Here is a 115,343-nt window from a genome sequence, read left to right as displayed (position 1 = left end):
GCCTCGAATGTTCGGGGCGCATCGCCGCGCTGGGGCCCGGAGTGTCCGAGTGGAGCGTCGGCGACGAGGTGTGCGCGCTGCTGAGCGGCGGCGGCTACGCCGAGAAGGTGGCCGTGCCGGCCGGGCAGCTGCTGCCGGTGCCGGAGGGTGTGGAGCTGGCCGAGGCGGCGGCCCTGCCCGAGGTCGTCTGCACCGTCTGGTCCAACGTCTTCATGGTGTCCCACCTGCGGCCCGGCGAGACGCTCCTGGTGCACGGCGGGGCGAGCGGGATCGGCACGATGGCGATCCAGCTCGGCAAGGCGGTCGGCGCCAGGGTCGCGGTCACGGCGGGCGGCCCCGACAAACTGGCGCGCTGCGCCGAACTGGGCGCGGACATCCTGATCGACTACCGCGAACAGGACTTCGTGGACGAGGTGTTGAAGGCCACGGACGGTGTCGGGGCCGATGTCATCCTCGACATCATGGGCGCCAAGTACCTGGACCGGAACGTGCGGGCGCTCGCCGTCAACGGGCGGCTCGCCGTGATCGGCCTCCAGGGCGGCGCCAAGGGCGAGCTGAACCTCGGCGCGCTGCTGACCAAGCGGGCCGCGGTCACCGCGACCTCGCTGCGGGGCCGGCCCGCCTCGGAGAAGGCGGCCATCGTGGCGGCCGTCCGCGAACACGTGTGGCCGCTCATCGCCGGGGGCCGGGTGCGGCCCGTGGTGGACCGGACGCTGCCGCTGGCGGACGCCGCCGAAGGACACCGGGTGCTGGAAGCCTCCGGACACGTGGGCAAGGTGGTGCTGACCGCCGGGTGAACGTGAGGAGGGGGCGCCGGGAAGGCGCCCCCTCCGGCCGCTCGGTACGCGGCCCCGTAGAGCCGGTACGCGGGCCGGTTACAGGTACGGGCCGGAGCGGGCGCCCGCGTGCGGGCCGTCCTCGTCCTCGTCGTCGTGCGAGACGCCGGGCGGCAGCGCGCGCCGCATCTGCTCCAGCTGGGCGCGGGCCGCCATCTGCTGGGCGAACAGGGCCGTCTGGATGCCGTGGAAGAGACCTTCGAGCCAGCCGACCAACTGGGCCTGGGCGATGCGGAGTTCGGACTCCGACGGGATGGCCTCGTCCGTGAACGGCAGGGAGAGCCGCTCCAGCTCCTCGACCAGCTCCGGCGCCAGGCCGTCTTCCAGCTCCTTCACGGACGAAGCGTGGATGTCCTTCAGGCGTACTCGGCTCGCCTCGTCGAGAGGAGCCGCGCGGACCTCCTCAAGGAGCTGCTTGATCATGCTGCCGATACGCATGACCTTTGCGGGCTGTTCGACCATCTCCGTCACCGGGACCTCGCGGGACTCGTCGTCTCCACCGCCGATCGCCATACCGTCCTGGCCTACGACCAGGATGTGGGGGCTGTCCGGCGACTTATCGTTCCTCGGCATCTCCATGCCGTCCATTCTCTCGCACACGTGCCTCACATCACGGTGTGCCCCCGGGAAGGACTGATCCACCGCGCTGCGGGCGCCGATTCCCGTCGTGGGGCGACCGTTTCACGTGAAACGGCGCGAGGCTCCCCGTCGCTCCGTCACGGCCGCCGCAGCCGCAGCCCCAGGAATCCGAGCCCCAGGCCGGTCAGGGTCAGGCCCGCGCCCAGGGAGAGGACGTGGACGCGCAGGTCGGAGCTGGTGGAGACGGCCTGGGGTTGCTGACGGTGACGGGCGGCGGGAAGGACCCCTTCGGGCGTCGGGGTGGGTGGCGGCGGGGCCGGAGGCTCCGGGGTCGGAATCTGCCGGGGCGCCTGCGGCACCGCCTCGTCCCGGGCCGTGGCCAGATCGGCGGGCGCCACGTCGTCGGGGGCGTCCGGGAGCGGGTCCGTGGTCTCCACGCGGCCCGGCCGGATCCGGCCCTCGCCCGCCCGGCTGCCCGCGAGGTGCTGGTCCTCCGAGACCGTCGGCGAGGGGTCGGCCCGGGGCGAGGCCGGCGCCGTGCCGGAGGGAACCACGCTCGGGGACGGGCCGGGTGACGGGGTGCCGACGGCGACCGCGTACGGCAGGGGCGTCAGGAGCAGCGCCCCCGTCAGCGATGCGGCCGCGGCGAGCGACCGGATCCCTGGAGGCATGGGAGGGCCCCTTCCCGTACGGACGTGCAGGATCGCCTGGGGTGACCGAATCAGCGTCACACGGGGCGAGTTGCCCGGCATCCCGGGAGCCGCGCCGGGTGCGCCGAATGGGCCGGGTCCCGGACTCCCGTCCGCCCGGCCCGCCTTCCGCACGCGCGGGCCGGGCGGGCGGAGTCCGGGGGCCTGCGCACGCCCTCGGACCCGTCGGGCCGCTCGGGCCCGCACGGCCTCCGCACGCGCCGAGGCCCGGCACCAGGGGTGCCGGGCCTCGGTGACGAGCCGTACGGGGTTACTGCGCGGGCGCGTTGCCCGACGAGATCTGGAGCGTGAACTGCGCGTTCTTCTTGTCCACGTCCACCCCGGCCGCGGGGAACTGGGTGACCACCACGTCCTGGCCCCACTGGCCGTTGTCGACCGTCTCGGTGTTGACCTTCCAGCCCGCGGCCTGGATGCAGGACTTAACCGACAGGATGTCCTTGTACGAGAAGTCCGGCGCCTGGACCTTGCCCGGGTCCAGCGTGGAGGTCTGGGGCGAGGTGCACTTCTCGGTGTCCATCGTGCGGTCCCGCTCCGGGCCCTTGTGGCCCGCGGGCGCCGCCGAGCTGCTGGCCTTGGCGTTGCCCCCGGTACCGCCCGAGTCGTCCTTGTTCATCACCACGGCCGTGATGAGACCGCCGATCGCGAGCAGCGCCACCGCGATCGCGCCCACGATCACCGGGGTGTTCCGCTTCGAACCGCCGGAGGACGACGAGGACGTCTGCGCCGGGGAGATCGTGTACGGCGGCGGCGTCTGGGACGCCATCGGGGCGGGCTGGTGCTGCGCGGCCTGCGGGTAGCCGTACGAGGGCTGCGGCTGCGGGGTCGGCGCCGGGGTGGGCGGGCCGTAGGGGCCCGCCTGGTACGGCGTCTGCACACTGCCCTGCATGCCGGGCGCGGCCTGCGAGTCGAGCGGCGGGAAGACCGTCGCGCCGACGCCGGTGCCGCTGGCGGCCGGGGCGCCGCCGGTGATGACCGGGGCCGCGCCCATCTGGCCCGCGGACGCGATCCGCAGGATCTCGTCGTGCATGGCCTGGGCGCTCGGGAAGCGCTCGTTCGGGTTCTTCTTCAGCGCGCGGGCGACCAGCGCGTCCACGGCCGGGGTGATCGACCGGTTGACCGAGGACGGCGCGACCGGCTCCTCCTGGACGTGCGCGTACGCGATCGCCAGCGGAGAGTCCGCGTCGAAGGGGATCCGCCCGGTCAGCAGCTGGAAGAGCATGATGCCGACCGAGTACAGGTCGGAGCGGGCGTCCACGCCGCGGCCGAGCGCCTGCTCGGGCGACAGGTACTGGGGGGTGCCGACGACCATGCCGGTCTGGGTCATGGAGGTGACGCCGGACTGCATGGCGCGGGCGATGCCGAAGTCCATGACCTTGACGATGCCGCGCTTGGTCATCATCACGTTGCCCGGCTTGATGTCCCGGTGGACCAGGCCCATCTCGTGGCTGACCTCAAGAGCGGCGAGCACGTCGGCGGTCACCTTGAGGGCCTTGTCGGCGGGCATCGCGCCGTACTGCTGGATGTCGCGGTGCAGCGTCGAGCCGAGCGGCTCGCCCTCCACGTACTCCATGACGATGTAGGGCATCACGCCGTCCGCACCGGCGGAGCCGTTGAACATCACCGTGTCCTCGCCGGTGTCGAAGACCGAGACGATGTTGGTGTGCTGGAGCTTGGCGACGGCCTGGGCCTCGCGGCGGAACCGCTCGCGGAACGACTGTTCCCGGCCGAGTTCCGTGTGCAGCGTCTTGATGGCGACCTGGCGGTCCAGTGCGGAGTCGTACGCGAGGTACACCGACGCCATGCCGCCCTCGCCGAGGAGGTCGCGCAGCTGGTAGCGCCCGCCCGCGATGGAACCGCCCGCATAGCGGCCGTGTGCGCCGTCCTGGCTCATGACTGTGCATCCCCCTTGGCGCGGTGGCCAGTGATGATCCTCGATTTTTCAGGCCAAGTCTGCCCGAGGGGTCACGCACGTCAAGCCGAGTGCCCGTTCCGTGACCGTACGCACGGGAAGAGTCTCGCAAGCGTTACAGGACCGGCATCGAAAACGTACGGGATTTGCATGGGTACACACGGAACCGATTGGATGGCCGGTCCATCCCGGACCGGCGCCCCGCGCGAACGCTGTAGCGTGCACTACTGCACAACCAGCGGAAGAGCACGACGGAAGACCGTAAGGAAGACCGCGGACGCGGCCAGATACGACGGCGAGGACTGATGGCACCCGAACCCGACGGAAACGGCGCCGGGATGGCCGATGCGCAGGACCACGAGTCGTGGGTCGGCGGACTCGTCGGCGACGGCCGCTACCGTCTCACCCACCGGCTCGGCCGCGGTGGCATGGCGGAGGTGTTCGCCGCCGAGGACGTGCGCCTGGGCCGCACCGTCGCCGTGAAGCTGCTCCGGGCCGATCTCGCCGAGGACCCGGTGTCCAAGGCGCGCTTCACGCGTGAAGCACAGTCGGTGGCCGGACTCAACCACCACGCGGTCGTGGCGGTGTACGACTCCGGTGAGGATTTCGTGGGCGGTCAGACCGTCCCGTACATCGTCATGGAGCTCGTCGAGGGCCGCACCATCCGCGACCTCCTGGTGGACGCCGACGCCCCGCCGCCGGAGCAGGCGCTGATCATCGTCTCCGGGGTTCTGGAGGCGCTGGCCTACTCGCACCAGCACGGCATCGTGCACCGCGACATCAAGCCCGCCAACGTGATCATCACGGACACGGGCGCGGTCAAGGTGATGGACTTCGGCATCGCGCGGGCCCTGCACGGCGCGCAGTCGACGATGACCCAGACCGGCATGGTCATGGGCACGCCGCAGTACCTCTCGCCCGAGCAGGCGCTCGGCAAGGCCGTCGACCACCGCTCCGACCTGTACGCCACGGGCTGTCTGCTGTACGAACTCCTCGCGCTGCGGCCCCCGTTCATCGGTGAGACACCGTTGTCGGTGGTCTACCAGCACGTCCAGGACATGCCGGTGCCGCCGTCCCAGGTGGCGCACGTGGCGCCGCCGGAACTCGACGGCCTGGTCATGCGTTCTCTCGCCAAGGACCCGGACGACCGTTTCCAGTCCGCCGAGGAGATGCGCGGCCTGGTCCAGTACGGGTTGCAGATGCTCCAGGCGCAGGGCGGCCACACCGGCACCTGGAACACCGGCCCGGTCGAGCTGATGCACGACGGCGCCCACACCCCGGCGATGGGCACCACCGGCGCGACGACGGCCATGGGCCACCCCATGCACGGGGAGACCTCGCAGTTCGGCGGCCCGATCCTGCCGCCGGTGAACCCGAACGACGGCGGTTACGACGGCTACGACCACGGCGGTCGCAAGCAGGGCGGCGGCCGCGGCAAGATGGTGCTGTTCGTGGTGCTCGCGATCATCGCGATCGCCGCGGGTGTCGCCTTCGCGCTGAGCGCGGCGAAGGGCTCGGGCGGCGGCGGAGGCGGGACCAAGAACTCCCCGTCGCCGAAGGTCTCGCCGTCCCTGTCCCAGTCGGACACCCCGTCGACCCCGGACACCCCGGGCACCAGCTCGGGCCAGTCCTACAGCAGCAGCTCGAACGGCAACGGCGAGTCCCCCTCCCAGCACCGCTCGCGCTCCGCCTCCCCGTCGCCGAGCAAGTCGCACTCCTCGCACTCCCCGGGCACCAGCCAGGGCACGACGTCGGGTACGGACCAGGGCACGAGCGAGGGCACGACGTCGGGTACGGACCAGGGCACCAGCGAGGGCACCTCGACGGGTACGAGCAAGGGCACCAGTCAGGGCACCTCGACCGGGACGAGCACCGGCACCAGCCAGGGCACGACCACGGGCACCAACCAGGGGACCACGACGGGCACCAACACCGGCACCTCCGCCGGTGCCGGCGGCTCCAGCGCGAGCCCCGGGCACTGACCGGAGGGCGCCTCAGCCCGCGAAGGCCTCGCACACCGCCTCGTACTCGCGGGTCCACCAGACCGCAAGGGCCGATGCCGCAGGAAACTGCGGGTCGGCCCTTCGGTCGTGCAGCTGGTAGCGCCAGCGCAGGATCCAGAAGTCGTTGAGCCGCTCCCACCACACCCGGTGCACCGCGGCCGCCAGCTCCTCGGCGTCGGCCCCGGCGGCCCGCCGGTAGGCCCGCGCGTACGCCCGCACCTTCGCCAGCTCCAGCTCGCCCGAGGGGCGTACGAAGAAGATCACGGCGGCCCGGACCGCCTCCTCGGCGCGCGGCTGGACGCCGAGCCGGTCCCAGTCGACGATCGCGGCGGGCTCGGCCGAGCGTCCCTCGCCCCGGTACAGCAGGTTCAGCGGGTGGAAGTCGCCGTGCACCCAGGCGCCGGTGGCCGGGGCGGCGGGGCGGCGGTGGGCGTGCAGGCCGAGCAGTGCGCGCCGCTCCAGGAGCCGGTGTTCGGCGAGTTCGTCGAAGGCGTCCCGGGGCTCGTGCCTGCGGGCCCGCGCCACCAGGTCGTCGATGAGCGCGAGGGTGTCGGCGGGGTCGGCGCTGTGGTGTTCGGCCTGCGGAACGTCGGGCTCCATGACCTGGGCCAGGCAGGTGTGCACGAGGCCGAGCAGCGCGCCGAGCCGGCGGGACTCCACGGCGCAGAGCTGGGCGCCGTGGCGGTGGCGGCCCTGCACCCAGGGGTGCAGGGCGTAGCAGTGGCCGCCGATCACCACGACGGTGTCGCCGTCGGCGTCCGGCACGGGCGGTGCGACGGGCACGCCGAGGGCCTGGAGGCGTTCCGTGGCCCGGTGCTGGCGGGCGATGGCCTCGCGGTCGCCGTCCAGATGGTGCTTGAGGAAGTAGTCGCCGCGGGTGGTGGCGATCCGGTAGCCGCGGTTCAGCAGGCCCTGGGCGACCCGTTCGCAGGAGAGGGGCTCACCCGGGGTGGCGTAGCGGCGGAGGAGGTCGCCCACGGGTGGAGTTGCAGATGAGCGCGGCACTCTTCAGATGTTAGATCACGCAACGTGCTTGAGTTGTCGCTCTTTGGAGTAGTCCAGCGAGTGAACGGTCACGAACTGGGGTTCGATCCGCATGTACACGGGGTCGAAGGGTTCCCCGTCCACCTCGCGCGGGGCCGTGCCGAACAGTTCCAGCTCCCGCGCGGTCGGCTCGAAGCGCTCGGCGGTCCCGGTGAACTGCACCGACCACACGTCGAGTTCGCCCGAGCTGAGGTTGTCCGCGCCGTAGGCGACCACGCTGCCCACGCAGGCGTGGTGGTACCCGAGGCCCGCGTGCAGGCGCAGCAGGACGCGCCCGTCGACCACCACGTGCCGGGCCGGGGCGACGAAGGGCAGGGCGCGCATGCTGGTCGCCACCCGGCCGTAGGGGACGCGGCGGAGCAGCTCGATGGCGCGGGCTTCCTCGAAGGACATGCCCCCACTCTCGTGGTCCGCCGCGGCCCGGGTAAGAGCCCGGCGCCCCGCACGTCCGGGCCGTAGGTCCCGAATGAAACGGGGGCGCCCCTGTCGGCCGGAGGGCTCAGCGGCGGGGGCTCAGTGGTTCTTCTCCGCCTGGATCCGGGCCACGTACGCGGCGGCCTGGGAGCGGCGCTCCATGCCGAGCTTGGACAGCAGCGAGGAGACGTAGTTCTTGATCGTCTTCTCGGCGAGGTGCAGACGCTCGCCGATCACGCGGTTGGTGAGGCCCTCGCCGATCAGGTCGAGGATCTTGCGCTCCTGCTCGGTGAGGTTGGCCAGGCGGTCGTCGCCCTTGCTCTTGCCGCCGTCGCGCAGCCGCTCGAGCACGCGGGCGGTGGCCACCGGGTCGAGCAGCGACTTGCCGGCCGCGACGTCGCGCACGGCCGTCAGGAGCTCGCTCCCGCGGATCGCCTTGAGGACGTATCCGGAGGCCCCCGCCATGATCGCGTCGAAGAGGGCCTCGTCGTCCGCGAACGAGGTGAGCATCAGGCACTTGATGTCCTCGTTCTGCGAACGGATCTCGCGGCAGACCTCGACTCCGCTGCCGTCCGGCAGCCGGACGTCGAGCACGGCGACGTCGGGGCGGGTGGCGGGAATCCTGACCAGGGCGTCGGCCGCGGTGCCGGCCTCGCCGACCACTTCGATGTCGTCCTCGACGGAGAGCATTTCGTGGACGCCGCGACGGACCACCTCGTGGTCATCGAGCAGGAATACGGTGATTTTGCCTGTTTCGCGCACGGAATCAGTCTCACACATTCATCCGAAGGACGCCGGAGAGTGCCATAAGTGACCCCTTCCCGAACCTGCGCGGCCGGGATAACGTGCCGTTGTTCCGGCGGCCTGCAAGGCTGTGACCAGCGACTGTTCCCTACTTTCTCGATTTACTTGGAAATCCAAGCAAAATCGCAGGTCAAGTGGGGTTTCGCAGTAATGCGCAGCACTGGGTAACGTGCCTTTGGCAGGGCGCTCGCCGGGGCACCTGTCACGCCTGATCCCCGGCCGAGCGCGCACACCCCCGTGCACTTGAGACGGACAGGCGAGCCTCCCCCAAGCTCTGGTCGAGCCGGGGGGACCCCCAGGCTCACCGGCGAACCCGGGAGCCGGACAGACGGAGGAGCACGCACGTGACCGTGGAGAGCACTGCCGCGCGCAAACCGCGACGCAGCAGCAAGCGCACCGCCGGCGCCGGCGCGAAGAAGGCCGCCGAACCCGAGCTCGTACAGCTGCTGACGCCCGAGGGCGAGCGGGTCGAGCACCCTGACTACGACATCGACCTGAGCTCCGACGAGCTGCGCGGCCTCTACCGCGACATGGTGCTGACCCGGCGCTTCGACGCCGAGGCCACCGCGCTGCAGCGGCAGGGCGAGCTGGGGCTGTGGGCCTCGCTGCTCGGCCAGGAGGCCGCGCAGATCGGATCCGGGCGTGCGCTGCGGGACGACGACTACGTCTTCCCGACCTACCGCGAGCACGGCGTCGCCTGGTGCCGCGGCGTCGACCCGACGAACCTGCTCGGCATGTTCCGTGGCGTCAACCACGGCGGCTGGGATCCGAACAGCAACAATTTCCATCTGTACACGATCGTCATCGGCTCCCAGACGCTGCACGCGACCGGTTACGCGATGGGCATCGCCAAGGACGGCGCCGACAGCGCCGTGGTCGCCTACTTCGGTGACGGCGCCTCCAGCCAGGGCGACGTCGCGGAGGCGTTCACCTTCTCCGCCGTCTACAACGCCCCGGTCGTGTTCTTCTGCCAGAACAACCAGTGGGCGATCTCCGAGCCCACCGAGAAGCAGATGCGGGTGCCGCTCTACCAGCGCGCCCAGGGCTTCGGCTTCCCCGGTGTCCGCGTCGACGGCAACGACGTGCTGGCCTGTCTGGCCGTGACCAAGGCCGCCCTGGCGCGGGCCCGGCGGGGCGAAGGTCCCACCCTGGTCGAGGCGTTCACCTACCGGATGGGCGCGCACACCACCTCCGACGACCCGACGAAGTACCGGGCCGACGAGGAGCGCGAGGCCTGGGAGGCCAAGGACCCGATCCTGCGCCTGCGCGCCTACCTGGAGAGCGCGGGCCACGCGGACGCCGCGTTCTTCGAGGAGCTGGAGAGCGAGTCGGAGACGCTGGGCAAGCGGGTGCGCGAGGCGGTGCGCGCCATGCCCGACCCCGAGCCGATGGCGATCTTCGAGAACATCTACGCCGACGGCCACGCGCTGGTCGACGAGGAGCGCGCCCAGTTCGCCGCCTACCAGGCGTCGTTCGCCGACGGGGAGGGCAACTAGCCATGACCGTACAGAAGTTGCCGATCGCCAAGGCGATCAACGAGTCGCTGCGCAAGGCGATGGAGACCGACCCCAAGGTCCTGATCATGGGCGAGGACGTCGGCAAGCTCGGCGGTGTCTTCCGCGTCACCGACGGCCTGTTCAAGGACTTCGGCGAGGACCGGGTGATCGACACCCCGTTGGCCGAGTCCGGCATCGTCGGCACCGCGATCGGCCTGGCCCTGCGCGGGTACCGGCCCGTCGTGGAGATCCAGTTCGACGGCTTCGTCTTCCCGGCGTACGACCAGATCGTCACGCAGCTGGCCAAGATGCACGCCCGCGCGCTCGGCAAGATCAAGCTGCCGGTCGTCGTGCGCATCCCCTACGGCGGCGGCATCGGCGCGGTCGAGCACCACAGCGAGTCGCCCGAGGCGCTGTTCGCGCACGTGGCGGGCCTCAAGGTGGTCAGCCCGTCCAACGCGTCGGACGCGTACTGGATGATGCAGCAGGCCATCGAGTCCGACGACCCGGTGATCTTCTTCGAGCCCAAGCGCCGCTACTGGGACAAGGGCGAGGTCGACACCGAGGCGATCCCCGGCCCGCTGCACAAGGCCCGTACCGTGCGCGACGGTTCCGACCTGACGCTGGTGGCGTACGGCCCCATGGTGAAGGTGTGCCTGGAGGCCGCCGCGGCCGCCCAGGAGGAGGGCAAGTCGATCGAGGTCGTGGACCTGCGGTCGATGTCCCCGATCGACTTCGACGCCGTCCAGGCCTCGGTCGAGCGGACCCGCCGCCTGGTCGTCGTCCACGAGGCGCCGGTCTTCTACGGCGCCGGAGCGGAGATCGCCGCCCGGATCACCGAGCGGTGCTTCTACCACCTGGAGGCCCCGGTGCTCCGGGTCGGCGGCTACCACGCCCCGTACCCGCCGGCGCGCCTGGAGGAGGAGTACCTGCCGGGTCTCGACCGGGTGCTCGACGCCGTCGACCGCTCGCTGGCGTACTGAGGGAAATGGTCGTGACGACAATGACTGAGAACGCAGCCCGCTACCGCGAGTTCAAGATGCCGGACGTCGGCGAGGGGCTCACCGAGGCGGAGATCCTCAAGTGGTACGTCCAGCCCGGCGACACCGTCACCGACGGCCAGGTCGTGTGTGAGGTCGAGACCGCGAAGGCGGCCGTCGAACTCCCCATCCCCTACGACGGCGTGGTGCAGAAGCTCCACTTCGAAGAGGGCGTGACGGTGGACGTCGGCACGTCCATCATCACCGTCGACGTGGCCCCGGGCAGCCCGCCCGAGCCGTCGGCCCCGGCGCAGGCGCCCGCCGAGGCGCCCGCGCCCGCCGCCGAGCCCGCCGAGCCCGCCGAGGACGGGGCGCCCAAGGGACGCCAGCCCGTCCTGGTCGGCTACGGCGTCTCCGAGGCGTCGACCAAGCGCCGCCCGCGCAAGGGGGCCCAGGTCCCCGAGCAGGCCCCGGCCGAGGCCCTCTACGCCGTGCAGACCGAGCTGAACGGCCAGGTTCCCGCCCCGGCCCGCCCGCTCGCCAAGCCCCCGGTCCGCAAGCTCGCCAAGGACCTCGGCATCGACCTCGCCACCGTGGTGCCGACCGGCCCCGACGGCATCGTCACCCGCGAGGACGTGCACGCGGCGGCGGCCCCGGCGGCCGAGGCCGCCCCTGTTTCACGTGAAACAACTCCCGCTCCGGCGGCGGTCGTTCAGGCCGAAGCCCGCGAGACGCGGATTCCCGTCAAGGGCGTCCGCAAGGCGACCGCGCAGGCCATGGTCGGCTCCGCGTTCACCGCGCCGCACGTCACGGAGTTCGTGACGGTCGACGTGACACGGACGATGAAGCTGGTCGAGCAGCTGAAGTCCGACAAGGACATGGCGGGCCTGCGGGTCAACCCGCTGCTCCTGATCGCCAAGGCGCTGCTGGTGGCGATCAAGCGCAACCCGAACGTCAACGCGTCCTGGGACGAGGCGAACCAGGAGATCGTCCTCAAGCACTACGTGAACCTGGGCATCGCGGCGGCGACCCCGCGCGGTCTGATCGTCCCGAACATCAAGGACGCGCACGCCAAGACACTGCCGCAACTGGCCGAGTCTCTGGGCGAGTTGGTGGCCACCGCCCGCGAGGGCAAGACGTCGCCCGCGGCGATGTCGGGCGGCACGGTGACCATCACCAACGTCGGCGTGTTCGGCGTGGACACCGGGACCCCGATCCTGAACCCGGGCGAGTCCGCGATCCTCGCGGTCGGTGCGATCAAGCTCCAGCCGTGGGTCCACAAGGGCAAGGTCAAGCCCCGCCAGGTCACCACGCTCGCGCTCTCCTTCGACCACCGCCTGGTCGACGGCGAGCTCGGCTCGAAGGTCCTCGCCGACGTGGCGGCGGTCCTGGAGCAGCCGAAGCGGCTCATCACCTGGGGCTGACCGCCCCGCTCGACAACCCGGCCGCCCCGCACGGCAGTCGGCCCCGGCCCCCGCCGCGTCCCAGGACGCGCCGGGGGCCGCGGCATGTCCGCCCGTCGCCCGAGTGGACAGCTCCGCGGGCCGGGCGGACAGTGGTGGCAGGGGCGGCGCGTGCTGCTCGCGCGGTGACCCGGGGCGTCCGGGGCCCTGGGGGTCTGTCACGCCCTCGTGACATGGAACGGACGCTTCTCGCACAGGCGATCCATAGATTTCTTCTTGCAGCCCCGCCCAGCCTCAACGGCCCCACCCGACAGAGGAGGCGGCATGCAACCTCTCCTTCTTTCTCGCCTTCCGGCCGCCCGGCCGCCCTGTGTCTCGGAGTCGTTCATGTCGACCTACGCCCCTTCCCGCCGCCGCACCGCCCTCCGCGCCGCCGTCGCCACCGCCGCGCTCGCCGGAGCCCTCCTCGCCCCGGCCGCCGCCTTCGCCGCCACCCCGGCACAGGCTCCGGCCGCGGTCTCCGCCACCGGCCAGTCCTCCAACCCCCGTTACGACGGCGAGAAGGTCCTCGTCTACAAGGACGCCACGCACGGCGTGCTCGCGGTGCTGCGCAACGGGCCCGAGGGCCCCGAGGCCTGGTTCCGCGCCGTGGGCCCGAACTGGAAGCCGGGCGACGTCTGGGCCGTGCGGGTCATCGCCGGCGTGAGCCGCTCGCAGCCGACCGACACCGCCAAGGAGTACGTGGTCGGCCTCAAGGCGCAGCTGCTCGACGCCTCCAGCGCCACCCCGCGGGTGAAGGTCACCTCCCCCGACGGCACGTCCAAGACCTACGACCTGCCGCAGGGCAAGCCCGCCGCCAAGCCCGGCACCCCCGGCGCGACCGGCGTCTCGGCCAAGGACTGCACCGTCACGCAGAGCGTCTCCATCGGCGCCGGCACCTCCGCGGTGCTGACCATGAGCCCGAACGGCCCGACGGCCACCTTCCAGGACGGCCCGGGCAACCCGGTGCCGAGCCTCGGCAAGCTGGACCGCAAGCACCCCAAGCTGCCCGAGTCGGCCGGCATCTACGCCGAGATCCTCAACCCGTACGGCGCCGCGCCGCAGCTCAAGTCCAAGGTCGAGGGCGGCGTCGGCTCCCGGTACGCCTTCCAGGACTTCCCCAAGCTGCCCAAGGGCTGCAAGCTGAACGGCACCACCCCCGCCAAGACGCCGTCCGCCGCGCCCTCGGCGAACACCTCCGGCCAGACCTCGGTGCTGCCCAAGGGCGGTGTCGCGGCCGGTGCCGAGCTCGCCGGGGCCAAGGAGCAGTCCGGGGCCACGACCGCGCTGGTCGCGGGTGGCGCGGGCCTGGCCCTCGTGGGCGGAGCGGGCTACCTGGTGGTGCGCCGCCGCGCGGCGGGCCGCGCCTGATCCTCCGGCCCCTGGGCCCCGACTCCGTACCCCCTGCCCCCTGCCCCCGGTCGCCGTGCGCGACCGGGGGCAGGGGCGTTTCGGCGGGCGCGCACGCGGCCGTCCCGCGATCCGGACGGTGCTTTCTGATGCACCCCTGTTGTATCTATCCTGTGCGCATGCCTTCCGCCCCGGCCCCCGCCACCAAGCAGCCGCCCGCCGCCGACCGCGTCTACCTGCACGTCAAGCAGGCGGTGCTCGACCGCCGGTACGAGGGCGGCACCCTGCTCACCGAGGGAGAGCTGGCCGAGGCGGTCGGGGTGTCGCGGACGCCTGTGCGCGAAGCGCTGCTCAAGCTCGAAGTGGAAGGGCTGATCAAGCTCTACCCGAAGAAGGGCGCCCTCGTGCTCGCCGTCTCCGCGCAGGAGACCGCCGACGTGGTCGAAACCCGGCTGCTCGTCGAGGAGTTCGCGGTGCGCCGGGCCGTTCCCGCGCCGGAGCGGCTCGTCGCACGCCTCCAGGAACTGCTCGCGGAGCAGAAGGCGCACGCCGCCGCGGGCGATCTGGCCGCCGTCGCCGTCAGCGACCGCTGCTTCCACGCCGAGATCGTGCGCAACGCCGGGAACGAGATCCTGGCCCGGCTCTACGACCAGATGCGGGACCGCCAGCTGCGGATGGGCGTCGCCGTCATGCACGCCCAGCCCGACCGCATCGCCAAGAACATCGCCGAGCACGAGGAGATGCTGGACGCGATCAGGGACGGCGACGGCGAACGGGCCGCGCACTGTGTGCGCCAGCACCTCAGCTGGGTCAAGGTCCTGGTCAGGGGGGACGACCGATGAGCTCCGCGACGCAGCCGCGGCCGCTGGGCGGGCGCCGGGCCGCGTTCGTGTGGGGCATCGGCGTCGGCGTCTACTTCGTCGCCGTCATCTTCCGCACCTCGCTCGGCGTCGCGGGCCTGGACGCCGCCGACCGCTTCCACGTCAACGCCTCGGCCCTGTCCACCTTCTCGATACTCCAGCTGCTCGTGTACGCGGGCATGCAGATACCCGTCGGCCTCATGGTCGACCGGCTCGGCACCAAGAAGGTGCTGGTGCTCGGGACCGTCCTGTTCACCGTCGGACAGCTCGGCTTCGCCCTGTCGCCCTCGTACGCCACCGCGCTCGGCTCGCGGGCGCTGCTCGGCTGCGGCGACGCGATGACCTTCATCAGCGTGCTGCGGCTCGGCTCGCGCTGGTTCCCCGCCAAGCACGGCCCCATGATCGGGCAGGTCGCCGCGCTGTTCGGGATGGCCGGCAACCTGGTGTCCACGCTCGTCATCTCCCGCGCGCTGCACGGCGTCGGCTGGACCCAGACCTTCGCGGGCAGCTCGCTCGCCGGAGTCGCCGTCCTCGTCCTGCTGCTGCTCTTCCTGCGCGACCACCCCGAGGGCCACGAGCCGCCGCCCGCGCACCACGCCGGGGCCGCGTTCGTACGCCGCCAGATCGCCGAGTCGTGGCGCGAGCCCGGCACCCGGCTCGGGATGTGGGTGCACTTCACCACGCAGTTCCCCGCGATGGTGTTCCTGCTCCTGTGGGGGATGCCGTTCCTCGTCGAGGCGCAGGGCCTGGACCGGGGCACGGCGGGCGGACTGCTGACCCTTGTGGTGCTCTCCAACATGGTCGTGGGCCTCGTGTATGGCCAGCTCATCGCCCGCCACCACGCGGCCCGGCTCCCCCTGGCGCTCGGCACCGTGGGAGCGACCGCTCTCATGTGGGCCGCCACCATCGCCTATCCGGCCGCCCACGCGCCGATGTGGCTGCTCGTCAGCCTGTGCGTGGTGCTCGGCGCGTGCGGGCCCGCCTCGATGATCGGCTTCGACTTCTCGCGCCCGGCCAACCCGCCCGAGCGCCAGGGCACCGCGTCCGGCATCACCAACATGGGCGGCTTCATCGCCTCCATGACCACGCTGCTCGCGGTGGGCGTGCTGCTCGACGCGACCGGCGACAACTACCGGATCGCCTTCTCGTCGGTGTTCTTCCTCGAGGCCCTGGGCCTGGTCCAGATCCTGCGGCTGCGCGTGCGGGCGCAGCGCCGCGAGCGGGACCGGCTGGTGGCGAGCCGGGTGGAGGCCGTGCACGTCCCCGTGTAGCGGGCCGCGGCCCCGGGCTACGGGGTGACCGCGAACTCCCGCAGGATCGCGTCGGCCAGCGCCGGGTCGCCCTCGGCCTTCACCCGGTCGGCGACCGCGTGCGGGCGGACCCGGCCGCACGCGAGCCGCACGAAGGTCTCCCAGTCCATGGCGAGCGTGACCAGCGGGCCGAGCGAGGGCGCGCCGTCGATGGTGCCGTGGCCGTCCGCGTCCACCCGCACCGTGCGCAGGAACTCCACCGGGCCGTGGATGTCGAAGACCACCGCCGAGCTGGGCGGCGCGCCCGCGTCCTTCGCCACCACGCGGGGCAGCGTGTGCAGCAGGATGTCGCGGGCCACGTACGCGCCCGGCGAGTCCAGGTTCCCCGGCTTGTTGAGGGCCCAGCGCAGGTCCTGCTCGTGCACCCAGACGTCGAACGCCCGCATCCGCAGCGCCAGTTCCAGGGTCTGCTCGGCGCCGAGGGGGGCCCGCACCTTGGTGTCGGGGTCCCGGTTCTCGTTGCGCAGCTGACGCGCCCGGCGAATGATCGTGTACTCCAGCTCGGAGGTCATCTCCGGCGCCGTGTGGTGGCGGCGCACATCGACCTGCATCTCCATGTAGCGGGCGAGGTCGGTCTGTACGTGGAAGATGTCGCGCGGCAGGGTGTGGATCGGCCTCGGGTCGCCCAGCTGCTCGCACTCCATGCCGATGATGTGCGACACGATGTCGCGCACGGACCAGTTGGGGCACGGCGTCGCACGGTTCCACTCGCCCTCGACGAGCGGCTGCACCAGCTCCGATATCGCCTCGATGGAGTGGGTCCAGGCATCGGCGTAGGTCTGAAGGCTGGGATGGACGGTCACGGGACCCCTCGGCGGTTCTTTTGTACGCGGGCTGGACTGCGGTACTGCGTGGGAGGCTTGGTCGCTAAGTTACGCTGCCGGGCAGCACCCCGGCAGTGCTTTGGTACGACGATCGTAGGCTGTTTTCCCCAGTGCTGACGGCTCGAAAGCCAGGACGGTGGTACCGTGCGCGCCTCGCTCATCCAGATCGACGTAAATCCGGAAGAATCCATCAATTCCCGCCGACGACGCGTGGGTTCGCTGATCCGGGAGCAGCGGAGCAGCGATCTGGTCGTGCTTCCCGAGCTGTGGACGGTCGGGGCGTTCGCGTACGAACTCTTCGCGGACGAGGCGGAGACGCCGCGCGGCACCACGGCCCGGGCGATGGCCGAGGCGGCCCGGGACGCCGGGGTGTGGCTGCACGCCGGGTCGATTCCGGAGCGGGGCGAGGACGGCAGGCTCTACAACACCTCCCTCGTCTTCTCGCCCGACGGCGCGCTGGCCCGCACCTACCGGAAGATCCACCGCTTCGGCTTCGACAAGGGCGAGGCCGTCCTGATGGGCGCGGGCTCGGACCTGGTCACCGCCTCGCTGCCGGACCTCACGCTTGGCCTGGCCACCTGTTACGACCTCCGCTTCCCGGAACTGTTCCGCGGCCTGGTCGACGCGGGCGCCCACGCCTTCGTCGTCCCCGCGGGCTGGCCCGCCCGCCGCAGCGCCCACTGGACGCTGCTCGCGCGGGCCCGCGCGGTCGAGAACCTGGCGTACGTGCTGGCCTGCGGTACGGCCGGGACGCACGCGGGGGTCGAGCAGAGCGGGCGCAGCATCGTGGTCGACCCGTGGGGTGAGGTGCTCGCGGAGGCGGGCTCCGGCGAGGAGATCCTGACCGTGGATCTCGATCCGGCGAAGGTCGCGGAGACGCGGGAGGTGTTTCCCGCGCTGAAGGACAGGGTGCTGGGGCTGGACGTGCCGAAGGGGTAGTGCGGGGTCGCGCCGCGGGGTGGGGGTGCGGGTTCTGCGCCTTTGCCGCGTGGGGGTGCGGGTTCTGCGCAGTTCCCCGCGCCCCTTTTCTGGTCCGCTGTACGTGCGGGTCGTGCGTGGCTTGTCGCGCAGTTCCCCGCGCCCCTGGAAACCCCCTGTCCGTGCGGGTCGTACGTGGCTTGTCGCGCAGTTCCTCGCGCCCCTGAACCCTCTGTCCGTGCGGGTTGTGCGTGGCTTGTCGCGCAGTTCCTCGCGCCCCTGAACCCTCTTGCCCGTGCGGGTCGTGCGTGGCTGGTCGCGCGGTTCCTCGCGCCCCTGAACCCTCTGTCCGTGCGGGTCGTGCGTGGCTGGTCACTCGTCGTGGGCGCGGTCCTTTTCGTCCATGCGGATCACGCAGATCACCACCGCCAGCAGCAGGGCCGCGTCCGCGTCCTCCCGTACGACGTTCACGGCGTAGGTCTCGCGGACCCGGAACCACTTGCGGGACACGTGGGCGAGGAGTTCTCCGTCGTACTCGACGGTGAACTCGCGGTCCAGGATCTTGCCCGTGACGTCGAGCTCGGTGCCCTCGACCAGGCTCACCCGGTAGTGGTTGCGCAGCAGGGAGAGGCGTTTGCGGCGGACCTTCGCGAGGATCTGGTCGTCCCGCTCGATGGTCATCGCGTCGCGCAGGCTGAACATCTTCTCCCGCAGCGTGATCAGCACCCGCCCCGACGGATCCTTCAGCTCCAGGGTGTCGCGCATCCGCAGGGCCTTGCCGTCGGCGAGGAAGGCGTGCCGCCCGTCCTCCGTGTCGATCCAGTAGTCGTCACCGATGGCGAAGATCTTGTCCCGCACGAGGTATTTCATGGCTGTACCCCTGCCCGCCGCGGCGGTCCGCCGAACGGCGACACAAGCTGTTCATACCGGGATGGCAAGCTTGAACCATGAACGATGCCGCCCCGGCGCCCACCCCCGCGCCCGCCCCCCGTCGTGCCCGCGTCCGTGCCCCCGAGCTGATCGGCAAGGGCGGCTGGCTGAACACCGGAGGCAAGGAGCTGAGCCTCGCGGAGCTGCGCGGCCGCATCGTGATCCTCGACTTCTGGACGTTCTGCTGCATCAACTGCCTGCACGTGCTCGACGAGCTGCGGGAGCTCGAGGAGAAGCACCGGGACACCGTCGTGATCGTCGGGGTGCACTCGCCGAAGTTCGTGCACGAGGCCGAGCACCAGGCGGTCGTGGACGCCGTCGAGCGGTACGGCGTGGAGCACCCGGTCCTCGACGACCCGGAGCTCGCCACCTGGAAGCAGTACGCGGTGCGGGCCTGGCCCACGCTCGTGGTGATCGACCCCGAGGGCTACGTCGTCGCCCAGCACGCGGGCGAGGGCCATGCCCATGCCATCGAGCGGCTCGTGGCGGAGCTGGAGGCCGAGCACGGGGCGAAGGGGACGCTGCGGCGCGGCGACGGGCCGTACGTCCCGCCGGAGCCGGTCGCCACCGACCTGCGCTTCCCGGGCAAGGCGATCGTGCTGCCCAGCGGGAACTTCCTGGTCTCCGACACCACCCGCCACCAGCTCGTCGAGCTCGCCCCGGACGGGGAGCGCGTCGTGCGCCGGATCGGCGGGGACGGGCAGTTCAAGGAGCCGCAGGGACTCGCGCTGCTCCCGGACGGCAAGGTGGTCGTCGCCGACACCGTGCACCACGCGCTGCGCACCTTCGACCCGGCCACCGGGGACATCGAGCTGCTCGCCGGGACCGGCAGGCAGTGGTGGCAGGGGCAGCCGACGTCCGGTCCCGCCCTCGCGGTGGACCTCTCCTCGCCGTGGGACGTGGCCTGGTGGCGGGGCAGGGTGTGGATCGCCATGGCGGGCGTGCACCAGCTGTGGACGTACGACCCGGAGACCAGGGCCGTCGAGGTCGCGGCCGGGACGACCAACGAGGGGCTCGTCGACGGGCCGGGCGCCGAGGCGTGGTTCGCCCAGCCGTCCGGGCTCGCGGCCACCGAGGACCGGCTCTGGGTCGCCGACTCGGAGACCTCCGCGCTGCGCTACGTCGACCCCGAGGGCGCCGTGCACACCGCCGTCGGCACTGGCCTCTTCGACTTCGGGCACCGCGACGGGGACGCCGCGCAGGCGCTGCTCCAGCACCCGCTGGGCGTCACCGCGCTGCCCGACGGCTCGGTCGCCGTGTCGGACACGTACAACCACGCACTGCGCCGCTACGACCCGGCCACCGGCGAAGTGACCACGCTGGCGACGGACGTGAGGGAGCCCAGCGACGCCGTGCTCGTCGGGGACGACATCGTCGTCGTCGAGTCGGCGCGGCACCGGCTGACCCGGCTGCGGCTGCCCGAGGAGGCCGTGCGGGTGGAGTCCGTGGCGCACCGCACCCAGCGCGCGGCGACCGAAGTCGCCCCGGGCAGGCTCTGGTTGGAGGTCGTGTTCCAGGCGCCCGCCGGGCAGAAGCTGGACACCCGGTACGGGCCCTCGACCCGGCTGCTCGTCTCCTCGACCCCGCCCGAGCTGCTGCTCGCGGGCGAGGGCACCGGCACCGAGCTCGCGCGCGAGCTCGGCCTGAACCCGGAGGTCACCGAGGGCGTGCTGCACGTGTCGGCGATGGCGGCCTCCTGCGACGACGACCCGGAGAACGAGTACCCGGCCTGCCACATGCACCAGCAGGACTGGGGCGTGCCCGTGCGGCTCACCGAGGGCGGCGTGAGCAGGCTGCCGCTGGTGCTCGCCGGGATGGACGCCGCGTCCTAGCGGGGGGGGGGCTAGCCGAAGCCCGGCCTGAACGGGCCGGTGCGCGGGGCCGGGCCGCACAGGGGAAGCGTGGCGGGGCGGCCCTTCGCGTCCAGGACGGGCAGGGTGTTCGGGCTGTCGGAGCCGGGCAGCGTCACGCGCACCGAGGTGCCCCGGGCCGGGCAGTCGCGGCTCGGCGTGTAGTGGACCCGGGCCACTCCGTTCGCCCCGGGGTGCAGGGCGAAGGGCTTGGCGAACGGTTGGGCCGGGGCCGCGGCGAGCGGGGCGGTGCGGCCGTCGCCGTCCAGGAGGACGAGCGCCGGGGTGCCGTGCAGGACGCAGGTGTGCCCGGAGGTGTTGCGGACCACCAGGACGGCGTCGCCCGCGGCCTTCGCGTCGGCGCCGGGCCGGGAGCCGCCCCTGCCGCGGGCGTCGTCCGCGACGCGGAAGCTCAGGGACAGCGAGGTGGGCGAGCAGAACCCGCGCGCGTCCTCGCCCCCGTCGCCCATCGGGCCGGTACGGGTGTCGGGGCCCGGGGTGCCCGGCGGGGGCGTGGCGGCGGGCGAGCCGGACGGGCCGGGCGCTTCGGCGCCGGGCGAAGGGCTCTGTCCGGCGTCGCCGCGGTCGGGCGCGGGGAGCGGCGGGGTGGGCCGTTCCCGCGGGGCGCCGGAGTGCGGCGCGGCGGAGCCAGGTGCCGCCGTCTTCGTCTCGGTGCCGTCGGCGCCGGAGGGCGCCCCGTCCGTACAGGCCGTCAGGGACGCGAGCAGCACGGCGAGGCCGACGACGGCCACTGTGCCCCTGCCCCTGCTCATCGTGCCCCGCTCCCCGACGAATCCTCGGATCCCTGTGCCGCCCAGCCTCGCGGCGCTTGCTGTCGTCCGGCCAACGCGCCCATGAAATAAGCGCGTCGGACCCACACCCCCACGTCGTCACGCGCCCCCGGAGGCGTCATGTGCACCGCACCCTCACGTCGTCACGCGGCCCTGCGACGTCACGTGGACCGTACCCCCACGACGTCACGCGCCCCTGTGAGATCACATGGACCAGCGGTCTCACGTGCCTCACGTGGGCCCGCGCACCACGACGAGGTGGGGACCGCGCAAGGTTACGCCGGTGGGAGCGCGGCCAGGGCCGCGCGGGCGGCGGCCGCGCCCTCCTCGAAGCCGTGGCCGTCGGCCTCGCGGGCCGCGTCGGCGAGTTGGCGGCGGGCCTCGTCGGTGCGGCCGAGACCCGCCAGCGCCTCGCCGTAGCTGGTGCGCAGCAGCACCCGGCGCGGGATCGCCTCGGGCGAGGGGCCGAGTTCGAGGCCGCGCTGGGCGTGGTCGAGGGCCGACCGGTGCCTGCCCGCGTCGAGGTGGTGGCGGGCCAGGTGCTGGTGGGCGAGCATCTGGGTGGAGCGGTCGCGGGCGCGGCCGGCCAGCGCGAGGGCCTGGCCGAGCAGTTCACCGGCCCGGTCGACCTCGTCGTACTGGGTGAGGATGAGGGCCAGGTTCATGCGGGCGATGGCCTCGCTGGTGACGTCTCCGGCCTGGCGGGCGAGGTCGGGGGCCTTCTCCAGCTGGGCGAGGGCCTCGTCGTAGCGGCCCTCCTCGTGCAGGACCCAGCCCAGCAGGGCGCGGGTGCGGGACTGGGCGTCCAGTTCCTGCTCCAACTCGGCCGATTCCAGGGCCTGTTGGAGGAGCGGCACCCAGCCGTCGCGGACCCGCCACAGGATCAGGGGCCACTGGAGCAGCACCAGGCGCCAGGCGCGGTCGTGCATCCCGGCGTGGACGGCGGCGGCGACGGCGCCGCGCAGGGTGGCCCGTTCGGCCTCGTACCAGGCGAGCGCGGCCTGGCGGTCCTCGAACTCGCGCACCGCCGCGGGCCGCCGGGCCCCGGGGGGCGGCACGAAGCAGGGCTGGCTGCCGGGCTCGGCGGTGGCGGTCGCGACCAGACCGGTGTGCAGGTAGTGGTCCAGGAGGCGGGCGAGGCCGTCGGGGTCGGCCTCCGGGGCGAGCGCGCGGGCGTAGAGCCGGACCAGGTCGTGCAGGGTGTACGAGTCCGGGCGGGTGCGGGAGTGGGCGGGGCCCGGCGGGCCGGACTCGACCACGAGGTGGGCGGCGGCGAGCCGGTCGAGGGCGGTGGCGGCCTGGTCGGGGGTGCAGCCGGCCAGTGCGGCGGCCGTGTAGCGATCGAGTTCGGAGCCGGTGTGCAGGCCGAGCGCGCGGAACATCCGGCGGGCCTGTTCGGGCAGTTGCTGCACGGTCAGGCGCAGGGCGGCCGCCACGCCGGTGTCCTCGACCCGCAGCAGCCCCAACCGGCGTTGTTCGTCGGCGAGTTCACCGGCGAGCGCGGCGAGGGTCCACTGGGGGCGGGCGGCGAGGCGGGCGGCGGTGACCCGCAGGGCGAGGGGGAGGCCGTCGCACAGTTCGGCGAGGCGGGCGGCCGCCCCGGGTTCGGCGGCCACCCGCTCCTCGCCGAGCACGGCGGCGAGCAGGGCGGTGCAGTCGGCGGTGGGCAGCTCGTCGAGGCGGACCGGGCGCGCCGCGTCGGAGGCGACGAGGCCGCCGAGCCGGTCGCGGCTGGTGACCAGGGTGACGCAGTGGTCGCCGCCCGGCAGCAGCGGGCGGACCTGCTCGGAGTCGCGGGCGTTGTCGAGGACGACCAGCATCCGGCGGTCGGCGGTCAGCGAGCGGTACAGCGCGCCCATGCCCGCCTCGGTCTCGGGTATGCGCCGGCCGGGCACGCCGAGCGCGAGCAGGAACTCCCGCAGGACGACGGTGACTTGGCGGGCCGGGGTGTCGCTGTAGCCGCACAGGTCGGCGAAGAGGCGGCCGTCGGGGAAGTCGCCCTGGCGCTCGTGGGCCCAGTGCACGGCGAGCGCGGTCTTGCCGACGCCCGCGCCGCCGGTGACCAGCGCGATGGCGCCGTACTGCCCGGCGGTGGCGCGGCCGAGCGCGGTCAGCTCGGCGTGGCGGCCGGTGAAGCCGCGGGGCCTGCGCGGCAGCAACTCCGGTACGGCGGCGCAGAGTTCGGGCTCGGGTTCGGCCGGTTGGGCGGGCGTCGCGGCGGGGGTGCCGGTCCGCAGGATCGTGGCGTGCGCCTCGCGGAGGGCGGGGCCGGGGTCCACGCCGAGTTCGTCGGAGAGCAGGCGGCGGGTGCGGTGGAACCATTCGAGGGCGTCGGACTGGCGGCCCGAGCGGCTCAGGGCGAGCATCAGCGCGGCCGAGAGGGGTTCGCGCAGGGGGTGGGCTACGGCTTCGGTGCGCAGCACGGCAGCGGCCCGGCCGTGCTCGCCGAGCTCCCCGTACGCCTCGGCGAGCGCCTCCACCGAGGCGAGCCGGAGCTCTTCGAGGGTGTGGGCGGCGGCTTGCAGGGGCGGGCTGGCCACGGTGCCGGTGAGGGCGGGGCCCTGCCACAGGGCGAGCGCCTCGCGCAGCATGAGCACCGCGTCGCCGGGGTCGCGCTGGCCGCGGGCGAGGGTGACGAGCTCCTCGAAGCGGTGCGCGTCGATGAGGGTCTCGGGCAGCCGCAGGACGTACGCCGGTCCGCGGGTGGCCAGTTCGATGCCGTACGCCTCGGCGCCCTGCTCGGCGAACAGGGCCCTCAGCCGGGAGACATGGCCTTGCAGCACGGTGCGGGAGTGGAGCGGCGGCTCCTCGTCCCACAGGGCCTCGGTGAGCCGTTCCACCGGCACGGCGGTGTTGGGCTGGAGCAGCAGCATGGCCAGCAGGCTGCGGCGTTTGGCGGGACCCAGCGCGAGGAACGCGCCGTCCTCCGTCGCCACGGCCACCGTTCCCAGGACGCGGAACTCCACGGTGGCGGCACCCCCTTGCTCCCCGTTCCCGGTTTTCCCCCCGGGCCTGGTCAGGGCCCGGACAGTCGAGGATACGCGGGGTCGAGGGGGTGGGCCTCCGTGCCGGGGCTCAGGTGGCCGGGGTCACGCGAGGCGGGGCGCGGCCCGCGCGGCCCGCCTCGGGGCGCCGTGGCTCACACCAGGGGGTCGCGCCGCTCCTCCTCGACGACGGTGGCGCCCGGCACTATGCGCCGCCTGCGCAGGACGCTGGTGAAGACGGCCACGCCGATGATGCCGACGGCCATCAGGATCAGGCCCACGACGTCGAGGTTCACACCCTTGGCGTGCCAGTCCGTCGCGAAGGTGAGGATCGCCCCCACCGCGATGAGGATGATGCAGCCGCCCAAGCCCATGGAACTCGCCTCCGTGAAAGGTGGTGGACCGTCCGGGTACCCGGGCCCCGGACGGCCAATCCCCTTGTACGGGGCGCTGGTTCAGCCCGCCAGGAACGCGGTCAGGGCGTTGGCCAGCAGATGCGGGTCGTCGGCGCCGCACAGCTCGCGCGCGCTGTGCATCGACAGGATGGCCACGCCGATGTCGACGGTCTGGATGCCGTGGCGGGCGGCGGTGATGGGGCCGATGGTGGTGCCGCAGGGCATCGCGTTGTTGGAGACGAAGGTCTGCCACGGCACCCCGGCGCGCTCGCAGGCCGCCGCGAAGACCGCGCGGCCGGCGCCGTCGGTGGCGTACCGGGCGTTCACGTTGACCTTGAGGATGGGGCCGCCGTTGGCGCGCGGGTGGTGCGTGGGGTCGTGGCGCTCGGCGTAGTTGGGGTGCACCGCGTGGCCGGTGTCGGAGGAGAGGCAGATCGTTCCTGCGAAGGCGCGGGCGCGGTCCTCGTACGTGCCGCCGCGCGCGAACACCGAGCGCTCCATGACGTTGCCGAGCAGCGGGCCGTCCGCGCCGGTGTCGGCCTGCGAACCGTCCTCCTCGTGGTCGAAGGCGGCGAACACCGGGATGAAGGGGAGGTCGTCGCTGCCGGACACGGCGGCCAGGGCGGCGGCCCCGGCGTGCACGGAGAGCAGGTTGTCCATGCGCGGACCGGCCACCAACTCCCGGTCGCGGCCCAGGTAGGCGGGCGGCTCGACGGAGTGCAGCATCAGGTCCCAGCCGGCCACCTCGCCCTCGTCGAGCTCGGCCTCCTGCTCCAGGAAGCGGATCAGGTCGCCTTCCTGTACGTCGTCGCCGAGGCCCCAGATCGGCTGGAGGTGGCGCTGGCGGTCGAGCTTGAGGCCGTCGGTGTTCACCGCGCGGTCCAGGTGCACGGCGAGCTGCGGTACGCGCATCAACGGGCGGTCCACGTTGACCAGGCGGTGGCTGCCGTCGCGCAGGGTGAGCCGGCCCGCGATGCCGAGGTCGCGGTCGAGCCAGGTGTTGAGCAGCGTCCCGCCGTAGATCTCGACGGCGACCTGCCGCCAGCCGTACGCACCCGAGTCGGGCTGCGGCTTCACGCGCAGGTTCGGGGAGTCGGTGTGGGCGCCGACGATCCGGTACGGGGTGTGGGGCTCGGCGTCCTCGGGCACGTACCAGGCCACGATGGCGCCGCCGCGCAGCACGTACTTGCCGCCGTGCGTGCCGTCCCAGGCGTCCGTCTCCTGGACCTGCCGGAACCCGGCCTTCTCCAGGCGTGCGGCCGCGTTGGCCACGGCGTGGTACTGCGACGGGCTCGCCGCGAGGAAGGTCATCAGGTCGTCGGTGTGGCCGCGGTCGAAGCGGGGCGGTGTGCTCATGCGGCCACCCTAACGGCGGCGAGGACCCCACTCCCGGCCCTGCGCCCGCCTGGAGCTCCGCCCCAGCTCCCCGGGGGCTGGGGCGGACGGCCCGGGCCCTGGGGCTCCGCCCCAGACCCCGGGGATTTGCCCACCCGCCCGCCCGTTGCGCGGGGTTGGATGGTTCCGCCCCTGGGGCTGCGCCCCAGACCCCCTTGAGGGGCTCCGCCCCTCGAACCCCTGTGGGGGCTCCCCCCCCACACCCCCGTTCGCGCCTGAACGGCGCTCGTCCTCAAACGCCGGACAGGCTGAAGATGCCAGCACTGGCCCGCCCCAGTACTGATAGGGGCGCGGGGAACTGCGCGAGAAGCGACCACGGTCCGCAGATCGAAGGGGGTTGAGGGGCGCGGGGAACGGCGCGAGTCACCATGCACGACGCGAGGCGAACATCGGGCCAAGGGGCGCGGGGAACGGCGCGAGAAGCGGGCACGGTCCGCGGATCGAAGGGGGTTCAAGGGGCGCGGGGAACTGCGCGAATGACCACGCGCGGCGTGAGGCCGACATCCGGGTCTAGGGGTGCGAGGAACTGCGCGAGGGAGGGGGTGTGGTCCGTGGGGGGTCCAGTTGCCCCCGGTGGGTTTCGGGGAGGGGCGGGGTGGGGGATTTGGCTGGCCGCGGGTGCGAAGGGGCTCGGGGTCCGACCACCCCGAGCCCCTGGTACCGCGTGGGCTAGAACGCCGCCTCGTCCAGGTCCATCAGCGAGCCGTCCACCGTCTCGGCCAGGGCGCGGGCCGTGCCAACGCCCGGCAGAACGTTCGCGGCGAAGAACTTCGCGGCGGCGATCTTGCCCTGGTAGAAGGGGACGTCCTTCGCGGAGGCCGAGGACAGCTTCTCGGCGGCGACCGCGGCACCCTTCAGGAGCAGGTAGCCGACGACCACGTCGCCCGACGCCATCAGCAGACGGGTCGTGTTGAGACCCACCTTGTAGATGTTCTTGACGTCCTCACCGGTCGCCGTCAGGTCGGTGATCATCGTGCCGACGATCGCCTCCAGGTCGACGGCCGCCTTGGCGAGGGAGTCGAGCGCGCCGCCCAGCTCCTCGTGGCCGTTCTGCTCGGCGAGGAACTTCTTGATCTCCTCGGAGAGGGCGTTCAGGGACGCGCCCTGGTCGCGGACGATCTTCCGGAAGAAGAAGTCCTGGCCCTGGATCGCCGTGGTGCCCTCGTACAGCGTGTCGATCTTGGCGTCACGGATGTACTGCTCGATCGGGTACTCCTGGAGGTACCCGGAGCCGCCGAAGGTCTGGAGCGACTCGGACGACAGCTTCTCGTACGACTTCTCCGAGCCGTAGCCCTTCACGATGGGCAGCAGGAGGTCGTTCAGGCCGATGAGGGACTTCGCGTCCTCGCCCGCCGCCTCCTTCACCTGGATCGCGTCCTGGACGGCGGCGGTGTAGAGGACGAGCGAGCGCATGCCCTCCGCGTACGCCTTCTGCGTCATCAGCGAGCGCCGCACGTCCGGGTGGTGGGTGATGGTCACTTTCGGCGCGGTCTTGTCCATGAACTGCGAGAGGTCGCTGCCCTGGACGCGCTCCTTGGCGTACTCGAGGGCGTTCAGGTAACCCGTCGACAGCGTGGCGATCGCCTTCGTGCCGACCATCATGCGGGCGAACTCGATGATCATGAACATCTGGCGGATGCCGTCGTGCTTGTCGCCGATCAGCCAGCCCTTGGCGGGGTGCTGGTCGCCGAACGTCATCTCGCACGTGTTGGACGCCTTCAGGCCCATCTTGTGCTCGACGTTCGTCGCGTACACGCCGTTGCGCTCGCCCAGCTCGCCGGTCTCCCAGTCGAAGTGGAACTTCGGGACCAGGAAGAGGGAGAGACCCTTGGTGCCGGGGCCGTGGCCCTCGGGGCGGGCGAGGACGTAGTGGAGGATGTTCTCCTCCATGTCGTGCTCACCGGAGGTGATGAAGCGCTTCACGCCTTCGATGTGCCAGGAGCCGTCGTCCTGCTGGACGGCCTTGGTGCGGCCGGCGCCGACGTCCGAGCCCGCGTCCGGCTCGGTCAGGACCATGGTCGAGCCCCAGCGCTTCTCGACCGCGATCTCGGCGATCTTCTTCTGCTGCTCGTTGCCCTCGGCGAAGAGGATGCCCGCGAAGGCCGGACCCGAGGAGTACATCCAGATCGCCGGGTTCGAGCCGAGGAGCAGCTCGGCGTAGGCCCAGATCAGGGAGCGCGGCGAGACGGTGCCGCCGATCTCCTCGGGCAGGCCCAGACGCCAGTACTCGGAGTCCATGAACGCCTTGTAGGAGCTCGTGAAGGACTCCGGGACCGGAGCGGTGTTGGTGGCGGGGTCGAAGACCGGCGGGTTGCGGTCGGCGTCCGCGAAGGAGTCGGCCAGCTCGTTCTCGGCGAGGCGGGCGATCTCCTCCAGGATCGACTTGGCGGTGTCGACGTCCATCTCCCCGAACGGGCCGGTGCCGTACAGCTTGTCGCGTCCGAGCACCTCGAAGAGGTTGAACTCGATGTCGCGGAGATTCGACTTGTAGTGCCCCATGGCGACGGCTCCGTAAACAGGGTCGGTTACATCTTTACCAGCAAGTAGCTACGATGATGCTACCCGTGGGTAATAAGACGCAACCCCTAGTGGGACAACTGTGACGCGGCTCTAATCGCGGCCCACTACGCTGAGCCCCATGTACGGCTACGACCAGCACGCAGGCGGCCCTGGCGCACAGCAGCAGTACGCCCCGCCTCAGCAGCAGATGCAGGGCGGGTACGGGGAGCAGCCGCTGTACCCCGAGCCGTCGCCCCCCTCCCTCGCCGACGCGGTGCGGGCGTTCACGACCGGGACGCTCTCGGCCGAGGACTTCCAGCAGATCTTCGCCGGGTCGAAGGTGTACTGCCCGCGCGGCGACAACCCCGGGTTCCTCGCGCTCCACAACACCCAGCAGCCGGTCATCCCGATGTTCACCTCGCTCAAGGAACTGCGTCGGTACGCGGGCAAGGAGTCCAAGTACTTCGTCATCACCGGCGCCGAGGTCATCGACCTCCTGCCCACCGGGTACGGCTTCGTGCTCGACATGGAGGGCGACCACCGGATGGTCTTCGACGCGAAGGCCGTGGAGCAGATGGTCGACTTCGCCATGCGGCGGATGTACGGATAGGCGTAGATCTGGCTGTTCGTCGGGCCCGTACCCCCGGGGGGTACGGGCCCGACGTGCATTCCGGGGCGGGTCGGAGGGGGGCGGGAATGGGCATGCCTTGCAGGATGTTCACCATTCAACTACTTTGAACGTAGAGCATCCCCGCAAGGAGGGCCGTCCCATGCCTGCTGTGACCGTCGAAAACCCGCTGACCCTGCCGCGCGTAGCCGCGCCGGAGGGGGTCGCGGCCCGTCCCGTCCTTGCCGTGACCACTGCTCCGCAGGGGTTCGAGGGGGAGGGATTCCCGGTGCGCCGCGCGTTCGCCGGGATCAACTACAAGTACCTCGACCCGTTCATCATGATGGACCAGATGGGCGAGGTGGAGTACGCGCCGGGCGAGCCCAAGGGCACCCCGTGGCACCCGCACCGCGGCTTCGAGACCGTCACCTACATCATCGACGGGATCTTCGACCACCAGGACTCCAACGGCGGTGGCGGCACGATCACCAACGGGGACACCCAGTGGATGACGGCCGGGTCCGGTCTGCTCCACATCGAGGCGCCGCCGGAGCAGCTGGTCATGTCGGGCGGGCTCTTCCACGGGCTCCAGCTCTGGGTGAACCTGCCGGCCCGGGACAAGATGATGGCCCCGCGCTACCAGGACATCCGCAGCGGTTCCGTCCAGCTGCTCACCTCGCCCGACGGGGGTGCGCTGATGCGGGTCATCGCGGGTTCGCTCGACGGCCACGACGGCCCCGGGATCACGCACACCCCGATCACGATGGTGCACGCCACGCTGCGGCCGGGTGCTTCCGTCACGCTGCCGTGGCGCGAGGACTTCAATGGGCTCGCGTACGTGCTGGCCGGGCGCGGCTCGGTCGGCGCGGAGCGGCGGCCCGCCCACATGGGGCAGACCGCGGTGTTCGGCGAGGGCGGTTCGCTGACCGTCCGCGCGGACGAGAAGCAGGACTCCAACGCGCCGGACCTGGAGGTCGTGCTGCTCGGTGGGCAGCCGATCCGGGAGCCGATGGCGCACTACGGGCCGTTCGTGATGAATACGCGGGCGGAGCTTGAGCAGGCCTTCGAGGACTTCCAGAAGGGGCGGCTCGGGTCGGTCCCGGCGGTGCACGGCATGTGACCTGGCCGGGGTGTCCGCCTCCCTGGGGCTCCGCCCCAGACCCCGGGGGGTTTGCCCCTCGGGCCCTTGAGGGGCTCCGCCCCTCGAACCCCGGCGGGGGCTCCGCCCCCGCACCCCCGTTCGCGCCTGAACGGCGCTCGTCCTCAATCGCCGGACGGGCTGAAGATGCCAGCACTGGCCCGCCCCAGTACCGCCAGGGGCGCGGGGAACTGCGCGAGAAGCGGGCACGGTCCGCACACGACCGAGGGGTTAGGGGCGCGAGGAACTGCGCGAACAAGCGAGCGCGGTCCGCAGGTGGAAGGGGCCTCAAGGGGTGCGGGCAACCGGGTGGGGACTGACGGGGTGTCACCCGGGTGGGGGGTTCGGTGGGGCGGGGGGCGGCGGGCCGTGGTCCGCTGGCGGGGTGGACGCTCCCGGCACCCTGCTCCCCGACACCGCCCGGCGGATCGGCGCGTGGTGTGCCCTCGTGCTGCTCGTCGCCGGGGTCGTCGGCGTCGGAGTCTGGCTCTGCGTCGTGTTCAAGACGGCCGTCACCCCCGTGCTGCTCGCCCTCCTCGGGACCGCGCTCCTCGGCCCCGTACACCGGTGGCTGATCCGCGTCGGGGTCCGGCGCTCGCTCGCCGCCGCGCTGACCTGTGTCGCCCTCGTCGGGGTCGTCGGCGGGGCGGGCTACGTCGTGGTCAGCGCGCTCATCGACACCGGGGACCAGATCGTCGCCTCGCTCAAGCAGGCCGGGCAGTGGGTGGCCGACCACTTCGGGGTGGCCGGCGGGGACGGGGTCACCAACCTCGCCGACAACGCCAAGCGGCTGCTGTCCAAGTTCGGGGCGGGCGCGGCCAGCGGCGTGCTCGAAGGGCTCAGCCTGCTCGGCTCGCTGCTCGCCACCAGCGTCCTCGCGCTCCTGCTCACCTTCTTCTTCCTCAAGGACTCCGACCGGGCCGTGGGCCTCGCCCACGCGCTGGCCCCGCGCGGCACCGGCGACACGGTCGAGGCCATGGCCCGCCGCGCCTTCGAGGCGGTCGAGGGGTTCATGCGGGGCACTACGTTCATCGCCTTCATCGATGCCGTCTGCATCACCGTCGGGCTGCTCGTCCTGCGCGTGCCCGGCGCCCTCGGGCTCGGCGCGCTGGTGTTCATCGGGGCCTACATCCCCTACCTGGGCGCCTTCGTCTCCGGCGCCGTCGCCGTGCTCGTGGCGCTGGCCGACCGCGGGTTCGGCACCGCCCTGTGGACCCTCGGGGTCGTACTCGCCGTACAGCAACTGGAGGGGCACATCCTCCAGCCCGTCATCCAGAGCCGCACCGTCCAGATGCACCCCGCGATGATCATGATCGCGCTGACCGCGGGCGCGAGCGTCGCGGGGCTGATCGGGATGCTGCTCGCGGTGCCGGTCGCGGCGGCGGGCTTCGCGGTGATCGGCGAGCTGCGCGAGCGCTACTCCGAGGACGGCTCGGCGCCCGGCGAACCCGCCCCGCCCGTCTCGTAGAGCTCGAACCAGATCGACTTGCCGTCGCCCCTCGGGTCCACCCCCCAGGCGTCCGCGAGCATCTCCATCAGGATCAGGCCGCGGCCGCTGGAGGCCATCTCGCCGGGGCGGCGGCGGTGGGGCAGCTCGTCGCTCGCGTCGGCGACCTCGACGCGCAGCCTGCGGGTGCCGAGCGGGCCCCTCGCCTCCGCCACGAGCAGCGCGTCGCCGTCGGTGTGCACCAGGACGTTGGTGATCATCTCGGAGATCATCAGGACCGCCGAGTCGACCTGCTCCTCGTCCGCCCAGTCGTGCAGCAGCTCGCGCAGCTGCCTGCGGGCGCCCGCGATCCGCTCGGGTTCGGCCTGGGCGACGGTCAGCGCGGTGCGGCGGACCACGGCGGGCGGCGCGGCCCCGGCCCGGCCCCCGGCGTCGTTGCGGCGCAGCAGCAGGAGCGCGATGTCGTCCTCGCGGCGGTCGACCAGCGGGCCCGTGGTGTGGTGCGAGGAGGGGCCGTGCACCGCTTGGACCAGTTCGTCGGCGAGCTGTTCAAGACTGGCCCCGGTGTGCTTCTCCAGGACCGGGCGGAGCCGGGTCCAGCCGCTGGCCATGTCGTGGCCGCCGGTCTCGATCAGCCCGTCCGTGCAGATCATGATCGTCTCGTCGGGGTCGAGGACGAGCCGGGTGGTCGGGTAGTCCGAGTCCGCCTCGATGCCGAGCGGCAGGCCGCCCGCGGTGGGGCGGATCAGGGCGGTGCCGTCGGCGGTGCGGATGACCGGGTCGGGGTGGCCGGCCCGCGCGATGTCGAGGGTGCCGGTGGCCGGGTCGACCTCGATGTAGAGGCAGGTCGCGAAGCGCGGGGCGTAGTCCTCGTACCCGTCGCCGTAGGGGTCGGGCACCCCGTACGACTCGGTGATCCCGTACAGGAAGCGGGAGGCGCGGGAGAGGACCGCGTCGGGGCTGTGGCCCTCGCTCGCGTAGGCCCGCAGCGCGATGCGGAGCTGGCCCATGAGGCCCGCCGCCCGCACGTCGTGGCCCTGTACGTCGCCGATGACCAGCGCGAACCTGCCCGCGCCGGACCCCGTGAGGGAGCTGCCGCCGGGCAGCGGGATCATGTCGTACCAGTCGCCGCCGACCTGGAGGCCGCCGCCGGTCGGCACGTAGCGGGCGGCGACCGTCATGCCGGGGATCTCGGGGCCGAGCGTGGGCATCATCGAGCGCTGGAGGCCGAGCGAGAGCTCGCGCTCGTTCTCCGCCTCGCCCGCCCTGGCCAGGGCCTGCGCCAGCATGCGGGCGACCGTGGTGAGGACCGAGCGCTCGTCGGGGGTGAAGGCGACGGGGTGCTTGAACGCCGCCATCCAGGCGCCGATGGTCCGCCCGGCGACGATGAGCGGGACGAACGCCCAGGACTGGCGGTCGAAGCGCTGGGCCAGCGGCCAGGTGGCGGGGAAGCGGCGCCGGTACTCCTGCGGCGTCGGCAGATAGATCGCCCGCCCGTTGCGCACGACGTCGGCCGCCGGATAGTCGGTGTCGAGCGCCATGTCCGTGAACGGGCCGTCGTCGCCGGGGTTGTGCCCGTGGTGCCCGATGATCGTCAGCCGCTCCCCGGCCACCCCGAACACCGCGAGGCCGTCCGGCGAGAAGCCCGGCATGGAGAGTGATGCGGCGACCCGGAGCACCTCGGAGGTGGAGCGGGCCTCGGCCAGCGCGCGGCCCGCGTCGAGCAGGAACGCCTCGCGCGAGCGCCGCCAGTCGCCGGTGATCGAGGGGTGGGCGGCGGTGGTGCCGGGCTGCGGCTCGGCGACCTCCTGGATGGTGCCGATCAGCACGTAGTCCCCGCCGCTGACCATGGGCTTGGAGCGGCTGCGTACGGTGCGCAGGACCCGGCCGTTCTCGTCCATGATCCGCAGCCGGACCTCGGCGAGGGTGCCCTCGGCGAGGGCCAGGTGCACGATGCCGTCGACCTCGTTCCAGTCGACGGGGTGGAAGCGCGACCTGACGGCCGACTCGGTCAGGGTGGCCGGCTGCGCGGGCAGGCCGAGGAGCCGGGCGGCCTCCGCGTCGAGGGTGACCGTGCCGGACCCGTTGTCCCAGCGCCACAAGCCGGTCGCGATCGCGGCCAGGACGTCCTCGGTGCGCATTGACCCCATTTAAGAAGATCCCAGGACCGGCCGCCACCGAGAAGGGCCCCCTGGACCGGGCGGTAACCTGGACTGGTTGATTCCCGCCTGTCTCGCGAAGAATCTCGCGAAGTAGTCGCGGCCACGGTTCGCGAAGAATTGGATGAACGATGCACCGGTACCGGTCCCACACCTGCGGCGAGCTCCGCGCCTCCGACGTCGGCAGCGACGTCCGGCTGAGCGGCTGGCTGCACAATCGCCGAGACCTGGGCGGCATTCTCTTCATCGACCTGCGGGACCACTACGGCATCACCCAGCTGGTCGCCCGGCCCGGCACGGCCGGCGCCGAGGCTCTGGACAAGCTGTCCAAGGAGACCGTCGTACGCGTCGACGGCAAGGTCGTCTCGCGCGGCGCCGAGAACGTGAACGGCGAGCTGGCGACCGGCGAGATCGAGATCGAGGTCGGCGAGGTCGAGGTGCTCGGCGCCGCGAACCCGCTGCCGTTCACGATCAACGCCGAGGACGGCGTCAACGAGGAGCGGCGCCTGGAGTACCGCTTCCTCGACCTGCGCCGCGAGCGCATGCACCGCAACATCATGCTGCGCAGCGCCGTGATCGCCTCCATCCGCTCGAAGATGGTCGCGCTCGGCTTCAACGAGATGGCCACCCCGATCCTGACGGCGACCTCCCCCGAGGGCGCGCGTGACTTCGTGGTCCCCTCCCGCCTGAACCCGGGCAAGTTCTACGCGCTGCCGCAGGCGCCGCAGCAGTTCAAGCAGCTCCTGATGATCTCCGGCTTCGACCGGTACTTCCAGATCGCGCCCTGCTTCCGCGACGAGGACGCCCGCGCCGACCGCTCGCCGGGCGAGTTCTACCAGCTCGACGTCGAGATGAGCTTCGTCGAGCAGGAGGACGTCTTCCAGCCCATCGAGAAGCTCATGACGGAGCTGTTCACGGAGTTCGGCGGCGGCCGCGAGGTCACCAGCCCCTTCCCGCGCATCCCGTTCCGCGAGTCGATGCTGAAGTACGGCAACGACAAGCCCGACCTGCGCGCCAAGCTCGAACTCGCCGACATCACCGACGTGTTCGAGGGCTCGGAGTTCAAGGCGTTCGCGGGCAAGCACGTGCGCGCGCTCCCGGTGCCGGACGTGGCCTCGCAGTCCCGGAAGTTCTTCGACGGGCTCGGCGAGTACGCCGTCTCGCTCGGCGCGCAGGGCCTGGCCTGGGTGCGGGTCGGCGAGGACGGTTCGCTGTCCGGCCCGATCGCGAAGTTCCTCACCGACGAGAACGTCAAGGTGCTCACCGAGCGCCTCGGGCTCGTCCCCGGGCACGCGGTGTTCTTCGGCGCGGGCGAGTTCGACGAGGTCTCCAAGATCATGTCGGGTGTGCGGGTCGAGGCCGCGAAGCGGGCCGGGCACTTCGAGGAGGGCGTGTTCCGGTTCTGCTGGATCGTCGACTTCCCGATGTACGAGAAGGACGAGGAGACCGGGAAGATCGACTTCTCGCACAACCCGTTCTCCATGCCCCAGGGTGGCCTCGCCGACCTGGAGGAGAAGGACCCGCTCGACATCCTGGCCTGGCAGTACGACATCGTCTGCAACGGCATCGAGCTGTCCTCGGGCGCGATCCGCAACCACGAGCCCGAGCTGATGCTGAAGGCGTTCGAGATCGCGGGGTACGACCGCGAGACCGTCGAGGCCGAGTTCGCGGGCATGCTGCGCGCGTTCCGCCTCGGGGCGCCGCCGCACGGTGGCATCGCGCCGGGTGTCGACCGCATCGTGATGCTGCTCGCGGACGAGCCGAACATCCGGGAGACCATCGCGTTCCCGCTGAACGGCAACGCGCAGGACCTGATGATGGGGGCGCCCACGGAGCTGGACGAGTCCCGTCTGCGCGAGCTGAACATCGCCCTGCGCAAGCCGGTCGCCGACAAGTAAGGGGCCGCGCCCCTTTCCAACCCCCTGGGCCCTTGGTGGGCCCGGGGGGTTTCGCCTTCCCCACCCCGCCCCTTCCCGAGTCCCTCCGGGGGTTGGGGGTGAAGGGGAGGTATTTCCCGGGGCGCAGCCCCCGCCCCCCGAGCGGGGGCTGCGCCCCCTGCACCCCTGCGGGGGTTGGGGGCGCCCTAGGCCCCTGCGGGTGGGTGGGTCGGCGTCTCGTGGCTGCGCCTCCTGCGCCCCTGCGGGGGTCGGGTGGCGGAGGGCGTCAGTTCTTTGAGCGGGCGAAGAATTCCAGTTCCGCTATGGCCACCTGCTTGTCCTTGGCCGCTCCGAAGGCCGAGCGCAGGATGAGGCGGACCGAGGCCGCGTTGCGTACGCGGACGTCGATGCGCTGGACGCCGCCGTCGTTGATCGAGCGGTGCGAGGTGTGCTGCTTGCCGCTGGAGTCGGTCACCACCAGGTCGAACTCCTGGGGGCGGGCCTGCTCCGACTGCTGGCCCTGGCGCGTGGAGGTGCCCGGGGTGATCAGCATCGCCAGCAGGTCGGTGGGCTGGCCGAACGTCGCCTCCAGGTAGGTGCCCTGCGCGTCGCCCGCGAAGCCCGTGCCCCACCAGGTGTTGGAGTAGCTGTCGAAGGCCAGCTCCGGGCCGTGCTGCCGGTCCGAGTGGGAGGCCGTCCACGCCGTCGGGTGCACCGCCACCCGCTTGGCGAAGTGGTCCTGCACGGCCCGGGCCGCCGGGGGGCCGCCGATGACGCCGCCCACGACCACGGCCACCACCGCCGCTGCCACCAGCGCCCTTGCTATCCAGCGCTTCCTGTCCCGGTGCAGCGGGGGGCGCTGGCCCGCGTACGGGCCCGTCGCGTTGTCCTCGCGGCGCGGGGTCAGCGGGGTGGCGCAGCTCCGGCAGAAGTTGCGGTGCCCGTGGTTGGCGGTGCCGCAGGCGGGGCAGGGGGCGCCGCTCTCCGGCTCGGGGGCGGCCGTCGTGCGGACCTTGGGGCGGGCCGCCTCGGGGCGGCCGGGCAGGACGGTGCCGGGGGCCTCCGGGGCCTGGGCGGCCGAGGCCTCCGCCACGGGGACGAGCAGGGCCCGGGCCGCGTCCGCGGCCGAGGTCGTGCGCGCCTCGGGCAGGGGGGTGGTCTCCCGGGCGTCGTCCGCCACCGCGGGGGTCGGGACGGTCACCGCTTCCGGGCGGGCGGGCGGCGCGGCCGGGGCCGCCGGTTCCGCGGGGCCGGACGCGTCCGGCACGAAGACGGGGGTGCCCGCGGGCGGCGTGGGGGCGTCCGGGGCGATGCTCCGCGCGGCGGGCTCCTCGGCGGGCCGGGCCGGTTCCGGGGCGGGCGCCGCCTTCTCCGAGGAAGCCGAGGAAGTCGAGGAAGCCGCCGGGGCCGCCGGGCGCGACGCGTCCCCCGAGGGCGAGGACGCCGGCGGGTTCGTGGGGGCCGTCCAGCGGAGGAAGGCCCCGCAGGAGTCGCAGAACGACTGGCCCGTGGCGCGCGCCGGGGTGCCGCAGTCGGGGCAGGGGACCATGGCCGGGGTGGACATGAAAGGTCAGTTCCCTTCGTGGGTAAGGGTTTTCGCGGATACCTCGGCCGTGAAAGGGAGGTGGGCGGGGCGGGCCGCCGCCACCACCGCCTGGAGGCGGTGGGGGTCGACGACGGACGGGTCGGAGACCCTCAGGGTCACCCGGAGGGAGGCCTTGGGGGCGCCCGGGAAGGGGCCGAGGGGACGGGCCGACCAGGTCGCGCCGCCGCTCTCGGTGATCTCGGGGCGTACCCCGAAGGCCAGTTGGACCGCCCGCTCCAGACCCAGGGCGGTGCCGCGCACCCGGTGCAGGGAGACCGCGGTGGCCACCGCGTGACGGCGGATCTCCAGCGGCTCGGTGCCGTCGAGCTCGGTGCCGACCCAGCCCGTCAGCCAGTCCACGAAGTCCTCGGGGGCGAGCGCCGGGTCGAAGTACGCCTCCAGGCAGTCCAGGACGTTGAACAGCGGGGCCAGGATCACGTCCAGGCCCTCGACGAAACGCTGGGCGAAGTCGTCGTCCGCGTACACCGCGGGCAGCTGGCCGCCCAGCGGGTGCGACGAGCCGAGCCCCTCGACGGTTCCGCGCGCGCTCATCGGGCCTCGATGACGCGGACGCGGTGGTCGAAGGGGAACAGGAGCGCGGAGGGGGAGAGCTCGATCCGGTCCGTCGCGTCGCCCCGGCGGCCGGTCAGCGGGTCCGCCGGGTGGAGCAGGACCTCGTCCACCAGCTCCACGCCCGGCACGCGTTGCAGGGCCGCGAAGATCTCGCCCGCCCGCAGCGGGCGCCCGAAGGGCCAGCCGGTGCCGTGGGCGCCGCCGGTCAGCGGGTCCAGGTAGGAGTACAGCGCGTTGAGCGCCTCGTCGCGTACGTGGTCGGCCTTCGCCGCGCGGAACGCGTGCAGCGTCGCCACCACCGTGACGCCCTGGTAGAACGGCGGGCCCACCGCCAGGCGGGTGCCCAGCGGGCGGCGCTCGTCGAGGAACGTCGTGACGCGGCCCAACAGCTCGTCGCCGGGCACGAGTTGCTCGAAGCGGAGCCGTCCGCCCCGGTCGGGGACGGCCTGCGGGACGACCAGGACGCGGACCGCGTTGTCGCCGGACTCGGCCGCGTCCGCCGCAAGGCAGGCGATGCGCGCGGTCTCGGGCGCGGCCCGGCGGGCCAGCTCCTCGTAGTCGCGGGCGGTCACGGCGCGCTCCTGGGCGCGCAGCGCGATGGGGGCGCGGACCTTGGCCTCCTCGACGGTCTCGCCGTCGACGCCGCCGCGCGCCGCCTCCCGGTTCTCCACGCGCGCGATGTACGGGATCGAGCTGCGCAGGACCTGGATCGAGCCCCGGGCCACGTTGCCGGAGCGGCCGCCACCGGTGCCGTAACGGGAGGCGCGGATGGCGGCGCCCTTGATGGGCACGGCCCCGAACTGCCGTACCGTGCCGTCCGGTTGGCGCACCGACGGGCCGAAGGCGAGCTCGCCGGTCGCCGCGTCCAGGGTGAAGTGGCGGTCGAAGGGGCCCGAGGAGGCGAAGTCGTCGACCGCCTCCCACTCCTCCCAGCCCTCGCCCGCCGAGATCTCCAGGCGTACGCCGCCGACGACCGGCGCGTGCGCCAGCATCAGGCGCTGGCCGGGGACGCCCTCGGAGTCGCCGAGGGACTCGTCGCGCACCGTCTCGGCGTGCGAGACCCGGGTGGTGCCGCCGATGGTGAACGCGGAGGCGCCGCGCACGGTCGGCGAGACGCTGTAGAACGGCTGGCCGGGCGCGGCCTCCACGACCCGGCAGCGCACCCAGCCCGCGTCCAGGCCGCCCATCCGGGACACGGTGTGCGCGGCCGGCATGTGCAGGACGACCTCGCCGGGGCGGTTGAGGCCGCCGGTGGTGTCCTCGGCGACCTCGCACTCGGCCCAGCCGTCGGCCGTCCACGCCTCCCACACCAGCGGGGGCTGACGGGGGTCGACGCCGACGCCGTCGACGCGGCTGTCCAGGCGCAGCGCGGCCGTGCAGTGGGGCAGGGCCGCCGACAGGCCGAACAGCAGCATGTCGCCGGGGAGCGGGCCGGAGCTGAACACGGAGACGTCGTTGCCGCCGAGCACGTCCTGCGAGCAGTTCTCGGGGGCGGACCCGGCGGGCTGGCGCAGCACCTGGTCGAGCTGGCAGGGCACGATCGTCAGATCGTCGTCGGACGCGAAGACCACCGCCTCCTCGGTCTCGGTGCGGCCGGTGGCGACCTCGGTGCCGCGGGGCAGCAGCACCGGCTCGGTCTGCGGCGCCGACAGCCAGAACGTCACCGACGCCCTGGCCGCCGACGGCGGGAACAGCGTCACGCCGAGCAGGTCGAGGAAGGCCAGCTGGTTCTTCTCCGGGACCCGGTTGAGCCGGTACACGAGCTGGTCGGCCATGTGCGCGACGGCTTCGATGAGGGTGACGCCCGGGTCGGAGACGTTGTGGTCGCTCCACTCGGGGCAGCGCTGCTGGATGTAGCGCTTGGCGTCGTCGACGAACTGCTGGAAGCGGCGGTCGTCGAGATGGGGTGCGGGCAGGGCCATCAGTGTCGTTCGCTTTCGCCGGCCGTCGGGCCTGGCTGGTCGCCGCCCTCGGAGGGAATCACATAGAAGGGGAAGACGAGGCTGCGCGGGTTGTTGGTGCCGCGCACCGAGTAGCGCACGTCGATGTGCAGCACGGTGGGCTCGTCGGGAGCCGGGGTCACGGTGACCTCCTCGACCTCGATCCTGGGCTCCCAGCGGTCGAGCGAGGTGCGCACCTCGTAGCGGATGCGCCCGGCGGTGGCGTCGTTGACGGGCGCGAACACCAGGTCGTGCACGGCGCAGCCGAACTCGGGTCGCATGGGACGTTCGCCCGGCGCCGTGGCCAGCACCAGGCGCATGGACTCCTCGATCTCGCGGTCGCGCCGGGCCAGGGCGATGCCGCCGCCCGGGTCGGTGCGCATCGGGAACGCCCAGCCGGCCCCGACGAAGTGTTCGCTCATCTCAACTCTCCTAGATGATGGGGGCGCCGTTGACCAGCGGGGCCGCGGACGTCAGCTCGATGGCGGCCGCTCCGCTGAGGGCGACGGTCGCCGCGGTGATGCTGGCGTTGGCGATCGCCGTGATGGCCGCCTCGCCCGCCGCGTTCACCGACACCGCGCCGCCCGCGGCGATGGACGCCTCGCCGCCGGCCTTCACGTCGAAGGCGAGGCCCGCCTTGACGTTGATGGCCATGCCCGCGTCGATCTCGATGCCGGCGCCCGCCTTCAGGCTCAGCATGCCGCCGGCCTTCAGGGACAGGTTGCCGCCCGCCTCGATGTCGACGCTGCGGGTGCCCTTGATGTCGACGCTGCCGTCGCTGTTGATGGTGAGGGAGGTGCGGGCCTCGTTCAGCTGGATGTGCAGCCTGCCCTTGCCGGTGCGCAGCCGGATGCCGCTGGACAGGCGGGCGGCGCCGCCCTCTTCGAGCAGTTCTACGGTGTGTCCGCTGCGGGCGGTCACCGAGCGCCAGTTGATCTGCCCGCTGGTCGGGTCGACGGCCGGGATGTTGTCCGGTTCGCGGGTGTGCTTGTCGACGCCGTTGTAGAGCCCGGCGATGACGTACGGGTGCTCCAGGGAGCCCCGGTCGAAGGCGCACAGCACCTCGTCGTTGACGTCGGGGAGCAGCAGCCCGCCGCCGCCCTTGCCGCCGAACTGGGCCACCCGGCACCAGTCGCTCTCGTACGTCTCGGACAGCCACGGGAAGCGCAGCCGGACCCGGCCGAGCCGCAGCGGGTCCTTGGTGTTGGTGACCAGGGCGACGGCCACGCCCGGCATCGGGGGCGCCTGCTCGGTGCCGCCCGCGGCGAGCCCGTACAGCGAACGGAACTGGCGGCCCGAGACGGTCAGCCAGGTCGTGTACTGCTCGCCGGAGGCGAAGACGTGGCGTACGCCGGTGGCCGTGTACTTGCCCTCGAAGGGGAAGCCCGCGCCCTTCACGGCGATGGGGGTGCCGGGCTTGAGGTCGGGGTTGCCGGTGACGGCGACCTCCAGCTCGGCGAACGCGCCGGTGACGTCGTCGGCGAGGGCCTGCGCGGCGTGCGTGACCTCGGACAGGGTGGTGTACGGGATCTGCGTCGCGGTGAGCTCGGCCGCGCCGAAGGGGGCGGTCACCGTGGCCGGGGTGATGTCGGCGACGATGTCCTTGCTGGTGACGGCCGGGGCGGGGGCGGCGAGTTGGCGCTTGGTGCGCATGTCCCAGCCGCGCACGCTGACCTTCTTGACCTGCCCGGCCGAGGTCATCGCGATCCGGCTGTGCAGGGTGTTCGTCCCGAAGTCGAGGACGTACGGGCTCTGGGCGGCGGGGGTCGTGTCGGAGGGGGCGCCCGAAGCGGGCTTCAGCTCGGCGAAGTCGAGCTTGCCCAGGTTGTCGAAGGACAGCCGGACGTCGTTCTCGGCGGCCAGGCGCGACAGGAAGTCCCAGTCGGTGATGTTGGGCTGGGTCGCCAGGTCGTACACCGTGGACGTCGAGTCGATCTTGCCGAGCGTGAGGCCGTTGAGTCCGGCGATGCGGCGCACGATGTCGGAGGCGGTCATGCTCGGGTAGCCCTCGACGCGGCGGTTGCGCAGCAGCCGGTGGCCGGGGTCGTAGCCGCGCACGACGAGCTGGCGGCCGGTGCCGGGCTCGGCGTCCACTTCGAGCGCGGTGATCTCGCCGGTCAGCATCGGGTCGCCGCGGCGGCCGTCGGTGAACGGGCTGAGGACCACCTTCGCCCCGATCTTCAGCATCGGGTACTTGGTGGTGACGACGCCGTCCTTGTCGCTGAAGGTCAGCTGGAAGGCGGAGGGGACGTTGACGGAGGCGTCCACCCAGCCCTCGATCAGGCGCACGGCCAGCGGGTCGGGCAGCACCGCCCCGTTGATCTGGACGTGCAGGACGGTGGTGAAGGTCTTCTCGCTCACGCGGCCCCCTCCGAGGAAGCGGGCAGGAGCAGCTCGGTGCCGGGGCGCAGCCGCATCGGGTCGTCGATCTCGTTGGCCTCGGCGATCACCCGCCAGCGGGTGGCGTCGCCGTACTCGCGCCAGGCGAGCGAGGCCAGCGTGTCCCCGGCGACCGTGCGGTGCACCCGGCGCGCGGAGAGCGCGCCCGAGGTCGGGTTCTGGCCCTTGGTGCTGGTCGCGACCTCGGTCAGGGAGAGGTTGCACGTGGCGCGCAGGGGCGTGCCGTTGGGGCTGAACAGGGTGTAGTTGGCGTTCACGTTCGTCACGTACGCCGTGAACTCGACGGTCGAGAACGAGCCCCAGCTGAACTTCACGAACGGCGGCGAGGGCGCCTTGGAGGCCACGCTCTGCGGGGTGACCTCGCAGCACGAGAGCAGCAGGTCCACCTGCTTCTGCACGGTGTTGGAGCTGGGCGTGCCCGACGCGTCGAGGAACACCTCCAGCTGGAGGGCCGCGGGCTGCGCCCCGGTGAACTTGGCGGGCGCGCCGCGGGTGTAGGCGATGGCCGGCATGACGACCCAGCTGGACGAGCGGCCGAGCTGCACCTGCGACGGGTTGAACTGGAACTTGACCTCGCCCATGAGCCCGCCCACCGCGCCACCGAGGTCGGTGGGCGGCTGGTGGATGGCGAGGGTGGCGCGGGACAGACCCGCCGCCTTGCCTCCGGTCGGAGCGGCCATGGTCAGGCACCTCCCGCGTCGGTGAAGCCGTGGTGGGCGATCTCCAGGGTCTCGGTGGCCACGCTCGGGCTCGCCGGGTCGAGGCTCGGCCCCGTCCAGCGCACCGGAAGCACCTCGATGAGGCCCCACTGCGCGACGATCGAGCCGTCGGCGCGCAGCGCCGCGATCTGCGCGGTGGGCCGGGTGATGCCGGAGGCGAGCGAGGAGATCCAGGACGCGACCTTGGAGGTGTCCGCGGTCAGCGGACGGGTCAGCCGGATCGTGGAGAACGTGACCCGGGTGGGTAGTTGCCAGACGAACCCGTTGTTGCCGCCCTCCTGGCGTTGCTCCACCTCGACCTCGGAGGCGAGACCGTCGCAGCCGTTGAACAGGCCGAGGTTCTGGCCGTCGATGGTCAGCTTGAAGAAGACGGTGGATCCGGGGTCAAGGGTGGAGGGCATGGGGTGGTCTTCCGTCGGTGGGAGTGGTTACGGCAGGTCGTGGGGGTCAGCGGTCGCGCAGGCGCCCGATCCGTTCGCGGTCACCGCGCAGCTCGGCCCGGAGCAGCCGGGACAGCGGCGCGACGAGCCGCCGGGCCAGCGCGTCGATGTCGGGCGCCTGCTCGGTCTCGGGAGCGGCGGGCTGGGCGGAGGCGGCCGCGGGTGCCGGTGGTTGCGTGGAGCGCTGGGCGGCGGGCGGTTCGGCCTGCCGCTGTACGGCCTGTCGCGGTACGGGGGCGGAGTACTGCGGGACGGGCGCGGGTGCGGGAGGCGCGGGCGGTGGGCTGCTCCGGCGTACGGGGACGACGGGCGCCGGGCCCTGCTCGGCGGCCCGCTGTACGGACGGCCGCGTGGTGCCGGGCCGGTCGGCGGGCCGGCGCAGCGGCACGACCGGGCGGCTGTCGTTCCCGGCCGGTACCCGCTGGAGCGGTACGGGCGCGGCGGCGGGCACGCTCACCGGGCGGCCCGGGGTTTCGGCGCCCTGGTGCCGGGTGGTCAGCGGCCGTGCGGAGGCGAGCGCGGGGCCGTCAACAGCCGCTCGCTGCAAGGGAGTCGGCCCGGGCAGGCGGACCTTGCGGAGCGGGGTGACCGGCTCGGCCGGGGCGGGGGCGACGGCGCGCTGGACGACGGGCGGTTCCGGAACCGGCGCGGGGGTGGGCGCCTGGACCGGTGCCGGGGGCGGCGTGGTGCCCGGGGTGAGGGGCGCGCCGATGAGCGGCCGCCGCTTGGCCGCGTCCGGAGCCGCGCTCTGCACGCGGCTGACCCGCCGCACGATGGGCTTGCGCTGTACGGGCGGCGCGGGGGTCCCCGCATCGGTGGGGGAAACCGACGCGGGGACGTCCGAGGGGCCGCCGGGGGCGACGGCGGAAGGGGCGGCCGCGGGCGCCTGAACAGGGGGCCGCACCACGCCGACGGGGTCGAGGTGGTGGGAGGGCCGCACGGCACGGGGCGCGGCCGTGAGCGACCGTCGCCCGACCGCGGTAGCGGCCCGCTGCACGGGCAGGGCGGGGGCGTCGGGCGCGGCACCGGGACCGGAGCGGCTCGGCGTGGCCGTGACGACCCGCCGCACCGCGGGAGTCGCCCGGTCCGCGACCAGCGGCGCCTCCGCCGAGCGGGGACCCGTCGGGCCGGACGAGGGCAGACCCCCACGAGACCCGTCCCCGGCCCCACCGGCACCGGGGTTGCCCGACGAGCCCGGGGAACCCTCAACCGTGCGCTGCACAGCGGGACTTGGGGCTGCACCCGAAGCCGCGCGGGAGGGATTGTCCCCCGCGCGCGGAGGGATGGCGGCGGCCCGCTGGATCGGCGGCCCGATGGGGGTGGCCGGTACGGGCTTGGCCGGCTGGGGGCGTACGGGCGGGACTGCGGCCGCGCCGGGGCTGCTCAGGGCCCCCTGGGCGGGCGCGGATGCCGGACGCGCGGGGTTGGTGGAGCCCGACGGCGAGGGTGCGACCGCGCGCTGCACAGGGCCGGTTGAACCGGTCCCGGACGCCTCCGTCGAGCGGGTCGCGCCGGGCCGGACGGCGCCATGCGCAGCCGGGCCCGCCGGAGCCGGGCCCTTCGCGGGCTCGGCCGCGCGCCGCACGGCGGGGGTCGCGCCGGGCGGGTGGTTCACGGGCCCGGCGGTGGGCCGGGCACTCCGCTGCACGGGGCTGGGCGTCGTGCCGGTCGAGGTTGCGTCTTGCGCGGGGGCAACGGGCTGCGCGCCCGCAGGGGTGGGCGCCGTACGGGAGTCGTCGGCGCCGGCCCTGCGCTGGACGGAGGGCGCGGCGGGGGACGTGGGCCGCGGGGGCGTACCGGGAGCGTTCCTGGAGCCCGAGTTGGGCTCAACCGCGCGCTGAACAGGCCCGGTTGAGGCAGCGGGCGCGGGCTCCGCCGAACGACTGGCGCCGTGCTGCCCGAGGGGCTCGGCCTCGCTGGACAGGGGGCGGTCGGCCTGCGGCGCGTCTGTCCGGGAAGAGGGCGCCGGGGTGACGGCGGGCGTGGAGGCGGCCGGTCCCGCACCGGATGCCGACGTGGCCGCACGCTGGACCGCCGGGGCCGCGCTCGCGGGGGCCGGGGTGGAGCCGGAGGCGGACTTCGCGGCGCGCTGGACGGCGGGTCCGGGGTTCGTCGGTCCCGGGGTGGCCGGAGGACGGGTCGGGCTGGCCGCGGGTCCCGGGGTGGCCGGGGAAGAGGTGGGGCCGGGCGCGGGGTCGGCCGTGCGCTGTACGGCCGGGCCGGGGCTCGTCGGTCCCGGGGTGGAGTTGGCCGTGCGTTGTGCGGTGGGGCCGGGGGTGGTCGTCCTCGGGGTCTCCGGGGCAGGGGTCGAGCTGGGCGCAGGCGTGACCGCTCGCTGTACGGCGGGACCCGCACTGGCCGGGCCCGCAGTGGCCGAGGGTGAGTTGGTGCTCGGGGTGGAGGCGGTCGCGGGCTTGGCCGCGCGCTGGACGGCGGGGCCGGTGTTCGTCGTCCCCGGGGTCGCCGGTGCCGGGGTGGAGCCGGAGCTCGGGGTGGAGGCGGAGCTCGGGGTGGAGGCGGTCGAGGGCCTGACCGCTCGCTGGACGGAGGGTCCGGCGCTCGACGGAGCCGCACTTGCCGGACCGGCGTTCGCCGAGGGTGAGTTGGGGCCGGCCGCGCGCTGGACGGCGGGGCCGGTGTTCGTCGTCCCCGGGGTCGTCGGAGCGGGGGCGGAGCTGGACGCGGGCGTCGCAGCACGCTGGACGGCCGGGCCCGTAGCAGAGCCGGCCGCAGGTGCGGGGGCGCGCTGGACGGCGGGACCCGCGTTCGTCGCGGGTGTGGCTGAACGCTGGACAGCGGGCCCAGCGCTCGCCGGACCCGGACCAGCGCCCGGGGCCGAGCCCGTCGTCGGCGTGGCCGGTCGCCGGACAGCGGGCCCGGGGTTCGTCGAACCGGCGTCGTTCCGAGCCGGGTTGGTGGCCGGGGCGGAACCCGTACTCGGCGTCACCGCTCCCTGGGGGGCGGGTCCGGCATTAGCCGAACCAGTCTTGCCCCGCGCGGAGTTGGCGGGCTGAGCCGGTGTCGCGGCTCGCTGGGCAGCCGGGCCGGAGTGGGCCGAACCAGGCTCGCCCCGCGCGGAGTTGGCGGGCTGAGCCGTTGTCGCCGCGCGCTGGTCAGCCGGGCCGGAGCGGGCCGAACCAGTCTCACCCCGCCCGGAGTTGGCGGGCTGAGCCGTTGTCGCCGCTCGCTGGACAGCCGGTCCGGCGTGAGCCGAACCAGTCTCGCCCCGCGCGGGGTTGGCGGGCTGAGCCGGTGTCGCCGCTCGCTGGGCGGTGGGGCCGGCGGGCGTCGTTCCCGGGGTGGAGCCCGTCGTGGACGGGGCGGCCGACCGCTGCACCGGAGCCGTCGGGGCGGAGGGGGTCTCCGCCGGGGGCTCCGGCGGCCTTCCCGCCACCGGGAGGCGCAGCAGCGGGAGGGGCAGGGCGGAAGGGGTGCCCGCGACCGGGGTGAGGGCGTTGTGGAGGACGCCGTGCGGAGCCGTCGGAGAGACGGCGTGGGTGAGCGGGCGTACGACCGACAGGTCCTGGTGGGCGGCCAGGGTCGCGCCGAAGCCGGCCTCCGCGGTGAGGCGGGGCGCGGCCAGGGCGCGCTGCATCGGGGGCGCGGCGGCCCAGCCGCCGTCCCCCTGGGCGGGGGACGGCGACGGGGCCGGGGGCGCGTCCTCGAAGGCCGCGGTCACCGCGGTCTCCACGGCCTCCGACGACCGGCTACGCCGGCGCTTGAACAGGCCCATCCCCCGTCACCGCTCCCCTTCGCCTTGTTCCACCAGTGCCGCCACCCGCCGTACGTACGCCCGCCGGTCCGCATGCTCCAGGTCGAGGATGGAGTCCATGTCCCAGTGGAAGTGGTAGGCGAGGTACGCGGTCTCCTCCTCGATCCGGTCGGCCGCGTACGTCACGATTCCCCCAGGCGGCTCCCGGCCAGCTCGACCTCGAAGGACTGCTCGCAGTGCGGGCAGGCCACGGCGGCCCGGGTGTGGCCCTCGGCGTTGATCTGCCGGTAGAAGTCCTGGAGGAAGGCGAGGTCGGAGGCGAACATGTTCTCCACCGTGCCGTCGTGGACGTCACCGAGCGTGCCGAGCCGGGTGATGACCCGCCCGAGCAGCACCACCGACAGGTACGCCGGGTTCTCGCGGACCCGTACGTCCCGCAGCGGCACCAGCTCGTCGCGGGCCGTCGCGAGCCGCATCGCGCCGCGCCGGTGCACGGTGCCCGCCTCGTCGACGTACCCGCGCGGCAGCTCGAACTCGAACTCGGTGCGCAGGGTCTCCCGGGCGCCCGATGCGGACGGAGCGTCGGAACCGGGGACCGCTCCCCCCGGAACTCCAGGACCTTCGCGGCGCATTACTCGATGACCAGCTCTTCGAAGGTGATGGTGACCTGCTCGGTCATGGCGGAGGCGTCGCCGGCCTTGACCGCGCTGACCTCGACCTTGGTGCACCAGGCGTTGCGCAGGTGGTAGCGCTTCACCGGGCTGTCCATGTAGTCCATCATGATGATCGAGGCGTTCTTGCGGGCCGAGCCCATGTTCCCGTCGATGGACTGCTTGATCCACTCGGAGAACGTCGAGGACTGCGTGGCGCCGCGGGTCACCGTGCACTCACCGGCCTTCTTGACGCCGGGCAGCTTCTTGATGATCGGCTTGCCGTCGGCCGAGACCTGCTGGTACTCGATGACGTCCTGCTCCATCGAGAGGCTGCTGACCTCCTGAAGGTACTCGACCATGACGCCGTCGATCTGCAGGCCGAAGTTGTGTGTGGTGAGAGCGTCACCGGGCTGAAGCGACATGCTGGGTTACTCCTGTTCGTGCGAAAACGGCTGGGGGACAAGCGGGTTGGAGGGTGCTGCCTACTCCTCCAGCTCGCCGCCGCCGCCCGAGAACTGGGCGAGCCGGAACACGACGAACTCGGCGGGCTTGACGGGCGCGATGCCGATCTCGCAGACCACGCGGCCGAGGTCGACCGACTCCGGCGGGTTGGTCTCCTCGTCGCACTTCACGTAGAAGGCGTCCTCGGGGCGCTGGCCGAACAGGGCGCCGCTGCGCCACTCGTTGACCAGGAACGCGGAGATGTTGCGGCGGATGCGGGCCCACAGGGCGTGGTCGTTCGGCTCGAACACGACCCACTGGGTGCCGATCAGGATCGACTCTTCCAGGTAGTTGAAGTACCGGCGCACGTTCAGGTAGCGCCAGGCCGGGTCGGAGGCCAGCGTGCGGGCGCCCCAGACGCGGATGCCGCGGCCCGGGAAGGCGCGGATGCAGTTGACGCCCACCGGGTTCAGGAGGTCCTGCTCGCCGCGGGTGATCTGGAGCTCCAGGTCGACGGCGCCGCGCACGATCTCGTTGGCCGGAGCCTTGTGCACGCCGCGCTCGGCGTCGTTGCGGGCCCAGATGCCGGCCATGTGGCCGGACGGCGGGACGATCTGGGTCTGGCCGCTGGACGGGTCGAAGACCTTGATCCAGGGGTAGTACAGGGCGGCGTAGCGGGAGTCGTAACCGGCCACCTCCATGCGCCACTTGCGGATGTCGCGGGCGTTGAGCCCGGGCGGCGGGTCGAGGACGGCCATGCGGTCGCCCATCAGCTCGCAGTGCGCGACCATGCCGAGCTGGACGGCCTTGACCTGCTCCAGGTCGATCAGACCCTGCTGGTAGGCGGCCATCAGGTCGGGCGCCGCCACCATGTTGATCTCGTCGAGGGCCTCAAGGCCGCCGAAGCCGGTGCGGTCGGCGGAGTCGCCGATGAACTGGCCGGACTCGATGCGGGCGACCGAGGTGCCGGTGGGGGCGGGCGCGGGGGCGGCGGTGGGCGGGGCCAGGGTGACGGACTGCGCGTCCGGCTTGGCCAGCTGGCCACCGGCCACGGCCTCCTCGACGGTGATCGTCTTGGAGCGCTGCTTGACCTGCGTCACGACGAAGTTGCGGGCCGACTTCTTCGCGCTGACGTCGAAGTTCTCGACGACCGTCTCGCCGTCCTTGACGACCAGCTTGAAGCGGTCGCCGTTGGACTCGCCCTCGGCGTCCTGCACCTCGACGGTGAGCGCGCCGCCGTTGGCGGAACCGGCGGCGATCGCCGACACCTTGAACGTGCCGAGCGCCACGGCCTCGCCGGCGGTGATCGCCTGCGGCCCGGCGGCGGCCGCGGCCTGCGGGGCGGCCTGGCCGGCGCCGCCGTCGGAACCGCCGACGCGCACGACGTAGGCGGCCGTACCACCGTTGTTGAAGAAGCCGTAGACGGAGTGCGCCAGGTAGTACCCGTCCGTGAACTCGCCGAACTCGGCGACGTACTGGGACCAGTTGGTCACCAGCGTCGGCTCGTTGAGCGGCCCCACGGGTGCGAGCCCGACGAAGGCGGCCACCGAGGTGCCGACCCCTTCGATGGGCCGGGATCCGCTGGCGACTTCCTCGACGTAGACGCCGGGGGACAGGTAGTTGGGCACGGGAGGCTGCTCCTTGTTGCTGGGTGTACGGAGGTGTGGGCTAGCGCCCGACGACCGTGGGGCCTAGCTGAGCGCGGGGTGGACGGCTCGCTCCGAATCCGAGCTGCATGCGGCTGTCCCGCCCCCCGAAACGCTGCTACCGGCCAATTACCCCTCCAGCCTCGCGCGGCCCGGCGCGCGGGGGGAGGGGAGAAGGTGCGTGGACGAGGGCAGCACAAGGTGCCCTTCCGGTCATCGGCGCGGGTTCGTCCGGCCGGATCGGGTACGGCGGGTGCCGTGACCGGGCCGGTTCCGGTCCGCGCAGGGACGTCCGGAAGGGAACGGGTCAGGCCTCGTCCTCGTCCTCGGCGAGGGTGAGGGGGCCCGTCGGCGAGCAGGGCCGGCCGGTGCTCAGCCGGTTCGCCTCGCGGACCTTCTCCAACAACTCCTCCCTCCGCCGCCTGTCCTCGGCCGCCTGTTGTTCCGCACTGCTGTCACCCATGGCGCGCACCCCCTAGGCACGTATGCCGACTCCCGTCCACGCCGCCCCAGTCCGTGATCGTGCAGTAGCTGTCCGTACATCCAGCAGCGTGCTCCCCCGATGCCCGGCCTGACCAGGGGGCGCGGCCCGCGACTCGTGGCGGGTGCGCGTCACCGGCGGTCGGGGGCGGCCGGAACCCCGCTACTGGTCGGCCGTGTCGGGCGAGGAGGGCGGGCGGGCGACCCGCAGCGTCATCGGATTGTTGAAGTAGCCCGAGGCCGCCTGCTGCTCGTGGAAGCTCTCGCCGGGGCCGCCGCCGTAGACGCGGAAGAACCAGGAGCGGCAGGTGTGGTCCTCGAAGTCCTGCTGCAACTGGAGCCGGGGCATGCCCCGTTTCCTCTTGACCTCGGGGTCGGTGACGAGGGCGGCGAGCACCTCGTCGAACTTCTTCTTGAAGGCCTGCTGGTCGTCGCTCTCCAGGAGCGGCTTGAGCTGGCTGAACCACCCGCCGCCGCTCTTGGCCCGCTGGTACAGCACCTCGTACAGCTCGGAACGGGCCTTCGCGTCGAACTCGTTGCGGGCGTAGTTCTCCAGCGTCACCTGGCAGCTGCCGTCCAGGGAGCGGGCGACGACCGCCGCGAAGTGGTAGCCCCAGACGTTCTCGCCGCGCTCCGCGGCGGGCGCCACCGAGTGGTCGAGGCCGTCCTTCGCCAGCATGCTGAAGATCGCGAAGCCCTCGCCCGGTGCGGGGGAGGCGTACTTGTTGATGCCGAGCCGCTGCTCGGTGGCGTCCCGGCCGCCGTCGCGGGTGGCCTCGCCGTAGCGTCGGCCGAGGTCGTCGCCGGGGGCGTGGCCGCCGTCGGCGGCGGTGACCGCGCCGTCGACGCCGAGCGTGGACGTGGTGTCCTGGGCGACGGCGTCCGCCAGGCGGTTGGCGCGGGCGTCGCTGTCGGAGTTCGGGGTGAGCAGGAAGCCGCCGTCGCCGCCGCCGAGCACCGCCTGCGCGCGCTTGGCGTGCTCGGAGCCGATCAGGCTGCACGCCACCGAGATGCAGGTCGAGCGCAACAGCGAGACGAACGGCCCCAGTTGGCTGGTGGGTGTCGTGTCCCGTACGACGCTGGGCTGGACCCGCAGCAGCCGCAGGCCGCCGACGCCGATGCTGCGGCCGCCGGTGACCAGCTGGACGGTGCTGTTGGCCGCGCGCAGCGCCGTGTTGGCGGTGTCGACGACGGCCTGGACGGCGTAGAACTCCTTGGGCTCGTCCACCCCGTGCACCGCGAGCGTCCCGTCGTCGGCCACCCGCAGCGGGGCGTCGGCGGGGCCGACCTCGGCGAGTTCGTACCGCAGCCGCTCCCGGATGTCGCGGGGCTCGCCGCCGCCGCCCATGGCGACCCGCGGCTCGGGGCCCTGCGCCACGAAGTGCGGCCCCCGCTCGCCGGGTTGGGGCTCCGCGTCGTAGGAGCCGCCGGGGTGCGTGGTGATCCGCTGGACGGGTACGGCCCGACCGGTGCGGGAGGCGGAGGGCGCCAGCAGCCGCGCGACCGCGGCGTTGCCCGCCGTGCGCTGGAGCTCGGCGAGCCGAGAGCCGGACCTGCCGGGGCGGGCCGCCGTGCCGCCCGGACGCCGCTCGGCCTGCTGTTCCTGCTGGACCCGCACGCTGGTCCACTCCCCTCGGTCGTCGCCTCGCGATTCTTCGGGCCTTCGGCACGGAACGCAGGAGGCGCCCGGACCGTCTTGGGGGCAGGGAGGGTGCCCTTTCGACCGGTTACCCACGGGATACAGGGGAGAGTTCAAGCCAACTCCTTGTGCGATACATGTGGTGATGCGGGCCCCTGGGAGGTCCTGGCGTAGCGTTTCGGTGGACCGGACGAACAAGATCCGGAGGGCCGAAAGGGCAAGCGTCGGGGGACGAACCGGCCGGTCGAGTGAGAGGAAGAGGCGGCGGCGCGTGACGGAATCCGGCGGAACGGGCGAGGGCACAACCGACGGACTGCGGTTCCGGATGCTCGGGCCCGTCGAAGGAGAGCTCGACGGCCGCCCCCTGCGGCTCGGTCCGCCCCAACAGCGCGCCCTGCTCGCCGTGTTGTTGCTGCGCGTGGGCCGGCCGGTCTCGATGCCGGAACTCCTCGACGCGATCTGGGGGGAACGGCTGCCTCCGCGCGGCGTGGGCACGCTGCGCACCTACGTGTCGCGGCTGCGCACCCTGCTCGAACCGGGCCGCCCCGCGCGCACCCCGGCCCGGCTCCTGGTGTCGGCCGACGACGGCTACGCGCTGCGGGTGCCCTCCACGGCGCTCGACACCACGCTGTTCGAGACCCGGCTCGCCGAGGCCGCCCGGCTGCGCGGCGCCGGGGACACCGCCGCCGCCCACCGCGAGCTGACCGGCGCGCTCGCCCTGTGGGGCGGCAGCCCGCTCGCGGGCCTGCCCGGACCGCACGCGGAGCGCCAGCGCGACCGGCTCACCGAACTGTGGCTCTCCGCCCGTGAGGACCACTTCCACGGCGCCCTCGCCCTGGACCGCCACGCGGCGACGATCGCCTCGCTGCGCGCCTTCGCCGCCGAACACCCCCTGCGCGAGCGCACCCAGGCCCTCCTGATGCTGGCCCTGCACCGAGCGGGCCGCCAGGCGGACGCGTTCGCGGTGTACGAGACCACCCGCCGCACCCTGGACACCGAACTGGGCGTCCCCCCGGGCCCCGAACTGACGGCCCTGCACACCCGCCTGCTGAGCCGCCCCGCGGAGGACCCCCGCAGCGCCGAGGCCGCGCCCGCGCACGCGCCGGTCCCGACGGCGGCCCCCCAGGCCCCCCACTCCGCCGTCGCCGCGGGCGGTCGTGTTGCGGGGCGGCCGGGGCCCGCCCCGGCCGGGCGGAGCCGAGACCCCGGGGAAGGGCGGCCGCAGCGGGCCCTGGCCGTCGCGACCCCCGTAACCGGACCCGCCCCCGCACAGCGGGCGCAGCCACCCGCCCCGGAACCCCGGAGGGCGCGGATACCCCGCCCGGCCCAACTGCCGCCGCCGGTCCAGGACTTCGCGGGCAGGGAGGGCCTCCTCAAGGAGCTGCGCACCTTCCTCCAGGACGCCCAGGAGACCCGCACCCCGCCCCTCGCCGTGCTCACCGGCCTGGGCGGCGCGGGCAAGAGCGCCCTGGCCGTCCGCGCGGGCCACGCGGTGCGCCGGGCCTTCCCCGACGGCCAGCTGTACGCGGACCTGCGCGGCGCCGACCCGGACCCCGCCGACAGCGCGGACGTCCTGACCCAGCTGCTCCGCTCCCTGGGCGTGGCCGAAGGCGCCGTGCCGGACGACGCGGGCCAGCGGGCCGCGCTGTACCGCTCGCTGCTCGCGGGCCGACGCGTCCTGGTCCTGCTCGACAACGCGCACGACACTGCGCAGCTGCGCCCGCTGCTCCCCGGCACCCCCGGCAGCGCGGTCCTCGTCACCAGCCGCACCCGGATCGCCGGACTGCCCGGGGCCCGGCTCCTCGACGTGGAGGCGATGACCGAACAGGACGCGCTGGCCATGCTCGAAGCCGTCGTGGGCGAGGAGCGGGTGAGGGACGAGCCGGAGGCCGCCCGCCAACTGGTCGCCGCCTGCGGCCGGTTGCCGCTCGCGGTGCGCATCGCGGCCGCCCGCCTGACCGCCCGCCCGGACTGGGCGCTGGCCGACCTGACCGCCCGGCTGCGCGACGAACGGCACCGCCTGGACGAGCTGGAGGCCGACGGGCTCGGCGTCGACGCCGCCTTCCGGCTCAGCTACGAGGGCCTGGACCCGCACGTCGCCCGCGCCTTCCGCCTGGCCTCCGCGGCCGCCGTGCCGGCCTTCGACCGGGCCACCGCGGCCGCCCTGCTCGACGTCGAGGAGTGCGCGGCCGAGGAAGCCCTGGAGGCGCTCGTCGACGCCGGTCTCCTGGAGGCCCGCGGCGTGGGCCGCTACCGCTTCCACGACCTCGTACGGATCTTCGCCCGGCGGGTCCTCGACGACTCGCCGGACGCGGCCGAGCGGCCCGCCGCCCAGCGCAGGCTCCTCGACCACGTGCTGGCCACCGTCCGCAACACGATCCGCCGGCTGCGCCCGCTCAGCGGCGTACCCGATCTGCTGTACGCGCCGCGGGTGCCCGGCTACCGGCCGGCCGGGGCCGAGGCCGCGCGGGCCTGGCTCCAGGAATCGCACCGGCTCATCCGCGCCACCGCCGAGCAGGCCCTCGGCAAGGGACCCTGGGAGGACCTGGGCGACGAGGCGCTGCGGCCCGCCGTCGACCTGCTCACCGGCTGGGCGCACCTCGTCCTCGGCACCGCCCGGCGCCGCGAGCTCCAGGGCCCGGCCCGGCTCGCCCTGTCGGCCGCCCACTGCGTCGGCGACTCCCGCTCGGTCGGCCGGGCGCTGCGCCTGATCGCCGCCGCGCCGCAGCAGCACGCCGACACCTACCGGCGCACCGAGCGCACCCTGCGCCAGGCGCTCCGGTTCGCCGCGCTGGCCTGCGACCCGCTGACCGAGTCGGAGGCCGCGCACGAACTCGCCATGATCCTGGGCGCGATGGGCCGCACCGCCGAGGCGCTGCCCCTGTTCGAGCAGGCCTACGCCCGGTTCGTGGAGCTGGGCAGCCGGGGCGACGCGGTGCGGGTCCTGGCCCATGTCGTACGCGCCCGGATGCTGCTCGGCGACAAGGAGCGCGCCGAGGCGGCGGCCGACGAAGTGCTGGGCGCGGCAAGGGAGTTGGGCGACCGGGGTACGCTCGGGCACGTGCTGTACCAGATCGGCTGCGCCCTGCTCGCGGGCGGCCGTCCGGTGCGGGCCGCAGCCCACCTGCGGGAGTCGCGCCAGCACCACCAGTGGGTCGGCGACCTGCGCTGGGAGGCGCTGGCGTGGGCCCGGCTCGCGCACTGCGCGCTGGCCAGGGAGCGGCCCGGCGAGGCGGCGGCCTGTGCCACGCAGGCCCTGTCCATCGAGGGCGACCTCGGGGACCCGTTCTGCCGGGGCCTCGCGCTCGCCGCCCGGGGCCGGGCCCTGCTGGCGCTCGGCGAGACACCGGCGCTGTCCGCGCTGGCCTCGCTGCGCACCGCGCACCGATTGCTCAGCGCGCGGGGCGCGGCGGAGGCCGACGAACTGGCCGCGCCGCAGGGCCCCGCGACCACGGTGCCGAGACAGTCGACGGGTCCGCCGGGCAGCTCGGTCGCCGGGGCCACGAGTGCAGCGAGGGCTGCCCTCTGACAGAGCCTTTCGGGCAGGGGCCGGCCCGGCGCGCCCCCTAGCCTTCGGTCATGACCATGTGGACGTCTCTGGACCCGGCCGCCGTCGCCGTTGATCCCGGTGGGCGGGCCACCGCACGGCTGCGGGTACGCAATACCGGGGAGACGGTCGAGGAGTTCCGCCTGTCGGTCGTCGGCGCTCCCGCGGGCTGGGCCCGGGTGGAACCCGACACCCTGCGTCTGTACCCGGGCAGCGAGGGCACCGCGGAGATCTCCTTCGCGCCGCCGCGCTCCCCCGACGCCCTGGTGGGCCCGGCCCCGTACGGCATCCGCGTGGAGCCCCGCGAGCACCCCGACCTGCGGGACGTGCTCGAAGGGCAGGTCACGGTCGCGCCCTTCAGCGAGGTGCGCGCCGAACTGCTGCCGCCGAGCCTGGTGGGCCGGTTCCGGGCCCGGGCCTCGGTGGCCGTCGACAACCTCGGCAACACCCCGCTCACGGCGTCGCTGACCCTGCGCGACGAGGGCAACCGGCTCACCTACGACATGGCGCCGAACTCGGTGCAGGTGGCGCCGGGGCGCGCCGCGTTCGCGAAGCTCGACGTCCGGCCGCAGCGGGTCCGCTGGACCGGCCCGGCCGAACAGCACCGCCTGACCGTGGTGGTGCGCCGCTCCGGCGACGACACCGCTCTCGACCTCGGCGGCACCTTCGACCAGCGCCCGGTGCTGCCGCGCTGGCTGCTCGTCACCGGCAGCGCGCTGGTCGCGGCGGCCGTCGCGTTCGCGGTGCTGTGGCTGGGCTTCCAGCCCAAGGTCTCCACCGCGAGCGGCGAACTCCAGGCCGGACCGAGCGCCCAGCCGGTGCCGCAGGGCGCCGAGTCCCCGCTGCCCCCGGCCCCCTCCTCCGCCCCGCCCGCGGCGCCGCCGGGCGCGCAGAACCCGCCCGGTGACGGCTCCGGTGGCGGTGCGGGCGGTGGCGGCGGTGGAGGCGGCGACAACGCGGCGCCCGACGGCGGCCCGCCCGTGGTGCCCCCGCCGCCCAACGCGCCGCCCCCGACGAAGGCGAACGCCAAGTCGGGCCCGCCCTGGCAGATGGGCTACAAGCCGGACGACATCGTCGAGTTCGCGCAGTACCGCCTGGCCACCCTCGGCAAGACCAACCCCTGCCAGCTGAAGCCGGGGTGGACCGCGGGCGTCATCGACAAGCTCACCGACACCTCGCTGCGCTGCTATCAGGAGCACGTCATGCGGGACCAGAACAGCAGCCGGGAGCTGACCAGGACGGACCCGTACGGCACCCTGGGCCGGGCCACCCTCGCCTCGCTGTGGGCGCAGGGCATCCGGCCGGGCGACGTGAAGAGCGGGGCGAAGAACTACCAGGTGACGCAGTTGAACGCGGCGTTCTGGTGGGCGTCCCAGGCCGTCATCTCCAACGACGACCTGAACCGCGACCGCGGCTTCGCCCAGACCGGGATCGCCTACTTCAAGAGCGGCCAGAAGAGCAGCCAGCCGATGGTGTCGGACGGCTCGCTCAAGGACAAGATCGCCCAGTACCAGGGCCAGGTCGGCCTTCCGAAGACCGGCGTGGCCGACGGGGCGACGATCGGGAAACTGGTCGGCGGCTCGGTGAACGGGCCGGGCAGGTCGGGCCGTTAGCGCGGGCGTTAGCGCGCGTTAGGCGCTGCTGATCGGGCCTTGAGAGGCTGCTCGCATCCCCCAGACTCCCGGGCGGTTGTTCCCCCGCAACCGCCCGGGTCCTCCTTGACGGCGGCCCGGCCCGGGCCGCCTGACTAGCGGCTATGGCCGCTAGGGCAGCGGGTCCTGCCCCCGGAACTGCCCCTCGTGTCCCTGTACTTCGACGGCCGTCGCAATTAACTCGGGGGGTGAGTATGTGGACAGCCCTGGAGCCCCCCGCCACCACCGTGGCCCCCGGTGAGAGCACCGCCGTACGGCTGCGCGTGCGCAATACGGGGGACACCGTCGAGGAGTACCGGCTCTCGCCGGTCGGGGACGCCGCCGGGTGGGCGAGCGTGGAGCCGGCCGTGCTGCGGCTCTACCCCGGGGCGGAGGGGACCGCCGAGGTCACCTTCGCGCCGCCGCGCACTCCGGACGCCCTGGCGGGCCCGACCCCCTTCGGCATCCGCGTCGAGCCCCGCGAACATCCCGGCGAGGCCGACGTGGTCGAGGGCCGGCTCACCATCAGCCCGTTCGCCGAGCTCCGCGCCGAGCTGGTCCCGCGCACCATCAAGGGCCGTCGTCGCGCGCGCGGCCGGGTGGCCGTCGACAACCTGGGCAACCAGCCGCTCACCGCCTCCTTCTCCACCCGCGACAACGGCGACGCCGTCACCGTCGAGGCCAACCCGACCGCGATCCAGGTCGACCCGGGCCGGGCCGGGTTCGCCGAGGTGCAGCTCACCGCGGTCAATGTGAGCTGGGTCGGCGGCATCCGCCAACACCCCTTCACCGTCTCGGTGTTGAGGTCCGGCGAGCCCGCTCCGCAGGAGCTGCGCGGCACCTATGTGCAGCCGTCCGTGTTCCCGCGCTGGGTCCTCGCGGTCGGCTCGGTCCTGGTGGCGGCGCTCGTGGCGTTCGCGGTCGTCTGGTTCCAGCACGACATGGGCGTCAAGAGCCAGGCCTCCGAGAAGGCACCGGCCAAGGAGGAGCCGCTCCCGCAGGGCTCCAACTCCCCGCTGCCCTCCGCCCCGCCGCCGCCCTCGAAGCAGCCCCCGCCCCCCTCCGCGCCCGCCCAGCCCGCGCCCGACCCCGCCGGTCAGCCGAAGCCGAAGGACCCCGGGGGCGGCGGCAGCGGGGGCGGCGGTGGGAACAGCGCTCCCAAGCCGCCCCAGTACGACCCCAACAAGCTGGTGCGGATCCAGTCCGGGCTCGGGTACCTCCTGGTCACGGCGACCGACCAGAAGGCGGAGGGCCGGTACGTCTACGCGGCGCCGACGAGCTTCAACTCGCCGCCGTGGGACCAGTTCTGGCACGTACGGCCGCTGCCGAACAACGAGTTCGCCTTCTCCTCGTCGTCCGAGGACTGGGCTGTCGCGGACAACACCCGGGAGGGGAACCAGATCCAGATGTGGGGGGCGTCGGGCGGCAAGGCGAGCCTGACCAACGGGTCCATGACCGCCAACCAGAAGTGGTCGATCCAGCCGATCAATGGGGCGGACGGGTTCGTGCGGTTGGTGAGCCGGGACGACAACTGGTGCCTGTCGGATCTGACGCCCAACGACCGGAAGAACCTTCAGGTGGCCGAGGTGCGGCCGTGCGGTGCGCTCCCGGACGACCAGCAGCGCTGGAAGATCCTCCAGTAACCCCGGCCCCCTGCGGCTCCGCCCCAGACCCCGGAGGGCCCCACCCCGCCCCTTCCCGCTGCGACACTCTGCGGCTGCGCCGCGTGGCCTCCGGGGGTTGAAGGCCCCTGGGGCTCCGCCCCAGACCCCGGAGGGCCCCACCCCGCCCCTTCCCTAAACCCTCCGGGGGTTGAAGGCGCTGCTGGGGGCTCCGCCCCAGACCCCGTTCGCGCCTGAACGGCGCTCGTCCTCAATCGCCGGACGGGCTGAGGATGTCCATGCTGACCGGCACCAGTACTGATAGGGGCGCGGGGAACTGCGCGACCAGCCACGCACGGTCCGCGGTCGAAAGCGGGTTTTTGGGGACGCGGGGAACTGCGCGAGAAGCGGGCACGGTCCGCAGATCGAAGGGGGCCGGGGCCGCAGCGCCCCGCACGGGCACACCGCCGAGGGCAGGCCCGCCAGGGCGCCGGGTACACCGGCAGGGCAGCCCGCAGGGCGCCGGGCGCCCTGGCAAGGGGGCTAGGGGGACCAGGCGAGGCCCGCGCCGGGGACGAGGCGGCCGGACTTGACGTACTCCCGCCGCGCCCCGACCCGGACGTCCTCCGCCGACACCCCCGCCCCCCGCCCCGCCGCGAGATACCCCGCGGTGACCGCCGCGGAGCGAATCGCCCCGCCCGCCAGCTCGAACTCCTTCGCGCACGCGTCGAGCGCGGCGTCCAGGCCGTCCTCCTGCGGCACCCCCGCCAGGCAGCTGCGCCACAGCAGGGCGCGCAGTTCCACGTCCGGGAACGGGAAGTCCACCACCAGGTCGAGCCGCCGCGTGAAGGCCTCGTCGATGTTGGCCCGCAGGTTGGTCGTCAGGACCGCGATGCCGTCGAAGGCCTCCAGGCGCTGGAGGAGGTAGGCGCTCTCCAGGTTGGCGTACCGGTCGTGCGAGCTCTTCACCTCAGACCGTTTGCCGAACACCGCGTCCGCCTCGTCGAAGAGGAGCACCGAGTCGGTCCGGTCCGCCTCGACGAAGATCTTCTCCAGGTTCTTCTCGGTCTCACCGACGTACTTGTCGACCACCGACGACAGGTCCACCACGTACAGGTCCAGGCCGAGCTCGCCCGCGACGACCTCCGCGGCCAGCGTCTTGCCGGTGCCGGAGTCGCCCGCGAACAGGGCGACCACACCCCGGCCGCGCCCGCCCCCCGTACGCAGCCGCCATTCACCGAGCACCCGGTCCCGGTGCCGGGCGCGGCCCGCGAGTTCCCGCAGCATGCCGAGCGGCTCCTCGGGCAGGACGAGGTCGGCGAACCCGACGGCGGGCCGCACCCGGCGGGCGTGCCGGTCGAGCAGCGGCGCCGAGAGCTGGCGGGCGCTCGTCTGTACGTGGCCCAGGCCCACCGGCGTCCCCTCGAACCCGGCGAGGGCGAGCGCCCCCCGGGCGGCCCGCCGCACCTGCCCGGCTCCCAGCCGGTAGGGCCCGACGGCCTCCGCGAGGTCACCCTCGTACCCGGGCAGCTCCTCGTGCCAGGCGGTCAGCGGGTCGGTCTCGGCGGTGGTGTCCTCCAGCGCCAGCAGCGCCGCGCCGGGCGCCCACGTGGGGTCGTACGGTTCGGTACCGGTGAACACCACGGTCACCCCGGACGGCGCCGTCAACTCCCGTATCAGCGGCCCGGGTTCGCCGGGCAACTCGACCACCACGGCGGTCCCGGCGCCGCGCAGGCGTGCCTCGCGCAGCAGGGCGCGGGCGGCCGCGCGGTCGGTCTGCTCGGGGCGGTGGCGCAGCACGGTCCGTCCGGCGCCGCGCAGGGCCGCGCTCACCGCGTCCGCGCCGCTCCCGGCCCTGCGCTCGCGCAGGTGGACGGCGAGGGGCGGTGGCGCGAGGGCGATCCGCGCCGCGAGGCCCTCGGCCGGTGCGGTTCCGGCGGGTGCCAGCAACTCGATGTGGGAGTCGGCGAGTCGGCCGTCCAGGGTGTCGTCGCCCAGCAGGTGGGCCACCACCCGTTCCGGGACGCGCAGGGCGCGCCCCGGCAGCGGGCGGTCCTCGTCCTCCAGGGCCAGCAGGCCGCCCGTGACCAGCGGCGCCGCCGGATGGAACCGGCCGCGCGCCTCCGGGTCGTGCGGGCCGGTCCCGGCGAGTTCGAGGGCGAGCGCGACGGAGGCCCTGCGGCGGCCCACGTCGTCGTTGAGGTAGCCGTAGAGCGGCTCGAAGCGCCGGTCCACGTCGGGGGCGAGCGCCGCGACGAGGAGCAGTTCGTCGAGCGGGCCGAGCCCGAAGCCCTCGGCGAGCGCGGTGAGGCGGTCGCCGGGCGCGGGCGTGAACGGACCGGTGTCAGAGGGGAGTTCGGGCGCGGGACCGTTCGCCAGGCGGGCCGCGGTCTCCGCCGAGACGTACAGGCCGCGCAGCGGGTCCTGGGCCGTCGGATCGTCGGCCGAGCGGGCCTCGACCAGGGCCGCGACCGAGGCACGCAGGTGGTCGAGGCGGAGCAGCAGGGCGCGGGCGGCCTCGTTCACCGGGCGCCCCCGTCGCGCCCGCCACCGTCCCGCGCGGCGTCGCCGCGCGGCGCGCCGTCGCGCGAGGTCCGCATCATGCGCGGCTTCGCGTCGTCCGGCACGCCGTCGCGGCCCCGTACGGTGATCACGCCCTCGGTGACCGGCGGTGCGACCGGGTAGACCGGGGTGACCGGGAACGGCGTCGTGATGACCACGTCGAGCGAGGGCTTCAGCTCGCCGCCGAGCGCCGACCAGATGTCGGCGAGGGAGCGGGACTCGGCCGGCGGCACCGCGACCGTCAGCGGCAGCGAGACCTTGTACGCCTCCAGGGCCCGCGGCACGTGCTCGTCGGGCAGCATCTCGTGCGGCAGCAGGCAGGCCAACGCGCCGGAAAGGAGCCGGTGTTCGTCCTCGGGGCGGCTGGTCCACGCCGTCAGGAGGTAGGAGAGCCGGTACCAGCGGGGCGGCTGGCGCCTGCGCAGCACCACCCCGTTGGCGTCCCGCTCCGCGTACGAGCCGCGCTCGCGGCGGGCCACGTCCTCGCGGATGTCGTACAGGTAGGCGTTCAGGGTGGGGGTGTTGCGCCGGGCCGCCCAGTCGCGGGTGGGCGCCTCGAAGACGACGTCCCCCGTTCCCTCGGGCAGCGCCCCGCCGCGCAGGATGCGCCGCAGCGCCTCGTCGATTTCGTGGATCATTGAGCCAATTTCCCGAGTTGCCGGACACGGCCGGACCCGGGTGGGTCCGGCGGCGATGGAGCGGTCTGCGGCGGCCGGGCAGGTGTGCCGGGCGCCGTACCGGCTAGATGTAGCCCTCGCGCAGCGCGTAGGCCACGGCGTGCGCGCGGTTGGTGAGCTGAAGCCTGGTCATGAGGGCGTGCAGGATGTTCTTGACGGTGCGTTCCGAGTAGGCGAGCTTCTCGGAGATCTGCCGGGTGTCGAGGCCCTCGGCGACGAGCCGCAGCACGTCGACCTCGCGCGGCGCCATCCCGAACAGCGGCGCGGCCGACGCGGACCCGGCCGATGCCGAGGTGGTCTCCGAGCGGCGCAGCCGTCCGACCTGCACGAGCAGTCGGCTGATGAGGTCCGGCGGCAGTTCCCCCTCGCCGCGCGCCGCGCTGTGCACGGCCTTCAACAGACGCTGTTCGGTGGCCTGGTGGCGCCACAGGATGGCCCGCACCCCGTACTCGACCACGGTCAGCAGGTCGGGCTCGCGCAGTTCGCGGGCTATGAGCACCACGCGCTGCTCCCCGCCGCGCACCACGCGGCGCAGCTCCGCGGAGGCCGAGTCGTCGACCTGGTCGACGAGCATGACGGCGACCGTGGGGTCGGCCGGGCGGCCGTCCGTCTCGCGAGCCTCTCTGGTGTCCCGCAGGACCTCCACCGTCGGCTGGTGCTGCAGATGACTGATGACCCCGGCCCGGCTCAGCGGATCGGAGGCGTGAACGGTCACGGTGACACGATTCGCGAGCAATGGCATTCCCTGTCCTTTCCCTCTCCCCGTGCGTACCGACCGGAACACTCTGGTCGCACCCGATCAACAGCGAATCAACAACCGTTGAATGGGCCACAGATCCTGCCAGGAAGGAAAGAACTCGTCCGGAAAGGAGGGCGGCGGACGGCGGCCGCGATCCCGGCCGTGCCCGCCCCCGCACGCCGGGACCCCTCGGGCCCCGGCGGCCCCAACCTCCGTACAGGTGAAGCGCCTTACGCGGGCTTCTCCTCCAGGCGCGGGAAGAGCACCGCGCCCTTGGTGACCTTCGCGCCGGCGGGCAGCGCGCCCCAGGTGCCCGCGTCCTGGACCCGCTGCTCGGCGAGCGCGCCCAGCGCGGCCTCGGCGCCGAGCGAGTCCCACAGCTTGTGCGAGGTGTCCGGCATCACCGGGTTGAGCAGCACCGCGACGCCGCGCAGCGCCTCGGCCGCGGTGTACAGGATCGTCGCGAGCCGGGCCCGGCCCTCGGCGGAGTCGTCCTTGGCGACCTTCCAGGGCTCCTGCTCGGTGAGGTAGCCGTTGACCCGCTTGACGAAGTCGAAGACGGCCAGGATGCCGCCCTGGAAGTCGAGTTCGTCGCCGATGCGCCGGTCGGCCTCGGCGGCCGCCTTCGCGAGCCCGTCGCGCACGGCCTGCTCGGCGGCGCCGTCGGCGCTGGCGGCGGGCAGCTCGCCGCCGAAGTACTTGCCGACCATCGCGGCGACGCGGGAGGCCAGGTTGCCGTAGTCGTTGGCGAGTTCGGAGGTGTAGCGGGCGGTGAAGTCCTCCCAGGAGAACGAGCCGTCCTGGCCGAACGCGATGGCCCGCAGGAAGTACCAGCGGTAGGCGTCCACGCCGAAGTGCGAGGTCAGGTCCTGCGGCTTGATGCCGGTCAGGTTGGACTTCGACATCTTCTCGCCGCCGACCATCAGCCAGCCGTTGGCCGCGACCTTCCCCGGCACGGGCAGCCCGTTGGCCATCAGCATCGCGGGCCAGATGATCGCGTGGAAGCGCAGGATGTCCTTGCCGACGAGGTGCACGTCCGCCGGGAAGATCTCCTCGAAGCGGGCCTGGTCGGCGCCGTACCCGACCGCCGTCGCGTAGTTGAGCAGCGCGTCCACCCACACGTAGATCACGTGCTGCGGGTCCCACGGCACGGGCACGCCCCAGTCGAAGGTCGACCGCGAGATGGACAGGTCCTGAAGGCCCTGCTTCACGAAGTTCAGGACCTCGTTGCGGGCCGACTCGGGCTGGATGAAGCCCGGGTTCGCCTCGTAGAACTCAAGGAGCTTCGGGCCGTACTCGCTCAGCTTGAAGAAGTAGTTCTCCTCCTTGAGGAGCTCCACCGGCTTCTTGTGGATGGCGCACAGTTCGGTGCCGTCCTCCGCCTCGATCAGGTCGCCGGGGAGCTTGTACTCCTCGCAGCCCACGCAGTACGGGCCCTCGTAGCCGCCCTTGTAGATCTCGCCCTTGTCGTACAGGTCCTGGACGAACTCCTGCACCCGGTCCGTGTGCCGCTTCTGGGTGGTGCGGATGAAGTCGTCGTTGGCGATGTCCAGGTGCTCCCACAGGGGCTGCCACGCCTCGCCGACGAGCTTGTCGCACCACTCCTGCGGGGTGACGCCGTTCGCCTCCGCCGTGCGCATGATCTTCTGGCCGTGCTCGTCCGTGCCCGTCAGGTACCACACCTTCTCGCCGCGCTGGCGGTGCCAGCGGGTGAGCACGTCACCGGCGACGGTGGTGTAGGCGTGGCCCAGGTGCGGGGCGTCGTTGACGTAGTAGATGGGCGTCGAAACGTAGTACGTCGGCGAAGGCATGCGCGGAATCCTATCGGCCGTCGTAGCCGCGACCGCCCGGGATGTCCGGATGGCGGACGCCCCCTCGGGCCGCGGAGAGGTTTGCGAAACACCCGTTGCCGTAACAAGGACGCATCCTGGGACGGAAGGGGGCACGTGCACACGAAGGACGAGAACATGCGGGTACTGGTCGCCGAGGACGAGGAGGTCCTCGCCGAGCTCGTCGCCACCGGTCTGCGGCGGGCCGGATTCGCCGTGGACACCGTCTACAGCGGGGACGCGGCCCTGGCCTACCTGGGCCTGCACGACTACGACGTGGTGGTGCTCGACCGCGACCTGCCGCGCGTGCACGGCGACGAGGTGGCCCGCCGCCTGGTCGCCGACGCCTCCCGCACCCGCATCCTGATGCTGACCGCGTCGGCGTCCATGGAGGACCGGGTCGAGGGCCTCGACCTGGGCGCGGACGACTACCTGGGCAAGCCCTTCGAGTTCCCCGAGCTGGTCTCGCGGGTCCGCGCCCTGCGGCGGCGCAGCGCCCGCCCGGTGCCGCCGGTCCTGGAGCGGCACGGTCTGCGCCTGGACACCGTGCGGCGCACCGCGCACCGCGACGGCCAGGAGCTCGACCTCTCGCCCAAGGAGTTCGCTGTGCTCCAGATCCTCCTGGAGGCCGACGGCGCGGCCGTCTCCGCCGAGGAGCTCCTGGAGCGCGCCTGGGACGCCAACGCCGACCCCTTCACCGGCGCGGTACGCGTCGCCATGAGCAAGCTGCGCGGCAAGCTCGGCGAGCCCTCGTTGATCCGTACCGTCCAGGGCGTGGGGTACGCGCTGTGAACGCGGGGAGCCCCACCAGGTGATCAGGACCCGCATCGCGCTGATCTTCGGCGGTGTCTTCCTGGTGCTCGGGGCGGCGCTGCTGGCCGTCGTCAACCTGCTCTCGCGGGCCGGCACCGAACAGCAGGCGACCGCCATCGCGACCCGCGCGACCACCCTCCGGATGCCGTCGGGCGCGGCCGCCTACCGCAGCGGCCCCACCCCGCTCGAACCGCTCACCGTCTACCGCCTCAGCGCCGACGTGAGCGACGCGGCCTCCAGCCAGACCGCGCTGTGGTCCACGCTGGCGCTCGTCGCGATCGCGCTGCTCGCGGTCGTGGTGGGCTGGTGGACGGCGGGCCGCCTCCTTCGTCCCGTGCACGTCATGACGGCGCGGGCCCGCAAGCTGACCGCGAGCAATCTGCACACGGGGGTCTCCCCCGCTGGAACGAGGCTGCGAGGCTGGGGGAGGATCGGGGCGGCCGGGCCCGACGACGAGCTGAAGGAACTCGGCGACACCATCGACGACCTGCTCGGCCGCCTCGAAGCCGCCTTCGACAGCCAGCGCCGCTTCATCGCCAACGCCTCGCACGAACTGCGCACCCCGCTCGCCACCCAGCGCGCAGCGATCCAGATCGGCCTCGACGGCGAGCCGGGCCCCGCCGACATCGAGCGCACCCGTACGACGCTGCTCGACAACAACCGGCGCAGCGAGCAGCTCATCGAGGGGCTCCTGATGCTGGCCCGCAGCGAGCGGGGCCTGGAGCGGCGCGAGGAGGTGGACCTCGCGGAGGTCGTCCGGGAGGAGGCGGCGCGCTACGACACCGTGCGGGTCAACGCCGATCCCGCCGTGGTGCGGGGCAACCGGGCGCTGCTCGCCCGGCTGACCGCGAACCTCCTCGCCAACGCGGTCACCTACAACGTGCCGGGCGGGGCGGTGGAGGTCACCGTGTACGGCGGCCGGCTCGTGGTGGCCAACCCCGGGGGGCCGGTGGTCGCCGCGGAGGAGGTCCCGGCCCTGTTCGAGCCCTTCCGGCGGGGCGAGGGCCGCGACCGGACGGGACCGGGGGCGGGGCTCGGCCTGTCCATCGTGCGCTCCATCGCGGTGGCGCACGGCGGGACGGCCACGGCGGTGCCCGGCCCCGAGGGCGGGCTCACCGTGACCGTCTCGCTGCCGAAGGCGGCGGCCGCTACGGGCGGAACGAGTTGAGCAGACCCCGGTAGACCTCGGCGTCGCTCAGCTCGCGGGGCGCGGGCCCGGCGTGGAAGAAGCCGACGTGGGCGTGGTCTGTCTCGGCGGTGCGCAGGAAGTCGAACGCCTTCGAGTCGTCCTCGCCGAACGCGACGAACTGCCAGTACAGCGGCTTGTCGGCGACGTCCGCGAGTGCCTGGCGGGCGGGCAGCTTGGCGTCGGGGGCGCCGTCGGTCTGGAACACGACGAGCACCGGCCCGTCGTGCCCGGCCTTCTCGACGTGCTCGACGACCTCCTCGACGGCCCGGTGGTAGCTGGTCCGCCCCAGGCGCCCGAGCCCGGCGTGCGTCTCGTCGACGAGCCCCTCGTACGCGTCGAGCCCGAGGTCCACCGACCCGTCGATGTCGGTCGAGAAGAACACCGTGTGCACGGTGGCCTCCTCGTCGAGGTGCGCCGCGAGCGCGAGCACCTGCTCGGCGAGACCCTGCGCGCTGCCGTCCTTGTAGTACGGCCGCATCGACCCGGACCGGTCGAGCACGAGGTACACCTTGGCCCGCGCCCCACTGATCCCGGCCTTCTTGAGCGCGGCCCCGGCCGCCTTGTACGCCCCGGAGAGCCCGGGCGCCCGGGACTTCACCCGAGCGGCCGAGACGGCGGGCTTGGACGTGGGGAGGGAGACATCGGCGTCGCCGTCCACGCCTGCCTCCGCCTCGGCCTCGGCCTTGACGGGCTCGGGCTCGGCGGCGGGTTCGGCCTCGGTCTTGACCGGCTCGGGCTCGGCGACGGGCTCCGCCTCCGCCTTGACCGGCTCGGGCTCGGGCTCGGTGGAGGGTTCGGCTTCGGCCTTGACCGGCTCGGGTTCGGTGGCGGGCTCCGCCTCGATCTCGACGGGCTCGGGCTCGGGTTCGGTGGCGGGTTCGGCTTCGGCCTTAGCCTTGGCCTCGGCCTTCACCGGCTCGGGCTCCACCTTCACCGGCTCGGGCTCGGGCTCGGGCTCGACGACGGGTTCAACCGCGACCTCGACCTCGGCCGCCACCGGCTCGGACTCGGGCTCGACCTCCGCTCGTACGGGCTCGGGCTCGGGGGCCGTGGTCTCCGGCTCCTCGGTCGGCGCGGGCTCTTCGGTCGCGACCGGCTCGGCCACCGGCTCCGGCTCGGCCTCCGTGCGGGGCTGCGGCACCTCGGCGACCGGCTCCGAGGCGTCGGCGGAGTCCGGGGAGCCCTCGCGGGTCGCGGAGTCGGAGGAGGCCGGGGTCGGGGTGGAGGACGGGGCCGGGGGGCGCGGGCCGTCGAAGGCGGCGGCCACCAGCTCCTCCGCGGAGGAAAGGGTGACTTCCTTCGCCGGGGCGGGAACGGACGGCGCGGCCGCCTCGGCCGGTGCGGGGGCGGGGGTCTCGGCGGTCTCGGGGGCGCGTTCCGCCTGGGGCGGTACGGAAGCCGCCGTCGGCTCGGTACGCTCCGCGCGATCGCGTCCGAACACCTTGCGCAGCAAGCTCCGAATGCCCATGGGCGAGGCCTTTCGCATGAGTTGGGTGCGATACGTACCGCACTGCGCCACAGGTCCGGGGTCCGATCCCTGGCCAGCGCGGACACGTAAGGTTAGCGACCCGGCGGGGCGTTTCCCGGAAGGGGCCGGGTGAGCACCGCGAAAGGTGAGCCGGGACCGCGACCGGGCCCCTCAGCCTCCGCCCTGCTCACGCCACCGCAGGATCCGCTGGGCCGGATCCCCCGTGCGGCCCCCGGGCACCAGGGCGACCCGGTCGCCGGGCAGGGCGAGGACGTCGGGCCGGCCGACCGAGATCTGACCGATCGTGAGCAGCGCGCTCACGGCGACGGTGAAGGCGACGAAGAGGGCGAGGACGGTGCCGACGCCGACCAGGGCGGCGAGCCCGGCGGGCAGTGGCCCGGCCACCGTGAAGAGGGGCGAACGCACGTCTGACGGACGCGAGGTGGCCACGGCGCGCACGGCCCGCTAGGCACGCCCCCGCTCCGCCAGCCAGGACCGGTAGGGCGGGGAGTGCGAGGCGGCCTCCCAGTACGCCGACTCCAGGTCGGCGCCCACCCCGGCCAGGTCGCCTCCGTACGCCCCGCCGCGGACCGCCAGGAGCAGCCGTACGCCCAGCGGGTCCCCCCGGAGCGGGCGTACGGCCATGTCGGAGCGGGGGCGCGAGGTGGGCTGGCAGAGGGTGACCACCTCGCCGGTGGCGACCAGGCCCGCCGCCGTCAGGTAATCCCCGTGCAGGACGCGGGGGTTGAGGCCCGCGGCGTGGAGGACCCGGCGCAGGCCCTCCCATTCGCCGTCCACGCTGGGGTCGACCATCCACTGGTCGGCGGCCAGGTCGGCGAGGTCCACGACGGGGTGGTGCGCGGCCGGGTGGTCGGCGGCCAGGCACACGAACTGGGGCTCGCGCTCCACCAGGGTGCGGACGTCCAGGCCCGGCGGGACCCGCAGCGGGCAGCCCTCCACCTCGTGCACGAAGGCCACGTCCAGATCGCCGTCGGCGACGCCGCGCAGCAGCGCGGTGGCCGAAACCGCCACCTGGAGCTGGGTCTCGGTGCCCGGCAGCCGCTCCCGCAGCCGGCGCAGCCAGCCCGGGATGGCGCGGCTCGCGGTCGAGCCGATGCGCAGCCGCGCGCCGCCCTCCCTGCGGGCGGCCGCGGCGCGGGTCTCGGTGACCAGCGCGCTCAGCGAGGCGAGCAGCGGACGGGCCCGGCCGACCACGCCCCGCCCAAGGGCCGTGGGCACACAGCCGGTCCGCTCGCGCGAGAAGAGCCGCCCGCCCAACGTGTTCTCGATGCGCCGCAGTTGGGTGGTCAGGGCGGGCTGACTCGTGCCCAGGGCCCGGGCGGCGCCGTGCAGACTGCCCGCGTCGGCGATGGCGCACAGCACCCGCAGATGTCTGACCTCCAGATCCATGCGGCTGAGGTTAGGGCGTGCTAACCCGCCGCACCAGGTGGCCAAAACCGCTCTGATACGCGGGAGTTATCGCAGATCGGCATCATTCCCGTACGCCGCTGTGGCCTCCACAATCACCGGGACGGCGGCGCCACCGTCGTCATCCAGTCACGGAGAACACCCCACGCCCGTGCCCGGCCCACCCAGCCGTGCGCGGATCCCCGAAGGATTGGTAACCCCCCATGAGACACTCCCGCACCTTCGTCATGACCGCCGCCCTGGGCCTGGCCCTCGCGGGCTTCGGCGCGATCCCCGCCACCGCCGCCACCCCGGCCGCCGCCCCCACCGCGGCGGCCGCGCACTACACCGCCGGGGGCAAGCACTCCGCCGCCAACGACCGGGCGTTCTACGACGCGGTCATGAAGTCGGTCGCCAAGAAGCGCGCCGCCAACCCGCTCGCCGCCGCGGTCACCGTGTACTACAGCACCGCCAACGCCCCCAGCTTCCGCTCGCAGATAGCGCAGGCCGCGCAGATCTGGAACTCCTCGGTGCAGAACGTCCGGCTCGCCGACAGCGGCTCGGGCGCGGACTTCGAGTACTACGAGGGCGACGACCCGCAGAACGGCTCGTACGCCTCGACCGACGGGCACGGCAGCGGCTACATCTTCCTCGACTACAGCCAGAACCAGCAGTACTACTCGGTGCGGGTCGTCGCGCACGAGACCGGGCACGTGCTCGGCCTGCCCGACCACTACTCCGGTCCGTGCAGTGAGCTCATGTCCGGTGGCGGGCCCGGCCCGTCGTGCCGCAACGCGTACCCGAACAGCACGGAGAAGTCCCGCGTGAACAGCCTGTGGCGCAACGGGCTGGCCTCCGCGTTCAAGCCGGCCGCGTAGGCGCGCGCCTCTGGCAGCATGGGGGGATGTCCAGCGTCTCTCCTCGCCGTTCCTGCCCGTCCTGCGGTCGTTCCGTCGCCGTGGTGGCGGGCAGGTTCGTGCGTCACGATCCCCGTACGCGGGAGGGTGGCGAGCTGACGCTCTGCCGCGGGTCCAAGATGCGGGCCCCCGCGGATGCCTCGCAACGAACCCTGGACGGGTTCGAACTCCCCGCGTTCCCCGGCCAGTTGCCTCTCTTCTGAGCCGGACGCCGCAGAGCCCGTTCGCGCAGTTCCCCGCGCCCCTTGAACCCCCCTTCGGTCTGCGGACCGTGCCCGCTTCTCGCGCAGTTCCCCGCGCCCCTTAGCGGCATGGTGCTGGTCAGCATCAGCATCTTCAGCCCGTCCGGCGTTTGAGGACGAGCGCCGTTCAGGCGCGAACGGGGTCTGGAACGGAGCCCCAGGGTCCTTCAACCCCCGGAGGGTTTAGGGAAGGGGCGGGGAGGGGCCGACCGGGGTCTGGGGCGGAGCCCCAGGGGCTAAGGGGTGGGGGAGGCGATGGCGCGGGCCGCTCGTACCTCCTGCCGCAGCGGGGCGAGAACGGACCCCTCGTCCCCCGAGAGCTCCACCCGCACCCCCACCAGCGTCACACTCTCCCGCAACCCGCCCGCCAGCGCACGAAGCTGCCCCGCGATCGCCTCCGCCTCGCCCGCCGCAGGCCACGGCGCCCCGTGATTGACCCGCACCCGCGCCGCCGTCGTCGCGTCCACGATGCGCTCGACCGCGACGACCAGCGGCCACCACGCGGCGGCCCTGGCCCCGGTGGGCGGGGGCTCGGTCAGCGCCCGCTGGAACTCGCTGCGTACGGTCGACAGATCGCGGTAGAGGCGACGGCGGCGGCGGACCCGCTCGGCGCGGTCGTCCTCGGAGCCGAAGGTGTACTCCACGTACTCGGCGGTCGAGGCCACCGCGTCCGCGAGCCGGGCCCCGACGCGGGTGTGCCAGCTCTCGGGCCACAGCACGTAGCCCGCCACCAGCGCGATCCCGCAGCCGATGAGGCTGTCCCACAGGCGCGGCAGGACCAGGTTGAAACCCTGGTGGTTGAGGACGTCGGAGAGCAGCAGGATCACCGGGGTGATGGCGGCGGTCTGGAAGGCGTAGCCCTTCGCGGAGAACGCCGGGATCAGCGCGGCGAGCAACATCAGGACCGGCACGTCCCACCACCCGCGCGGCACGTCGGCGAGGACGGCCGCGGCGATGACGAGGCCGCCCGCGGTGCCGACGGCCCGCATCAGGGCGCGGGCGAAGACCGAGCCGAAGTCGGGCTTGAGCACGAAGACGATGGTGAGCGCGACCCAGTACGAGCGTTCCACCGGGACCACGGAGACCAGGGCCTGGGCGAGGCCGATGCACAGGGCGAGGCGCAGTCCGTAGCGCCAGGAGGCGCCGGAGAGCAGGACGTTGCGGGCCGCGCGGCGGAAGCGGATGCGCAGGGCCGCCGGGCGGCCGAGGCGGTCGTCGACGTTGGACTGGTCGGGGTCGGGGTGGTGCACCACGGCGAAGGCGTGCCGCAGCGCGGTGTCCAGGGCGCGCTCGGCGGGAGTGGTGGGCGCGGGCAGTTCGGGCTCGGCGGTGCCGGTGCGACCCTCGTCCACCGCGTCCGCCAACTGCCGTACGGCGGCCGGGATCGCGGGGTCCACGCCCCAGCCGCGCAGGTGCACGGCGGGGGCCGCCTCCACGATCGGGATGAGCACGTTGAGCTGGGCGAGCAGGCGCACCAGCTCGCCGCGGCGGCCGTGTTCGCGGGCGCGGCGGGCGAGGATGAGGTCGTAGGTGGTGTTGAGGGAGTGCGTGACGGCCCGGCGTCTCGTGTCGTACCCGTCGGTGGCGGCCGCCTCGATGGCCTCGGCGACCGCGCGATAGGTCCCGGCGACGGCGGCGCGCTCGGGTTCGGTGCGGCGCAGTGGCCAGCCGAGCAGGCTCAGGAGCAGGACGAGCAGGCCGCCGAGGCTGAGCAGCAGCGGCGCCTTCCACCAGGGGGACGGCATGGGCAGGCCCGCGCCGACCACCGCGTTGAGCAGGAGCAGCAGGCCCGATACCGAGGCCACCGCGCCGATCGAGGAGATCATCCCGGAGGCCAGTGCGACCAGGGTCAGGGCGGCGACCGCGAGCCAGCCGTGTCCGAAGACGAGGCTGCCGACGGTCACGCCGAGCGCGCCGAAGAGCTGCGGCACGGCGATGTTGAAGATCCGCATCCGGTAGGCGTCGGCGGTGTCGCCGATGACGCCGCTGAGCGCGCCCATGGAGGCGAGCGCGCCGTACACGCCGTGCCCGGTGGCCATGCCCACGGCGAGCGGGGCGGCCAGGGCGACCGCGGCGCGGGCCACGGCGGGCCAGGGGATGGGGGTGGGCGCCGGTCGCAGCCCCCCGATGAGCCATTCCGGCGGCGCGAACCGCCCCGCTCGCCCACCGTCCCCCGCCCGCTTCTGATCAGCCATGAGCACACGACACCGTAAAAAGATCACTTGGTGCAAACGGGACGCCCAACAAAACCGTAAAACTTGTCCACAGCCTGTGGATAATTTTTACGGATTCGATCGTTCCGGGCGTGTGACCGCGTCCGAACGCGATCGGCTCGGGCGCGTGGCCGTTTCCGAAGGTGACCGGTCCGGGCGCGCGGCCGTTTCCGGATCATCCCTGAAGTCCCCGGGCCGCCCGGTGAGGAACGTCCTGCCGCGCGCGCCGCCCGCGCGGTCCTAACCGGCGTACAGTCCGAGCCCGACCAGGAGGGCGCGGTGGTCGGTGTCGCGCAGCTTCAGGAAGCGGGCGGACGTCACCTTGAAGTGGCCGCTCACCAGGACGTGGTCGATCTGGGTGCGCAGCGGTGTGGTGCGGTCGGCGGGCCAGGAGTAGGTGTGCGACTGGCCGGTGAGGCGGGCGCTGTCGTGCAGCGCGCCCGCGTCCAGCACCGAGCGGAACAGGGCGTGGTCCTGCGTGGCGTTGAAGTCCCCGGCCAGGATCACCGGCTGCCCCTTGGCCGACCGCGCGAACTCCCTTACCCGGCCCAGCTCTTGATGCCATTTCCCCTCGTCGCCGGGGAGCGGCGGCGAGGGGTGCGCGAGCTGGAGGCGGACCTCGCGCCCGCCGATGGTGGCCACCGCGCCCGGCATCGCCATCACCGACTCGATGGGCTCGGCGGGCTTGAGCGGGAACCGGCTGAGGATCGCGGAGCCGGCCGAGCCGTCCTCGCGCACCACGTCGCGGTACGGGTAGTCGGCCTCGGGCAGGTCGGCGGCGAGCGCGTCGGAGCAGCGGAAGCCGCACTCCTCGACGAACACGAGGTCGGGCTTCTCGCGCCGGACGGTGGCGATCAGATCGTCCGTCGCCCACCCGAACTCGGTGTTGGACGTGAGGACTTTGAGCTCCGCCAGGACCGGCCCCTTCGGGCGGGTCGTGTCATCGCCGTACGGCTGGGTGTACCAGCCGGTGACCGCGAGCACCGCGACGCCCCACACCATCCCGGTGCGCCACCGCCCCAGCGCCGCGAGCGCGAGCCCCGCGCCGCCCGGCACGAGCAGCCAGGGCAGGAAGGCGAGGGCCTGCGGCACGGGCGTGACCCCGTCCGAGTCGGCGGCCCGGCACCCCACCACCGCGCTGACCCCGGCCAGCAGCACCGCCCCGGCCAGCGCGGACACCACCCGCCAGGGGTGGCGGCGGCGTACGGTCGCGGTCGCCCGGCCCGGCATGGTTCCGGTGCCCATGGTGTCCAAGGCGGTCCGCCTTCCGCTGGCTGGTCACGGCGCTCGCATCCTCCCTCAAGGACGGCCCCGCGCCGGGCAGGGTTGTTCAAGCCTTTGCCCGCGCCGAGGCGGTCGGCGCCGAGCGGCTCGGCATCGCGGTGACACCCCGGACCGCGTGCACGGTGGGCGGCCGGGTGCCCGACGCGGTCAGGGCCGGCCTGGCGACCCCGCCGGTACCGGTCCCGGCCCCGCCCCTTCGCCGCCCGGCCGCTCCCTTTTCCACAGCCGCCCCGCGAGCCACGCCGCCAGCGCCAGCGCCAGCCCGAACGCGAGCACTCCCCACGCCGCCGTGCTGAGGAAGTCGGTGAGCGCGTCGTAGACCGCCCCCGCCGCGGAGGGATCGGAGTCCGCGGGCAGCCCGTCGAGCGTGAGCGATCGGCCGACGGCGACCAGCACGCGCAGGGCCGCGGCCCCCACGGCAAGCCCGATCCCCACCCCGATGAGGGCGCGGCGGCGGCGTACCGCGACGAGCACCGCCGACCCCGCCGCCGCCACACAGGCGACCGCGCCCCAGACGCCGATGCGCTGGAGCCACCGGAACACGGTGCGGACCGGGCCCAGTTTCGTCGACTCGACGACGGTCAGGTCGGTCTTCTCCACGGGAATCTCGTTCGCGAACGGCACGCCCTGTGCCTCCAGTTCGGTCTTGATCTGCTGGATCGCCGGGGCCAGGTCGATGCGCACGTCGTTGCCGCCGCCGTTCTCGGTCAGCGCGGCCACGACGCTCGCGTGGGCGGCCCGGTTGGCGGTGTCCCACACGCTCCGGAAGGCGGAGGTGGTGGTGAAGGACCGCACGGCCCCGCCGATCAGCGAGGCCACCGAGGCCTGGAGCGGCCCCACGTCGATGTTCTTCATGATCGCGTCGGTGGCCTTGGCGGCCACCTCGTCGCGCACGGCCCCGTTCCCGGCGAGCGGCGCCATCGTGGCCACGTACCGGTCGCTGTCGGCGATCTCCGTCTTCGCCCAGGCGGCGATCGCGCCGAGCGGCACCAGGACGGCCGCGAGCACGATCAGCACCGCCGACAGGAAGCTGCGCACCCGTCCACGAAATCCCGGGTTGCCCATCGGCGCGCGCGGGTGTGGGCTATATGGGGGACGCGCACACGTGCCCCGGGCAAGCGGAAGGAGTGCCGCCATGGCCGCACACGCTTCGGTACCCGCCCCGAGCCGCCGCACGGCTCACCACCCGAGCAGGACCGTCCTCGCGGTCCCCGTCGTCCTGGGGGTGGTGTACGGGCTCTACGCCGCGGCCATCCTGCGCGGCGGCGGCGCGCTCACCGGCGGCCAGATCGTCCTCGGCGTCGTGTCGGGCCTGGTCCTGATGGCCCTCGGCGCCGGTCTCCTCAGCATCCAGTCCGCCCTGCCCCGTGAGCTGCGCGCGGCGGCGTACGGGACGCTGTTCGGCAGCGGGATGGGCTTCCTGTACAGCCTGGCCGGGCACAGCGTGTTCCGGTCGTCCGGGATGGGTGCGATCTTCGGCGGCGCGATGTTCCTGGCGTCGTTCTACGTGTTCTACACCCACGAGGACTGACCCCGGCCGCGCCCCCGCCCCCTCCCGGCACCGGCTCCCTCGACACCGGCCCCTCGGCCCCGTCCCCGTACCCTGGACGGGACCAAGGAGGCGGGTGGCCGGTGGCCGACAGCGAGAAGAGCCAGGAGCGCGGCATCGCGCTGCGCGCGGGCTTCTACATCTTCGGCACCCATGTCTTCGCCGGTTTCGTGTGGCTCCTGTTCTACGTGGGAAGCCACGCACACAAGTAGCCCCGGGCCCTGTGGGTGCCGCGCCCGCACATACCGCCGAGTCCCGTGGGTTCGCACCCCACATACCGCCGCACCCCAAGTGGGCCCGGGCCCTGTGGGTGCCGCACACAAGTAGCGCCGGGCCCTGTGTGGGCAGTCCGCGCCCGCAAGTAGCGCCGCGCCCTGTGGGTGCCGCACCCATAAGCGGTGCCGGGCCCCGTGGGCCAGCCGCACCCGCCCGACGCGGTCGTCGCCCCGGTGTGCTCCCGCCCGCATGAGGCGAGCCGCCACCGGGCACCAACCCAGTGTCCTCGCCGGGGAGTTCGGGATTCCGCGTCCGCTGTTAACCTCCCGGCTACTCGCATGCTGGGCCCGAGCCGGGCAGCTTTCCTATCCTCGCGCGGCATGCACGCGCGGCTTCGCGTACCCCGCATGCTTCCCACGCATGAGGCGGAGTACTTGTGGCAGAGAACAGGAACGGCCGACGGAGCACGCTGCTGAGCCGGGTGTTAATACCCGCGCTGACGTCCGCACTCGCGCTCGGCGCCCTCGGCGCGACGGGTGCCGAGGCCAGGCCGGGGCCCGCCCCGGCCGTCCAGACCGACCAGTGGGGCGCGCCGTACGCGCTCACCGACGGTACGACGATCCAGACGCTGATCGACACCAGAACGGCCAAGGACGGCACGGTCGTCGCCCTGTGGTCCAGACTCGCCGCGAACAGGTCGCAGCGCGATCTGCTGGTGGCCGTGCGAGCGGCGGGGACGACGAAGTGGGGGCCGGTGAAGACGCTGGCGAGCTCCACCTACGACACCTCCTCACCGGTCGACGCGCGCCTCCTGGCGGCCCCGGACGGTTCGGTGACCGTCGCCTGGGTCGACGTGGCCGCGACCGGTGCGGTGCTGCGCACCTCGGCGCTGTCCGCCGGGGCCACGTCCTGGTCGGCGCCGGTGCAGATAGCCGCGGCCGACCGCATCCAGGACATCCGGCTCGCGGGCACCCCCTCGGGCCGCACGGTCGTGGTGTGGGCGCACAGCGTCGACCCGCGGTACGAGGTGTACGCGGCCGAGCGCACCGGGGTGTCGGGCGCCTGGTCGGCGCCGGCCCGGCTCGACAACACCGCGGCCGGGGCGCAGGACGCCTACCCCCAGGTCGCGGTCGCCGCGGACGGCTCGGTGTCGGTGGTGTGGACGGAGTACGGGTCCGCGGGCGCCGCCTTCAAGTCCGCCGAGCAGGGGGCGTCGGCCACCGCCTGGAGCGCCCCGCACGACACCTTCGGTCAGCCGGTTGCGGCCGGTGAGGCACGGCTCGTGGCGGCCCCGGGCGGCGCGCTCGCGCTGACCTGGCTCGCGGGCGGCGCGCTCAACTACGCGCAGAGACCGGCCGCGAGCGGCGGTTGGGGGCCGGTCGAGACGGCGGCCAGGACCGACAGCTTCGGCGACGCCGTGCCGTCCGCGCTGACCAGCCCGGACGGTGACGTCACGCTGGTGTGGTCCGACTACCAGTCCGGCACGGACGGCTTCTGGATCCGCACCACGACCCGGGCCGCCGCCACCGGCGCCTGGGCGCCCGCGCAGACCCTGTCCACCCAGTACGCGGGCATGACCGGGTTCGGCGCGGACATCGCCGCCGACGGCACCGTGCAGGCGGGCTGGAGCCAGCCCGCCGACGACGGCAACTCCAACCGCTTCGTGGTGGCCTCCCGCATGGGCGGCGTCTGGAGCACACCCAAGGAACTCAGCTCCAACACCTCCGGCTACGCGCGCGGCGGCATGTCCGTGGGCGGCCCCGACAGCCGCCCGACCGCCCTGTGGGAGGACCCCACCGGCACGTACACGAGCCGTCTGATGACCGCCACCACCGCCCCGGGACCCGCGACCTGGCGGGACTACAACGGTGACGGCAGGGGCGACCTCCTCGCCCTCACCCCGGGCGGCACCCTCACCATCCGCACCGGCAACGGCAGCGGCGACGTCACCCCCGGCCCCTCGGCGCCGGGCTGGCCCACCTCCGCCCGCTACGTCCCGGCGGGCGACCTCACCAACGACGGCAACAACGACCTCCTCGTACGGGACGCCTCCGGGCAGCTGACCCGCTACGACGGCGCCGTGAACAAGCCGTTCGCGCCGGGCGGGCCGCACCTCGGGCTCGGCGGCGGCTGGAACGCGTACGACCAGCTCACCGTCCCCGGCGACCTGACCGGCGACGGCCGCCCCGACCTGATCGCCCGCACGGCCTCGGGCGACCTGTACATGTACGCCGACAACGGCGCGGGCCAGTTCCGGGACCCGGTCAGGATCGGGTTCGGCTGGGGGATCTACGACACCGTGATCGGGGCCGGTGACCTCAACGGCGACGGCTACGGCGACCTGCTCGCCCGGGACACCGCCGGGGTGCTGTGGCGCTACGACGGCAACGGCCAGGGCACCTTCGGCGACCGGGTCCGCCTGGGCGCGGGCTGGGGGATCTACAACGCGCTCGCCGGGGTCGGCGACATCACCGGCGACGGCAAGTCCGACCTGGTGGCCCGCGACACCGACGGCGTCCTGTGGCGCTACCCCGGCAACGGCGCCGGCGCGTACACCGACCGCGTGCGGATCGGAGGCGGCTGGCAGATGTACCAGGGCCTGTACTGATCCGGACCGGTGCGGCGCGTGTCCAAAGACCCTGGGCGCGCGCCGCGGCGCCGGGCTACAGTGGCTCCATGTCGTCCGCGTCGCAGTGTCCCTCTCAGCTCTGCTGGTGGCGCTCCTCCTAGGAGCGGCCACGACTCACGCGCGACATCAGCGGGCCGTTCGCATCGGACGGCCCCTTTTTGTTGCCCTCGCTGGATTCCGCAGTGGGCGCCGTCCGGGCCCGCCCCGTCCACTGCCCACGAGGAGCCCATCATGACCAGCACGATCACCCGGACCACGCCCGCCCCCGCCACCACGAAGGCCGACCGCATCCTGACCGGCGACCGGCCCACCGGCCCCCTCCACCTCGGCCACTACTTCGGCACGCTCCAGAACCGGGTCCGGCTCCAGAACGAGGGGGTGGACCTCTTCCTCGTCATCCCGGACTACCAGGTGCTCACGGACCGGGACGTGGCCGACCGGCTCTCCGAGGCCGTCGAGGGCCTGGTGCTCGACCACCTCGGAGCGGGCGTCGACCCCTCCCGCGCGACGATCTTCACGCACAGCGCGGTCCCGGCGCTCAACCAGCTCCTCCTGCCCTTCCTGAGCCTGGTCTCGGTGGCCGAACTCAGCCGCAACCCCACCGTCAAGGACGAGATCGCCCACTCCCGCCAGGCGGCCGTGTCGGGCCTGATGTTCACCTATCCCGCCCACCAGGCCGCCGACATCCTGTTCTGCAAGGCGACCCTCGTCCCGGTCGGCAAGGACCAGGAGCCGCACCTGGAGCTGACCCGCACCATCGCGCGCCGCTTCAACGAGCGCTACGGCCCGGTCTTCCCCGAGCCGCGCACCCTGCTCTCGCAGGCGCCGCTCCTGCTCGGCACCGACGGCGGCAAGATGAGCAAGAGCCGGGGCAACTCCATCGCGCTGAGGGCGAGTTCGGACGAGACGGCCCGGCTGATCCGGGGCGCGAAGACGGACGCGACCCGGCTGATCTCCTACGACCCGGAACACCGCCCCGAGGCGCTCTGCCAGGGCCGCGACCCGCACGAGGTGGCCGCCGGGATCGGCGACGGCGGCTCGGCCGCGCTCAAGGCGGTGGTCACCGAGGCCGTCAACGACCACTTCGCCCCGCTGCGCGCACGCCGCGCCGAGTACGCCCAGGACATGGGCTACGTACGGGAGTTGATCAAGCAGGGCAACGCGAGGGCGAACGCGGTGGCCGAGGCCACCCTCGACGAGGTGCGGCAGGCGATGGGCACGTTCCGCACGGCGGCCTGAGATCCCGGCGGGACCTACGCCGGGGAGCGGACGGCTCGGTGCGGGAGTGGGCCCGCACGGCCGCGGTCATCGCGGACCTCAGGGCCCGCCGGGTGCGCAAAAACGCGGTCCTGACGCTTCGCCGACGCTGTGGGAGAGGAGCTTTCCTAGACTGGGCGGCGACGGGACCCGGACCGGACGGACAGGGCGGCGATGGCTGAACAGCGCAGGCGGGGAGGGCGTGCTCGATGGCTGGTGCTGCCGGTGGTCGCGCTGGTCGCGTGGGGATGTGTGCGGGGCGGCGGCTCGTCGCCGGACGGAGGGAGCCCGCAACACTCCGCGAAGCCCGGCGCCTCCACCTCGCCCGCGCCGTCCGCGACTCCCTCGAAGAGCGGCACGTACGACCCCGCCGACTACGCGCCGCAGGTGCGTACGTACGCGAAGAAGGCCGGGGTCGGCGCGCAGCTCCTGATGGCGATCCTCTACAACGAGGACTACAAGCCGCACGATCCGGCCTTCGAGCGGAGCTGGCAGAAGTACAAGCCGGACGCGGCCTTCGGCATCGCGAACATGCACCGGGCCGCCTTCGACCAGACCAAGCGGGGGCGGGACTTCGCGGGGCGCTCGTGGGAGGAGCTCCCCGACGACCGCGCGCTCGCGGTGGAGGCGGCGGCCTGGTATCTGCACGACATGTCCGCCGAGCTGCCCGCGCACTGGGCGGGCCCGTACACGCGGGAGGAGCTGATGGCGCTCGGGTACAACGCGGGCGGCGGCAACATGGCGGCGTTCGCGCGCGGGGCGAAGATGGGCAGCCAGGCGTCGGACTACCTGACGCGGCTGCGGGACAACTGGAAGAAGGCCGGGGCGGCGGTCGCGGGCTGAACCGGTGGCGCTAGCCGGGCGGCACGTCGCCCGTGCACAGCATCTTGTGGCTGACCTCGGCGCAGGCCTCGGCCTGCCGGGGGTCGGGGGCCACCAGCATGGGGCTCTCGGTGTCGGCGCCGGTCGAGCTGTTGCGCACCTCGGACCAGATGGTGTCGCAGGACGGGCTGTAGCGGAGCTTCACCGCGTACGAGGCCGTGGTCAGGGCGCTCTGGGTGCGGGCGTCGGTGCGGCAGGGAGAGGCGGCCGGGTCGTCGCCCTGGCAGCTGGCACCCCGGCAGGCGGGCGGCGCGGGCGCGGCGGGGGTCGCCTGGGGCGGGTGCGGGAGCGCGGCCCAGGCGGCGCTTCCCACCAGGGCGAGGGCCGCGGCGACGGTCACCGTGCGCCGGTGCGGGCGGCGGCCGGGCGGCTCGCAGGCGGGCCCGGCCGGGGGTACGGGTGGCGGCGCCTGGGGTGGGGCCGCGGGCTCGGGGGGCCGTACCGCGCGGTCCCAGAGTTCCAGGAGCCGGGCGTGGTGCTCGGCGCCGCCGAGGGCGCCGAAGGCGTCGACCGCGTCACGCGGCGGGAGGTTGTCGCCGTTGAGATAGCGGTGCCAGGCCGACTTGCTGTACGCGGTGCGGGTGGAGAGACCGGCCAGGCTCAGCCCGGAGGCCTGTTTGAGATGCCGCAACTCCTCGATCAGCAGCCTCAGTTCGGGTCGGGTCGACTCGGGCAGCTGTCGCCATTGGGCCACGCGGTCCCTCCCATAAGTCCACAAAGTCCCGTTCAGGGGCCATCTGTACCCCAGCGGGGCCGGAGCCAAGCTCCGGCCCCTGGGGCGAACGGGCGAAGTTGTGGACCGGGGCCCCGACCGACCGTCCCCGAGGGTCAGGGCCGCGGGCTCAGCACCACGGCACGGAGGATCCGGCCGAGACCCGTACGTAGTGGGCGGAGACGTAACGGCTCTGGTGTCCGGCCAGGCGGTACCAGACCCGGTTGCCGTGCACCGAGCCGCCGCTCGTCTTGCAGACCAGCCACACCTGGCGTCCCGAGCGCAGGGTGCCGGTGGTCCGGTAGGTGACGCCGGCGCCGCTGCGGACGTGCAGCAGACGGCCGTGCCCGGTGACCACGACGCCCTGCGCGTGAATCCGGTGGTGGTGGGCGGTGGCCACGGTGGCCTTCGCGGGAGCGGCGGTGGCGGTCGCCGCCATCGCGGTGGCCGGGACCAGGGCGAGCAGGGCGGCGACGGCGACGACGGCGCTTCGCACGGTGCTTCGGTTCATGTGTGTCTTCTCCAAGGTGCGGGGTCCCCGAGTAAGTGACCCTGTGTCAGCAACTGTCTCCGGAGCGCGACCCGCCCAAGCGTCCCAGCCGTGCCTGGGACGAACGGGGACGGGGCCGCCGGGGCGCGGACCGGTGCCTGAGCCGCGCACCGCCCCCGGCGTTCACTCGCGTGGCGGAACCCCCGGGCCTCACTTAGCGTGAGGAAGGGGCGATCACCACCGGGAGATCACCGAGGAGACCGGCACATGGGCCGTCACACCAAGGACTCTGTCGAGGTAGGTCGCGCCGAGCGCATAGCGGCCGCGACCGAGGAGCTTTCCACCGACCGGCCGCCGCTGCGCACCCCGCCACCGGCCGCCGCGTACGCGGGCGAGGGAGTGCCGCCGCCGCAGCACACCGGGGCCCGGCACGAACACCGCTGGCTGGTCCTCGGCGTCATCGCGCTCGCCCAGCTCATGGTCGTGCTCGACGCGACCATCGTGAACATCGCGCTGCCCTCCGCGCAGCGCGATCTCGGCTTCAGCGACGGAAACCGCCAGTGGATCGTCACGGCGTACGCGCTGGCCTTCGGCTCGCTGCTGCTGCTCGGCGGCCGCATCGCCGACCTCGTCGGACGCAAGGTCGTCTTCCTGACCGGCCTGGTCGGCTTCGCGGTGGCCTCCGCGATCGGCGGCGCCGCGCCCAACTTCGAGGTGCTCGTCACCGCCCGGGCGCTCCAGGGCGTGTTCGGCGCGCTGCTCGCGCCCGCCGCGCTCTCGCTGCTCACCACCACGTTCACCGACCCCAAGGAACGCGCCAAGGCGTTCGGCATCTACGGCGCGGTCGCGGGCACCGGCGGCGCGGTGGGCCTGCTGCTCGGCGGTCTGCTCACCGAGTATCTCGACTGGCGCTGGTGCCTGTACGTCAACCTCCTCTTCGCGGCCCTCGCCTTCCTCGGCGCCCTGCGACTGCTGCACCCCGGCGCCCCCCTGGACCGCCCCAAGCTGGACATCCCCGGCACCGTGCTGGTGTCGGCCGGTCTTTTCTGCATCGTGTACGGCTTCTCCAACGCCGAGACGCACGCGTGGAGCTCCGCGCAGACGTGGGGGTTCCTCGCGGCGGGCGGCGTGCTGCTGATCGCGTTCGCCGCCTGGCAGACGCGGGCGAAGCATCCGCTGCTGCCGCTGCGCGTCGTCCTGGACCGGGACCGGGGCGCGTCCTACCTCGCCATGTTCATCTCCGGAGCGGGCATGTTCGGCGTGTTCCTGTTCCTGACGTACTACCTCCAGCAGATCCTGCGGTACTCCCCGGTCAAGACCGGGCTCGCCTTCCTGCCGATGGTGTTCGCGATGATCGTGAGCTCGGTCGTCGCGCAGAACAAGCTGGTCCCCAGGCTGGGCGCGAAGCCGATCGTGCCCCTTGGCATGGGACTCGGCGCGGCGGGGCTCGCCTGGATGACCGCGCTGGACGCGACGAGCGGATACGCCGCCCATGTCCTGCCCCCGCTGCTCGTGATGGGCGTCGGCATGGGCCTGATCTTCGCGCCCGCGATGAGCATGGCCACGGCGGGGGTCGCCGCGCACGACGCGGGTGTCGCCTCCGCGATGGTCAACACCAGCCAGCAGGTGGGCGGTTCGATCGGCACGGCCCTCCTGAACACCCTCGCGACGAGCGCCGCCACCAGCTACCTGGTGGGCCGCCAGCCCACCCCCGCGGCCCGCGTCCAGGCCCAACTGCACAGCTACTCGACGGCGTACTGGTGGTCGGCCGCGTTCTTCGCCCTGGGCCTCCTGGTCTCGGTCACCCTCTACCGCAAGGGCCCGCCCCGACCGGCGGTGGGACCCACGGAGGGGCCTGTCCACATGTGAGGCGGGGTCAGGGCGTGGGCGGCCAGGACATTTGTCCTGCGGCACTCGGGACGCTTCACTCTGCCGAGCACCCCCTCCCCGGCGGGAGTATCAGTGGTGTCGGCAAGGGCCGGCGGGGTCGCTGGGAAATCAGGGTGAGGGGAACGTCATGAGTGCCACGGTCGCGATGGAGATGCCGGTTCAGATCGACACCGAGGTCGAGAGCAAGGCTGCTGAGGTTGTGGTCCCCCAGGGGCTGCCCACCTGGTACTTCCCGCTGGTGGGCCTCTTCGCAGGGATCTTCGACATCGCCCGTGCCTACCCGGTCCTGTACGCGCTGGTCCCGGTCGTCGCCATCGTCCAGATCGTGCTCGCCTTCACCGTTCTCAAGGCCCGCATCCGCGCGATGAAGGCGCTCTGGAAGAACAAGCGCACCCGCTTCCTCGCGCTCGGCCTGGTCGCCTTCCGCTTCGTCGTCCGCTACGGACTCGGCATCGCGGGCCTCGCCCTCGGCGCGGCCACCGGACGCCTCACCCTCGGCATCGTCATGGCCGTCATCGGCACCGCCATGGCCTGGGGCGACCAGTGGCTCATCCTCCGCACCCTCCGCCACGCCCAGCTCAAGACGGCCTGACCCCCGCCGGGGCTACTTCCCCGGCGCCAGGATCCCCCGGTTCTCCAGGAACATCAGCACGTGCCCGCACTCGCGGCAGGCCAGCGCCACCAGATAGCTCTTGCTCGCGAACATCTTCTCCGGCCGGTAGAACCTGGCCACGAGATACGAACTCGCGGAGTGGGTGGTGCTCAGCTCGACGGTCTCAAGCCCCCCTTGGCACAGGGGACATGACTGCGGCGGCACGGGCTGGAGATGGGGAAGCGCCATGCGGGAATCCTAAGGACCGCCCCTCAGGAAGCCCTGACCTCCCCCACGAACCGGGCCCACGCCACGGTCCCCACCAGCAGGACGGGCCCACCCGGGTTCTTGCTGTCCCGCACCGGAACAACCTCCCCGAACCCATCAGCCACCTCGACGCAGTCCCCGCCCTCGTCATTGCTGTACGAGGACTTACGCCAAGCGCCTTCGGCGACCTCCACGCAATTGCCGCCGTCCGCATTGCTGTAGGACGACCTGCGCCATGCGCCCTCCGCCACTTCCAGGCAGTCGCCGCCCTCCTCATTGCTGTAGGAGGACTTCCGCCAGGAAGCAGTTGCCAAGGAGCGCGTTATGTTCATGGTGCGTAGTCCTCCATCGCCGCCCGGATCAAGGACAGGGACGCCGTCGGCGACAATGCGACGGCCCTGGCGAGATCGTAGGCTTTGATGTAACTCGCCACCAGGGCTGGGGTGTCCAACAGCTGGCCCGAATGCGCTGCTTCAAGGTAGATGGCAGGCGGAGCATCCGTGAAGGTCATCACCTTGACCGATGCGTGCATGAGGGGGAGCGGCCCCGCAGCGAAGGGCAGCAGCTGAACAACAACAGTGCCGCTGTCCACCAACTTGCAGATGTGGGCGAGCTGTTCCCGCATAACCTCAGGCCCGCCCACCGGAATCCTGAGTGCAGACTCGTGCAGAATGCACCACAGCTCAGGCGCAGTTGGGCCATCGAGCAGCTTGGCCCGTTCCGTTCGGGTCGAGACGTTGAGCTCGATGTCTTCGTCGGAGGCGAAGGGGCGCCCCGCACGGGTCAGGGCGCGGGTGTACGCGGGGGTCTGTAGGAGGCCCGGCACCACCATGGGCGTCCAGTGGAAGATCGCGGAGGCCATCGCCTCAAGCTCGGCCGCCAGGCGGAAGTACTCCGCGTGCTGTGAGGCCTGTTCCATCGCCTCGCACATGCGGGTCAGGATGCCGTCGGTGTGCAGCGCGGCGTCGAGGAGCTTGGCCATCTCCTTGGTCGGGCGGCGGGTCGCGGCCTCCATCTGGCCGATGTACGTGCCCGAGCAGAAGACGAGCGCGCCGAGCTCCTCCTGGGAGAGCCCCGCCGCCTCCCGCTTGCGGCGCAGTTCGGTGCCGTAAAAGGCGCGGGGTGAGTCCCACGGGTTGAGGTCCTTGGGTCGCATACGCAACTCCCTTGTGCAGCACAGCTGTTGGACGAATCAGGCGTACTGCTCACCGAGGATAGCTGCGTACAGTCACGCCACGCGCACGGAATGTGAAATCACCCGTATGGCGCCAGTCGGTGCGGCAAACCATTACATATGCCGCACTCCGGCTACTTTCCTCAGTTATGGGAGTTTCGAGTTCCGTGAAGCGGATGCTGGTCGGGCGGCCGCTGGACACCAGCAGGCTCGGTGAGACGCTGCTGCCCAAGCGGCTCGCGCTGCCGATCTTCTGTAGCGACCCGCTCTCCTCGGTCGCGTACGCCACCGAGGAGATCCTGCTGATCCTCGCGCTCGGCGGGGCCTCCCTGCTGCACCTGACCTGGTACGCGGCGGCGGCCATCGTCTTCCTGCTCGTGGTCGTGGTGGCGTCCTACCGGCAGACCTGTTACGCCTATCCGGGCGGGGGCGGCGCCTACATCGTCAGTGCCGAGAACCTCGGGCCCACGGCCGCGCTCACCGCGGCCAGCGCGCTGCTCGTCGACTACGTCCTGACCGTGGCCGTGTCCGTGGTCTCCGGCGTCGCGGCCATCACGTCCGCGATCCCGTCCCTCGCGGACCACCAAGTCGCCCTGTCCGTCGCCTTCGTGGTGGTGCTCACCGTCATGAACCTGCGCGGTGTGCGCGAGTCCGGGCGGGTCTTCGCGATCCCCACGTACGGCTTCGTGTTCGTGATCTACGTGATGTTCGTGTTCGCCGCGGTGCGGCTCGCCACCGGTGCCACGATCCGGGCCGAGTCCGCGGCGCTGCCGATCCAGGCGGCGGGGACGTACGCCGGGATCGCCGTGGTGCTGCTGGCGATGCGTGCCTTCGCCTCCGGGTGTACGGCGCTGACGGGTGTGGAGGCGATCAGCAACGGCGTACCGGCGTTCCAGAAGCCGAAGAGCCGCAACGCCGCCAACACCCTCGCGGCGATGGGCCTGTTGTCGGTCACCATGTTCGCCGGGATCACCGCGCTCGCCATGGTCTATCAGGTCCATGTGGCCGCCGATCCAACGGAGTTGGGGCTGCCCGCGGGTACGGCGACGTCCACCGCGCTCGCGCAGATCGCGCGGGCCACGTTCGGGCACGTGGACATCATGTTCTACCTGGTGCAGGCCTTCACGGCGGGCGTGCTGGTGCTGGCCGCCAACACCGCGTTCAACGGCTTCCCGATGCTCGCCTCGATCCTCGCCCGGGACCGGTACGCGCCGCGCCAGCTCTACAACCGGGGCGACCGGCTCGTCTACTCCAACGGTGTCGTGCTGCTCGCGCTCGCCGCGATCGCGCTGATCGTCGCCTTCGACGCGCAGCTGACCCGGCTGATCCAGCTCTACATCATCGGCGTCTTCGTCTCGTTCACGCTGTCCCAGGCGGGGATGGTCAAGCACTGGCGCAAGGAGCTCGCCACGCCGGAGGGCCGGGAGAGGCGGCGGCACATCCACCGCTCGCTCGCCATCAACGCGGTCGGCGCGACCCTGACCGGGCTCGTCCTGATCATCGTCCTGATCACCAAGTTCACCCACGGAGCCTGGCTGGTCATCATCGCGATGCCGCTCCTGTTCTTCGGGATGAAGGGCGTACGGCGCCACTACGAGCAGGTCGCGCGGGAGGTCGCCGTCGAGCCCGACGCCAAGCCGCGCCGGCCCGCGCGCCACCACGCGTTCGTGCTGGTCTCCAGCGTGCAGGCACCCACCCTGAAGGCGATCGGCTTCGCCCAGGCGCTGCGGCCCGACACACTGACCGCGCTCTCCGCCGCCGCCGACGAGGACGCGGACCGGCTGCGCGAACGGTGGGCCGCGTACGACCTGGGCGTACCGCTGACGGTCATCAACTCGCCCTACCGGGAGGTCGTCGGCCCGGTCCTCGCCCATGTGAAGGAGACGGCGGACTCCGATCCAAGCGCGATGGTGTCGGTGGTCATCCCCGAGTACATCGTGGGCCACTGGTGGGAGCAGCCGCTGCACAACCAGAACGCGCTCCGGCTCAAGGCCCGGCTGCTGTTCATGTCCGGGGTGACCGTCATCGACGTGCCCTACCGGCTCCAGTCGGCGCGCAAGGGCGAGCCCGTGAAGCGGTGAGGCGCCGGGGGTGCTCCGTGATACCTGACGCAGGTCGCGCGGGGTACCCGTAGTACTCGGGAGCCACCCCCTAGCTCCGGGGGCCTACTCGCCAAGTGGGCTCTCCAGCGCGACGCCGGTGATGCCTGCCGCTTCGTAACTTCCGTATCGACAACGGTCATTCACCGGTACGGAAGGGTTCCTCATGGCGTCGCGCGCTCCGCACGACCGGCATCCGGGCAACAGCGGTCACCGCTTCGGTCGGCTCCGCCGCACTCTGATCGCCGCACTCGTGGCCGCCTCGGTGGCCGTACCGCTGTCGGGCGCGGCCAGGCCCGAGGCCGTGGCGGCCCCGGCCCCGGCGGCCCTCGGCCCGCTCTCGGTCGCGGGCCTCGACGGCCGGTACGCGGCCAACCGCGGCAACATCCTGGCCGCCGAGCAGTCGGCCGCGGACCACGGCAACCGGCGCCGGGCCGCGGCGCTGAGCGCGATGGCGGACCCGGGGCGCCACTTCCTCTCCTTCGACGGGCGTGACGGCGGACGCACCGCCGAGGTGTTCGGCGACCTGGCCCGCGCGCGGCGGATCGCGGTCCTGGTCCCGGGTTCGGACACCAACCTCGACCTGTACGCCCGGCTGCGCGACGGCGCGGTGGCCCTGTCGAACCGGCTCGGCCCGGACGTCGCCGTCATCGGCTGGATGGGGTACGAGACCCCGGCCACGGTGAGCCCGGAGATCCTGACCCCGGGGCGGGCCGATGACGCCGCGCCTCAACTGACCGCGTTCATAGGCGCGTTGAGGGCCGCGAAGCCCTCCGCCCGCACCACCCTGCTCTGCCATTCGTACGGCTCGGTGGTCTGCGCGAAGGCGGCGTCCGGCGCGGAGGTGTCCGACATCGTCCTGTACGGCAGCCCCGGCACCGGCTTCGAGACCGCGGGCGCCCTGCGCACCCGCGCCACCGTGTGGGCGGGGCGCGGCGGTTCGGACTGGATCGCCGACGTACCGCACACAAGCCTCCACCTCCCCTTCGTCACGGTGGGCTTCGGCACCGATCCGGTGTCGCGCCACTTCGGGGCCCGCCTCTTCGACGCGGGGCGCGGCGGCCACAGCGACTACCTCAGGCCCGGCTCCGTGTCGCTGGAGAACATCGCCCGGATCGTGAACGGACAGCAGCCGATCGGCCCGGCGCCGGTCGGACAGCCCCTTCGGGAGGACCGTCGTGCGTGATCTGATCCGGCGGATCGAGGCCGCGACACCGGCCGACCGCGACCGTGCCGTGGACGCGCTGCGGGCCTTCGCCATCCTCGGGGTGGTGCTCGGCCACTGGCTGGTCACCGCGCTCGTCTTCGACAGCGGCACGGTGCACGCCGCGAGCCCGCTCCAGCACATGCCCCAACTGGCGCCCATCTCCTGGGCGTTCCAGACCCTGGCCGTCTTCTTCCTGGTGGGCGGGCAGGTCGCCACCCAGAGCTATGGGTCCGCGCGGGCCCGGGGGACGACGTACGGGCAGTGGCTGCGGGCCAGGCTCGGCCGGCTGTTCCGTCCGGTGGCGGCGGTCCTGGTGGTGTGGCTGGTCGCGGCGGCCGGTCTGCTCGTGGCGGGCGTCGGCCTCGACACCGTGCACACCCTGATCAAACTGGTCCTGTCCCCGCTGTGGTTCCTGCTCGTCTTCGCGGCCCTGACGGCGGCGACCCCGCTCGTGTCCCGGGTGCACCCGCTGTGGCCGCTCGCGGTCGTCCTGTACGTGGACGTGTACCGCTTCGGCAGTGGCGGGGAGGCGTGGGCGGGGTGGATCAACCTGCCCGCGGGGTGGCTGGTGCCGTACTGCCTGGGGGCGCTGTGGGCGCGCCGGGGAGCGGGTACGTCGCTGCGGACGACGGGGTGGGTGCTGCTGGTCGGCGGCGCGGCCGCCACCGCGCTGCTCATCCTGTTCGCGGGCTACCCCGCCTCGATGGTCGGGGTGCCGGGCGCGGCGATATCCAACCTGAACCCGCCGACGCTGGCCGCGGTCACGTTCGGACTCGCGCAGTGCGGCGCCGCGCTGCTCCTGCTCGGCCCGCTGCGCCGGGCCCTGCGAAGGCCCGCGCTGTGGGCGGTGGTCGCGCTGGTGAACCTGTCCGCGATGACGATCTTCCTGTGGCACCAGACGTCGATGATGGCGGTGACGTGCCTCGGGCTGCTCGCGGGGGGCCCGCTGCCGGGGCTGCACACCGTGCCCGACGGCGGTACCTGGATACTCGCCCGGCTCGTCTGGCTGCCGGTGTTCGCCCTGATGCTGAGCGTGTGCTGGCTGACGTTCCGCACGTACGAACAGCCCCGGCGGGGACGGTCGAGGGTGGTGCGCGAAGGGCGTCCCGCCCGGGCGGGGGAGAAGCGGCATGCCTAAGGTGGCCTCCGTGAAGACGGGGGAAGTCGAACACGGGCGGGGCGTGCGGCGGTTGACGGCGCCCGGACCGCGGGCGGTGGCGCGCGCACTGCGCCAGGACCTGCTCGGTCCGTCCGGGCCGCACCCGCGGGGGGAGCAGCAGGGCTGGCTGATGTGGCGGCCCGCGCTCGCGGTGCCGCTGCTGCTCCTCGCGGTGTTCCTGCTGGTGGGCGGAGCCGTCGAGTACTCCCGCCGCTTCCACCTCGGGATGACGATCGGGGTGGTGCTCGCCGGGGTGCAGGCGTGGTGCCTGGTCGCCGCGCTGTACCGGCCGCGGGCGGCGTGGTGGACGACGACGGTCGTGACGGTGGTGGCCGCGCTGGGGGCCGAGCCCCGGGCCGATCCGGACGCGCTCTACCCCTGGAGCGGGGTGGGGGTCGCGGTGACCGCCGGGGTGCTCCTGTTCGTCGCGCTCACGCACCGGCCCCGGGTGGCGGTCGAGACGCTGGTGATCAGCCTGGGGGCGGGCGTGCTCTGCGCGGTGCTGCACACCCGGCCGCACAATTCGCCGAGCGCGGGGCTCGCGGCCGTGTGCTTCTCCATCGCCGTGGTGGTGGGGGCGGCGCTGCGCGGCCGCCGGGTGGCCCGCACGCAGCTCGTCGTCCAGGAGGAGCTCACCGCCGAGGAGCGGGCCCGGCGCACCCTCCTGGAGGAGCGCAACCGGATCGCGCGCGAGCTGCACGACGTGGTGGCCCACCACATGTCGGTCATCTCCATCCAGGCGCAGGTTGCCCCGCATCTGGTGGCGAACCCGTCCGAGGAGCTGAAGGAGAACCTCGCCGGGATACGGCAGAACGCGGTCGAGGCCCTGACCGAACTGCGCCGGGTGCTCGGCGTGCTGCGCTCGGAGGACCCGGCGGCCGAGGGCGCCCGGCACGCCCCGCAGCCCTCCCTCGACCGCCTGGACGACCTGGTCGCCAACGTGCGGGCCGCGGGCCTGTCGGTGACCTGCGACATCGTGGGCACCCCGCGCGCGCTGTCGCCCGGGGTCGAGCTCTCCGCCTTCCGCATCGTGCAGGAGGCGCTGAGCAACGCGATGCGGCACGCGCCGGGGGCGGCGGTCCGGGTGGTGGTCGCCCACCAGCGGGCCGGGCTCGTCGTGCGGGTCGCCAACACCGCGCCGGACCGGCCGGTCGCCCCGTCCCCCGGGGCCGGGCACGGGCTGCTCGGCATGCGGGAACGCACCGCGATGCTGGGCGGCGAACTCGCCGCCGGCGCCACCCCCGACGGCGGCTACGAAGTGACCGCCACGCTTCCGCTGAACACGCTTCCACCGAAGGGCAGCCCATGACCATCCGCGTCCTGATAGCCGACGACCAGATGATGGTCCGTCAGGGATTTACGGTGCTGCTCAACGCGGAGCCGGACATCGAGGTGGTGGGGCAGGCGGTCGACGGCCTGGACGCGGTGGCCCGCGCGACCGAACTCGCCCCCGATGTCGTCCTGATGGACATCCGCATGCCGAAACTCGGCGGCATCGAGGCCACGCGGCGTCTCATGCGGACGGACGGCCTTGAGGTGAAGGTGCTCGTGCTGACCACCTTCGATCTCGACGAGTACGTGTACGAGGCGCTGCGCGCGGGTGCGTCGGGGTTCCTGCTGAAGGACGCGTCGGCCGACGAACTCGCCCACGCGGTGCGGGTGGTGGCGTCCGGCGAGGCACTGCTCGCGCCGAACCTCACCAAGCGGCTGATCGCGGAGTTCTCGCGGCTCACGGAGTCGGCGCCGAAGGCTCCGCCGAAGGAGCGGGTGGGGGTGCTCACGGAGCGCGAGACGGAGGTGCTGTCCCTGATCGCCCAGGGCCTGTCCAACGCCGAGATCGCGGCGCGGCTTGTGCTGGCGGAGCAGACCGTGAAGACGCATGTCAGCCGGGTGCTGGTGAAGCTGGGGCTCCGGGACCGTACGCAGGCGGCGGTGTACGCCTACGAAGCCCGCCTGATAACCCCGAGCTGACCCCACCCCCTGGAGCTCCGCCCCAGACCCCGCATCGCGCCTTGAGGCCGCTTGTCCTCAATCGCCGGACGGGCTGAGGTTGCCCGTGCTGGACTGCACCATGCCGCTTAGGGGCGCGGGGAACTGCGCGATCAGCCACGCACGGTCGGCGGACGAAAGGGGGTTGAGGGGCGCGGGGAACTGCGCGCGGGTGACCCGGCACGGTCCGCAGAGGCCCTGGGGCTCCGCCCCAGACCCCGGTTCGCGCCTGAACGGCGCTCGTCCTCAATCGCCGGACGGGCTGAGGTTGCCGATGCTGGCCAGCACTGTGCCGCTAAGGGGCGCGGGGAACTGCGCGGGTGACCCGGCACGGTCCGCAGAGGGCCTGGGGCTTCGCCCCAGACCCCGGTTCGCGCCTGAACGGCGCTCGTCCTCAAACGCCGGACGGGCTGAGGTTGGCCATGCTGGCCAGCACCATGCCGCTGAGGGGCGCGGGCTACAGCCAGGTTCCGGCGCGGCGGACGTACCACCCCTTCACCAGCTGCGTCAGCGTGCAGTACGCGAGAAGCACCCCGATCAGCCACGGGAAGTAACCCATCGGCACCGGCACGAAGCCGATCGTCGAGGCCAGCGGCGAGAAGGGGAGGAGCAGCCCCGTCGCCACCGCGAGGAGCGTCATCACCATCACCGGCCACGTCGCCCGGGACTGGAGGAACGGAATCCTGCGCGTACGGATCATGTGGACGATCAGGGTCTGCGACAGCAGGCCCTCGATGAACCAGCCCGACTGGAACAGCGCCTGGTCGGCCTCGGTGTTCGCGCCGAAGACGTTCCACATGATGACGAACATCGCGATGTCGAAGACCGAGCTGATGGGCCCGATCGTCACCATGAACCGCCCGATCCCCCGCGCGTCCCAGTTGCGCGGCTTGCGCAGGTAGTCCTCGTCCATCCGGTCCCACGGCGTGGCCAGCTGGGCGATGTCGTACACCAGGTTCTGCACCAGGAGCATGATCGCCAGCATCGGCTGGAACGGGATGAACGCCGACGCCACCAGCACCGAGAAGACGTTGCCGAAGTTCGAGGACGCCGTCATCTTGATGTACTTGATCGTGTTGCCGAACGTCGTGCGGCCCTGCACCACGCCCTGTTCGAGCACCGTGAGGTCCTTCTCCAGCAGGATGATGTCCGCCGACTCCTTGGCGATGTCGACGGCCGTGTCGACGGAGACGCCGACGTCCGCGTCCCGCAGCGCGGCCGCGTCGTTGATGCCGTCCCCGAGGAAGCCGACCGTGTGCCCCCGGGCTTGCAGGGCCCGTACGATCCGGGCCTTCTGCACGGGGTTGACCTTCGCGAACACCGTGGCGGTGGCGGCCAGTCGGGACAGCTTCGCGTCGTCGAGGGCGTCCACCTCCGGGCCCGTGACGACCGTGCCCACCTCGATGCCGACGTCCGCGCAAACCCGCGCCGCGACCAGCTCGTTGTCGCCGGTCACGACCTTGACCGCGATGCCGTTGTCGGCGAGGCCGCGCAGGGCGGCGGCCGCGTCCGCCTTCGGCGGGTCGAGGAAGGCGAGGAAGCCGATCAGGGTGAGGCCGGACTCGTCCGCCACCGTGTACGTGTCGCGCGGGACCGGCATCGTACGGGTGGCGACGGCCAGCACCCGCAGGCCCCGCCGGTTGTTGTCCTCGGCGGTGCGGGTGACGTGCCACCGGAGCTGGTCGGTGAGCTCCACGCGCTCGCCCCGGTCCATCAGGTGCGTGCACAGGGCGACGACTTCCTCCACCGCGCCCTTGGTGATGAGGACGTGCTCGGGCCGGCCGGCCGCGCCGAGCAGCCCGTTGCGGTTGAGGACCACGGACATCCGGCGCCGGGCGAAGTCGAAGGGGATCTCGTCGACCATCGTGAACCGTGCGTCGACGACAACCTCCTCGGCCTCGTTGACGCGGTCGATGACCGCCTGGTCCATGAGGTTGCGCAGCCCGGTCTGGAAGTGGGCGTTCAGGTAGCCGTACTCCAGGACCTCGCCGTCCTCGGTGCCGTGCACGTCCAGGTACCGGTCGAGGACGATGCGGTCCTCGGTGAGCGTGCCCGTCTTGTCGGTGCACAGGACGTCCATCGCGCCCAGGTTCTGGATCGCGTTGAGCCGCTTGACGACGACCTTCTTCTTCGCCATCGCGACCGCGCCGCGCGCCAGGTTGGCGGACACCACCATCGGCAGCATCTCGGGCGTCAGGCCGACCGCCACGGCGATGGCGAACAGGAACGCTTGGTCCCAGTCGCCCTTCGTGAGCCCGTTGATCACGAACACGACCGGCACCATCACCAGCATGAACCGGATCAGCAGGAAGCTGACCCTGCGCACCCCGGCGTCGAAGTTGGTCTGCGGCCGCTCGCCGACCAGCGAGTCCGCCATCGACCCGAAGTAGGTGTCGGCGCCGGTCGCGACCACAACTCCCGTAGCCGTACCGGACGTTACGGACGTCCCCATCAGGCACAGGTTGCCCGCCTCGACGGGGTCCCCGGCCGGGCAGCGGTTCTCCTCGCCCTCGCGTACGTCCGCCTTCGCGACGGGCAGCGACTCACCGGACAGCGCGGCCTGACTGGCCATCAGGTCCTTGGCCGTGACGAGCCGCAGGTCCGCCGGGATCAGGTCCCCCGCCCCCAGCTTGACCACGTCACCCGGGACGACCTGCTCCATCGGGATCTCGACGGTGGTCGCCAGCGCGCCGCGCCCGGCCCGGCGCTGGACGGCGGTGGTCGTGGTGACGAGCTTCTTCAGGGCGTCGGCGGCCCGCCCGGAGCGGAACTCCTGCCAGAAACGCAGCAGCCCGCTGATGGCGACCATCACGGACAGGATGACGACACCGGGGTCCGCCGGGTCCTGCCAGTACATGACGGCGGCGAGGAAGACGAGTACGGCGATGAACGGGTTCGCGTACGCCCGGGCGAGCTGGGCGTACCAGCGCGGGGCCCGCTCCCGCGCGACCGTGTTGAGGCCGTGCCGCTCCTGACGGTCGAGCACCTCGGCCTGGCAGAGCCCGGCGCGGTCGACTCCGTACTCCCTGAGTACCTGGGAGGTGGGCTGCGCGGCGATGGCGCCGAGCCGCGCGCCGACGGCCCGGGTGCGGGCCTCCAGCTCGGCGGCGCGCCGCTCCCGACGGCGGCGCCGGCCCGGCGGTGCGAGCTTCTCGGGGGTGGGGGTAGGGGTGAGCGTGGTCATGACGAGACCTCCCTGGGGTCGTCAGGTGCGTGCGGGGGGTGTGGGTGTGCTGGGTGCGCGTGGCCGACGGAGGGCGTGCGGGAGTGCGGGCATGCGGCTGTAGGGGCATGCGGGCATGCGGGTACGGAACGGCGTGCGCGGAGGGCGCGGGCCGTGAAGGAGGGAGCCGGTCGGGTCAGCCGACGGGCAGGGCGCGGCGAGGACTTCGGTCGGGACTCATCCCGGACACCTCCTCGCTGCGGGCACGGCGCCGATGGGCCGTCGAGGACACCACGGCCGTGCGGTGGGTGCACGGGCGAGGGCCGCCCGTGCGGGGTGGGCGCACGGCGACCGCGGTCGGCCGTGCGCTGCGCGCGGCCTCGTCGGTGACGGCTGCCGTGCGCTTACTTGCGTCGATTCGAAAGTAGCATACTTGCGCGGACGTGAAAGTAGGCCGAAGGTCCCGTGCGCCCGGCCTCCCCGAGCCGCGTCCGCCGACGCGGCTCGGGAGAGGGGTCTTGGCGGTCTTGCGCGGAGTCGGTGGCGCTCAGCCGCGGCGGCGGCGCAGGAGCAGGAAGCCGCCGGCCGCGACGCTCGCGGTGGAGACGGCGGCCAGGGCCTGGGGGGTGGCCGAGTTGCCGGACGGCGCGCGCGAGGCCGCCGGGGTGGTGGCGGCCGGAGCGGTGGCCGGGTCGCCGCCGTGGCCGTGGTGGCTCACCGTGGAGCGGGACGCGCCTGCCGCGATCCTCTGCTCCGACGGCGCCGCGGCGGCCTTGGCGGCGCTGCTGCCGTAGACCACGTCGGAGCAGCTGTAGAACGCCTCCGGGCTGTCGTCGCGCTGCCAGACCTTGTAGATGATGTGGCGTCCGGTGCGGGCGGGGAGCGTACCGGTGAAGTTGTAGTAGCCGTCCGTCGCCGTTCTGGACGTCTGGTAGGTGGCGACGGGGGTGTCGTCCAGGTCGGACCACTTCAGGGGCTTGGTCGGGTCGAAGCCCTGCTTCGTGATGTACACCGTCATCGTGCCCGAATGCGCCGCGGTCACCCGGAACTTGAAGGGGAACTGGCCCGCCGAGACGCTGGTGGACGGCCAGTCGGTCCGGGCCCAGTCCAGCGCCCGGTACTTGTCCCGGTTCGCCGAGCAGAGCTTGCCGTCGGGGATGAGCTGGCGGGACTGGCCGTTGGCGTTGGCGATGTTCACCTCGTTCCAGTCGTACAGCGGCTGGGTGCCGGAGTCCGCCACGAGGTCCTTGCACACCTGCGACACCGGGTGCTCCGGCCCCTCGGCGTAGCAGGCGGCGATCCGGCTGACCGGGTTGAACATGGCTCCGTGCGCGGAGGCGGACGTCGGGGTGAGCGTGAGGAGCGTCAGGGAGGTCGCCCCGAGGACACCCAGGGACGCTGCGGTACGCCGAGCGGACATGCGAGTGCTCCTTGATCGTGGGGAGTTCGGGGCGGCGTTGGCGGGTTGGGGGCGCGCCAAGTCGCCCTCTGGTAGCGGTACTTGAGAGACTGGCATTGGTCTGGACCAAGTCGCAAGGGGTGTGCGGAGGAAGCCTCGACTCCTGGGGCTCCGCCCCAGACCCCGTATCGCGCCTGAACGGCGCTCGTCCTCAATCGCCGGACGGGCTGAAGTTGCTCCTGCCGACCGGCACCAGTGCTGCCAAGGGGCGCGGGGAACTGCGCGAGCGAGCGGGCACGGTCCGCAGAGGCCCTGGGGCTCCGCCCCAGACCCCGTATCGCGCCTGAACGGCGCTCGTCCTCAAACGCCGGACGGGCTGAAGTTGCTCCTGCTGACCAGCACCAGCGCTGCCAAGGGGCGCGGGGAACTGCGCGAGCAAGTGGGCACGGTCCGCAGATTGAAAGGGGTTTGAGGGGCGCGGGGAACTGCGCGAGAGCGGGCACGGTCCGCGGATCGGAAGGGGGTTCAGGGGCGCGGGGAACTGCGCGGGGAGTGGGGGTGGCAAGACCCGAGGGGGTGGGGTGGGGCGGGGGCCAGTAGAGTGCGGCACCAACCCCCCGCACACCCCGAGGTACACGTGAACACCCACCCCACCCCCACCCCCGACGTCACCGTCATCGGGATCGGGGCCGACGGGTGGGACGGGCTCGCCCCCGCCGCGCGGGACGCGGTCATGCGCGCCGGGGTCGTCATCGGCGGAGGACGTCAGCTCGCGCTCGTGCCGGACGACTGCCCGGCGGAGCGGGTCGCGTGGCCCACACCGCTGCGGCCCGCCGTGCCCGGGCTGCTCGAAGCCCACCGGAGCCGCCGCATCGCCGTGCTGGCCAGCGGCGACCCCATGTTCTACGGCATCGGCCGCACCCTCACCGAACTGCTCGGCACCCCGCCGCGCATCCTGCCGCACCCCTCCTCCCTCTCGTACGCCTGCGCCCGGCTCGGCTGGGCCGTCGAGGAGACCGAGGTCGTCACCGTGGTCGGGCGGCCCCTCGCCAGGATCGCCGCCCCGCTGCACGACGGCCGCCGCCTCCTCGTGCTGAGCGCCGGCGCCGACACCCCCGCCGAGGTCGCCGCCCTGCTGCGCGAGCGGGGCTTCGGGCCCAGCCGGATGCGGGTCCTGGAACAGCTGGGCGCGCGGGACGAGCGCTGCGTCGAGGGCAGCGCGGACCACTGGGACGCCTCGCCCGGCGACCCCCTCAACGTCATCGCCGTCGACTGCCGCCGCGCCCCCGACGCGCTGCGCCTGGGCGCCGTACCGGGACTGCCCGACGCGGCGTACGAACACGACGGCCAGCTCACCAAGCGGCACGTCCGCGCCGCCACCCTCGGCGCGCTCGCGCCCGCACCCGGCGAACTGCTGTGGGACGTCGGCGGCGGCTCCGGTTCGATCGCCGTGGAGTGGATGCGTACGCACCCCTCCTGCCGTGCGCTCACCGTCGAGCGCGACCCCGTGCGGGCCGAGCGCATCGCCCGCAACGCCGACCGGCTCGGCGTGCCCGCGCTGCGCGTCGTCACCGGCGCCGCACCCGCCGCCCTGGCCCAACTCCCCGCCCCCGACGCCGTGTTCATCGGTGGCGGCCTCACCGCGCCCGGCCTCCTCGCCGCCTGCTGGGACGCGCTGGCGCCGGGCGGACGGCTCGTCGCCAACACCGTCACCCTCGAATCCGAGGCCCTGCTCGCCGACTGGTACCGGCGCCACGGCGGCGAACTCGTCCGGCTCGCCGTCGCGCACGCCGTGCCGGTCGGCGGCTTCACGGGATGGCGCCAGGCCATGCCGGTCACCCAGTGGGCCGTCGTCAAGCCCGCACCCGAACCCGTCAACACCCCTTCAGGAGCAGCCACATGACCGTGTACTTCATCGGCGCGGGCCCCGGCGCCGCCGACCTGATCACGGTGCGCGGCGCCCGCAGGATCGCCTCCTGCCAGGTCTGCCTGTACGCGGGCAGCCTGGTGCCGCGCGAACTCCTCGCGGAATGCCCCGAGGACGCCCGCCTGGTCGACACCGCCCAGCTCAACCTCGACCAGATCACCGAGGAGCTGGTGCGCGCCCACGCGGCCGGGCAGGACGTGGCCCGGCTGCACTCGGGCGACCCGTCGGTGTTCAGCGCCGTCGCCGAGCAGATGCGGCGCCTGGACGCGGCCGGGGTGCCCTACGAGGTCGTCCCCGGAGTGCCCGCGTTCGCCGCGGCCGCCGCGGCCCTCAAGCGGGAGCTCACCGTGCCCACGGTCGGCCAGACCGTCATCCTGACCCGCGTCGCCCAGCGCGCCACGGCCATGCCCGAGGGCGAGGACCTCGCCACCCTGGGCCGCAGCGGCGCGCTGCTCGTGCTGCACCTGGCCGCCGGTTACGTCGACCGCGTCGTCGAGGAGCTGCTGCCGCACTACGGCGCCGAGTGCCCGGCCGCCGTGGTCGCCTTCGCCTCGCGGCCCGACGAGCTGATCCTGCGCGGCACGCTGGCCGACATCGCGGGCCAGGTGAAGGAGGCGGGCGTGGTGCGCACCGCCGTCATCCTGGTGGGCCGCACGCTGGGCGCGGCCGAGTTCCGCGACAGCCACCTGTACTCGGCCGACCGGCACCGCTGCTGAGCGCAGCTCACGGCCCCGCGGGGCTGCTGCGGCCCACCACGTTGCCCGCCCGGTCGATGCAGATCACGTCCACCGCGACCGGCGCTCCCCGCAGCACGGCGAGCGCCTCGTCGCGGGCCCGCGCCGCCACCAGGTCGCCCAGCGGCACCCCGGCCGCCGTGCACAACTGGAGTGCCGCGAGGCCGGTGTTGGCCTGCTCCACCTCGGCCGCCAGCGACTTGGCCGCGCCGCCCGTGCGGGCCAGGGCCGCCAGGAACGGCTTGTCCACCTGCGAGCGGGCCGAGTGCAGGTCGAGGTGGCCCGCGGCGAGCTTGGACAGCTTGGCGAAGCCGCCGCAGATCGTGAGGCGGTCCACCGGGTGGCGGCGTACGTACTTCAGGACCGCGCCCGCGAAGTCGCCCATGTCGAGCAGCGCGTCCTCGGGCAGCCCGTACTCCGCGACCACCGTCTTCTCCGACGTCGAGCCCGTGCAGCCCGCCACATGGGTGCGGCCCGCCGCCCGGGCCACGTCAACGCCGCGCCGGATCGAGTCGATCCACGCGGAGCACGAGTACGGCACCACGATGCCGGTCGTGCCGAGGATCGACAGGCCGCCCAGGATGCCCAGGCGCGGGTTCCAGGTCGAGCGGGCGATCTCCTCGCCGTGGTCCACCGAGACGGTGATCTCCACGTCCCCGGGGGCGCCGTGCCGCCCGGCGACCAGCGCCACGTGCTCGGTCATCATCTGGCGCGGCACCGGGTTGATCGCCGGTTCGCCCACCGGCAGCGGCAGGCCGGGCAGCGTGATGGTGCCCACGCCCGCGCCCGCCCGGAAGACCACGCCCGAGCCGGGCGGCAGCAGCCGTACCGTCGAGCGGATCAGCGCGCCGTGGGTGACGTCCGGGTCGTCGCCCGCGTCCTTCACCACGGCCGCCATCGCCTGCCGGGCGGTCAGTTCCTCCGCCGCCAGCGCGAACGCGGGGGTCTGCCCGCGCGGCAGCGTGATCGTCACCGGGTCGGGGAAGTCGCCGGTCAGCAGCGCGGTGTACGCGGCCGTGGTGGCCGCCGTCGCGCAGGCGCCGGTCGTCCAGCCGGGGCGCAGACCGGTGTGCTTGAGTTGGGCGCCGCGCCCGCCCGTCGCCTCACTCACGGCCTGAGCCCCCGGCACCGCACGCCCGCACCCTCATCGACGAAACTCGTGACCGTCGGCCTTGCCCACACACCACTCATGACCGTCGGCCTTGCCCACACACCACTCATGACCATCGGCCTCACTCACGAACGGAACCTGATCCTGTGCACGTCTTGATTCTGGGGGGTACGGGCGAGGCCCGTCGGCTGGCCGGGCTGCTGCACGGCGCCGAGGTCTCCGGGCTGCGCGTGACCAGTTCGCTCGCGGGGCGGGTCGCCGCGCCCCGGATGCCCGACGGGGAGGTCCGCGTCGGCGGCTTCGGCGGACCCGAGGGGCTCGCGGAGTGGCTGCGTACGCACGAGGTGGACGCGCTCATCGACGCCACCCACCCCTTCGCCCGGACCATCAGTTTCAACGCCGCGTCGGCCGCGGCCGCGGCCCATGTTCCCCTGCTCGCCCTGCGGCGGCCCGGCTGGGTCCCCGGTGACGGCGACCGCTGGCACCCCGCGGACTCGCTCGACGAGGCGGCCGCGCTGCTGCCCGCGCTGGGGCGCCGGGTGTTCCTCACCACCGGCCGGATGGGCCTGGCCGCCTTCGCCCACCTCGACGAGCTGTGGTTCCTGATGCGCTCGGTGGACGCGCCCGAGCCGCCCTGCCCGGCCCGCATGGAGGTCCTGCTCGACCGGGGCCCCTTCACCCTCGAAGGGGAGCGGGAGATCCTGCGGCGGGCCGCCGTCGACGTGCTCGTGACCAAGGACAGCGGGGGCGCCGCCACCGCGCCCAAGCTCGCCGCCGCCCGCGAGGCGGGCCTCCCCGTCGTCGTGGTGCGGCGGCCGCCCGTGCCGGACGGCGTGACCGTGGCGGCCACCCCCGAGGAGGCGGCCGCCTGGGTGCGTCAGTTCTCCGGGTAGCGGCGCGGGGTCCAGACGATCTCCTCGCCGTCCCCGCGCCGTACGGTCCGGGTCTGCGAGGAGCCGATCAGCAGGATGGTGCGCATGTCGACCTCGGCCGGGTCGAGTTCGGCAAGACGTACGATCCGGACCCGCTCGGTGGGCCCGCCCACGTCCCGGGCGACCACCACCGGGGTGTCCGGGGCTCGGTGCTCCAGGAGCAGCTCGCGGGCCTTGGCGACCTGCCAGGTACGGCTCGCCGATCCGGGGTTGTAGAGCGCGAGGACCAGATCGGCCGAGGCCGCCGCGTGCAGGCGCTCCGCGATGACCTCCCAGGGCTTGAGCCGGTCGGACAGCGAGATGGTCGCGTAGTCGTGGCCGAGCGGGGCGCCCGCGCGGGCGGCGGCCGCGTTGGCGGCGGTCACCCCCGGCAGGACCCGCACGGGGACGTCGGCGTACTCCGGCTGCGAGGCGACCTCCAGGACGGCGGTGGCCATCGCGAAGATGCCCGGGTCCCCGCCCGAGACGACGGCGACCCGCCTGCCCCGCAGGGCCAGTTGGAGGGCGAACTCGGCGCGCTCGGACTCCACCTTGTTGTCCGAACCGTGCCGCCGCTGCCCGGGCCGCTCCGGCACCCGGTCCACGTACGTGGTGTAGCCGACCACGTCGTCGGCGGCGGCGAGCGCGCCCCGCGTCTCGGGGGTCAGCCACAGCGGGCCCGCCGGGCCGGTGCCGACGACCACGACCTCGCCCCGCGCGCGCACGGGCGGCGTCGCGTCGATGCGGCTCGGGAGCACCGCGACGGAGAAGTACGGCACCGACTCCGGGTCGATGTCGGCGATCCTGCCGGTGCGCTCGCCCGCCATGGTGGCGCGCTCCACGTACCGCGCCTCCTCCAGGCGCCCCGAACGCTCCAGCGCCGTACGCACCTTGGTGAAGGTGCGGCCCAGCTTCATCACCACCGCCGAGTCGGTCGCGGCGAGCCGTGCGGTGAGCTCCTCCTCCGGCAGCGTGCCGGGCAGGATCGTCAGGATCTCCTCGGCCTCCACCAGCGGCTCCCCGAGCCGGGCGGCCGCCGCGCTCACCGAGGTCACGCCGGGGATCACCTCGGTGGGGTAGCGGTGCGCGAGCCGCTTGTGCATGTGCTGGTACGAGCCGTAGAACAGCGGGTCGCCCTCGGCGAGCACGGCGACCGTGCGGCCCGCGTCCAGGTGCTCGGCGAGGCGGGCCGAGGCCTCCTCGTAGAAGTCGTTCAGGGCGCCCCGGTAGCCGCCGGGGTGGTCGGTGGTCTCCACCGTGAGCGGATAGACCAGCTTCTCCTCGATGTGGTCGGCACGGATGTGCTTCGCCGCGATCGAGCGCGCTATGGAGCGGCCGTGGCGCGCCGAGTGGTAGGCCACCACGTCGGCCTCCGCGATGGCCTCCACCGCGCGCACCGTCATCAGGGACGGGTCCCCGGGCCCGAGCCCGACCCCGTACAGCCGACCGGTGGGCCCGCTGACCTCGGTGCCGGTGAGGGCGTCGGAGGTGGCCTTGTCCTGCTCGCTGTTCCGGTTCATCGCGCTCTCGTTCATTCCGCCTCGCTCGCGATCGCGTTGAGCGCGGCCGCGGCGATCGCGCTGCCGCCGCGCCTGCCCCGTACCACCAGGTGTTCCAGGCCCGAAGGGTGCGCGGCGAGCGCGTCCTTGGACTCGGCGGCGCCGATGAAGCCGACCGGCACGCCGATGACGGCGGCCGGACGCGGCGCGCCCTCCTCGATCATTTCGAGCAGCCGGAACAGCGCGGTGGGCGCGTTGCCGACGGCCACGACCGCGCCGTCCAGCCGGTCGCGCCACAGCTCAAGGGCGGCGGCGCTGCGCGTGGTGCCCAGCTTCGCGGCGAGCTCGGGCACCGACGGGTCGGCCAGCGTGCACAGGACCTCGTTGTCGGCGGGCAGCCGCTTGCGGGTCACGCCGCTCGCCACCATCCGCGCGTCGCACAGGATCGGCGCGCCCGCGCGCAGCGCCTCGCGGGCCCGGGCCACGACGCCGGGCGTGAAGCCGAGGTCGCGGGGCAGGTCCGTCATGCCGCAGGCGTGGATCATGCGGACCGCGACCTGGCTCACGTCGGCGGGCAGGCCGGTGAGGTCCGCCTCGGCGCGGATCGTGGCAAAGGACTGGCGGTAGATCTCCGCGCCGTCCTTCTCGTAGTCGAACACTGTGCTCTCGCTCATCTCGTCGTTGTCCCCGTCGCCTGCGTCCGGTGCGGCTGTGTCGTCGCCCCGTGCGGTGTGGGCAGTGGGCGGGCTGTCGTCGTACGTGCGGGTGTGGTGGCGGTGGTGGCAGTGGCAGGGGCAGTGGTGGCTGCGGTGGTCGTGCGGGCCGGGGCCGGGAGGGTGGCTCGCGTGTGCGGTGCGGGCCGGGTGGCTTGCGCGTGCGGTGCGGGGGCGGGCCGTGGCGTCGGGCTCGCGGCTGCCGTGCCCACGGCTGCCGTGCTGGGACTCGTGCACGTCGCCGTGCCGCGTGCGGCCCTCATGGCCCCTCGCTCCGCGCCGTGGCGACAGCGTCCGCCAACTCGCCTTCTCCTACCGGTACTTGACGCTCGCGCGCGCCCCGTACCGCCACCGTGTAGTGGCCGTCCGGGGTCGCGGTCACGTCCACCCAGTCGCCGTGCGGATGCCCGCAGCGGCGCTCGCACCCCGACCAGTAGACCGGCAGTACGCCGCGCCCCGGCAGGGCGTCCCGGCGCACGTCGGCCAGCGCCTTGGCGCAGCCGGGCCGCCCGGTGCACGCCCCGACCCCGGCCCACGGCGATCCGGGGTCGGTGACGAACCCGGCGTCTTCGAGCTCCCGCAGCCGCTCGTGGGCCGCGTGCTCGTCGAACCCGGGGATCACGAACTGGCGCCACGGGGTGATCCTGACCTCGTCGCGGGGGCCGGCGAGCGCGCGCAGGGCGGGGGCGCCGACCCGGCCGAGCACGGGAGCCACGATCAGGGCGTACGTTCCGTCGGGGGCGGCCACGATGCCGGGGGCCGGGGCGGCCGAGCGGGCGTCCGGGAATGGCGCCGGGGCTGCCGTGATGCCGTCCCGGGCCAGGGCGCCCGCGAGGTCCACGGGGTGGTCCGGGGGGAGTTCGCGGACCCGCCAGGCGCCGTTGCCCGCGGCGGCCGCGGTGTCGAGGAAGGCGCGGGCGGCCGCGAGCGCTGCCCGCGGGGCGTCGTCCGCCGCCACCCGCAGGGTGCTCGGCCCGACGCGTACGAGGGCCGTGGCCCCCGCTTGTGCGAGCAAGGTCACATCGCCGCCGAGGCCCGCGACGTCGCCCCGGCCGTCGTCGAGGACGAACAGGAACCGGCCCGAGAGGGCGGCCGTCCAGTCCTGGCCGCACAGCAGCGCGTCCAGTGCGCGCACCCAGGCGGGGGTGTGCCCGTGGCCCCGGTCGTCGAGGCCGGCCAGGGGGGTGGCCACGATGTTGCGGATGCGCTCGTGCCTCTCGGAGGGCAACAGGGCGGTGTGGCGCAGGAGTTCGGCGAGGCCGTCGCCGCAGGTGTTGCCGATGCCGCGCAACTCTGCGTTGCCGCGGGAGGTGATGCCGAGGTGGCCGTCCCCGTACCGCTCGGCCGCGGTGGCCAGCGCGTGTACCTGACGGTTCGTCAAGGTGCCGCCGGGCAGCCGGAGTCGGGCCAGCCTGCCGTCGTCCGCGGTGTGCAGGCGGAGGGCGCCGGGGCAGGCGTCGCCGCGGTCCCGTACGACGGGGTGGGGGCGGGGGGTGGGGGTGGTCGCGGGGCGGGCTGGTGTGCCGGGTTCGCGTGCGACTGCTCCCGAGGCGCCCTCTATAGGGGGTTCGCCCTGGTGTGAGGGTGTTGTGGCTGGGGGCGGCATGGCGGCGAGCATACCCACGAGGGAGGCGGTGGCCACCCTGCGAGTCCCCCCACCCCGCCCCTCCGCCGGCGTGCCGCCGCCCCCACCCCCTGGGCCTCCGCCCCAGACCCCGCATCGCACCTTGAGGCCGCTCGCCCTCAATCGCCGGACGGGCTGAGGTTGCCCACGCTGGACAGCACCATGCCGCCAAGGGGCGCGGGGAACTGCGCGATCAGCCACGCACGGTCGGCGGACGGAAGGGGGTTGAGGGGCGCGGGGAACTGCGCGAGCAACCCCGCACGGTCCGCAGAGGCCCTGGGGCTCCGCCCCAGACCCCGGTTCGCGCCTGAACGGCGCTCGTCCTCAAACGCCGGACGGGCTGAAGATGCCCCTGCGGGCCAGCACGACGCTGCCAGGGGCGCGGGGAACTGCGCGATCAGCCACGCACGGTCCGCAGGGGCCCTGGGGCTCCGTCCCAGACCCGGACGGGCTGAGGTTGCCCGTGCTGGACAGCACCATGCCGCCAAGGGGCGCGGGGAACTGCGCGAGCAACCCCGCACGGTCCGCGGCCGAAGGGGACCAGGGCCGCGCAGCCAAGCGTGCCGCGCCCCCCAGGGACGCCGCCCCGCCGAGGGGCCGGGCGGGGTCGCTACTATGCAGGCGGCGGGCCACCTGGCCCGGCACGCGCCGGCGACGGCGACAGGGGGAGGAAGCCCGGTGAGATTCCGGCGCGGTCCCGCCACTGTGAGCCCGGACCGAGCCTCGCGCCCGGCCGGGTGAGTCAGGAACTCCCCTTCCCCGACTCGGGGAGACCCATTCCGACACCACCCGGGGCGCGGACACCCCGAGGAAGGCCTGACGCCGCATGCTGCACTCGTCCGGGGAGCCCGCAGAGGACCCCCGCCCCATCCTGCTCCTGTCGACGTCCGACACCGACCTGCTGAGCGCCCGCGCGGCGAACGGCCCGGTGCCCTACCGGTTCGCCAACCCCTCCCGGCTCGCCCTGGACGACCTGCCCGCGCTGATCGACGGCGTCGGTCTCGTCGTCGTTCGCCTGCTCGGCGGCGTACGCGCCTGGCAGGACGGCCTTGACCAGCTGACCGCCAGCGGCCTGCCCGTCGTGGTGCTCACCGGTGAACAGGCCCCGGACGCCCAGCTGATGGCCGCCTCCACCGTGCCCGTCGGCATCGCCGCCGAGGCGCACGCCTACCTCGCGCACGGCGGCCCGGCCAACCTCGACCAGCTCGCCCGCTTCCTGTCCGACACCGTGCTGCTCACCGGCCACGGCTTCGAGCCGCCCGCGCCCGCCCCGTCCTGGGGCCCGCTGGAGCGTACGGCGAACCCGGGCGAGGGCCCCACCGTCGCGGTGCTCTACTACCGCGCCCACCACATGAGCGGCAACACCGCCTTCGTGGACACCCTGTGCGGCGCGATCGAGGCCGCGGGCGCCCGCGCGCTCCCGCTGTACGTGTCCTCGCTGCGCTCCCCCGAGCCGGAGCTCATCGAGGAGCTGGGCGCCGCCGACGCCATCGTGACCACCGTCCTCGCCGCGGGCGGCACCAAGCCCGCCACCGCGTCGGCGGGCGGCGACGACGAGTCGTGGGACGCGGGCGCGCTCAGCGGCCTGGACGTGCCGATCCTCCAGGCGCTCTGCCTGACCGGCTCGCGCAGCGCCTGGGAGGAGAACGACGAGGGCGTCTCCCCGCTCGACGCGGCCAGCCAGATCGCGGTGCCCGAGTTCGACGGCCGCCTCATCACCGTCCCGTTCTCCTTCAAGGAGATCGACGAGGACGGGCTGCCCGCGTACGTCGCCGACGAAGAGCGCGCCGCCCGCGTCGCCGGGATCGCCGTGCGGCACGCCCGGCTCCGGCACATCCCGGCCGCCGACAAGCGCATCGCGCTGGTGCTGTCCGCGTACCCGACCAAGCACTCCCGCATCGGCAACGCGGTCGGCCTCGACACCCCCGCGAGCGCCGTCGCGCTCCTGCGGCGACTGCGCGCGGAGGGCTACGACTTCGGGCCCGAGGACGAGATCCCGGGTCTGGTGTCCGGCGACGGCGACGAGCTGATCCGCGCCCTGATCGACGCGGGCGGCCACGACCAGGACTGGCTCACCGAGGAGCAGCTGGCCGCCAACCCGGTCCGCATCCCGGCCGCCGACTACCGGCGCTGGTACGCGACGCTGCCCGAGGAGCTGCGTACGGACGTCGAGGAGCACTGGGGGCCGCCGCCCGGCGAGATGTTCCTGGACCGCAGCCGCAACCCCGAGGGCGACATCGTGCTGGCGGCCCTGCGCCGCGGCAACCTGCTGATCCTCATCCAGCCGCCGCGCGGCTTCGGCGAGAACCCGATCGCGATCTACCACGACCCCGATCTGCCGCCCTCGCACCACTACCTGGCCGCCTACCGCTGGATCGCGGCCCCCGCCGCCGACGGCGGATTCGGCGCCGACGCGATGGTCCACCTCGGCAAGCACGGCAACCTGGAGTGGCTGCCCGGCAAGAACGCGGGCCTGTCCGCCGCCTGCGGTCCCGATGCCGCGCTCGGCGACATCCCGTTGGTCTACCCGTTCCTGGTCAACGACCCGGGCGAGGGCACCCAGGCCAAGCGCCGGGTGCACGCCACGCTCATCGACCACCTGGTGCCGCCGATGGCCCGCGCCGACTCCTACGGCGACATCGCGCGCCTGGAGCAACTCCTGGACGAGCACGCCCAGATCGCGTCCATGGACCCGGCCAAGCTGCCCGCGATCCGCGCCCAGATCTGGACGCTGATCCAGGCCGCCAAGCTCGACCACGACCTGGGGGTCGAAGACCGCCCCGAGGACGAGGGCTTCGACGACTTCATCATGCATCTCGACGGCTGGCTCTGCGAGATCAAGGACGTCCAGATCCGCGACGGCCTGCACGTGCTCGGCAACGCCCCGGCGGGCGCCGACCGCGTCAACCTGGTCCTCGCGATCCTGCGCGCCCGCCAGATCTGGGGCGGCACCACCGCCCTGCCCGGTCTGCGCGAGGCGCTCGGCCTGGACGAGTCGGCGGCCACCCGCACCACCGCCGACGAGGCCGAGGACAAGGCCCGCGCGCTGGTGCAGTTGATGGACGACGCCGACTGGGACCTCGCCGCGATCCCGGCCGACCAGCCCCAACAGGTCCGCGCCATCCTGGAGTTCGCGGCCCGCGAGGTCGTGCCGCGCCTCGCCGCGACCACCGCCGAGCTCGACCACACCGTGCACGCCCTCAACGGCGGCTTCGTACCGGCGGGCCCCTCCGGCTCCCCCCTCCGAGGTCTGGTCAACGTCCTGCCGACCGGCCGCAACTTCTACTCGGTCGACCCCAAGGCCGTCCCCTCCCGGCTCGCCTGGGAGACCGGTCAGGCCCTCGCCGAGTCCCTCGCCGACCGCTACCGCACCGACAACGGCGACTGGCCGACCTCGGTCGGGCTCTCCCTGTGGGGGACGAGCGCGATGCGCACGGCGGGCGACGATGTGGCCGAGGCGATGGCGCTGCTCGGCGTGCGCCCGGTCTGGGACGACGCCTCGCGCCGGGTCACCGGCCTGGAGCCGATCCCGCTCGACGAGCTCGGCCGCCCCCGCATCGACGTGACCCTGCGCATCTCGGGCTTCTTCCGCGACGCGTTCCCGCACACCATCGGGCTGCTCGACGACGCGGTGCGTCTGGCCGCCTCGCTCGACGAGCCCGCCGACCAGAACTTCGTACGCGCCCACACGCAGGCCGACCTCGCGGAGCACGGCGACGAACGCCGGGCCACCACCCGCATCTTCGGTTCGCGCCCGGGCACCTACGGCGCGGGCCTGCTCCAGCTCATCGACTCCCGCGACTGGCGCACCGACGCCGACCTCGCCGAGGTCTACACGGTGTGGGGCGGCTACGCGTACGGCCGCGAGCTGGACGGGCGTCCGGCCCGGGACGAGATGGAGACGGCGTACAAGCGGATCGCGGTCGCGGCGAAGAACACCGACACCCGCGAGCACGACATCGCCGACTCGGACGACTACTTCCAGTACCACGGCGGCATGGTGGCGACCGTCCGCGCGCTGCGCGGCACCGCCCCCGAGGCGTACATCGGCGACTCGACGCGTCCGGAGACCGTCAAGACGCGCACCCTGGTCGAGGAGACCTCGCGGGTCTTCCGGGCCCGGGTGGTGAACCCCAAGTGGATCGAGGCGATGCGCCGCCACGGCTACAAGGGTGCCTTCGAACTCGCCGCCACCGTGGACTACTTGTTCGGCTACGACGCCACCACGGGCGTGGTCGCCGACTGGATGTACGACAAGCTGACCGAGACGTACGTCCTGGACCCGGCCAACCGCGAGTTCCTCCAGAACGCCAACCCGTGGGCCCTGCACGGCATCGCGGAGCGGCTCCTTGAGGCCGAGTCGCGCGGCATGTGGGCCAAGCCCGACCCGGCGGTCCTCGAAGCGCTGCGCCAGGTGTACCTGGAGACCGAGGGCGACCTGGAGGACGAGGGCTGAGCCCCTTGCGCAGACGGCGGGCCCGGGTTCTCGAACCCGGGCCCGCCGTCGTGTGCCGCTGCTGAGCGGTCCTCAGCTCTGCGTGCCGAAGTCCTGGGTCCACCAGGGCCCGCCGGACCCGTAGTGCACGCCGATGCCGATCTCCTTGAACGCGCAGTTCAGGATGTTGGCCCGGTGGCCGGGGCTGTGCATCCAGGAGTCCATGACGGCGGCCGCGTCGGCCTGGCCGCGCGCGATGTTCTCGCCGTACGTACTCCACTGGTACCCGGCGGCGGTGATCCGCTCGCCGGGGCCCGCGCCGCTCGGGTCGGTGTGGTCGAAGAAGTTCTGCGCGGCCATGTTCTCGGAGTGCTTGAGCGCGGCGCTGTACAGCTTCGGGTTGGTGGTCAGGGCGGAGCAACCGGCCTTGGCGCGCTCGGAGTTGACGAGGGCGAGCACGTCCTGGACGGCGGCGGGTTCGCCCGTGTCGGCGCCGGTGGCCGCGCGCCTGGTGGTGGCGCTCGGCTTCGGCGCGGCGGGGTGGCTGGACGGCTTGGCCGGGGGAGTCGACTTCTTCGCGCTGGGGCTCGGTGAACTGCTGGGCTTGACAGGTGAGTTGGAGGCGGAGGGGCTCGGCGGCACGGGCTTGGCGCCGATGCCGTCGGCCGCCGCGTCCGTGGTGGTGGCGGGGGCGTCCGCGACGGTGCGGGAGGCCTCCTGCCCGGAGTCCGTGAGGAAGTGGAAGGCGCCGCCGAGGGCGGCGATCGTGGCGATGCCCGCGATGACGGCGGCGGCCCGGCGCCTGCGGCGTGCCCGTTGGTCGCGCCGGTCGCGCCGGGAGGCGGGGACGCGGCCCTTGCGGTGGGCGGCGCGGGTGCCGCGCGGGGCGGCGTGGGGGAGGGGCTGGGTCGGGGCGCCGGGCGCGGGGGCGTCCGTGGCGAGGGCGGCGGTCTGGAGCGACGGTCCGGCTCCGTGCAGCACGGCGAGCAGCCCGGCGGTGGTGGCCGCGACGGGGACGAGGGCCAGTCCGACGAGGAGGCCCTCGGCGGGTATGAGCCCGCTCCAGTGCCCGGAGCACACCGCGCAGGTGCGGGCGTGCCGGGCGATGCGCTTGCGCCACAGGGCGGAGGGCACCCCGTCCCAGGACAGGGCGAGCCCGGACAGCTCGCCGCAGCGCTCGATCCCGGCGAGCGCGCGGACGACGACCCGGGCGGTCTCCAGCTGGCCCTTCATGCGCTGGACGCGTACGGCGGCGTGCTCGGCCGACAGGTCGAGCGCCGAGGCGACCTCGCCCCGCGTGAGCACACCGGCCGCCTCCAGCCACCACAGCGAGAGCAGCGCCCGGTCGTCGGGCTCCAGCCAGCGGGTGGCCTCGGTGACCTCCTTGCGCTGCCCGGACAGGCCGAGCCGCACGATGGTGAGGTCCACGAAGTCGGCGCCGGGGTCGGCCACGTCGTGGGCGTCGTGGAGTCCGCCGTCGACGGGGGTACGGCGGTGGCCCTGCCAGTACCGGCGGATCTCGTTCATGGTGACGGCGACCAGCCAGGACCGGAACGCCTCCGGGTCGCGCAGCGAGCCGAGCCCGTCGAGCATCCGCAGCAGGCTCTCCTGCACGACGTCGTCGACGTCGGCGTGCCCGTGCAGCGCCCGGCCGACGATGTTGTACACGAGCGGCAGATATCCGGCGACGAGCTCGTCCCGCGCCTGCTGATCCCCGTCCCGGGCCGCGACGACCACCGCGGCTGCCTGTTCACTGATCACGCCTCGTCCACTCTCCCGGAGCACCGAACCTAACTGACCCGACGGAGAGGAGAACAGCCCGGCCGTGCCCGGATAACAGAAAACGGATGACGGATATCGACTGTCCACCGACAGATTCCGGCTGGTGGGAACGGCCCTGGGCGGTACGGATGTGGACCTCGTCACTTCTGCGCGCCGGGCCCGGGAAACACCGAATCGCGGAAGCCCGGAAACCTCGCGCCGCCGGTGTATCGTGCGCACCACCTCTCTCACGAAATGTACTGTTTTGTACGATGACTTGAGTGACCCCAGCGTGCGTCGCCGCACTCTCCTCGCCGGCCTCCCCGTCGCCTTCGCGCTGACCGGATGCGACGAGGCGCCCCCGCGCGAGCCGCGCCCCGAGCGCGGCGCGCCCGCGGGGCCCGTCCGGCAGGGCGGGGTGACCGATCCCCAGCCCCAGCACGCGCTCGTCCTCTCCTACGACCTCACCCCGGGCACCCGCGGAGCCCCCGGGCGGGACGCGGTGCGGCGGCTGCTCGCGCGGTGGAGCGAGTCGCTCACCGGGCTCGAACCGGGGACCACCGCGACCGTCGGCATCGGACCCGCCCTGCCGCAGCGGCTCGGCGTCGGCGCCCCCGAGGGGCTGCGCGAGCTGCCCGCGTTCGACGGGGAGCACCTCGACGCGGGGGCGGGCGGCGGCGAGATCGGGGTGCAGATCTGCGCGCGCGACCCCAAGGCGTGCGAGCGGATCGCCGGGCTGCTCGCGGGCGCGGGCGCCGGAGTGCTCCGGCCGCGCTGGCGCCAGGCGGGCTTCCTGCCGACCGAGCAGCCCGGCCCCTTCGCCTCCCGGCGCGAGGGCGAGACCCCGCGCAACCTGCTCGGCTTCAAGGACGGCACGGCCAATCCCACGGCCCAGGACAGCGAGCGCTGGGTGTGGCTGTCCGGGCCCGGCCCGTACGCCGACGGTACCTTCCTCGTCGTACGCCGGGTGCGGCTCCGGGTCGAGGAGTTCGGCCGCTTGCCCGTGGCCCGGCAGGAGCAGATCATCGGACGCCGCAAACGCGGGGGCGAGCCGCTGGAGGGTGGCGCCGAGCACGACGACGTCGACGTGGACGCGCGGACCCCCGAGGGCGGGTACGTGCTGCCCGCGGACGCGCACGTACGCCTCACGAACCCGGGCCTCGACGACGGTGCCCGCATGCTGCGGCGCGGCTACTCCTACGAGAACAGCCCCGGTGACCGGGGGCTGCTCTTCCTGGCCTACATGAAGGATCCCTCGCTCTTCGTGCGGGTGCAGCAGCGGTTGGTGGCGGGGGATGCGCTCAACTCCTTTGCGGAGCACTACGGTTCGGCCCTCTTCTACATCCTCCCCGGCCCCCGCCCGGGCCGCCCCCTGGGCAGCATGGTCCTGTAGCCGCGCAGTTCCCCGCGCCCTAACCCCCTTCGGTCCGCGGACCGTGCCCGCTCCTCGCGCAGTTCCCCGCGCCCCTTGAAACCCGCTTTCGTGCGCGGGCCGTGCTCGCTTCTCGCGCAGTTCCCCGCGCCCCTAACAGCACTGGTGCTGGTCAGCATCAGCATCTTCAGCCCGTCCGGCGTTTGAGGACGAGCGCCGTTCAGGCGCGATCGGGGGTCTGGGGGCGGAGCCCCCAGGAGTGCCTTCAACCCCCGGAGGGTTTAGGGAAGGGGCGGGGTGGGGGCCTCCGGGGTCTGGGGCGGAGCCCCAGGGTGTTCACGCCGGGCCGGGGTAGTGGCAGGCGACTTCGCGGGGCTCGCCCGGCGTGGCGACCCGCAGGAGCGGCGCCTCCACCCCGCACCGCGCCCGAGCCCGCCCGCACCGAGGGTGGAACGCGCACCCCGACGGCGGCGCGGCAGGACTCGGCGGGTCGCCCAGAAGCGTGATCCGCGAACGGGCCCGCTCGGCCGCCGGATCGGGCAGCGGCACGGCGGAGAGGAGGGCCTGGGTGTAGGGGTGGGCCGGCGCCGCGTACACCCGCTCCTTCGCACCCACCTCGACCACCCGCCCCAGGTACATCACCGCCACCCGGTCGCAGACCCGCTTCACCACCGACAGGTCGTGCGCGATGAAGAGGTAGGCCAGGCCGAGCTCCTTCTGGAGGCGTTCCATGAGGTTGACGATCTGGGCCTGGACGGAGACGTCGAGCGCGGAGACCGGCTCGTCCGCGACGACCAGCTTCGGGTCGAGGGCCAGCGCGCGGGCGATCCCGATGCGCTGGGCCTGGCCGCCGGAGAACTCGTGCGGATAGCGGTCGATGTGCTCGGGGATCAGCCCCACCAGGTCCATCAGCTCGACCGCCCGGGCCCGCGCCGCCGACTCCGCGGCGCCGTGTGCCAGCAGCGGGTCCGCGATGATGCGGGCGACCGTCTGGCGCGGGTTGAGGGAGGAGTGCGGGTCCTGGAAGACCATCTGGAGGTCCTTGCGCACCGGCCGCAGCTCGCGGCGGTTCAGGCGGCTGATGTCGCGGCCCTCGTACGCGATCGTCCCCGAGGTCGGCTCCAGGAGCCGCACGATCATGCGGCCGGTGGTCGACTTGCCGCAGCCGGACTCGCCGACCAGGCCCAGCGTCTCGCCCGCCGCCACGTCGAAGCTCACGCCGTCGACCGCCCGCACGGGCGCGGAGCGGCCGCGCCTGCCGGGGAAGTGCATCCTCAAGTCCCGTACGGACAACAGGGGTTGGTCTGTCGCAGTGCTCATGACGCTACGCCTTCGTACGCGGGGAGGTGGCAGGCGACCGGGTGGCCCTCGGGGCCGCCGAGGAGGGGGCGTTCGCTCTCGCAGCGCTCGCGCTGGGCGGTGCTCGCGAGGGCCGCGCGCGGGCAGCGGGGGGCGAACGCGCAGCCCGGGGAGGGGGTGAGCAGGGAGGGCGGGCTGCCCGGGATGGCGCGCAGGGGCGCGTCGTCGCTGTCGTCGAGGCGGGGCAGCGAGTCGAGCAGGCCACGGGTGTAGGGGTGGGCGGGCACGGCGAACAGGGTGTCCACCGGTGCCTGTTCGGCCGCGCGGCCGCCGTACATCACCAGGACCTCGTGGGCCACCCGGGCCACCACCCCCAGATCGTGGGTGATCATCACGACGGCCAGGCCCCGCTCCTCCTGCAACCGGGCGAGCAGCTCCAGGATCTGGGCCTGCACGGTGACGTCGAGCGCGGTGGTGGGCTCGTCCGCGATGAGCAGCTCCGGCTCGCACGCGAGCGCCATGGCGATCATCGCGCGCTGGCGCATGCCGCCGGAGAACTGGTGCGGGTACTCGCCCGCCCGGCGGCCCGGCTCGGGGATGCCGACCTCGGCGAGCATTTCCACGGCCCGCCTGCGGGCCTCGGCGCGGCGGGAGTTGAAGTGGACGCGGTGGTGCTCGGCGATCTGCTCGCCGACCGTGTAGTACGGGTGCAGGCTGGAGAGCGGGTCCTGGAAGATCATCGCGATGCGCCGGCCGCGCACCCGGTTCAGGGCGCGTTCGGGCAGGCCCACCAGCTCCTGGCCGTCGAGGGTGATGGAGCCGGTGACCTCGGCGCCGGTGTGCAGGCCGAGGACGGCCATCGAGGTGACGGACTTGCCGGAGCCGGACTCGCCGACGATGCCGAGGGTGCGGCCCCGGTGGACGTCGAAGGAGAGCGTGTCGACGGCCCGTACGGTGCCGCGTCCGGTGGTGAAGGTGACGCTCAAGTCCCGTACGGACAGCAGGGGTTGGGGGTCGGAGGGTGGAGTCATCAGAGCCTCACTCGCGGGTCGACGACCGCGTACAGGAGGTCGACGGCCAGGTTGGCCACGACGATGAAGGCGGCGGCGAGCAGGGTCACGCCGAGGATGACGGGCTGGTCGCCGGTGGACAGGGCGCCGTAGAAGAGCCGCCCGATGCCGGGCAGCCCGAAGATGGACTCGGTGATGACCGCGCCCGCGAGCAGCCCGCCCAGGTCCATGCCGAACAGGGTGAGGATCGGGGTCATCGCGGAGCGCAGCCCGTGCTTGACGACGACCGTGCGGCGCGGCAGGCCCTTGGCGCGGGCGGTGCGGATGTAGGGCTCCGCCATCGTCTCGATCATCGAACCGCGGCTCTGGCGGGCG

Annotated in this window: 92 protein-coding genes and 1 riboswitch (2 of these 93 cut by a window edge); of the genes, 38 read left to right on the top strand and 54 right to left on the bottom strand. The window is 73.3% G+C overall.

What is annotated here, in order from left to right; all coding sequences use genetic code 11:
- Positions 1-797, top strand: partial view of an NAD(P)H-quinone oxidoreductase gene (locus AC07F3_RS13965; protein ID WP_479113708.1) — the 3' portion only. It extends 184 nt beyond the left edge of the window; only the last 797 of its 981 coding nucleotides appear in the window; the start codon falls outside the window, past its left edge; it ends in the stop codon at positions 795-797.
- A 78-nt stretch (positions 798-875) separates the two neighbouring features.
- On the opposite strand, the gene AC07F3_RS13960 is transcribed toward AC07F3_RS13965, so the two are convergent.
- The 3 genes from AC07F3_RS13960 to AC07F3_RS13950 form a co-directional block, all read right to left on the bottom strand.
- On the bottom strand, positions 876-1,415 hold the full coding sequence (locus AC07F3_RS13960) for a bacterial proteasome activator family protein (protein WP_114038780.1): 540 nt from the start codon (positions 1,413-1,415) through the stop codon (positions 876-878).
- 137 nt (positions 1,416-1,552) lie between these two features.
- Positions 1,553-2,086: a hypothetical protein gene (locus tag AC07F3_RS13955; RefSeq protein WP_479113706.1), complete on the bottom strand. Its 534-nt coding sequence runs from the start codon at positions 2,084-2,086 to the stop codon at positions 1,553-1,555.
- A gap of 289 nt (positions 2,087-2,375) precedes the next feature.
- Positions 2,376-4,016, bottom strand: a complete 1,641-nt coding sequence (locus AC07F3_RS13950; RefSeq protein WP_479113704.1) for a protein kinase domain-containing protein — start codon at positions 4,014-4,016, stop codon at positions 2,376-2,378.
- Between the two features lie 323 nt (positions 4,017-4,339).
- On the opposite strand from AC07F3_RS13950, the gene AC07F3_RS13945 reads away from it, so the two are divergent.
- A complete protein-coding gene (locus AC07F3_RS13945) occupies positions 4,340-6,016 on the top strand; it encodes a protein kinase domain-containing protein (RefSeq protein WP_479113702.1) in 1,677 nt (558 codons plus the stop codon).
- 12 nt (positions 6,017-6,028) lie between these two features.
- On the opposite strand, the gene AC07F3_RS13940 is transcribed toward AC07F3_RS13945, so the two are convergent.
- From AC07F3_RS13940 to AC07F3_RS13930, 3 genes are all read right to left on the bottom strand, one after another.
- Positions 6,029-7,042 carry a phosphotransferase gene (locus AC07F3_RS13940; RefSeq protein WP_479113700.1) on the bottom strand — a complete coding sequence of 338 codons (1,014 nt, stop codon included), beginning with the start codon at positions 7,040-7,042 and terminating at the stop codon, positions 6,029-6,031.
- A 15-nt stretch (positions 7,043-7,057) separates the two neighbouring features.
- Positions 7,058-7,474, bottom strand: coding sequence for a pyridoxamine 5'-phosphate oxidase family protein (locus AC07F3_RS13935; protein WP_479113698.1), 417 nt, complete (start codon positions 7,472-7,474; stop codon positions 7,058-7,060).
- A 120-nt stretch (positions 7,475-7,594) separates the two neighbouring features.
- A complete protein-coding gene (locus AC07F3_RS13930) occupies positions 7,595-8,257 on the bottom strand; it encodes a response regulator (RefSeq protein WP_100575501.1) in 663 nt (220 codons plus the stop codon).
- 386 nt (positions 8,258-8,643) lie between these two features.
- Here AC07F3_RS13930 and pdhA point away from each other — a divergent pair, with 386 nt between their 5' ends.
- The 6 genes from pdhA (at position 8,644) to AC07F3_RS13900 (ending at position 15,698) form a co-directional block, all read left to right on the top strand.
- Positions 8,644-9,795: a pyruvate dehydrogenase (acetyl-transferring) E1 component subunit alpha gene (gene pdhA, locus AC07F3_RS13925; RefSeq protein ID WP_479113696.1), complete on the top strand. Its 1,152-nt coding sequence runs from the start codon at positions 8,644-8,646 to the stop codon at positions 9,793-9,795.
- Positions 9,796-9,797: 2 nt separating this feature from the next.
- A complete protein-coding gene (locus AC07F3_RS13920; RefSeq protein WP_479113694.1) occupies positions 9,798-10,778 on the top strand; it encodes an alpha-ketoacid dehydrogenase subunit beta in 981 nt (326 codons plus the stop codon).
- Between the two features lie 11 nt (positions 10,779-10,789).
- Positions 10,790-12,199: a dihydrolipoamide acetyltransferase family protein gene (locus AC07F3_RS13915; RefSeq protein ID WP_479113692.1), complete on the top strand. Its 1,410-nt coding sequence runs from the start codon at positions 10,790-10,792 to the stop codon at positions 12,197-12,199.
- Positions 12,200-12,565: 366 nt separating this feature from the next.
- Entirely contained in the window at positions 12,566-13,588 is a 1,023-nt protein-coding gene (locus AC07F3_RS13910; RefSeq protein ID WP_479113690.1) for a hypothetical protein, read from the top strand.
- Positions 13,589-13,746: 158 nt separating this feature from the next.
- Entirely contained in the window at positions 13,747-14,409 is a 663-nt protein-coding gene (locus AC07F3_RS13905) for a GntR family transcriptional regulator (protein WP_479113688.1), read from the top strand.
- Positions 14,406-15,698, top strand: a complete 1,293-nt coding sequence (locus tag AC07F3_RS13900; RefSeq protein ID WP_479113686.1) for an MFS transporter — start codon at positions 14,406-14,408, stop codon at positions 15,696-15,698. The genes AC07F3_RS13905 and AC07F3_RS13900 overlap by 4 nt, the downstream gene beginning before the upstream one ends.
- Positions 15,699-15,715: 17 nt before the next feature.
- On the opposite strand, the gene AC07F3_RS13895 is transcribed toward AC07F3_RS13900, so the two are convergent.
- The gene (locus AC07F3_RS13895) at positions 15,716-16,540 is read right to left on the bottom strand and encodes a maleylpyruvate isomerase family mycothiol-dependent enzyme (protein WP_479113684.1); all 825 of its coding nucleotides are present in this window, start codon (positions 16,538-16,540) and stop codon (positions 15,716-15,718) included.
- A 165-nt stretch (positions 16,541-16,705) separates the two neighbouring features.
- Here AC07F3_RS13895 and AC07F3_RS13890 point away from each other — a divergent pair, with 165 nt between their 5' ends.
- Positions 16,706-17,500 carry a carbon-nitrogen family hydrolase gene (locus AC07F3_RS13890; RefSeq protein ID WP_479113682.1) on the top strand — a complete coding sequence of 265 codons (795 nt, stop codon included), beginning with the start codon at positions 16,706-16,708 and terminating at the stop codon, positions 17,498-17,500.
- A gap of 351 nt (positions 17,501-17,851) precedes the next feature.
- Here the strand turns inward: AC07F3_RS13890 and AC07F3_RS13885 are convergent, their stop codons facing one another.
- Positions 17,852-18,349, bottom strand: coding sequence for an LURP-one-related/scramblase family protein (locus AC07F3_RS13885; RefSeq protein WP_479113680.1), 498 nt, complete (start codon positions 18,347-18,349; stop codon positions 17,852-17,854).
- 77 nt (positions 18,350-18,426) lie between these two features.
- On the opposite strand from AC07F3_RS13885, the gene AC07F3_RS13880 reads away from it, so the two are divergent.
- Positions 18,427-20,241, top strand: a complete 1,815-nt coding sequence (locus AC07F3_RS13880; protein ID WP_479113678.1) for an NHL domain-containing thioredoxin family protein — start codon at positions 18,427-18,429, stop codon at positions 20,239-20,241.
- Positions 20,242-20,252: 11 nt separating this feature from the next.
- Here the strand turns inward: AC07F3_RS13880 and AC07F3_RS13875 are convergent, their stop codons facing one another.
- The 5 genes from AC07F3_RS13875 to AC07F3_RS13855 form a co-directional block, all read right to left on the bottom strand.
- A complete protein-coding gene (locus AC07F3_RS13875; RefSeq protein ID WP_479113676.1) occupies positions 20,253-21,032 on the bottom strand; it encodes a DUF4232 domain-containing protein in 780 nt (259 codons plus the stop codon).
- Between the two features lie 293 nt (positions 21,033-21,325).
- Positions 21,326-24,016, bottom strand: coding sequence for an AfsR/SARP family transcriptional regulator (locus AC07F3_RS13870; RefSeq protein WP_479113674.1), 2,691 nt, complete (start codon positions 24,014-24,016; stop codon positions 21,326-21,328).
- Positions 24,017-24,189: 173 nt separating this feature from the next.
- Entirely contained in the window at positions 24,190-24,408 is a 219-nt protein-coding gene (locus AC07F3_RS13865) for a DUF6458 family protein (protein ID WP_114038593.1), read from the bottom strand.
- Between the two features lie 81 nt (positions 24,409-24,489).
- Entirely contained in the window at positions 24,490-25,785 is a 1,296-nt protein-coding gene (locus tag AC07F3_RS13860; RefSeq protein ID WP_479113672.1) for a M18 family aminopeptidase, read from the bottom strand.
- Positions 25,786-26,493: 708 nt separating this feature from the next.
- On the bottom strand, positions 26,494-28,323 hold the full coding sequence (locus tag AC07F3_RS13855) for an acyl-CoA dehydrogenase (protein ID WP_479113670.1): 1,830 nt from the start codon (positions 28,321-28,323) through the stop codon (positions 26,494-26,496).
- 139 nt (positions 28,324-28,462) lie between these two features.
- On the opposite strand from AC07F3_RS13855, the gene AC07F3_RS13850 reads away from it, so the two are divergent.
- The 3 genes from AC07F3_RS13850 to AC07F3_RS13840 all read left to right on the top strand — a co-directional run bounded on the left by AC07F3_RS13850 (position 28,463) and on the right by AC07F3_RS13840 (position 31,536).
- On the top strand, positions 28,463-28,933 hold the full coding sequence (locus AC07F3_RS13850) for an SseB family protein (protein WP_479113668.1): 471 nt from the start codon (positions 28,463-28,465) through the stop codon (positions 28,931-28,933).
- A 160-nt stretch (positions 28,934-29,093) separates the two neighbouring features.
- Entirely contained in the window at positions 29,094-30,050 is a 957-nt protein-coding gene (locus AC07F3_RS13845; protein ID WP_479113666.1) for a pirin family protein, read from the top strand.
- Between the two features lie 403 nt (positions 30,051-30,453).
- Entirely contained in the window at positions 30,454-31,536 is a 1,083-nt protein-coding gene (locus AC07F3_RS13840) for an AI-2E family transporter (protein ID WP_479113664.1), read from the top strand.
- Here AC07F3_RS13840 and AC07F3_RS13835 read toward each other — a convergent pair.
- Positions 31,485-33,656 (bottom strand): SpoIIE family protein phosphatase, encoded by a 2,172-nt coding sequence (locus AC07F3_RS13835; protein WP_479113662.1) that lies wholly within the window; start codon positions 33,654-33,656, stop codon positions 31,485-31,487. The two genes, AC07F3_RS13840 and AC07F3_RS13835, sit on opposite strands and share 52 nt — an antisense overlap.
- Before the next feature lie 149 nt (positions 33,657-33,805).
- Here AC07F3_RS13835 and aspS point away from each other — a divergent pair, with 149 nt between their 5' ends.
- Positions 33,806-35,572 carry an aspartate--tRNA ligase gene (aspS, locus tag AC07F3_RS13830; RefSeq protein ID WP_479113660.1) on the top strand — a complete coding sequence of 589 codons (1,767 nt, stop codon included), beginning with the start codon at positions 33,806-33,808 and terminating at the stop codon, positions 35,570-35,572.
- A 265-nt stretch (positions 35,573-35,837) separates the two neighbouring features.
- Here the strand turns inward: aspS and AC07F3_RS13825 are convergent, their stop codons facing one another.
- The 8 genes from AC07F3_RS13825 to AC07F3_RS13790 are packed head-to-tail and all read right to left on the bottom strand — an operon-like array spanning position 35,838 to position 44,277.
- Entirely contained in the window at positions 35,838-37,115 is a 1,278-nt protein-coding gene (locus tag AC07F3_RS13825; RefSeq protein WP_479113658.1) for a zinc ribbon domain-containing protein, read from the bottom strand.
- A 6-nt stretch (positions 37,116-37,121) separates the two neighbouring features.
- Positions 37,122-37,688, bottom strand: a complete 567-nt coding sequence (locus AC07F3_RS13820) for a phage tail protein (protein ID WP_479113657.1) — start codon at positions 37,686-37,688, stop codon at positions 37,122-37,124.
- Positions 37,685-39,631, bottom strand: coding sequence for a putative baseplate assembly protein (locus AC07F3_RS13815; protein ID WP_479113655.1), 1,947 nt, complete (start codon positions 39,629-39,631; stop codon positions 37,685-37,687). Before AC07F3_RS13815 ends, AC07F3_RS13820 begins: the two co-directional genes overlap by 4 nt.
- A complete protein-coding gene (locus AC07F3_RS13810) occupies positions 39,631-40,071 on the bottom strand; it encodes a GPW/gp25 family protein (protein ID WP_053724991.1) in 441 nt (146 codons plus the stop codon). Before AC07F3_RS13810 ends, AC07F3_RS13815 begins: the two co-directional genes overlap by 1 nt.
- Before the next feature lie 10 nt (positions 40,072-40,081).
- Positions 40,082-42,010: a VgrG-related protein gene (locus AC07F3_RS13805; RefSeq protein WP_479113652.1), complete on the bottom strand. Its 1,929-nt coding sequence runs from the start codon at positions 42,008-42,010 to the stop codon at positions 40,082-40,084.
- A complete protein-coding gene (locus AC07F3_RS13800; RefSeq protein WP_479113650.1) occupies positions 42,007-42,729 on the bottom strand; it encodes a CIS tube protein in 723 nt (240 codons plus the stop codon). The genes AC07F3_RS13805 and AC07F3_RS13800 overlap by 4 nt, the downstream gene beginning before the upstream one ends.
- 2 nt (positions 42,730-42,731) lie before the next feature.
- Positions 42,732-43,169, bottom strand: a complete 438-nt coding sequence (locus tag AC07F3_RS13795; protein WP_053724988.1) for a phage tail protein — start codon at positions 43,167-43,169, stop codon at positions 42,732-42,734.
- Between the two features lie 46 nt (positions 43,170-43,215).
- Positions 43,216-44,277 (bottom strand): hypothetical protein, encoded by a 1,062-nt coding sequence (locus tag AC07F3_RS13790; RefSeq protein WP_479113648.1) that lies wholly within the window; start codon positions 44,275-44,277, stop codon positions 43,216-43,218.
- A 901-nt stretch (positions 44,278-45,178) separates the two neighbouring features.
- On the opposite strand from AC07F3_RS13790, the gene AC07F3_RS13785 reads away from it, so the two are divergent.
- Positions 45,179-46,222 carry a hypothetical protein gene (locus AC07F3_RS13785; RefSeq protein WP_479113646.1) on the top strand — a complete coding sequence of 348 codons (1,044 nt, stop codon included), beginning with the start codon at positions 45,179-45,181 and terminating at the stop codon, positions 46,220-46,222.
- A gap of 725 nt (positions 46,223-46,947) precedes the next feature.
- Here the strand turns inward: AC07F3_RS13785 and AC07F3_RS13780 are convergent.
- The 6 genes from AC07F3_RS13780 to AC07F3_RS13755 form a co-directional block, all read right to left on the bottom strand.
- Positions 46,948-47,106, bottom strand: a complete 159-nt coding sequence (locus AC07F3_RS13780) for a DUF6760 family protein (protein ID WP_162952566.1) — start codon at positions 47,104-47,106, stop codon at positions 46,948-46,950.
- Positions 47,103-47,552 carry a hypothetical protein gene (locus tag AC07F3_RS13775; protein WP_479113644.1) on the bottom strand — a complete coding sequence of 150 codons (450 nt, stop codon included), beginning with the start codon at positions 47,550-47,552 and terminating at the stop codon, positions 47,103-47,105. The genes AC07F3_RS13780 and AC07F3_RS13775 overlap by 4 nt, the downstream gene beginning before the upstream one ends.
- Entirely contained in the window at positions 47,552-47,995 is a 444-nt protein-coding gene (locus AC07F3_RS13770; protein WP_114041299.1) for a phage tail protein, read from the bottom strand. The genes AC07F3_RS13775 and AC07F3_RS13770 overlap by 1 nt, the downstream gene beginning before the upstream one ends.
- Before the next feature lie 60 nt (positions 47,996-48,055).
- On the bottom strand, positions 48,056-49,642 hold the full coding sequence (locus tag AC07F3_RS13765; RefSeq protein WP_479113642.1) for a phage tail sheath family protein: 1,587 nt from the start codon (positions 49,640-49,642) through the stop codon (positions 48,056-48,058).
- 325 nt (positions 49,643-49,967) lie between these two features.
- Positions 49,968-50,123: a hypothetical protein gene (locus AC07F3_RS13760; protein ID WP_388972373.1), complete on the bottom strand. Its 156-nt coding sequence runs from the start codon at positions 50,121-50,123 to the stop codon at positions 49,968-49,970.
- Positions 50,124-50,303: 180 nt separating this feature from the next.
- Positions 50,304-51,758: a hypothetical protein gene (locus AC07F3_RS13755; protein ID WP_479113640.1), complete on the bottom strand. Its 1,455-nt coding sequence runs from the start codon at positions 51,756-51,758 to the stop codon at positions 50,304-50,306.
- Between the two features lie 292 nt (positions 51,759-52,050).
- Here AC07F3_RS13755 and AC07F3_RS13750 point away from each other — a divergent pair, with 292 nt between their 5' ends.
- From AC07F3_RS13750 to AC07F3_RS13740, 3 genes are all read left to right on the top strand, one after another.
- Positions 52,051-55,308, top strand: coding sequence for an AfsR/SARP family transcriptional regulator (locus AC07F3_RS13750; protein ID WP_479113639.1), 3,258 nt, complete (start codon positions 52,051-52,053; stop codon positions 55,306-55,308).
- Between the two features lie 50 nt (positions 55,309-55,358).
- Positions 55,359-56,939, top strand: coding sequence for a COG1470 family protein (locus AC07F3_RS13745; RefSeq protein WP_479113637.1), 1,581 nt, complete (start codon positions 55,359-55,361; stop codon positions 56,937-56,939).
- 227 nt (positions 56,940-57,166) lie between these two features.
- Entirely contained in the window at positions 57,167-58,600 is a 1,434-nt protein-coding gene (locus AC07F3_RS13740) for a hypothetical protein (protein WP_479113635.1), read from the top strand.
- Positions 58,601-59,101: 501 nt separating this feature from the next.
- On the opposite strand, the gene AC07F3_RS13735 is transcribed toward AC07F3_RS13740, so the two are convergent.
- The 4 genes from AC07F3_RS13735 to metG all read right to left on the bottom strand — a co-directional run bounded on the left by AC07F3_RS13735 (position 59,102) and on the right by metG (position 64,347).
- Entirely contained in the window at positions 59,102-61,084 is a 1,983-nt protein-coding gene (locus tag AC07F3_RS13735; RefSeq protein ID WP_479113633.1) for an ATP-binding protein, read from the bottom strand.
- On the bottom strand, positions 61,081-61,758 hold the full coding sequence (locus AC07F3_RS13730) for a Pvc16 family protein (protein WP_479113631.1): 678 nt from the start codon (positions 61,756-61,758) through the stop codon (positions 61,081-61,083). Before AC07F3_RS13730 ends, AC07F3_RS13735 begins: the two co-directional genes overlap by 4 nt.
- 103 nt (positions 61,759-61,861) lie before the next feature.
- Positions 61,862-62,539, bottom strand: coding sequence for a helix-turn-helix transcriptional regulator (locus AC07F3_RS13725; protein WP_189390253.1), 678 nt, complete (start codon positions 62,537-62,539; stop codon positions 61,862-61,864).
- A gap of 227 nt (positions 62,540-62,766) precedes the next feature.
- Positions 62,767-64,347 carry a methionine--tRNA ligase gene (gene metG / locus AC07F3_RS13720; protein WP_479113629.1) on the bottom strand — a complete coding sequence of 527 codons (1,581 nt, stop codon included), beginning with the start codon at positions 64,345-64,347 and terminating at the stop codon, positions 62,767-62,769.
- Between the two features lie 156 nt (positions 64,348-64,503).
- Here metG and AC07F3_RS13715 point away from each other — a divergent pair, with 156 nt between their 5' ends.
- Together AC07F3_RS13715 and AC07F3_RS13710 are read left to right on the top strand one after the other, a co-directional pair.
- On the top strand, positions 64,504-65,157 hold the full coding sequence (locus AC07F3_RS13715) for a response regulator transcription factor (RefSeq protein ID WP_479114043.1): 654 nt from the start codon (positions 64,504-64,506) through the stop codon (positions 65,155-65,157).
- A 19-nt stretch (positions 65,158-65,176) separates the two neighbouring features.
- Positions 65,177-66,346, top strand: coding sequence for a sensor histidine kinase (locus AC07F3_RS13710; protein WP_479113628.1), 1,170 nt, complete (start codon positions 65,177-65,179; stop codon positions 66,344-66,346).
- Here AC07F3_RS13710 and AC07F3_RS13705 read toward each other — a convergent pair.
- The 3 genes from AC07F3_RS13705 to AC07F3_RS13695 all read right to left on the bottom strand — a co-directional run bounded on the left by AC07F3_RS13705 (position 66,327) and on the right by AC07F3_RS13695 (position 69,245).
- Positions 66,327-67,835 (bottom strand): VWA domain-containing protein, encoded by a 1,509-nt coding sequence (locus tag AC07F3_RS13705; protein ID WP_479113626.1) that lies wholly within the window; start codon positions 67,833-67,835, stop codon positions 66,327-66,329. The genes AC07F3_RS13710 and AC07F3_RS13705 overlap by 20 nt on opposite strands.
- Positions 67,836-68,006: 171 nt before the next feature.
- On the bottom strand, positions 68,007-68,261 hold the full coding sequence (locus AC07F3_RS13700) for a hypothetical protein (RefSeq protein ID WP_479113625.1): 255 nt from the start codon (positions 68,259-68,261) through the stop codon (positions 68,007-68,009).
- 39 nt (positions 68,262-68,300) lie between these two features.
- Positions 68,301-69,245 carry a LysR family transcriptional regulator gene (locus AC07F3_RS13695; protein WP_479113623.1) on the bottom strand — a complete coding sequence of 315 codons (945 nt, stop codon included), beginning with the start codon at positions 69,243-69,245 and terminating at the stop codon, positions 68,301-68,303.
- A gap of 221 nt (positions 69,246-69,466) precedes the next feature.
- Between AC07F3_RS13695 and snpA the strand changes: the two genes are divergently transcribed.
- Positions 69,467-70,120, top strand: a complete 654-nt coding sequence (gene snpA, locus AC07F3_RS13690; protein ID WP_479113621.1) for a snapalysin — start codon at positions 69,467-69,469, stop codon at positions 70,118-70,120.
- Between the two features lie 517 nt (positions 70,121-70,637).
- Here the strand turns inward: snpA and AC07F3_RS13685 are convergent.
- From AC07F3_RS13685 to AC07F3_RS13675, 3 genes are all read right to left on the bottom strand, one after another.
- Positions 70,638-72,596: an FUSC family protein gene (locus tag AC07F3_RS13685; RefSeq protein ID WP_479113619.1), complete on the bottom strand. Its 1,959-nt coding sequence runs from the start codon at positions 72,594-72,596 to the stop codon at positions 70,638-70,640.
- A gap of 258 nt (positions 72,597-72,854) precedes the next feature.
- Complete coding sequence (locus AC07F3_RS13680; protein WP_479113617.1) at positions 72,855-73,859, bottom strand: endonuclease/exonuclease/phosphatase family protein; 1,005 nt, start codon at positions 73,857-73,859, stop codon at positions 72,855-72,857.
- 186 nt (positions 73,860-74,045) lie between these two features.
- Entirely contained in the window at positions 74,046-74,936 is an 891-nt protein-coding gene (locus AC07F3_RS13675) for a hypothetical protein (protein ID WP_479113615.1), read from the bottom strand.
- 97 nt (positions 74,937-75,033) lie between these two features.
- Between AC07F3_RS13675 and AC07F3_RS13670 the strand changes: the two genes are divergently transcribed.
- From AC07F3_RS13670 to AC07F3_RS13650, 5 genes are all read left to right on the top strand, one after another.
- A complete protein-coding gene (locus AC07F3_RS13670; RefSeq protein WP_479113613.1) occupies positions 75,034-75,429 on the top strand; it encodes a hypothetical protein in 396 nt (131 codons plus the stop codon).
- Between the two features lie 101 nt (positions 75,430-75,530).
- Positions 75,531-75,659 carry a DUF6126 family protein gene (locus AC07F3_RS13665; RefSeq protein ID WP_329464270.1) on the top strand — a complete coding sequence of 43 codons (129 nt, stop codon included), beginning with the start codon at positions 75,531-75,533 and terminating at the stop codon, positions 75,657-75,659.
- A 485-nt stretch (positions 75,660-76,144) separates the two neighbouring features.
- Positions 76,145-78,271, top strand: a complete 2,127-nt coding sequence (locus AC07F3_RS13660; protein ID WP_479113611.1) for an FG-GAP repeat domain-containing protein — start codon at positions 76,145-76,147, stop codon at positions 78,269-78,271.
- Positions 78,272-78,523: 252 nt separating this feature from the next.
- A complete protein-coding gene (gene trpS / locus AC07F3_RS13655; protein WP_479113609.1) occupies positions 78,524-79,531 on the top strand; it encodes a tryptophan--tRNA ligase in 1,008 nt (335 codons plus the stop codon).
- 192 nt (positions 79,532-79,723) lie between these two features.
- The gene (locus AC07F3_RS13650) at positions 79,724-80,392 is read left to right on the top strand and encodes a lytic transglycosylase domain-containing protein (RefSeq protein WP_479113607.1); all 669 of its coding nucleotides are present in this window, start codon (positions 79,724-79,726) and stop codon (positions 80,390-80,392) included.
- A gap of 10 nt (positions 80,393-80,402) precedes the next feature.
- Here AC07F3_RS13650 and AC07F3_RS13645 read toward each other — a convergent pair whose 3' ends face one another.
- The gene (locus tag AC07F3_RS13645) at positions 80,403-81,125 is read right to left on the bottom strand and encodes a helix-turn-helix domain-containing protein (protein WP_479113605.1); all 723 of its coding nucleotides are present in this window, start codon (positions 81,123-81,125) and stop codon (positions 80,403-80,405) included.
- Between the two features lie 148 nt (positions 81,126-81,273).
- The gene (locus AC07F3_RS13640; RefSeq protein ID WP_479113603.1) at positions 81,274-81,654 is read right to left on the bottom strand and encodes an SH3 domain-containing protein; all 381 of its coding nucleotides are present in this window, start codon (positions 81,652-81,654) and stop codon (positions 81,274-81,276) included.
- A 246-nt stretch (positions 81,655-81,900) separates the two neighbouring features.
- Between AC07F3_RS13640 and AC07F3_RS13635 the strand changes: the two genes are divergently transcribed.
- Both AC07F3_RS13635 and AC07F3_RS13630 read left to right on the top strand, forming a co-directional pair.
- On the top strand, positions 81,901-83,502 hold the full coding sequence (locus tag AC07F3_RS13635; RefSeq protein ID WP_479113601.1) for an MFS transporter: 1,602 nt from the start codon (positions 81,901-81,903) through the stop codon (positions 83,500-83,502).
- Positions 83,503-83,650: 148 nt separating this feature from the next.
- A complete protein-coding gene (locus AC07F3_RS13630; RefSeq protein ID WP_479113599.1) occupies positions 83,651-84,115 on the top strand; it encodes a hypothetical protein in 465 nt (154 codons plus the stop codon).
- Between the two features lie 12 nt (positions 84,116-84,127).
- Here the strand turns inward: AC07F3_RS13630 and AC07F3_RS13625 are convergent, their stop codons facing one another.
- The 3 genes from AC07F3_RS13625 to AC07F3_RS13615 are packed head-to-tail and all read right to left on the bottom strand — an operon-like array spanning position 84,128 to position 85,538.
- Complete coding sequence (locus AC07F3_RS13625) at positions 84,128-84,364, bottom strand: hypothetical protein (RefSeq protein ID WP_479113598.1); 237 nt, start codon at positions 84,362-84,364, stop codon at positions 84,128-84,130.
- 23 nt (positions 84,365-84,387) lie between these two features.
- Positions 84,388-84,714, bottom strand: a complete 327-nt coding sequence (locus AC07F3_RS13620; protein ID WP_479113596.1) for a DUF397 domain-containing protein — start codon at positions 84,712-84,714, stop codon at positions 84,388-84,390.
- On the bottom strand, positions 84,711-85,538 hold the full coding sequence (locus tag AC07F3_RS13615; protein WP_479113594.1) for a helix-turn-helix domain-containing protein: 828 nt from the start codon (positions 85,536-85,538) through the stop codon (positions 84,711-84,713). The genes AC07F3_RS13620 and AC07F3_RS13615 overlap by 4 nt, the downstream gene beginning before the upstream one ends.
- A gap of 167 nt (positions 85,539-85,705) precedes the next feature.
- Here AC07F3_RS13615 and AC07F3_RS13610 point away from each other — a divergent pair, with 167 nt between their 5' ends.
- The 5 genes from AC07F3_RS13610 (at position 85,706) to AC07F3_RS13590 (ending at position 91,992) form a co-directional block, all read left to right on the top strand.
- A complete protein-coding gene (locus AC07F3_RS13610) occupies positions 85,706-87,637 on the top strand; it encodes an APC family permease (RefSeq protein WP_479113592.1) in 1,932 nt (643 codons plus the stop codon).
- 184 nt (positions 87,638-87,821) lie between these two features.
- On the top strand, positions 87,822-88,841 hold the full coding sequence (locus tag AC07F3_RS13605) for an alpha/beta hydrolase (RefSeq protein ID WP_479113590.1): 1,020 nt from the start codon (positions 87,822-87,824) through the stop codon (positions 88,839-88,841).
- Positions 88,834-90,000, top strand: a complete 1,167-nt coding sequence (locus AC07F3_RS13600) for an acyltransferase family protein (protein WP_479113589.1) — start codon at positions 88,834-88,836, stop codon at positions 89,998-90,000. The genes AC07F3_RS13605 and AC07F3_RS13600 overlap by 8 nt, the downstream gene beginning before the upstream one ends.
- On the top strand, positions 89,993-91,330 hold the full coding sequence (locus AC07F3_RS13595) for a sensor histidine kinase (protein ID WP_479113587.1): 1,338 nt from the start codon (positions 89,993-89,995) through the stop codon (positions 91,328-91,330). Before AC07F3_RS13600 ends, AC07F3_RS13595 begins: the two co-directional genes overlap by 8 nt.
- Complete coding sequence (locus tag AC07F3_RS13590; RefSeq protein ID WP_479113585.1) at positions 91,327-91,992, top strand: response regulator; 666 nt, start codon at positions 91,327-91,329, stop codon at positions 91,990-91,992. The genes AC07F3_RS13595 and AC07F3_RS13590 overlap by 4 nt, the downstream gene beginning before the upstream one ends.
- Before the next feature lie 475 nt (positions 91,993-92,467).
- Here the strand turns inward: AC07F3_RS13590 and mgtA are convergent, their stop codons facing one another.
- Both mgtA and AC07F3_RS13580 read right to left on the bottom strand, forming a co-directional pair.
- Positions 92,468-95,194 carry a magnesium-translocating P-type ATPase gene (mgtA, locus tag AC07F3_RS13585; protein ID WP_479113583.1) on the bottom strand — a complete coding sequence of 909 codons (2,727 nt, stop codon included), beginning with the start codon at positions 95,192-95,194 and terminating at the stop codon, positions 92,468-92,470.
- A gap of 526 nt (positions 95,195-95,720) precedes the next feature.
- Positions 95,721-96,593: a lytic polysaccharide monooxygenase auxiliary activity family 9 protein gene (locus tag AC07F3_RS13580; RefSeq protein ID WP_479113581.1), complete on the bottom strand. Its 873-nt coding sequence runs from the start codon at positions 96,591-96,593 to the stop codon at positions 95,721-95,723.
- 616 nt (positions 96,594-97,209) lie between these two features.
- Between AC07F3_RS13580 and cbiE the strand changes: the two genes are divergently transcribed.
- The gene (cbiE, locus tag AC07F3_RS13575) at positions 97,210-98,475 is read left to right on the top strand and encodes a precorrin-6y C5,15-methyltransferase (decarboxylating) subunit CbiE (protein WP_479113580.1); all 1,266 of its coding nucleotides are present in this window, start codon (positions 97,210-97,212) and stop codon (positions 98,473-98,475) included.
- Positions 98,472-99,215 carry a precorrin-4 C(11)-methyltransferase gene (gene cobM, locus AC07F3_RS13570; RefSeq protein ID WP_479113578.1) on the top strand — a complete coding sequence of 248 codons (744 nt, stop codon included), beginning with the start codon at positions 98,472-98,474 and terminating at the stop codon, positions 99,213-99,215. The genes cbiE and cobM overlap by 4 nt, the downstream gene beginning before the upstream one ends.
- Before the next feature lie 7 nt (positions 99,216-99,222).
- On the opposite strand, the gene AC07F3_RS13565 is transcribed toward cobM, so the two are convergent.
- Positions 99,223-100,344 carry a cobalt-precorrin-5B (C(1))-methyltransferase gene (locus tag AC07F3_RS13565; RefSeq protein WP_479113576.1) on the bottom strand — a complete coding sequence of 374 codons (1,122 nt, stop codon included), beginning with the start codon at positions 100,342-100,344 and terminating at the stop codon, positions 99,223-99,225.
- Positions 100,345-100,490: 146 nt separating this feature from the next.
- Here AC07F3_RS13565 and AC07F3_RS13560 point away from each other — a divergent pair, with 146 nt between their 5' ends.
- Positions 100,491-101,237, top strand: coding sequence for a cobalt-precorrin-6A reductase (locus tag AC07F3_RS13560; RefSeq protein WP_479113574.1), 747 nt, complete (start codon positions 100,491-100,493; stop codon positions 101,235-101,237).
- On the opposite strand, the gene AC07F3_RS13555 is transcribed toward AC07F3_RS13560, so the two are convergent.
- The 4 genes from AC07F3_RS13555 to AC07F3_RS13540 all read right to left on the bottom strand — a co-directional run bounded on the left by AC07F3_RS13555 (position 101,222) and on the right by AC07F3_RS13540 (position 105,345).
- On the bottom strand, positions 101,222-102,775 hold the full coding sequence (locus AC07F3_RS13555) for a precorrin-2 C(20)-methyltransferase (RefSeq protein WP_479113572.1): 1,554 nt from the start codon (positions 102,773-102,775) through the stop codon (positions 101,222-101,224). The two genes, AC07F3_RS13560 and AC07F3_RS13555, sit on opposite strands and share 16 nt — an antisense overlap.
- A gap of 11 nt (positions 102,776-102,786) precedes the next feature.
- Positions 102,787-103,428 carry a precorrin-8X methylmutase gene (locus tag AC07F3_RS13550; protein ID WP_479114041.1) on the bottom strand — a complete coding sequence of 214 codons (642 nt, stop codon included), beginning with the start codon at positions 103,426-103,428 and terminating at the stop codon, positions 102,787-102,789.
- Between the two features lie 298 nt (positions 103,429-103,726).
- The gene (locus AC07F3_RS13545; protein WP_479113570.1) at positions 103,727-105,085 is read right to left on the bottom strand and encodes a cobalamin biosynthesis protein CobG; all 1,359 of its coding nucleotides are present in this window, start codon (positions 105,083-105,085) and stop codon (positions 103,727-103,729) included.
- Between the two features lie 125 nt (positions 105,086-105,210).
- The gene (locus AC07F3_RS13540; protein ID WP_479113568.1) at positions 105,211-105,345 is read right to left on the bottom strand and encodes a hypothetical protein; all 135 of its coding nucleotides are present in this window, start codon (positions 105,343-105,345) and stop codon (positions 105,211-105,213) included.
- A gap of 413 nt (positions 105,346-105,758) precedes the next feature.
- Positions 105,759-105,843: riboswitch (cobalamin riboswitch) on the top strand.
- A 74-nt stretch (positions 105,844-105,917) separates the two neighbouring features.
- Between AC07F3_RS13540 and cobN the strand changes: the two genes are divergently transcribed.
- Positions 105,918-109,547 carry a cobaltochelatase subunit CobN gene (gene cobN, locus AC07F3_RS13535; RefSeq protein WP_479113566.1) on the top strand — a complete coding sequence of 1,210 codons (3,630 nt, stop codon included), beginning with the start codon at positions 105,918-105,920 and terminating at the stop codon, positions 109,545-109,547.
- Positions 109,548-109,619: 72 nt separating this feature from the next.
- On the opposite strand, the gene AC07F3_RS13530 is transcribed toward cobN, so the two are convergent.
- Complete coding sequence (locus AC07F3_RS13530; RefSeq protein WP_479113565.1) at positions 109,620-111,287, bottom strand: sigma-70 family RNA polymerase sigma factor; 1,668 nt, start codon at positions 111,285-111,287, stop codon at positions 109,620-109,622.
- Positions 111,288-111,564: 277 nt separating this feature from the next.
- On the opposite strand from AC07F3_RS13530, the gene AC07F3_RS13525 reads away from it, so the two are divergent.
- The gene (locus tag AC07F3_RS13525; protein ID WP_479113564.1) at positions 111,565-112,680 is read left to right on the top strand and encodes a Dyp-type peroxidase; all 1,116 of its coding nucleotides are present in this window, start codon (positions 111,565-111,567) and stop codon (positions 112,678-112,680) included.
- Between the two features lie 315 nt (positions 112,681-112,995).
- Here the strand turns inward: AC07F3_RS13525 and AC07F3_RS13520 are convergent, their stop codons facing one another.
- The 3 genes in view from AC07F3_RS13520 to AC07F3_RS13510 are tightly spaced (each overlapping or abutting the next) and all read right to left on the bottom strand, a layout consistent with a single transcriptional unit that may run on beyond the window.
- Positions 112,996-113,979 (bottom strand): ABC transporter ATP-binding protein, encoded by a 984-nt coding sequence (locus AC07F3_RS13520; protein WP_479113562.1) that lies wholly within the window; start codon positions 113,977-113,979, stop codon positions 112,996-112,998.
- The gene (locus AC07F3_RS13515; RefSeq protein WP_479113560.1) at positions 113,976-114,989 is read right to left on the bottom strand and encodes an ABC transporter ATP-binding protein; all 1,014 of its coding nucleotides are present in this window, start codon (positions 114,987-114,989) and stop codon (positions 113,976-113,978) included. Before AC07F3_RS13515 ends, AC07F3_RS13520 begins: the two co-directional genes overlap by 4 nt.
- Positions 114,989-115,343, bottom strand: partial view of an ABC transporter permease gene (locus AC07F3_RS13510; protein WP_479113558.1) — the end only. Its footprint extends 632 nt past the window's final position; 355 of the gene's 987 nt are visible here — the last part of the coding sequence; its start codon lies off the right edge, out of view; its stop codon occupies positions 114,989-114,991. Before AC07F3_RS13510 ends, AC07F3_RS13515 begins: the two co-directional genes overlap by 1 nt.

The sequence above is a fragment of the Streptomyces sp. NPDC045846 genome (assembly GCF_056431605.1).
Note: the sequence above shows the minus strand (reverse complement) of the source record. Positions and strands in the feature narration are given on the sequence as shown.

Coding starts and splice junctions, on each gene's coding strand:
- AC07F3_RS13960 (WP_114038780.1), bottom strand. CDS start 1,415: ATGGAGATGCCGAGGAACGATAAGTCGCCGGACAGCCCCCACATCCTG.
- AC07F3_RS13955 (WP_479113706.1), bottom strand. CDS start 2,086: ATGCCTCCAGGGATCCGGTCGCTCGCCGCGGCCGCATCGCTGACGGGG.
- AC07F3_RS13950 (WP_479113704.1), bottom strand. CDS start 4,016: ATGAGCCAGGACGGCGCACACGGCCGCTATGCGGGCGGTTCCATCGCG.
- AC07F3_RS13945 (WP_479113702.1), top strand. CDS start 4,340: ATGGCACCCGAACCCGACGGAAACGGCGCCGGGATGGCCGATGCGCAG.
- AC07F3_RS13935 (WP_479113698.1), bottom strand. CDS start 7,474: ATGTCCTTCGAGGAAGCCCGCGCCATCGAGCTGCTCCGCCGCGTCCCC.
- AC07F3_RS13920 (WP_479113694.1), top strand. CDS start 9,798: ATGACCGTACAGAAGTTGCCGATCGCCAAGGCGATCAACGAGTCGCTG.
- AC07F3_RS13910 (WP_479113690.1), top strand. CDS start 12,566: ATGTCGACCTACGCCCCTTCCCGCCGCCGCACCGCCCTCCGCGCCGCC.
- AC07F3_RS13905 (WP_479113688.1), top strand. CDS start 13,747: ATGCCTTCCGCCCCGGCCCCCGCCACCAAGCAGCCGCCCGCCGCCGAC.
- AC07F3_RS13900 (WP_479113686.1), top strand. CDS start 14,406: ATGAGCTCCGCGACGCAGCCGCGGCCGCTGGGCGGGCGCCGGGCCGCG.
- AC07F3_RS13885 (WP_479113680.1), bottom strand. CDS start 18,349: ATGAAATACCTCGTGCGGGACAAGATCTTCGCCATCGGTGACGACTAC.
- AC07F3_RS13880 (WP_479113678.1), top strand. CDS start 18,427: ATGAACGATGCCGCCCCGGCGCCCACCCCCGCGCCCGCCCCCCGTCGT.
- AC07F3_RS13875 (WP_479113676.1), bottom strand. CDS start 21,032: ATGAGCAGGGGCAGGGGCACAGTGGCCGTCGTCGGCCTCGCCGTGCTG.
- AC07F3_RS13865 (WP_114038593.1), bottom strand. CDS start 24,408: ATGGGCTTGGGCGGCTGCATCATCCTCATCGCGGTGGGGGCGATCCTC.
- AC07F3_RS13860 (WP_479113672.1), bottom strand. CDS start 25,785: ATGAGCACACCGCCCCGCTTCGACCGCGGCCACACCGACGACCTGATG.
- AC07F3_RS13855 (WP_479113670.1), bottom strand. CDS start 28,323: ATGGGGCACTACAAGTCGAATCTCCGCGACATCGAGTTCAACCTCTTC.
- AC07F3_RS13850 (WP_479113668.1), top strand. CDS start 28,463: ATGTACGGCTACGACCAGCACGCAGGCGGCCCTGGCGCACAGCAGCAG.
- AC07F3_RS13845 (WP_479113666.1), top strand. CDS start 29,094: ATGCCTGCTGTGACCGTCGAAAACCCGCTGACCCTGCCGCGCGTAGCC.
- AC07F3_RS13835 (WP_479113662.1), bottom strand. CDS start 33,656: ATGCGCACCGAGGACGTCCTGGCCGCGATCGCGACCGGCTTGTGGCGC.
- aspS (WP_479113660.1), top strand. CDS start 33,806: ATGCACCGGTACCGGTCCCACACCTGCGGCGAGCTCCGCGCCTCCGAC.
- AC07F3_RS13825 (WP_479113658.1), bottom strand. CDS start 37,115: ATGTCCACCCCGGCCATGGTCCCCTGCCCCGACTGCGGCACCCCGGCG.
- AC07F3_RS13820 (WP_479113657.1), bottom strand. CDS start 37,688: ATGAGCGCGCGCGGAACCGTCGAGGGGCTCGGCTCGTCGCACCCGCTG.
- AC07F3_RS13815 (WP_479113655.1), bottom strand. CDS start 39,631: ATGGCCCTGCCCGCACCCCATCTCGACGACCGCCGCTTCCAGCAGTTC.
- AC07F3_RS13810 (WP_053724991.1), bottom strand. CDS start 40,071: ATGAGCGAACACTTCGTCGGGGCCGGCTGGGCGTTCCCGATGCGCACC.
- AC07F3_RS13800 (WP_479113650.1), bottom strand. CDS start 42,729: ATGGCCGCTCCGACCGGAGGCAAGGCGGCGGGTCTGTCCCGCGCCACC.
- AC07F3_RS13795 (WP_053724988.1), bottom strand. CDS start 43,169: ATGCCCTCCACCCTTGACCCCGGATCCACCGTCTTCTTCAAGCTGACC.
- AC07F3_RS13775 (WP_479113644.1), bottom strand. CDS start 47,552: ATGCGCCGCGAAGGTCCTGGAGTTCCGGGGGGAGCGGTCCCCGGTTCC.
- AC07F3_RS13770 (WP_114041299.1), bottom strand. CDS start 47,995: ATGTCGCTTCAGCCCGGTGACGCTCTCACCACACACAACTTCGGCCTG.
- AC07F3_RS13760 (WP_388972373.1), bottom strand. CDS start 50,123: ATGGGTGACAGCAGTGCGGAACAACAGGCGGCCGAGGACAGGCGGCGG.
- AC07F3_RS13745 (WP_479113637.1), top strand. CDS start 55,359: ATGACCATGTGGACGTCTCTGGACCCGGCCGCCGTCGCCGTTGATCCC.
- AC07F3_RS13730 (WP_479113631.1), bottom strand. CDS start 61,758: ATGATCCACGAAATCGACGAGGCGCTGCGGCGCATCCTGCGCGGCGGG.
- AC07F3_RS13725 (WP_189390253.1), bottom strand. CDS start 62,539: ATGCCATTGCTCGCGAATCGTGTCACCGTGACCGTTCACGCCTCCGAT.
- metG (WP_479113629.1), bottom strand. CDS start 64,347: ATGCCTTCGCCGACGTACTACGTTTCGACGCCCATCTACTACGTCAAC.
- AC07F3_RS13715 (WP_479114043.1), top strand. CDS start 64,504: ATGCGGGTACTGGTCGCCGAGGACGAGGAGGTCCTCGCCGAGCTCGTC.
- AC07F3_RS13705 (WP_479113626.1), bottom strand. CDS start 67,835: ATGGGCATTCGGAGCTTGCTGCGCAAGGTGTTCGGACGCGATCGCGCG.
- AC07F3_RS13695 (WP_479113623.1), bottom strand. CDS start 69,245: ATGGATCTGGAGGTCAGACATCTGCGGGTGCTGTGCGCCATCGCCGAC.
- snpA (WP_479113621.1), top strand. CDS start 69,467: ATGAGACACTCCCGCACCTTCGTCATGACCGCCGCCCTGGGCCTGGCC.
- AC07F3_RS13685 (WP_479113619.1), bottom strand. CDS start 72,596: ATGGCTGATCAGAAGCGGGCGGGGGACGGTGGGCGAGCGGGGCGGTTC.
- AC07F3_RS13680 (WP_479113617.1), bottom strand. CDS start 73,859: ATGGGCACCGGAACCATGCCGGGCCGGGCGACCGCGACCGTACGCCGC.
- AC07F3_RS13670 (WP_479113613.1), top strand. CDS start 75,034: ATGGCCGCACACGCTTCGGTACCCGCCCCGAGCCGCCGCACGGCTCAC.
- trpS (WP_479113609.1), top strand. CDS start 78,524: ATGACCAGCACGATCACCCGGACCACGCCCGCCCCCGCCACCACGAAG.
- AC07F3_RS13650 (WP_479113607.1), top strand. CDS start 79,724: ATGGCTGAACAGCGCAGGCGGGGAGGGCGTGCTCGATGGCTGGTGCTG.
- AC07F3_RS13640 (WP_479113603.1), bottom strand. CDS start 81,654: ATGAACCGAAGCACCGTGCGAAGCGCCGTCGTCGCCGTCGCCGCCCTG.
- AC07F3_RS13635 (WP_479113601.1), top strand. CDS start 81,901: ATGGGCCGTCACACCAAGGACTCTGTCGAGGTAGGTCGCGCCGAGCGC.
- AC07F3_RS13630 (WP_479113599.1), top strand. CDS start 83,651: ATGAGTGCCACGGTCGCGATGGAGATGCCGGTTCAGATCGACACCGAG.
- AC07F3_RS13625 (WP_479113598.1), bottom strand. CDS start 84,364: ATGGCGCTTCCCCATCTCCAGCCCGTGCCGCCGCAGTCATGTCCCCTG.
- AC07F3_RS13620 (WP_479113596.1), bottom strand. CDS start 84,714: ATGAACATAACGCGCTCCTTGGCAACTGCTTCCTGGCGGAAGTCCTCC.
- AC07F3_RS13615 (WP_479113594.1), bottom strand. CDS start 85,538: ATGCGACCCAAGGACCTCAACCCGTGGGACTCACCCCGCGCCTTTTAC.
- AC07F3_RS13610 (WP_479113592.1), top strand. CDS start 85,706: ATGGGAGTTTCGAGTTCCGTGAAGCGGATGCTGGTCGGGCGGCCGCTG.
- AC07F3_RS13605 (WP_479113590.1), top strand. CDS start 87,822: ATGGCGTCGCGCGCTCCGCACGACCGGCATCCGGGCAACAGCGGTCAC.
- AC07F3_RS13595 (WP_479113587.1), top strand. CDS start 89,993: ATGCCTAAGGTGGCCTCCGTGAAGACGGGGGAAGTCGAACACGGGCGG.
- AC07F3_RS13590 (WP_479113585.1), top strand. CDS start 91,327: ATGACCATCCGCGTCCTGATAGCCGACGACCAGATGATGGTCCGTCAG.
- mgtA (WP_479113583.1), bottom strand. CDS start 95,194: ATGACCACGCTCACCCCTACCCCCACCCCCGAGAAGCTCGCACCGCCG.
- AC07F3_RS13580 (WP_479113581.1), bottom strand. CDS start 96,593: ATGTCCGCTCGGCGTACCGCAGCGTCCCTGGGTGTCCTCGGGGCGACC.
- cobM (WP_479113578.1), top strand. CDS start 98,472: ATGACCGTGTACTTCATCGGCGCGGGCCCCGGCGCCGCCGACCTGATC.
- AC07F3_RS13555 (WP_479113572.1), bottom strand. CDS start 102,775: ATGAACCGGAACAGCGAGCAGGACAAGGCCACCTCCGACGCCCTCACC.
- AC07F3_RS13550 (WP_479114041.1), bottom strand. CDS start 103,428: ATGAGCGAGAGCACAGTGTTCGACTACGAGAAGGACGGCGCGGAGATC.
- AC07F3_RS13545 (WP_479113570.1), bottom strand. CDS start 105,085: ATGCTCGCCGCCATGCCGCCCCCAGCCACAACACCCTCACACCAGGGC.
- cobN (WP_479113566.1), top strand. CDS start 105,918: ATGCTGCACTCGTCCGGGGAGCCCGCAGAGGACCCCCGCCCCATCCTG.
- AC07F3_RS13520 (WP_479113562.1), bottom strand. CDS start 113,979: ATGAGCACTGCGACAGACCAACCCCTGTTGTCCGTACGGGACTTGAGG.
- AC07F3_RS13515 (WP_479113560.1), bottom strand. CDS start 114,989: ATGACTCCACCCTCCGACCCCCAACCCCTGCTGTCCGTACGGGACTTG.